The organism is Streptomyces sp. NPDC020898, assembly GCF_044333925.1.
Lineage (GTDB): Bacteria > Actinomycetota > Actinomycetes > Streptomycetales > Streptomycetaceae > Streptomyces.
Genome location: NZ_JBIRRV010000004.1, coordinates 510499 through 625841, shown reverse-complemented (window position 1 = coordinate 625841; position 115343 = coordinate 510499). Strand labels below are relative to the sequence as shown.

General features: G+C 70.4%; 100 protein-coding genes and 2 pseudogenes (1 of these 102 running past the window's edge). 57 read left to right on the top strand and 45 right to left on the bottom strand.

The genetic code is table 11. The features are described from left to right. A protein-coding gene (locus tag ACH4TV_RS17245; RefSeq protein ID WP_398398770.1) for an ABC transporter permease crosses the window boundary here: on the bottom strand, positions 1 to 781 show its 5' portion. Its footprint begins 185 nt before the window's first position; the window shows 781 of its 966 coding nt (coding positions 1-781); its start codon is at positions 779 to 781; the stop codon falls past the left edge of the window. 289 nt (positions 782 to 1070) lie between these two features. On the opposite strand from ACH4TV_RS17245, the gene ACH4TV_RS17240 reads away from it, so the two are divergent. Then, on the top strand, positions 1071 to 1670 hold the full coding sequence (locus ACH4TV_RS17240) for a GNAT family N-acetyltransferase (protein WP_398398853.1): 600 nt from the start codon (positions 1071 to 1073) through the stop codon (positions 1668 to 1670). A 54-nt stretch (positions 1671 to 1724) separates the two neighbouring features. After that, positions 1725 to 2642: a helix-turn-helix transcriptional regulator gene (locus tag ACH4TV_RS17235; protein ID WP_398398769.1), complete on the top strand. Its 918-nt coding sequence runs from the start codon at positions 1725 to 1727 to the stop codon at positions 2640 to 2642. A 13-nt stretch (positions 2643 to 2655) separates the two neighbouring features. Here ACH4TV_RS17235 and ACH4TV_RS17230 read toward each other — a convergent pair whose 3' ends face one another. From ACH4TV_RS17230 to ACH4TV_RS17210, 5 genes and pseudogenes are all read right to left on the bottom strand, one after another. Beyond that, positions 2656 to 3558, bottom strand: coding sequence for an alpha/beta hydrolase (locus ACH4TV_RS17230; RefSeq protein ID WP_398398768.1), 903 nt, complete (start codon positions 3556 to 3558; stop codon positions 2656 to 2658). Between the two features lie 510 nt (positions 3559 to 4068). After that, positions 4069 to 4191: pseudogene (locus tag ACH4TV_RS17225) on the bottom strand (DUF1206 domain-containing protein); the annotation flags it as partial. Between the two features lie 110 nt (positions 4192 to 4301). Further along, entirely contained in the window at positions 4302 to 5123 is an 822-nt protein-coding gene (locus ACH4TV_RS17220) for a SigB/SigF/SigG family RNA polymerase sigma factor (RefSeq protein ID WP_398398767.1), read from the bottom strand. Between the two features lie 134 nt (positions 5124 to 5257). Continuing rightward, entirely contained in the window at positions 5258 to 5644 is a 387-nt protein-coding gene (locus ACH4TV_RS17215; protein WP_398398766.1) for an ANTAR domain-containing protein, read from the bottom strand. An 83-nt stretch (positions 5645 to 5727) separates the two neighbouring features. Continuing rightward, positions 5728 to 6000 (bottom strand): hypothetical protein, encoded by a 273-nt coding sequence (locus tag ACH4TV_RS17210; protein ID WP_398398764.1) that lies wholly within the window; start codon positions 5998 to 6000, stop codon positions 5728 to 5730. A 387-nt stretch (positions 6001 to 6387) separates the two neighbouring features. Between ACH4TV_RS17210 and ACH4TV_RS17205 the strand changes: the two genes are divergently transcribed. From ACH4TV_RS17205 to ACH4TV_RS17195, 3 genes are all read left to right on the top strand, one after another. Next, positions 6388 to 6594, top strand: a complete 207-nt coding sequence (locus ACH4TV_RS17205; protein WP_398398762.1) for a hypothetical protein — start codon at positions 6388 to 6390, stop codon at positions 6592 to 6594. A 116-nt stretch (positions 6595 to 6710) separates the two neighbouring features. After that, complete coding sequence (locus tag ACH4TV_RS17200) at positions 6711 to 6878, top strand: hydrophobic protein (RefSeq protein WP_398398760.1); 168 nt, start codon at positions 6711 to 6713, stop codon at positions 6876 to 6878. 92 nt (positions 6879 to 6970) lie between these two features. Further along, positions 6971 to 7144: a CsbD family protein gene (locus tag ACH4TV_RS17195; RefSeq protein WP_398398758.1), complete on the top strand. Its 174-nt coding sequence runs from the start codon at positions 6971 to 6973 to the stop codon at positions 7142 to 7144. Between the two features lie 159 nt (positions 7145 to 7303). On the opposite strand, the gene ACH4TV_RS17190 is transcribed toward ACH4TV_RS17195, so the two are convergent. Both ACH4TV_RS17190 and ACH4TV_RS17185 read right to left on the bottom strand, forming a co-directional pair. Then, on the bottom strand, positions 7304 to 8125 hold the full coding sequence (locus ACH4TV_RS17190) for a DJ-1/PfpI family protein (RefSeq protein WP_398398756.1): 822 nt from the start codon (positions 8123 to 8125) through the stop codon (positions 7304 to 7306). Further along, entirely contained in the window at positions 8122 to 9138 is a 1017-nt protein-coding gene (locus ACH4TV_RS17185; protein ID WP_398398754.1) for a GlxA family transcriptional regulator, read from the bottom strand. The genes ACH4TV_RS17190 and ACH4TV_RS17185 overlap by 4 nt, the downstream gene beginning before the upstream one ends. 308 nt (positions 9139 to 9446) lie before the next feature. Between ACH4TV_RS17185 and ACH4TV_RS17180 the strand changes: the two genes are divergently transcribed. Together ACH4TV_RS17180 and ACH4TV_RS17175 are read left to right on the top strand one after the other, a co-directional pair. Beyond that, on the top strand, positions 9447 to 10142 hold the full coding sequence (locus tag ACH4TV_RS17180; protein ID WP_398398752.1) for a glycoside hydrolase family 11 protein: 696 nt from the start codon (positions 9447 to 9449) through the stop codon (positions 10140 to 10142). Position 10143: 1 nt separating this feature from the next. Next, complete coding sequence (locus ACH4TV_RS17175; RefSeq protein WP_398398750.1) at positions 10144 to 10848, top strand: polysaccharide deacetylase family protein; 705 nt, start codon at positions 10144 to 10146, stop codon at positions 10846 to 10848. Between the two features lie 99 nt (positions 10849 to 10947). Here the strand turns inward: ACH4TV_RS17175 and ACH4TV_RS17170 are convergent, their stop codons facing one another. The 3 genes from ACH4TV_RS17170 to ACH4TV_RS17160 form a co-directional block, all read right to left on the bottom strand. Beyond that, complete coding sequence (locus tag ACH4TV_RS17170) at positions 10948 to 11367, bottom strand: hypothetical protein (protein ID WP_398398749.1); 420 nt, start codon at positions 11365 to 11367, stop codon at positions 10948 to 10950. 25 nt (positions 11368 to 11392) lie between these two features. Then, a complete protein-coding gene (locus ACH4TV_RS17165) occupies positions 11393 to 13711 on the bottom strand; it encodes a hypothetical protein (RefSeq protein WP_398398747.1) in 2319 nt (772 codons plus the stop codon). A 250-nt stretch (positions 13712 to 13961) separates the two neighbouring features. Beyond that, the gene (locus tag ACH4TV_RS17160; RefSeq protein WP_398398745.1) at positions 13962 to 17366 is read right to left on the bottom strand and encodes a S8 family serine peptidase; all 3405 of its coding nucleotides are present in this window, start codon (positions 17364 to 17366) and stop codon (positions 13962 to 13964) included. Positions 17367 to 17721: 355 nt separating this feature from the next. On the opposite strand from ACH4TV_RS17160, the gene ACH4TV_RS17155 reads away from it, so the two are divergent. The 5 genes from ACH4TV_RS17155 (at position 17722) to ACH4TV_RS17135 (ending at position 22111) form a co-directional block, all read left to right on the top strand. Next, the gene (locus ACH4TV_RS17155) at positions 17722 to 17850 is read left to right on the top strand and encodes a hypothetical protein (protein WP_398398744.1); all 129 of its coding nucleotides are present in this window, start codon (positions 17722 to 17724) and stop codon (positions 17848 to 17850) included. A gap of 78 nt (positions 17851 to 17928) precedes the next feature. Then, complete coding sequence (locus ACH4TV_RS17150; protein ID WP_398398742.1) at positions 17929 to 18612, top strand: response regulator; 684 nt, start codon at positions 17929 to 17931, stop codon at positions 18610 to 18612. A gap of 149 nt (positions 18613 to 18761) precedes the next feature. After that, positions 18762 to 19526, top strand: a complete 765-nt coding sequence (locus tag ACH4TV_RS17145) for a class I SAM-dependent methyltransferase (protein ID WP_398398740.1) — start codon at positions 18762 to 18764, stop codon at positions 19524 to 19526. A gap of 136 nt (positions 19527 to 19662) precedes the next feature. Beyond that, positions 19663 to 20862, top strand: coding sequence for an alpha/beta hydrolase (locus tag ACH4TV_RS17140; protein ID WP_398398738.1), 1200 nt, complete (start codon positions 19663 to 19665; stop codon positions 20860 to 20862). Further along, entirely contained in the window at positions 20849 to 22111 is a 1263-nt protein-coding gene (locus tag ACH4TV_RS17135; RefSeq protein WP_398398736.1) for an acyltransferase, read from the top strand. The genes ACH4TV_RS17140 and ACH4TV_RS17135 overlap by 14 nt, the downstream gene beginning before the upstream one ends. Before the next feature lie 197 nt (positions 22112 to 22308). On the opposite strand, the gene ACH4TV_RS17130 is transcribed toward ACH4TV_RS17135, so the two are convergent. Next, entirely contained in the window at positions 22309 to 23199 is an 891-nt protein-coding gene (locus ACH4TV_RS17130; RefSeq protein ID WP_398398734.1) for a ricin-type beta-trefoil lectin domain protein, read from the bottom strand. A 309-nt stretch (positions 23200 to 23508) separates the two neighbouring features. Between ACH4TV_RS17130 and ACH4TV_RS17125 the strand changes: the two genes are divergently transcribed. Continuing rightward, positions 23509 to 23886 carry a hypothetical protein gene (locus tag ACH4TV_RS17125; protein WP_398398732.1) on the top strand — a complete coding sequence of 126 codons (378 nt, stop codon included), beginning with the start codon at positions 23509 to 23511 and terminating at the stop codon, positions 23884 to 23886. A gap of 6 nt (positions 23887 to 23892) precedes the next feature. Here the strand turns inward: ACH4TV_RS17125 and ACH4TV_RS17120 are convergent, their stop codons facing one another. Then, positions 23893 to 24555, bottom strand: coding sequence for a TetR family transcriptional regulator (locus tag ACH4TV_RS17120; protein ID WP_398398728.1), 663 nt, complete (start codon positions 24553 to 24555; stop codon positions 23893 to 23895). A gap of 82 nt (positions 24556 to 24637) precedes the next feature. Then, positions 24638 to 26002, bottom strand: a complete 1365-nt coding sequence (locus ACH4TV_RS17115; protein ID WP_398398727.1) for an MFS transporter — start codon at positions 26000 to 26002, stop codon at positions 24638 to 24640. A gap of 411 nt (positions 26003 to 26413) precedes the next feature. Here ACH4TV_RS17115 and ACH4TV_RS17110 point away from each other — a divergent pair, with 411 nt between their 5' ends. From ACH4TV_RS17110 to fabG, 14 genes are all read left to right on the top strand, one after another. Beyond that, the gene (locus tag ACH4TV_RS17110; protein WP_398398726.1) at positions 26414 to 27244 is read left to right on the top strand and encodes a 2-amino-3,7-dideoxy-D-threo-hept-6-ulosonate synthase; all 831 of its coding nucleotides are present in this window, start codon (positions 26414 to 26416) and stop codon (positions 27242 to 27244) included. After that, on the top strand, positions 27241 to 28452 hold the full coding sequence (locus ACH4TV_RS17105) for a 3-dehydroquinate synthase II family protein (RefSeq protein WP_398398724.1): 1212 nt from the start codon (positions 27241 to 27243) through the stop codon (positions 28450 to 28452). Before ACH4TV_RS17110 ends, ACH4TV_RS17105 begins: the two co-directional genes overlap by 4 nt. Positions 28453 to 28458: 6 nt before the next feature. Beyond that, positions 28459 to 29889 carry a class I adenylate-forming enzyme family protein gene (locus tag ACH4TV_RS17100; RefSeq protein WP_398398723.1) on the top strand — a complete coding sequence of 477 codons (1431 nt, stop codon included), beginning with the start codon at positions 28459 to 28461 and terminating at the stop codon, positions 29887 to 29889. A 55-nt stretch (positions 29890 to 29944) separates the two neighbouring features. Then, a complete protein-coding gene (locus ACH4TV_RS17095; RefSeq protein WP_398398721.1) occupies positions 29945 to 30238 on the top strand; it encodes an acyl carrier protein in 294 nt (97 codons plus the stop codon). Beyond that, positions 30235 to 30543, top strand: coding sequence for an acyl carrier protein (locus ACH4TV_RS17090; RefSeq protein WP_398398719.1), 309 nt, complete (start codon positions 30235 to 30237; stop codon positions 30541 to 30543). Before ACH4TV_RS17095 ends, ACH4TV_RS17090 begins: the two co-directional genes overlap by 4 nt. After that, on the top strand, positions 30540 to 31802 hold the full coding sequence (locus ACH4TV_RS17085) for a beta-ketoacyl-[acyl-carrier-protein] synthase family protein (RefSeq protein ID WP_398398717.1): 1263 nt from the start codon (positions 30540 to 30542) through the stop codon (positions 31800 to 31802). The genes ACH4TV_RS17090 and ACH4TV_RS17085 overlap by 4 nt, the downstream gene beginning before the upstream one ends. Beyond that, on the top strand, positions 31799 to 32668 hold the full coding sequence (locus ACH4TV_RS17080) for a hypothetical protein (protein ID WP_398398715.1): 870 nt from the start codon (positions 31799 to 31801) through the stop codon (positions 32666 to 32668). The genes ACH4TV_RS17085 and ACH4TV_RS17080 overlap by 4 nt, the downstream gene beginning before the upstream one ends. Then, positions 32655 to 34340, top strand: a complete 1686-nt coding sequence (locus tag ACH4TV_RS17075; RefSeq protein WP_398398712.1) for a class I adenylate-forming enzyme family protein — start codon at positions 32655 to 32657, stop codon at positions 34338 to 34340. Before ACH4TV_RS17080 ends, ACH4TV_RS17075 begins: the two co-directional genes overlap by 14 nt. Further along, positions 34337 to 34924, top strand: a complete 588-nt coding sequence (locus ACH4TV_RS17070; RefSeq protein ID WP_398398710.1) for a hypothetical protein — start codon at positions 34337 to 34339, stop codon at positions 34922 to 34924. The genes ACH4TV_RS17075 and ACH4TV_RS17070 overlap by 4 nt, the downstream gene beginning before the upstream one ends. Before the next feature lie 3 nt (positions 34925 to 34927). Further along, positions 34928 to 35854 (top strand): NAD-dependent epimerase/dehydratase family protein, encoded by a 927-nt coding sequence (locus ACH4TV_RS17065; RefSeq protein ID WP_398398708.1) that lies wholly within the window; start codon positions 34928 to 34930, stop codon positions 35852 to 35854. Beyond that, positions 35851 to 37878 carry an FAD/NAD(P)-binding protein gene (locus ACH4TV_RS17060; RefSeq protein ID WP_398398706.1) on the top strand — a complete coding sequence of 676 codons (2028 nt, stop codon included), beginning with the start codon at positions 35851 to 35853 and terminating at the stop codon, positions 37876 to 37878. Before ACH4TV_RS17065 ends, ACH4TV_RS17060 begins: the two co-directional genes overlap by 4 nt. Next, positions 37875 to 39317 (top strand): adenylosuccinate lyase family protein, encoded by a 1443-nt coding sequence (locus tag ACH4TV_RS17055; protein WP_398398704.1) that lies wholly within the window; start codon positions 37875 to 37877, stop codon positions 39315 to 39317. Before ACH4TV_RS17060 ends, ACH4TV_RS17055 begins: the two co-directional genes overlap by 4 nt. Beyond that, positions 39317 to 40936, top strand: a complete 1620-nt coding sequence (locus ACH4TV_RS17050) for an MFS transporter (protein WP_398398702.1) — start codon at positions 39317 to 39319, stop codon at positions 40934 to 40936. The genes ACH4TV_RS17055 and ACH4TV_RS17050 overlap by 1 nt, the downstream gene beginning before the upstream one ends. A gap of 80 nt (positions 40937 to 41016) precedes the next feature. Next, positions 41017 to 41733, top strand: coding sequence for a 3-oxoacyl-ACP reductase FabG (gene fabG / locus ACH4TV_RS17045; RefSeq protein ID WP_398398851.1), 717 nt, complete (start codon positions 41017 to 41019; stop codon positions 41731 to 41733). Between the two features lie 39 nt (positions 41734 to 41772). Here the strand turns inward: fabG and rox are convergent, their stop codons facing one another. Next, on the bottom strand, positions 41773 to 43254 hold the full coding sequence (gene rox, locus ACH4TV_RS17040) for a rifampin monooxygenase (RefSeq protein ID WP_398398700.1): 1482 nt from the start codon (positions 43252 to 43254) through the stop codon (positions 41773 to 41775). A 221-nt stretch (positions 43255 to 43475) separates the two neighbouring features. Between rox and ACH4TV_RS17035 the strand changes: the two genes are divergently transcribed. Genes ACH4TV_RS17035 through ACH4TV_RS17025 form a run of 3 tightly spaced genes read left to right on the top strand, consistent with a single transcriptional unit; the run spans position 43476 to position 46006 of the window. Next, positions 43476 to 44558: a Rieske 2Fe-2S domain-containing protein gene (locus ACH4TV_RS17035; RefSeq protein ID WP_398398698.1), complete on the top strand. Its 1083-nt coding sequence runs from the start codon at positions 43476 to 43478 to the stop codon at positions 44556 to 44558. Further along, positions 44551 to 44829 carry a glutaredoxin domain-containing protein gene (locus ACH4TV_RS17030; protein WP_398398696.1) on the top strand — a complete coding sequence of 93 codons (279 nt, stop codon included), beginning with the start codon at positions 44551 to 44553 and terminating at the stop codon, positions 44827 to 44829. Before ACH4TV_RS17035 ends, ACH4TV_RS17030 begins: the two co-directional genes overlap by 8 nt. 31 nt (positions 44830 to 44860) lie before the next feature. After that, positions 44861 to 46006, top strand: coding sequence for a hypothetical protein (locus ACH4TV_RS17025; protein ID WP_398398694.1), 1146 nt, complete (start codon positions 44861 to 44863; stop codon positions 46004 to 46006). Between the two features lie 99 nt (positions 46007 to 46105). Here the strand turns inward: ACH4TV_RS17025 and ACH4TV_RS17020 are convergent, their stop codons facing one another. Beyond that, the gene (locus ACH4TV_RS17020) at positions 46106 to 46519 is read right to left on the bottom strand and encodes a cytidine deaminase family protein (protein ID WP_398398693.1); all 414 of its coding nucleotides are present in this window, start codon (positions 46517 to 46519) and stop codon (positions 46106 to 46108) included. A 95-nt stretch (positions 46520 to 46614) separates the two neighbouring features. Continuing rightward, on the bottom strand, positions 46615 to 47538 hold the full coding sequence (locus tag ACH4TV_RS17015; RefSeq protein WP_398398691.1) for an SMP-30/gluconolactonase/LRE family protein: 924 nt from the start codon (positions 47536 to 47538) through the stop codon (positions 46615 to 46617). 123 nt (positions 47539 to 47661) lie between these two features. On the opposite strand from ACH4TV_RS17015, the gene ACH4TV_RS17010 reads away from it, so the two are divergent. Continuing rightward, entirely contained in the window at positions 47662 to 48102 is a 441-nt protein-coding gene (locus tag ACH4TV_RS17010; RefSeq protein ID WP_398398690.1) for an Lrp/AsnC family transcriptional regulator, read from the top strand. A 27-nt stretch (positions 48103 to 48129) separates the two neighbouring features. Here the strand turns inward: ACH4TV_RS17010 and ACH4TV_RS17005 are convergent, their stop codons facing one another. From ACH4TV_RS17005 to ACH4TV_RS16995, 3 genes are all read right to left on the bottom strand, one after another. Continuing rightward, positions 48130 to 48966, bottom strand: a complete 837-nt coding sequence (locus ACH4TV_RS17005) for an MBL fold metallo-hydrolase (protein WP_398398688.1) — start codon at positions 48964 to 48966, stop codon at positions 48130 to 48132. A gap of 189 nt (positions 48967 to 49155) precedes the next feature. Then, a complete protein-coding gene (locus ACH4TV_RS17000) occupies positions 49156 to 49689 on the bottom strand; it encodes a hypothetical protein (RefSeq protein WP_398398686.1) in 534 nt (177 codons plus the stop codon). Between the two features lie 139 nt (positions 49690 to 49828). After that, positions 49829 to 50524 (bottom strand): DNA alkylation repair protein, encoded by a 696-nt coding sequence (locus ACH4TV_RS16995; RefSeq protein WP_398398684.1) that lies wholly within the window; start codon positions 50522 to 50524, stop codon positions 49829 to 49831. A 508-nt stretch (positions 50525 to 51032) separates the two neighbouring features. Between ACH4TV_RS16995 and ACH4TV_RS16990 the strand changes: the two genes are divergently transcribed. After that, entirely contained in the window at positions 51033 to 51452 is a 420-nt protein-coding gene (locus ACH4TV_RS16990) for a hypothetical protein (protein ID WP_398398683.1), read from the top strand. Positions 51453 to 51761: 309 nt separating this feature from the next. On the opposite strand, the gene ACH4TV_RS16985 is transcribed toward ACH4TV_RS16990, so the two are convergent. Both ACH4TV_RS16985 and ACH4TV_RS16980 read right to left on the bottom strand, forming a co-directional pair. Next, the gene (locus tag ACH4TV_RS16985) at positions 51762 to 52862 is read right to left on the bottom strand and encodes a barstar family protein (RefSeq protein ID WP_398398681.1); all 1101 of its coding nucleotides are present in this window, start codon (positions 52860 to 52862) and stop codon (positions 51762 to 51764) included. Positions 52863 to 52909: 47 nt separating this feature from the next. After that, positions 52910 to 53152 carry a GntR family transcriptional regulator gene (locus tag ACH4TV_RS16980; RefSeq protein ID WP_398398680.1) on the bottom strand — a complete coding sequence of 81 codons (243 nt, stop codon included), beginning with the start codon at positions 53150 to 53152 and terminating at the stop codon, positions 52910 to 52912. 293 nt (positions 53153 to 53445) lie between these two features. On the opposite strand from ACH4TV_RS16980, the gene ACH4TV_RS16975 reads away from it, so the two are divergent. The 5 genes from ACH4TV_RS16975 to ACH4TV_RS16955 all read left to right on the top strand — a co-directional run bounded on the left by ACH4TV_RS16975 (position 53446) and on the right by ACH4TV_RS16955 (position 56223). Then, positions 53446 to 53727: a hypothetical protein gene (locus ACH4TV_RS16975; protein WP_398398678.1), complete on the top strand. Its 282-nt coding sequence runs from the start codon at positions 53446 to 53448 to the stop codon at positions 53725 to 53727. Next, complete coding sequence (locus ACH4TV_RS16970; protein ID WP_398398676.1) at positions 53724 to 53927, top strand: hypothetical protein; 204 nt, start codon at positions 53724 to 53726, stop codon at positions 53925 to 53927. The genes ACH4TV_RS16975 and ACH4TV_RS16970 overlap by 4 nt, the downstream gene beginning before the upstream one ends. Beyond that, positions 53924 to 54130: a hypothetical protein gene (locus ACH4TV_RS16965; RefSeq protein ID WP_398398675.1), complete on the top strand. Its 207-nt coding sequence runs from the start codon at positions 53924 to 53926 to the stop codon at positions 54128 to 54130. The genes ACH4TV_RS16970 and ACH4TV_RS16965 overlap by 4 nt, the downstream gene beginning before the upstream one ends. A gap of 130 nt (positions 54131 to 54260) precedes the next feature. Continuing rightward, positions 54261 to 54440 carry a hypothetical protein gene (locus tag ACH4TV_RS16960; RefSeq protein ID WP_398398673.1) on the top strand — a complete coding sequence of 60 codons (180 nt, stop codon included), beginning with the start codon at positions 54261 to 54263 and terminating at the stop codon, positions 54438 to 54440. A 349-nt stretch (positions 54441 to 54789) separates the two neighbouring features. Next, positions 54790 to 56223: a non-reducing end alpha-L-arabinofuranosidase family hydrolase gene (locus ACH4TV_RS16955; protein WP_398398671.1), complete on the top strand. Its 1434-nt coding sequence runs from the start codon at positions 54790 to 54792 to the stop codon at positions 56221 to 56223. Positions 56224 to 56470: 247 nt separating this feature from the next. On the opposite strand, the gene ACH4TV_RS16950 is transcribed toward ACH4TV_RS16955, so the two are convergent. Next, a complete protein-coding gene (locus ACH4TV_RS16950) occupies positions 56471 to 57436 on the bottom strand; it encodes a helix-turn-helix transcriptional regulator (RefSeq protein ID WP_398398670.1) in 966 nt (321 codons plus the stop codon). Positions 57437 to 57528: 92 nt separating this feature from the next. Between ACH4TV_RS16950 and ACH4TV_RS16945 the strand changes: the two genes are divergently transcribed. Together ACH4TV_RS16945 and ACH4TV_RS16940 are read left to right on the top strand one after the other, a co-directional pair. Continuing rightward, on the top strand, positions 57529 to 57897 hold the full coding sequence (locus ACH4TV_RS16945) for a VOC family protein (RefSeq protein ID WP_398398668.1): 369 nt from the start codon (positions 57529 to 57531) through the stop codon (positions 57895 to 57897). A 71-nt stretch (positions 57898 to 57968) separates the two neighbouring features. After that, positions 57969 to 58196, top strand: a pseudogene (locus ACH4TV_RS16940) (helix-turn-helix domain-containing protein); the annotation flags it as partial. Between the two features lie 189 nt (positions 58197 to 58385). Here ACH4TV_RS16940 and ACH4TV_RS16935 read toward each other — a convergent pair. From ACH4TV_RS16935 to ACH4TV_RS16895, 9 genes are all read right to left on the bottom strand, one after another. After that, positions 58386 to 58535, bottom strand: a complete 150-nt coding sequence (locus ACH4TV_RS16935; RefSeq protein WP_398398666.1) for a hypothetical protein — start codon at positions 58533 to 58535, stop codon at positions 58386 to 58388. A gap of 107 nt (positions 58536 to 58642) precedes the next feature. Next, complete coding sequence (locus tag ACH4TV_RS16930; RefSeq protein ID WP_398398664.1) at positions 58643 to 59110, bottom strand: hypothetical protein; 468 nt, start codon at positions 59108 to 59110, stop codon at positions 58643 to 58645. Positions 59111 to 59211: 101 nt separating this feature from the next. Next, the gene (locus tag ACH4TV_RS16925) at positions 59212 to 59436 is read right to left on the bottom strand and encodes a DUF397 domain-containing protein (protein WP_398398662.1); all 225 of its coding nucleotides are present in this window, start codon (positions 59434 to 59436) and stop codon (positions 59212 to 59214) included. A 598-nt stretch (positions 59437 to 60034) separates the two neighbouring features. Continuing rightward, the gene (locus ACH4TV_RS16920; protein WP_398398661.1) at positions 60035 to 60868 is read right to left on the bottom strand and encodes a helix-turn-helix domain-containing protein; all 834 of its coding nucleotides are present in this window, start codon (positions 60866 to 60868) and stop codon (positions 60035 to 60037) included. Continuing rightward, positions 60858 to 61379, bottom strand: coding sequence for a DUF6879 family protein (locus tag ACH4TV_RS16915; protein WP_398398659.1), 522 nt, complete (start codon positions 61377 to 61379; stop codon positions 60858 to 60860). Before ACH4TV_RS16915 ends, ACH4TV_RS16920 begins: the two co-directional genes overlap by 11 nt. Then, entirely contained in the window at positions 61363 to 61569 is a 207-nt protein-coding gene (locus ACH4TV_RS16910) for a hypothetical protein (RefSeq protein ID WP_398398657.1), read from the bottom strand. Before ACH4TV_RS16910 ends, ACH4TV_RS16915 begins: the two co-directional genes overlap by 17 nt. 247 nt (positions 61570 to 61816) lie before the next feature. Then, positions 61817 to 62326 carry an NUDIX domain-containing protein gene (locus ACH4TV_RS16905; protein ID WP_398398655.1) on the bottom strand — a complete coding sequence of 170 codons (510 nt, stop codon included), beginning with the start codon at positions 62324 to 62326 and terminating at the stop codon, positions 61817 to 61819. 170 nt (positions 62327 to 62496) lie between these two features. Beyond that, entirely contained in the window at positions 62497 to 65097 is a 2601-nt protein-coding gene (locus ACH4TV_RS16900; protein WP_398398652.1) for a hypothetical protein, read from the bottom strand. A 179-nt stretch (positions 65098 to 65276) separates the two neighbouring features. Next, positions 65277 to 68606: a S8 family serine peptidase gene (locus ACH4TV_RS16895; protein WP_398398651.1), complete on the bottom strand. Its 3330-nt coding sequence runs from the start codon at positions 68604 to 68606 to the stop codon at positions 65277 to 65279. 496 nt (positions 68607 to 69102) lie between these two features. On the opposite strand from ACH4TV_RS16895, the gene ACH4TV_RS16890 reads away from it, so the two are divergent. Further along, on the top strand, positions 69103 to 72234 hold the full coding sequence (locus ACH4TV_RS16890) for a S8 family serine peptidase (RefSeq protein WP_398398650.1): 3132 nt from the start codon (positions 69103 to 69105) through the stop codon (positions 72232 to 72234). Positions 72235 to 72302: 68 nt separating this feature from the next. Here ACH4TV_RS16890 and ACH4TV_RS16885 read toward each other — a convergent pair whose 3' ends face one another. From ACH4TV_RS16885 to ACH4TV_RS16865, 5 genes are all read right to left on the bottom strand, one after another. After that, the gene (locus ACH4TV_RS16885) at positions 72303 to 75653 is read right to left on the bottom strand and encodes a S8 family serine peptidase (protein ID WP_398398649.1); all 3351 of its coding nucleotides are present in this window, start codon (positions 75651 to 75653) and stop codon (positions 72303 to 72305) included. Positions 75654 to 75809: 156 nt separating this feature from the next. Further along, a complete protein-coding gene (locus ACH4TV_RS16880; protein WP_398398648.1) occupies positions 75810 to 76853 on the bottom strand; it encodes an ABC transporter in 1044 nt (347 codons plus the stop codon). Next, positions 76850 to 77785 carry an ABC transporter ATP-binding protein gene (locus ACH4TV_RS16875; protein ID WP_398398849.1) on the bottom strand — a complete coding sequence of 312 codons (936 nt, stop codon included), beginning with the start codon at positions 77783 to 77785 and terminating at the stop codon, positions 76850 to 76852. Before ACH4TV_RS16875 ends, ACH4TV_RS16880 begins: the two co-directional genes overlap by 4 nt. A gap of 4 nt (positions 77786 to 77789) precedes the next feature. Then, positions 77790 to 78263 (bottom strand): GntR family transcriptional regulator, encoded by a 474-nt coding sequence (locus ACH4TV_RS16870; RefSeq protein WP_398398647.1) that lies wholly within the window; start codon positions 78261 to 78263, stop codon positions 77790 to 77792. Between the two features lie 305 nt (positions 78264 to 78568). Next, positions 78569 to 79597, bottom strand: a complete 1029-nt coding sequence (locus tag ACH4TV_RS16865) for an NAD-dependent epimerase/dehydratase family protein (RefSeq protein ID WP_398398645.1) — start codon at positions 79595 to 79597, stop codon at positions 78569 to 78571. 429 nt (positions 79598 to 80026) lie between these two features. Here ACH4TV_RS16865 and ACH4TV_RS16860 point away from each other — a divergent pair, with 429 nt between their 5' ends. From ACH4TV_RS16860 to ACH4TV_RS16810, 11 genes are all read left to right on the top strand, one after another. Further along, complete coding sequence (locus tag ACH4TV_RS16860) at positions 80027 to 80749, top strand: Crp/Fnr family transcriptional regulator (RefSeq protein ID WP_398398643.1); 723 nt, start codon at positions 80027 to 80029, stop codon at positions 80747 to 80749. A gap of 147 nt (positions 80750 to 80896) precedes the next feature. After that, positions 80897 to 81649, top strand: coding sequence for a hypothetical protein (locus ACH4TV_RS16855; RefSeq protein WP_398398641.1), 753 nt, complete (start codon positions 80897 to 80899; stop codon positions 81647 to 81649). Then, positions 81646 to 84261: a hypothetical protein gene (locus ACH4TV_RS16850; RefSeq protein ID WP_398398639.1), complete on the top strand. Its 2616-nt coding sequence runs from the start codon at positions 81646 to 81648 to the stop codon at positions 84259 to 84261. The genes ACH4TV_RS16855 and ACH4TV_RS16850 overlap by 4 nt, the downstream gene beginning before the upstream one ends. Then, on the top strand, positions 84254 to 85414 hold the full coding sequence (locus ACH4TV_RS16845) for a hypothetical protein (protein WP_398398637.1): 1161 nt from the start codon (positions 84254 to 84256) through the stop codon (positions 85412 to 85414). Before ACH4TV_RS16850 ends, ACH4TV_RS16845 begins: the two co-directional genes overlap by 8 nt. Continuing rightward, positions 85411 to 86043 carry a Pycsar system effector family protein gene (locus tag ACH4TV_RS16840; RefSeq protein WP_398398636.1) on the top strand — a complete coding sequence of 211 codons (633 nt, stop codon included), beginning with the start codon at positions 85411 to 85413 and terminating at the stop codon, positions 86041 to 86043. Before ACH4TV_RS16845 ends, ACH4TV_RS16840 begins: the two co-directional genes overlap by 4 nt. 71 nt (positions 86044 to 86114) lie before the next feature. After that, positions 86115 to 88460: a VWA domain-containing protein gene (locus tag ACH4TV_RS16835; protein WP_398398634.1), complete on the top strand. Its 2346-nt coding sequence runs from the start codon at positions 86115 to 86117 to the stop codon at positions 88458 to 88460. 97 nt (positions 88461 to 88557) lie between these two features. Continuing rightward, complete coding sequence (locus ACH4TV_RS16830) at positions 88558 to 92079, top strand: tubulin-like doman-containing protein (protein WP_398398632.1); 3522 nt, start codon at positions 88558 to 88560, stop codon at positions 92077 to 92079. Beyond that, positions 92076 to 94796, top strand: coding sequence for a hypothetical protein (locus tag ACH4TV_RS16825; protein ID WP_398398630.1), 2721 nt, complete (start codon positions 92076 to 92078; stop codon positions 94794 to 94796). Before ACH4TV_RS16830 ends, ACH4TV_RS16825 begins: the two co-directional genes overlap by 4 nt. Then, on the top strand, positions 94793 to 96979 hold the full coding sequence (locus tag ACH4TV_RS16820; RefSeq protein WP_398398628.1) for a hypothetical protein: 2187 nt from the start codon (positions 94793 to 94795) through the stop codon (positions 96977 to 96979). Before ACH4TV_RS16825 ends, ACH4TV_RS16820 begins: the two co-directional genes overlap by 4 nt. Further along, a complete protein-coding gene (locus ACH4TV_RS16815; RefSeq protein ID WP_398398627.1) occupies positions 96976 to 98922 on the top strand; it encodes a hypothetical protein in 1947 nt (648 codons plus the stop codon). Before ACH4TV_RS16820 ends, ACH4TV_RS16815 begins: the two co-directional genes overlap by 4 nt. 67 nt (positions 98923 to 98989) lie before the next feature. Then, complete coding sequence (locus tag ACH4TV_RS16810; protein WP_398398625.1) at positions 98990 to 99502, top strand: hypothetical protein; 513 nt, start codon at positions 98990 to 98992, stop codon at positions 99500 to 99502. A 16-nt stretch (positions 99503 to 99518) separates the two neighbouring features. Here ACH4TV_RS16810 and ACH4TV_RS16805 read toward each other — a convergent pair whose 3' ends face one another. The 4 genes from ACH4TV_RS16805 to ACH4TV_RS16790 form a co-directional block, all read right to left on the bottom strand. Beyond that, a complete protein-coding gene (locus ACH4TV_RS16805; protein ID WP_398398623.1) occupies positions 99519 to 100355 on the bottom strand; it encodes a carbohydrate ABC transporter permease in 837 nt (278 codons plus the stop codon). A gap of 41 nt (positions 100356 to 100396) precedes the next feature. Then, positions 100397 to 101266 carry a carbohydrate ABC transporter permease gene (locus ACH4TV_RS16800; protein WP_398398621.1) on the bottom strand — a complete coding sequence of 290 codons (870 nt, stop codon included), beginning with the start codon at positions 101264 to 101266 and terminating at the stop codon, positions 100397 to 100399. A gap of 183 nt (positions 101267 to 101449) precedes the next feature. Then, entirely contained in the window at positions 101450 to 102793 is a 1344-nt protein-coding gene (locus tag ACH4TV_RS16795) for an ABC transporter substrate-binding protein (RefSeq protein ID WP_398398619.1), read from the bottom strand. A 147-nt stretch (positions 102794 to 102940) separates the two neighbouring features. Further along, complete coding sequence (locus ACH4TV_RS16790) at positions 102941 to 103960, bottom strand: LacI family DNA-binding transcriptional regulator (protein WP_398398617.1); 1020 nt, start codon at positions 103958 to 103960, stop codon at positions 102941 to 102943. A gap of 252 nt (positions 103961 to 104212) precedes the next feature. Between ACH4TV_RS16790 and ACH4TV_RS16785 the strand changes: the two genes are divergently transcribed. The 4 genes from ACH4TV_RS16785 to ACH4TV_RS16770 all read left to right on the top strand — a co-directional run bounded on the left by ACH4TV_RS16785 (position 104213) and on the right by ACH4TV_RS16770 (position 109181). Then, entirely contained in the window at positions 104213 to 106039 is a 1827-nt protein-coding gene (locus tag ACH4TV_RS16785) for a mucin-1 (protein WP_398398615.1), read from the top strand. Between the two features lie 35 nt (positions 106040 to 106074). Next, positions 106075 to 107316 carry a glycoside hydrolase family 1 protein gene (locus tag ACH4TV_RS16780; protein WP_398398613.1) on the top strand — a complete coding sequence of 414 codons (1242 nt, stop codon included), beginning with the start codon at positions 106075 to 106077 and terminating at the stop codon, positions 107314 to 107316. 207 nt (positions 107317 to 107523) lie between these two features. Continuing rightward, on the top strand, positions 107524 to 108873 hold the full coding sequence (locus ACH4TV_RS16775; protein WP_398398611.1) for a lipase family protein: 1350 nt from the start codon (positions 107524 to 107526) through the stop codon (positions 108871 to 108873). A gap of 68 nt (positions 108874 to 108941) precedes the next feature. Beyond that, positions 108942 to 109181 (top strand): hypothetical protein, encoded by a 240-nt coding sequence (locus ACH4TV_RS16770; RefSeq protein ID WP_398398609.1) that lies wholly within the window; start codon positions 108942 to 108944, stop codon positions 109179 to 109181. Here the strand turns inward: ACH4TV_RS16770 and ACH4TV_RS16765 are convergent. Beyond that, positions 109109 to 110971, bottom strand: a complete 1863-nt coding sequence (locus tag ACH4TV_RS16765; RefSeq protein WP_398398607.1) for an ABC transporter permease subunit — start codon at positions 110969 to 110971, stop codon at positions 109109 to 109111. The two genes, ACH4TV_RS16770 and ACH4TV_RS16765, sit on opposite strands and share 73 nt — an antisense overlap. A 37-nt stretch (positions 110972 to 111008) precedes the next feature. Further along, positions 111009 to 112532, bottom strand: coding sequence for an ABC transporter substrate-binding protein (locus ACH4TV_RS16760; protein ID WP_398398605.1), 1524 nt, complete (start codon positions 112530 to 112532; stop codon positions 111009 to 111011). Between the two features lie 263 nt (positions 112533 to 112795). Between ACH4TV_RS16760 and ACH4TV_RS16755 the strand changes: the two genes are divergently transcribed. Both ACH4TV_RS16755 and ACH4TV_RS16750 read left to right on the top strand, forming a co-directional pair. Beyond that, positions 112796 to 113098, top strand: a complete 303-nt coding sequence (locus ACH4TV_RS16755) for a hypothetical protein (protein ID WP_398398603.1) — start codon at positions 112796 to 112798, stop codon at positions 113096 to 113098. 64 nt (positions 113099 to 113162) lie between these two features. After that, a complete protein-coding gene (locus tag ACH4TV_RS16750; protein ID WP_398398601.1) occupies positions 113163 to 113786 on the top strand; it encodes a LuxR C-terminal-related transcriptional regulator in 624 nt (207 codons plus the stop codon). A 166-nt stretch (positions 113787 to 113952) separates the two neighbouring features. Here ACH4TV_RS16750 and ACH4TV_RS16745 read toward each other — a convergent pair whose 3' ends face one another. Next, positions 113953 to 114498 (bottom strand): hypothetical protein, encoded by a 546-nt coding sequence (locus tag ACH4TV_RS16745; RefSeq protein WP_398398599.1) that lies wholly within the window; start codon positions 114496 to 114498, stop codon positions 113953 to 113955. A 197-nt stretch (positions 114499 to 114695) separates the two neighbouring features. Next, positions 114696 to 115343: GntR family transcriptional regulator (locus ACH4TV_RS16740; RefSeq protein ID WP_398398597.1), on the bottom strand; the 648-nt coding region annotated here is incomplete at its 5' end.

Below are 115343 nucleotides of genomic sequence, written 5' to 3'. Positions count from 1 at the left end.
GCTCGATGAAGACGCCGGCGCTGATCGGCGCGATGAGGAGAAGGCCGGCGCTGGTGACCACCGGGGGCGCGGAGTTGCGCAGCACGTACCGGAACAGCACGCGCCCCGGGCTCAGGCCGCGGAGGCGGGCGAAGGTGATGTAGTCCTGCCGCATGACCGTCAGGGTGGCCGCTCTGGTCTGCCGGATGACGACGGCCGACAGCACGATCGCCAACGCCACGGCGGGCAGCGTCAGATGCGCGATCCGGTCCGCGAACCCGTCACCGGCGCCGTACACCGGGAACCAGTTGAGGGCCACGCCGAAGACGTACAACAGGACGACGGACAGGGCGTAGACGGGGGCGCCGAAGCCGACCGTGGACAGCAGCGAGATCGTCCGGTCGGTGGTCCGGCCGCGCCGGAGGCCGGCGGCGACGCCCAGGGGGACGCCGAGCAGCAGCACCAACAGGAGGCAGTAGACCGCCAGTTGCACGGACAGCGCCATCCGGCCGTAGATCATGTCCGCGACCGGGGTGCCCGCCTGGACCGAGATCGAGCGGCCGAAGTCGAGGCGGACGGCGTCGGAGAGCCAGTGCAGGTACTGGAGGACGAGGGGCTCGTCGAGGTGGTGCAGGCGGCGCAGTTCGTTCACCAGTTCCGGTGTCGCCGGGCGGGTGCCGAGGAGGGTCTGGACCGGTGAGCCCGGACTCGCGGCGAGCAGGGCGAAGACCAGGACACTGAGGGCGAGCAGAAGAAGCAGCCCGCCGCCCAGCCTTCTGAGAACGAAGGAGGCCACGCCCATGCCGCACAACCGGCCTTCCCCGGGCGAACCTTCGTCCTGTGCGGCAAGCACCCAGGATCGACGGATCTGACTTCACGCCCGTGACGCGCTGCCGGATGTGGGGAACAAGGCGACCGGCGCCTTACACCGCGGTTGACCGGAACTCTACGATCCACATCGTGCCGAAACAAGATCTCCAAGGGAGGTGGATCAGGAGACGCACAAGTTACCCACAGGGCAACAACTCCCGTACCCCCCAAAGCTTTTCAACTGTTCGCCCACTCGCCGACAGGAAGCCCCCGTGCACTCCATGGACCCCCTGCACAGTCACCCCCTCTCCGAACGCGCCGAGCTCCAGGCCCTCGAACCCTGGCAGGCCGAGGAGTTCCACGAGTTCGTCGAACGCGCCCGCGCCCATATCGCCCCCTGGCTGCTGTGGCCCACGACCATCGACGACACGGCCAAGGCCGAACGCTGGCTGCGCCGTTACGCCGAGCACCGGGCCCGGGACGGCATACGGCTCTACGGGATACGCCTCGACGGACGGTTGGTGGGAGGCGTCGGCTTCTCCCGCTTCGACGCCGACACCGGGGTCTGCGAACTGGGCGCCTTCACGGCCCCGGAGGCCCAGGGCCACGGCCTGGTCACCCGCGCCGCCGCCGTCCTGACCGACTGGGCCATGGTGACCCGGGGCCTGTCCCGGGTGGAATGGCGCGCGGCGACCGTGAACGTGCGCAGCATCGCGGTCGCGAAACGGCTCGGCATGCGACGCGAGGCCGTCCTGCGCGAGGCGTACTTGATGAACGGCGTACGCCACGACCTGGAGGTCTGGGCGCTTGTCGCGGGGCGGGACGGGGAGCGCGGTGACGTGCTGCGGGGTCCGGTGGCGCGGTCCGGTGAGGGGGTGTGACACGGCCCCTCACTCCGCTGTTCCGCAGGTCACAGGGCTGTCACACTGAATCGCATGGCACGTGAGCAACGCAACGGCACCCCCGGCGGCAGCGAGCTCGGCCGGTTTCTGCGGGCCCGGCGCGCCCGGATCGGCCCCGCCGAGGCGGGTCTGCCGGAAGGCCTCGGACTACGCCGTACGCCTGGCCTGCGCCGCGAGGAGCTGGCCACCCTCGCCGGGGTCAGCATCGACTACTACACCCGGCTGGAACGCGGCAGGGAGACCAACCCCAGCCCCTCCGTCGTCGATGCCCTCGCCGCCGCCCTGCGGCTGGACGGTGACGAACGCGACCACCTCCGCGACCTCGCCGCACGCGCCGCCCGTTCGGCGCCCGAGCCGTCGAAGGCACCCGGCCCGGCCGTGCCGCCCGGTGTCGGACTGCTCCTGGAGAGCATGCGGCCCTACCCGGCCCATGTGGTGAGCCGCACGATGGAACTCCTCGCCTGGAACCCCGGCGGCCTCGGCCTACTGGCCGGTCTGGAGGACTGGCCGCCCGGCCGGTGCAACATCGTCCGCTACGTCTTCCTCCATCCCACCGCCCGCGTCCTCTTCGACGACTGGGAGAACCAGATCCGGGGCTGCGTGGCCCGCCTGCGCACCCTGGCCGGCCTCGACCCCGACGCCGCCGGCCTGACCGGTCTCGTCGACGAACTCCTCCTCAAGAGCCCGGACTTCGCCCGGCTGTGGGAGCAGTACGACGTCAAGGGCAACACCACCGGCCGCAAGACCTTCCACCATCCCCGGGTCGGTGACGTCACCTTCGAATACCAGGCCATGGAGCTGGAGGGCGCCCGCGGCCACCGCATGGTCGCCTACCACGCGGAGCCCGGCACCCCCGAGTACGACGTGATGCTCCGGCTCGACGCGGGCGCGGACGCGGGCGCCGAATCCGAGGCCGGGGCCGGGGCCGAGACCCCGCAGGGGGCGCCCTGACCGGCGTCAGGCGTCAGGCGTCGAGTGCGGTGCGCAGGGTGGCGGCCATCAGCTCGATGGCCTCCTTTCCGGCCGGTACCGGGCCGGTGTGGGTGAAGTAGTGGTCGACGCCCGCGAAGACGCGGTGGGTGACGGGGACCCCGGCGGCGTCCAGGGCCTTGGCGTACGCGTCGCCCTCGTCGCGCAGCCGGTCGTGCTCGGCGGTGATCACCAGGGCGGGCGGCAGACCGGCGAGGTCGTCGGCCAGTCCGGCCGAGACGAGGGGATGGGCCCGGTCGGCGGGATCCGGGGTGTAGGCGGCGGAGAAGACCCGCATGAGGTGCGGAGCGAGCAGCGGCTTGGCGATCGGGGACAGCTTGGTGGACGGGTCGGAGACCTGGTCGAGCGGTGCGGAGTCGAGGATCTGGAGCCGCGGCGAGAAGGTGCCCCGGTCGCGGGCCGTGCGGCAGACCGCGGCGGTGAGGTTGGCCCCGGCGCTGTGTCCGCCCACGGCGAGTCGCGAGCCGTCCCAGTTGTTGGCGGGGCCGTTCTCTGCGACCCACGCGGTGACGTCGTACGCCTGGTCGACGGCGGCGGGGTACGGCCGCTGCGGGGCGACGGCGTAGTCCACGTTGATCACGACGCAGCCGACCGTGGCGGCGATGTACCGGCAGATGTGGTCGTCCTGCTCGGGGCGGGCGACGACGAAGCCGCCGCCGTGGAAGTTGACGTACACGGGGGCGGGGGTGTCGGTCGTGTCGGCAGCGGCCGGCGGGCGGTAGACGGTGCAGTCCACGGGACCGGCGCCGGTCTCCACCCGGAGGGACTCCGTCCGCTTCGGGATGTCGGTGAAGCGCAGGTCCGCATGGACGCGGGACATCATGCCGCCGAGCAGCAGTTGGATGCCTCTGGCCTGGATTCCGGGACTGGGGAACATGGTCCGACCCACCTATCACTGCAACTTTGAACTAACAGGTTTCCTGATAATGAACGCTCGCTGCGCGGAACGCAACGGGCAGTGCGCCACCGCATTCGGCGTGGGGCGGATGCGGCAGGACCGGGAGCCGGAAGACCTGATCGAGGTCTGGACGCTGCGACAACGGGCTGAACGCCGAGCTGAAGAAGGTCCGGGGTGAGGGGGGCATGCTGCTGCGGGTCGCGGAGGCGGCGCTGTCCGAGCCGTCCGGCACGGTGCGGCGGGTGATCCATCCGGTGGTCGGTGAGGAGAAGAGCCGCTGAAGGAGGCTGCCGCTCCGGCCGTAGCGTGATGGCGCGCGTACAGCGCCCCGGCTGCGTACGCGGCGGTGGCCCAGCAGACGGCGGCGTAGAAGAGCGCCCGTCCACCGTCAAGCGCTCGCGAGGCCGCCTTGCCCCGAGGCCCCCTGCCAAGGACCGCGCGGGCGCTCCGCCACAACGCCATGCAGGCGAACCCGACGACCAGTGCCCACAGCATCGCCTTCCCGAAGGGCTGCGCCGCGATCCGGGCCGGCGCGCCCTGGCGGTCCGCCGACTCGCCACCGCTGCCGAGGGCGATCCGGACGGCCAGTACACCGATGAGGACGTACCCCACGCCTCGCGCGGCGAAGCCCGCCCGTCCGGCGGCAGTCAGTGTCTGCCTCTCCGCGGAACGACGGGTACCGGGCCTGGCGGCCCGGCGCCGCCCGTGCACCCGGGACGTCGTCACGATGCCCTCCTGAGAGCGTAGGTGTCGGCCATCACCTGGCGGCGCAGGCGTGCACAGATGCGGGTGATCAGACGGGAGACGTGCATCTGCGAGACACCGAGCTGCAGTCCGATCCGGTCCTGTGTCATCTCGCAGAAGAACCGCATATACAGGATCTGCCGGTCACGTTCGGGCAGTGCCCGCAGCAGCGGGCGCAGGGCCTCACGGTTGACGATCAGGTCGAAGTCGGGCTCCATGCCACCGAGCGTGTCGGTCAGTGGATGGCTGTCCGCGGAGTGGCCGGGCACGGCGTCCAAGGACAGAGCGGCGAAGCTGTCCAGCGCACCCTGGCCCAGCCGTACCTCCTCCTCCGTCAGGCCGGTGTACGCGGCGATCTCGGGGACGGAGGGTTCGCGGCCGCCCAGCGAAGCGCACTCATTGCCGGCGAAGCGGACCCGGCCGCGCAGCTCCTGCACACGCCGCGGCACATGCACGTCCCAGAGGTCGTCACGGAAGTGCCGTTTCACCTCGCCGAGGATCGTCGGTATGGCAAAGCTCGGGAAGGCGGTGCCGAGACTCGGGTCGAAGCGGGACACCGCTTTGACCAGGCCCAGTTGGGCGACCTGCTTGAGGTCCTCGAAGGTCTCACCGCGATGGCGGAAACGCCGGGCGAGCCGTACGGCCATCGGCATCCAGGCGCACACCACCTCCTGCCGCAGCGCGGACCTCTCCGGGCCCTCCGGCAGGGCGGCGATACGGCGGAACGCCGCAGCGGTGTCCGGCGCGTCGTAGTCATGAGGGCGGGTGCTTCGTGGGCTGTGCGTACGTACGTCAGGCATCGACACGTGTCTCCCTCATCGGTGGCGTCACTCACCGTGGGAGCCGGCAGACCGCAGCACACAAAAGAGCAGCGACAGCTGCTCCCACGGGCGCCACTCCCGGACATCGGCAACGTGAATCATGACCTTCCCCTTCAGGACGGACCCTCCGGCGGTGACAGGTCGCACCCCGGGCCTTCCGCGTAGAACCGCCGCAGGGCACGCCGCAGCGCCCGCCGCATCAGCCGCGAGAGCGGCTCGCCCTCCCAGGCGGCGACCACGGCCGCGGCCACGTCCGGAAGACGGGTGTCGCACTGCCGTGACATATCCACCAGCAGTTTCCTGGCCGGCCCACGGCGGCAGGGGGCCAGGATCATCACCATGCCGCACGCCTGGTCGATCACCGCGCGTCCGGCCAGTGCCCGCCGCAGCAGATCGACCTCGGCACGCAGCGCCACGACATCCTGACCGGCCGCATTCCCTACCGCGGCCTCAGCTGCCAGATCCCACCAGTTCTCCGGGAGCATGGTTGTGCGATGCATGGCATCCGCCTCTCCACGATTTCCGCGCGTCCGGCGTGACCGAAGCCGTCCCGGAGCCTCTGGACATCAGGCCGGTCCGTCGGTCACCCGCGGCGTTCGCGGTCCCGCCGGTCCTCGCGCCTCCAGCGCCCTCGGTGCTGACGGCTGTAGCGGCGGTCCCAGCGGTCCTGGCGCTCCCGGCGGTCCCGGTACTCCCGATACTCCCCGGGACCGGCCCCGCCACCACGGCCTCGACCACGATCGCGACCGAAGCGGGGGGCACCGAAGACCAACACGGCCGCGGCCACCCACCAGAGGGGATTGAGGAACCCGAGACCGAACAGGATCAGAGCGATGACGAGAAGGAGAACGAACACAGCGGGCCTCCCGGAGCGGAACAGATCATCACTGCCGGGGGCTGGGGCCTGTTCGCCCAGCGTAGTCCTGCCCAGAGGTTGCGGACAGCGCCCTGTGTAACGGTCTCGCGCCTTGAGCGGATGGCCACTTGACGTCTGTTCAGGAAGTGTGGCGAGGGCTAACGTGCGTGGTGCGGCCCGAGCCCCCGGCAGCGTCGATCACCTCTCGCGCTCCTTCGGGGGCGCACCTCGCGCATCGGTGCCGGAACCCGCTCCGCCCCCAACGGGCCGCTCCCGCACTCGCCGTCGCCGTCGCCACACGATCCCGGCGAAGCCCCGATGCGCCCCACGCGGGCACCGTGCATCCGCTGCCCGCCGCGCCGCACGCATTTCACCCAGGCGGTACGCATGTACGCGCTGATCGTTCCGGCTTCGGTCCCCTTCGTCCTGCTCGCCACCGTCATGGCCCTGTCCTGGTGGGAGGACCACGTCCTGCCACCAGCCGAAGCCTCCGCCGAGGCTCCGTTCACCCCAGCGCCCCCAGCGCCCCCTGCCCAGCTCCCAGAACTCGCCAGTGTCGACACCGCGTTGACACAGACAGTCGCCGGGCGTTGACTGGCGGCACGGCGTAGGGCCATGCCGCTCCGGATCATTCCGCGGCAGCATTCCACCTCCCCGCTTCGCCCGGACCCCGCGGAAGTCAGGAAATCCCCGCGAACCGGAGGCCGGCGATGTTCTGGATTCTTCTCCTTCTGCTGATCCTGGTGGTGTTCGGGTTCGGCTTCACGATGCAGATCCTCTGGTGGGTCGCCGCCGTGCTGCTGGTCGTCTGGATCGTCGGCTTCGCCAAGCGCGGGCGCGGTGGTGGCAGGCGCCGGTACAGCCGCAGCCGCGGGTAGTCCGCACCCGACGGCTGTCCCGCCCCCGGAAACGGCGGCCTGTACGGCGGTCGACCGCGGGAGCCCATCCAGCGAATGAGCAGAGGACAGTCATGAGCGTCGGACAGACGATCAAGCACAAGACCCAGGCACTCAAGGGCCTGGTCACCGCACGCATCGGCCGGCCCACCCGCAACAGGCGACTGCACCGCGCAGGCAGGACCGACCGGGTCTTCGGAAACCTGAAGCAGGCCGGTGACAAGGCCAAGGACGCCTTCAGGCGCTGACTGCACCCGCCCCGGGTGGTGCCCACGTCGCGTGGACACCACCCGGCAGGCGAACGCGGAATTGATGGAGCGTCTTCTGCTTCATCGCCGGCACCTGGCTGCTCGGCGCGATCGTCCTGGCCGTCTTCGGCACCCGGACGCGCTCGGCGCGCCTCGCCCCTACACCTGTGAGTCGGCGAGCAACTGAAGTGCCCGCTCCTTGAGTTGGGCGTCCGCCTTGGTGGCGTCGCCCGCGTCGAAGGGCGGCCGGGGGTCGTACTCGACGGCGAGCTGGATCGCCTTCGCCGTGTCGTCGCCCGCGATCAGGGAGGCGAGGTACAGGGCCATGTCGATGCCCGCCGACACACCGGCCGCGGTGACGATCTTCCCGGAGCGTACGTAGCGCTCCGGGAGGTAGGTCACGTCGAACGTGGACGTGAGGTACTCGGCGGAGGCCCAGTAGGTCGTCGCCTCGCGCCCGTCGAGCAGGCCCGCCGCCGCGAGGACGAGGCTGCCGGTGCAGACGGAGGTGGTCCAGCGGGTGTGCCGGTGCATCTCGCGGATCCAGCTCAGCAGCGCCTCGTTGGTCATCGCCCCGACCGTGCCGCGATTGCCCGCGCCGGGGACGAGCAGGACGTCGAGACGGTCGACCTCGGCGATGGAGCGCTCGGCGACCACGGCCACGTCCCCGGTGTCCGTGCGGACCGCGCCGCGCCGCTCGGCGATCATCGTCACCGTCGCGTCCGGCAGCCGGGACAGGATCTCGGCCGGTCCCGTGGGGTCGAGCAGGCTGTACCCGTCGTACAGGAGGATGCCGATGCGCGGGCCCTTTCCCGTCGGCGGGGTGGGCGGGGTCGGTGTGGTGGCCCGCGCTTCCGTCGCCGCGGTGGTCGTGGCCGCGAGGGCGGCGGTGGCCACGGTGGAGCGCAGAAGGTTCCTGCGTGTCGTCGTCGGATGCGTGGCCGGATGCGTGGCCGAGTGGCTGCTCGTCGAATGGCTCATGGGCCGGGAGTCTGCCGACCCGGCGCGGGGCGCGCGGGGGGCATGTCCGGCATCCTGCGAAGGATGTCCCCGGTGACGCCGTAGTGGTCCAGGAACGCCTGGCGCAGGGTCTCCGCCGACCCGAATCCGCAGCGGCGGGCGATCGCCGCCATGGGCAGTCCGCTCGACCTGGCCAGGTGCGCCGCCGCCTCGGTGCGTGCCGCGCGTACCGCCCGGGCCGGGGTCGTACCCAGGTGGGCGTTGAAGAGGCGGGTGAGGTGGCGGCGGCTGATGCCGGCCCGGGCCGCCAGGGCCGTGGGTGTGAGGTCCTCGGCCAGGTGGCCGGCGATGTGGCCGGCAAGGTCCCGCACCAGGCGGTCCTCCGGCGGCGGCGCGGTCAGGAACAGGGAGATCTGGGCCTGGTCGGCCGGGCGGTGCAGATAGGTGACGAGTTCCCGGGCGACGGCGCGGGCGAGCGTCGGCCCGTGGTCGTCCTCGATCAGGGCCAGCGTCAGATCGAGGGCGCTGGTGACGCCGGCCGAGGTGTAGACGTTGCCGTCGCGGATGTAGAGGGGGCTCACGTCGACGGCCACGGCGGGGTGGCGGGCGGCGAGGCGTTCTCCCCAGCCCCAGTGCGTCGTCACCCGGCGGTCGTCCAGCAGTCCGGCTGCCGCCAGCACATAGGCGCCGGTGCAGACGGAGGCGACGCGGCGGCTGCGTACGGCCAGTCGGCGCACCTGCCCGAGGAGCCGCTCGTCCGCCGCCGCGTCCTCGCAGCCGACGCCGCCCACGACGACCAGCGTGTCCAGACGTCCCGTGACCGCCTCCAGCGCCTGCCCCGCGCCCAGCACGATGCCCGCCGAGCTACGCGCGCCGCGCCGTCCGAGGGTCGCCAGCTCTATCGAGTACGGCGGCTGCGCGCCGTAGCGGTTGGCGATGTCCAGGGCGCCGCTGGGTGCGGCCACATCGAGGATCTGCGCGTCGTCGTAGGCAACGATGAGTACGCGCCGCGGGGTGACCGGGTCCGGGTCCATGCCCCGATGTCAGCACACGCGGCGGCCGCCGGAAAGATCGGCGAATAATTCGAAACATTCGAGTAAATGGGCCTGGGGCATTTGGTCGGCAATTCGGCGACGCCTAGTTTTCACTTGTCATAACCTGCACTCGATCAAGCGAAAAGCAGTACTGAGCAGGAATAATAAACCCACCAACCCTCCGTCCCGATCTTTCGAATGTTTCGAATTGTAAACCGAAACTATTGACACCTGACGTGACCCGGCCAACACTGTCGCCTGTTCAGCAGCCCCCATCGGCCCCATGAGGACGAGGAGGAAACACACACATGAACAACGCACCCGCACTCGCACCCGCACTCGCATCCCGGCTCCGGCTGCTCATCACCGGTGTCTGCACCATGCTGCTGGTCGCCGTGGCCGCATTGGCCCTGCCCGGCACCGCTCAGGCCGCCACGGTCATCACCACGAACCAGACCGGCACCGACAACGGCCACTACTACTCGTTCTGGACCGACGCGCCCGGCACCGTCTCCATGACGCTGAACTCCGGCGGCAACTACAGCACCTCATGGAGGAACACCGGCAACTTCGTCGCCGGCAAGGGCTGGAGCAACGGCTCGCGCAGGACCGTGAGTTACTCGGGCAGCTTCAACCCGTCCGGGAACGCCTACCTGACGCTGTACGGCTGGACGGCCAACCCGCTGGTCGAGTACTACGTCGTCGACAACTGGGGCACCTACCGGCCCACCGGAACGTACAAGGGCACCGTCACCAGCGACGGCGGCACGTACGACATCTACCAGACCACCCGCTACAACGCCCCGTCGGTGGAAGGCACCCGCACCTTCAACCAGTACTGGAGCGTCCGGCAGTCGAAGCGGACCGGCGGCACCATCACCACCGGCAACCACTTCGACGCCTGGGCCCGCGCCGGAATGCCCATGGGCAGCTTCAACTACTACATGATCCTCGCCACCGAGGGTTACCAGAGCAGCGGCAACTCCAACATCACGGTGCGCTGACATGACCCTCACGAAAGTCACGAAGGCCACGAAGGTCCGGGCGCGTCTCCCCTTACTGGTCGCCGCCGCGTTGGCCGCCGCCACCCTCTCCGCCCACACCGTCCACACCGCCGCCCCGGCGCAGGCCGCCGCCTGCAACGGGTACGTCGGGCTCACCTTCGACGACGGCCCGTCCGCCAACACGACGGCCCTGCTGGGCGCCCTCACGCGGAACGGACTGCGGGCCACGATGTTCAACACGGGCCAGAACGCCGCCGCCAACCCGGGCCTGGTCCGCGCCCAGGTCAACGCCGGTATGTGGGTCGGCAACCACAGCTACACCCATCCGCATCTGACCCAGCTCGGCCAGGCGCAGATCGACTCCGAGATCTCCCGCACCCAGCAGGCCGTCGCCGGTGCGGGCGGCGGCACTCCGGTGCTGTTCCGTCCGCCGTACGGCGAGACCAACGCGACGGTGAGGGCGGTCGCGGCCAGGTACGGGCTGACCCAGATCATCTGGGACGTCGACTCGCAGGACTGGAACGGCGCCGGTACGGACGCGATCGTGCAGGCCGCCGCCCGGCTCACCGGCGGGCAGGTCATGCTCATGCACGACTGGTCCGCCAACTCGCTCGCCGCGGTTCCCCGCATCGCGCAGGGCCTGGCCGCCCGCGGCCTGTGCGCCGGGAAGATCTCCCCGGCGACCGGACGAGCCGTGGCCCCCTGAGAACGGGGTGCCGATACGGGTGACTCACCGCACCAGTGGCGCGGCAGCCCACGGCTGCCGCGCCACCGCCCGTGTGCTGCTGCCCGTGTGCCGCCCGTGTCAGGCGCCCAGGGTTCCCCGTACCGTCGTCGCGAGTTCGCCGACCGCGACGACGAGCGGGGTCACCGGCTGGACGAACGCGGTCAGGCGGTCCAGGGCGCGTCGCAGGACCGGGGCCTGCGGCTCCTCCTCGTCCAACTCCTCGCGCAGGCGCCGCAGTTCCCTGGTCGTGCCGTCGGGGTCGGCCAGCGCCGAGCGGTGCTCCTCCAGCAACTGCTCGACGTATGTGAGGAGTTCGGCCGTACGGGCAGCCTGTCCTGAGTCCTGCTGCTGGAAGCTCACCGAGCCGGAGAACGCCTGGGCCCGTTGGCCGATCGCCTGGTTGCCCACGTAGTGCGTGCCGCCCTGGACGACGAGGCCGTGGTTGACGGGCGGGACGGGAGGGACAAGCGGATCGTGGCGTCCTTCGTCGTTGCTCATGGCGGGAACTCCCTGTTCCTGGAGGCTACTTCGGGGGAGCGGCGGCACCGGCGGCGGCCGGGCCGGGCTGCTGTCTGACGTTCTGGGTGGCGCTGGCCCCGGCGCCGATCGCCTGGTTGCCGATGATGCTCGTACCGCCCTGCTGGATGAGGCCCTGGTTGAGGATGGTCTGCTGCTGGCTGCGGAAGTCGGTGACGTCGTAGCCGCGCGCGTCGAGGAACTCCCGGATCGCCGCGAGGGTGTGGCGTTCGACCGCGGCCGTGATCCGTCCGGCATCCATGACCTGGAAGTAGTTGTGGTAGACGGGGCTCAGCGCCATCGCCCGTACGCTCAGCCGGGCGCCGTAGTCGAAGACCGGGTCCTGCTCCATGGCGGTCAGTTCGTCCGCCATCCGCCGGGTGTGCCGGGACTCGAAGCGGGCCTGGCGCAGCGCGCGGGAGGGCGCGCCGAAGAACGCCTGGCCGGTGTGGGAGAGCGAGTCCGCCAGCAGCCCGCGCTGCCGCTCGGGGGTGAGCGGGTCGCGCAGCCGGTCCACGAGGTGGTACGCGGCGTTCACCGGGCCGAGTACATGGTTGCCGCAGTGCAGGTGCAGTGTTCTGCCCTCGGTCGAGAAGTGCAGGAACACGCTCGGCACCACGTCGCCGCCCCACAACGGCACGTGCACCGCCAGATGGTGGCGGACCGCGCCCGTCGGCCGCAGCATGATCCGCTCGACCGCCTCGGGCGACAGCCGTGCGGCCGGGGCCAGGCCGGCGGGCGTGATGAACCGGTCGTCGTCGCCGATGGCCGTGCCGTTCACGAAGACCCGGTCCTCGATGACGAGGGAGCCGAGTGCCTGCGCGGCGGCGTCCGCGGTGCCGTTGACGTCGCCGCGCGCGGCGACCTCGCGGAGCTGTTCGCGCACGTGGGCGACGAGTTCGACGACGGTGAAGGCGTCCGGACCGCCACGGCGCGGCGCCTTGTCGACGGGGTCGTCGGCGGGCAGGAGCGGCACGGCGAGCGACCACTTGGAGCCGGCCTCGGCATAGCCGACGAACGGCGAGAACCCGCTGTACACGGTGACGTTCCCGTCCCGCGCCTCCTTGACGACGGCCAGCCGGTTGACGATCCACTGCTTCAGGGGCAGCGGGGGCAGCCTGCGCCGGGCGAACTTCTCGCGCGTCATGGTCGTGCGCAGCAGCCGGTCGATGGCGAAGTCGTGGCGTACGACGGTCACGTACGCGAACAGTGCCGCGCCGATGGACGCGAACACAGCCGGTACGCCGGCCAGATAGGCGCCCAGCAGCCAGCTCGCGAACCCGGACACGGGCAGCGACGCGACGGCGGCGCCGAGGGGGAAGGCGACGGGTACCAGCACCGCGCCCATGACCGCCGTACCCACCAGGACCCTGTTGCCGGGCTGGCGTTGGCCACGGGTGGCGAGGTCGGGTCTCGTGCGGCCCGCTCCCGCGGTGAACGACAGGAACACCGCGCTGACCAGCAGCCACAGCGGTGCGAGCAGCGCCACGACCGTGAACGCCGCCGCCAGTCGCAGGTCGCGTCCGCGGCGGAGTTGCTGCGCGGCGAGGCAGTGATGGGCCACCGCCACCAGATCGACGCCGGGCGAAGGCGCGACGGCGCTGGCCTCGTCGGCCAAAACGTCCTCGACGACCCGGTCGGCGAACCGCTCGTCGGTGTAGGCCGCGGCGCACAGGTACCGGGTGACGTCACCCGGCATGCTCCCGACCGGCATGTGTGCCTGCGGGGTCGTCATGACGGCATCTCCCTTTCTCCGGCGGAGCGGCTGACCGAACGGCATCCTCGTGGTGCCGGCGGCGCCGGTGATGTGTACGCGTGGCAGCCCGGCGGTCAGGAGGGCGAGGAGAACACCGGCCAGCAGGCCGAACGCGAGGGGCGCGTGCAGGAGTTCGCTGCGCAGCCCGGCGGTCGACAGGTCCATTCCGTCGACGAAGGTGTCGAGCATGAACCACCGCAGCAGGGCCACGAGTTCCGACACCAGCACACCCGCGACGAGGCACCGGACCCAGCCCGACGCCCCGCGCGCCCGCAGTCGCAGCATCACCCATGCGAGCGCCACGAGCAGCACCGCGACACAGAGGTTCTCCACGACCAGCATGGGCTGACCGAGATAGTGGACGTACAGGTCGGGGGAGGTGTCCCACCTCAGGACGAACGCCCCCTGGACCAGCCATCGCGTGGCCTCGTCCGAGTAGTTCTCCGCGTAGAGGTCCTGCACGCTTCGCTGGGCCCCTGGGCTGCCCACGGCGACAAGGATCAGGCACAGCAGCACGACGCGGCCGCGCAGGGACAACCGTCCCCCGGACGTGCTCCGCCAAGACGACATCAACACGTGGCGTTCCCCCGTCGCCGGACACCGCAACCCGTGGCGGCACTCTATGGCTATCCCCGTTCACAGCCACCGGGAATCCCGTGAACCCCCTTGGTATGCAGGGCAGTTGTGGATCCGCGAAGCGGCGGGGGCGAAGGCTGCCGCAGGTCCGCGAACCGGACTCGCCCGGGTCGGTGTCGACACCGACCCGGGCGAGTCCGGGCGCACAGTCCGGAGGCGACCAGAGGCCTCCGGAGACAGCGGGCTACTTGGTCGTGAGGTAGGCCCGTTCGATCGTCTGGACCAGGGTGTTGCCGGTCCGGTCGGTCAGTTTGGCGCGGAGGGAGACGGAGCCCGCCTCGGTCGGGTGGGTCAGGGAGAGGTGCGTACCGCCGATCGTCTTGGCGGGGTGCCAGGTGGCGCCGTCGTCGTAGGAGACGTCGAAGGCGAGCTTGGCGGGCCGCTGTCCGGCCGCCGCGCCCTCGATGGTGAAGGGCACCGAGAACCGCTTGCCCGCCTTCGCCGTCGCCGTGCTGGACAGGCTCAGGTCGGGCGAGAAGCGGACCACCGACAGCGGGAGCTGGGTCAGGTCGTCCTCGGGGGTGGTGGCGGAGCGGAAGGTCCACTCCGAGCGGACGCGGGTGCTGACCGGGTACACCGCCGGATCACGTGAGGCGTCCACGGTCAGCTTGTACGCGCTGTCCTGGGCGGGAACGGTGTATTCGGTGAGGTCGATCGGTGAGATGCCGTAGTCGTCGGGGATCTCCTTGCCGTCCGCCACGAGCGAGCTCGACACCGAGGTGTAGTCGCTGAGGCCCCAGTGGCCGGAGCCGTCGCCGAACTGCGGCAGGAACGCCCTGATGACGTTGCCGTACCGGAAGATTCCGGGAAGTCCCCGCTCCGGTCCGAGGTCGCCCGCGGCGGGCAGGACCGGGCCGAAGACGCCGACGTTGAACCGCTCGGTGTAGCTCCGTCCGGCCTGCCAGGTCTTCGGCATCCGCATCAGGAAGGCCTCGGAGCGCCTCTCACGGTCCTCGCCGAACATCTGCCACGCACGGAAGGACCACTTGACCTCGTTGTCGAGGACGTAGTCGGTGCTGCGCAGCGGCAGGTCGCCCCGCAGGTCGTTGGCGCCGAAGACCAGGTCGCCGGCGGGGGTGTGCGGCGACACCTCGACCTGGACGCCCCTGCCCTCGACGGGGACGCCCACCTGGAGGTCCACCTTGGCGAGCTGGTTCCGTTGGACGGTGGCGGCGAAGCCGTCCAGCTTGCCGGCGCGGTTCCAGGCCAGGTGGTAGGTGACCGGCCTGCCCTCGGCGTCCTCGCGGGTCCAGTCGCCGGCGAACACGGCGGACGTGCCGGCCACGGACGTGTCGGGTCCGAGCTGTCCGAACCCGGTGCCCTCGAAGGTCGGCAGGATGTACTCCATGGTGGCCGGGTCCAGGTCCCCGCCCCGGTCATAGGTGAAGAGGACCGAGGCCTCGGTGTTCTCGGCCGCCGCGTCGGGCACGGTGACCTCCACCGGCCGCGCCTGCCGGGCGTCGACGGTGACGGTGGTGTCCTTGTCCAGGTTCATCATCGGCCGCACCAGGATGGCGTGCGTGGCGGACTCGAAGGAGGGGTGGATCACCCCGCTCAGCGTGTACACGCCCTTGGGCACCCGGACGGTGAGCTCACCGTCCTGCTCGTCGGCGAGGTCGGCGTAGAAGTCGTTGCCGATGCCGCTGACCTGGGTGGCGGCGTCGCCGGTCGGCGCGCCGCTCTCGTCGAGATGCCTGATCGTCAGGTCGTACGACTCGACCTCGCGCTGCACCCCGACAGCGGTCCGCACCTGGATCCCGCCGTCGGCCGAGACCGCGGTCACCGAGCCGCCGAAGGAGCCGTCGGTGCTGCCGGCGCGGGTGTCGGCGGTGACGGAGGCGGTCGCGGCGGAGCCCGCCGGAACGGTGAGCTGCTTCGGTGAGACCTCGAACATGCCCTCGGCGGCGGGCTTGCCGTCCACCGAGAGGGCGTCCACGGACAGGTCCAGGGTGACCGGCTCCGTACCGAGGTTGCGGTACGTCACCTGCTTGGTCGCCGGAGTGTCGTCGCCGTGCGGCCACTGCTGGAGACCGAAGTCGAGCGGCTGCTGCTCGGTGACGACGCTCTGCTCCAGCGCCCGGACCAGGTCGGTACGCCCGGTGCCCTGCTGGAAGGAGCTGTACGAGCCCGGCTTCGCGGAGCCGGTGAGGACCGCCTTGAGGCGCTCGCCGGTCCAGTCGGGGTGCTGCTGGGCCAGGATGGCGGCGGCGCCCGCGACGTGCGGGGACGCCATGGAGGTGCCGTCGAGGGTGAGGTAACCGGGTATGTCGGAGGGGTACCACTCCTCCAGGACGCTGCCGGCGGCCCCGGCGGCCGTGATGGCGGCGCCGGGCGCGGTCAGGTCGGGCTTGACCCCGCCGTCACCGACGCGCGGACCCCGGCTGGAGAAGTCGCCGAGCGCGTCCGACTTGTCGACCGCGCCGACGGTGAGCGCGGCGTCGGCGCTGCCGGGCGAACCGACGGTGCCCTCGCCGAACTCGCCGTCGTTGCCGGCCGCGATGACGAAGAGGGCGTCGGTCTCGGCGGAGAGCCGGTTGACCGTCTCCTCCATCGGGTCGACACCGGGGGTGTCCTCGCCGCCGAGGCTGAGGTTGACGACGTCGGCGCCCTGCGCCACCGCCCACTCCATGCCCGCGATGATCCCGGAGTCCGAGCCGAAGCCGTCGTCGTTGAGGACCTTGCCGTTCAGGAGCTTCGCACCCGGGGCGACGCCCTTGTACTGGGCGCCGTTCCCCGCGGGAGAACCAGCACCCGTACCGGCCGCGATGGACGCCACGTGCGTGCCGTGGCCGAACTTGTCGCCGGGGCCGGAGGGGGAAGCGGTGAAGTCCTGCTCCGCGACCACCTGGCCGGCGAAATCGGGGTGGGCCGTGTCGATCCCGGTGTCCAGCACGGCGACCTTGACGCCGGTGCCGTCGTAACCGGCCGCCCAGGCCGTCGGCGCGCCGATCTGCGGCACGCTCCTGTCGAGGCTGGCCTTGCGCCGGCCGTCGAGCCACAGCTTCTCGACGGCGGTCGACGCGGTGAACTCCGTTGCTCCGTCAGCCTTTTCGGCGGTACTGGTCACGGCGTCCCAGAACGCGGCGCCCCGCTTCTTCACGGGCCGCATCGCCTTGCCGTTGACCACCGGAAGCGCCCGGCCGATCTTCGCCCCGGCCCCGGTGAACGGGGTCATCGAGGGCGCCTTCTTCCCCCGGAAGGTGACGATCAGCGGTACGTCGGCCCGCCCGGCGTCGTCGTACCCGTCGGCGACCAGCTGCGTCACGTCGAACAGCCGGGCGTCCAACTTGCCCTGTGCCAGCAGCAGTTCGGCATCACCGGGAACGACCTGGGTGTGCCCGGCGACCACCCGGACCGAGAACGGCACCCGCTCCCGGCCCTCGGCCCGCACCACTCCGGCGACCTTGCCGACGGCGTCCACCATGACCTGGTCGCCGGTGACGAGGGTCACCGTCCGCATCGCCTTGCCCGTACCGGCGGCGTCGGCCACCCCGGCCGTCCTGACCGTACCGGCGCCGCTCGTGTCCTGGGCTTCGGCGCCCGGCACACCGGCCAGCAGAAGGGCCGTGGAGGCCACCCCCGCCGCCACGACCGCACGCTTTGGTCTTGCGCGTAACTCCACCTGCACTCCTGACACTTCGGGATAGGACAGCAGCCGTCACGCTCACGCCCGACGGCTCGCGCCTAGAGACGGACGGGAGCGGCACCGGGTTGGAAAAACATCCGGCCCGTTTCCCACGAGAGCCCGGCGGGAGATCGACGAGAGGTCGGCGGGCGGCTCTCCGCGGAGCCCCCTCCTCCACCGTTCGGCCAGTACAGAGGCGGGTCCCGGTCCGCGGGTTCCGGCCGTTCGGCCGAGGCGGTGGTGGCCTCCGGGGCAGGAGAGTGGGCTACCGGGCCCCCCGAAGGTGCGCGGGGTGACACGGACGGCAGGGGAGTCGGACATGGCGAAGGCACCGCAGCGCGGAGCGCGGTCGGCCCACCGGCACCTGGCGCGGGTCACGACGCTGGCGGTGGCGGCGCTGATCGCCACCCAGTGGCTCGCCTCGGCGGCAGGCACCGGCGCCCACTGACCCGACGTACCCGCGAAGTCACGAAGTCACGACGTCACGAAGTCACGACGACGGCAAGAAGGCAGAAAGCAGAGGGACATGGCAATCCGGGTGGTCGTCGTCGACGACCAGGACATGGTGCGGTCGGGATTCGCCGCGCTGCTGTCCGCGCAGAGCGACATCGACATCGTGGGTGAGGCGCCCAACGGCCGGCTCGGCGTCGAGGTCAGCCGTCACACACACCCCGACGTCGTGCTGATGGACGTACGGATGCCCGAGATGGACGGCCTGGAGGCCACCCGGCAACTGCTGGCCCCGCCGCGCGGTGTCGTCCACCGGCCCAGGGTGCTCATGCTGACCACCTTCGACATCGACGACTACATCTACGCGGCGCTGCAGGCCGGCGCCAGCGGCTTCCTGCTCAAGGACGCTCCGGTCGCCCAACTGGTGCAGGCGGTACGGGTGATCGCCGCCGGTGACGCGCTGCTCGCGCCGTCCGTCACCCGGCGCCTCATCGAGGACGTGGCCCGGCGCCGCCCCACCCCGCCCCGGGCCGCCCGGCTGCGCCTGAACGGCCTCACGCCCCGGGAGAAGGAGGTCCTGTCGCTGGTGGCGCGGGGCCTGTCGAACACCGAGATCGCGGCGCGGCTGGTGGTGGCCGAGCAGACCGTCAAGACCCACATGACCCGCCTGCTCGCCAAGCTCGGCGCCCGCGACCGGGCCCAACTCGTCGTCCTCGCCTACGAGTCGGGGCTCATCGTGCCCGGGGCGCCGGCCGCCTGAGTCCCCTGCCCCCTCGCCGTGTCATACCCAGGCTCGTCATACCCAGGGGTGACACCCAGGTTGGCACCCAGGTGTGACGTGCCGCCCCATGCCCACGCTCCAGCATCACCGCGACCCGACCGAGCAACGGTTTCGCAGGAGCGTGACGCATGCACCAGCCCAACGACCACCGGCCCAACGACACTCAGCCGTCCGTCGGCAGTTTGCCCATCGACCTCGACCTCGACCTCGACCTCGACCACATCAGCGGCCTCTACCGCACCTACGCCGAGGACCTCGACCGGGCCCGCGAACGCCAGCGCACCCTCCTCGCGCCGCCGACCTCCATGAAGGCCCAACTCGACGACATCGAGGCGGAGATCACCTACCTCCTCCTGCGCGAGGCGCGCCCGGAGACGGTCGTGGAGATCGGCACCTTCCACGGCTGGTCGACCACCTGGATCCTGCGCGCGCTGCACGACAACGGCACCGGGCACCTGTACTCGTACGACATCGTCGACCACGTCGTCCGGGAGGTGCCGCAGGCCCTCTCGGCGGGCCGCTGGACGTTCACTCAGGGGGACGCCCGGGAGAACGTGGAGAAGATCCCGCCCACCGCCGACTTCCTGTTCATCGACGCGGCGCACTCCGCCAGCTTCGCCCGCTGGTACATCCGGGAGCTGTTCCCGCGGCTGCGGCCGGGCATACCGGTGTGCGTCCACGACGTCTTCCACGGCCGCCGGGCGCTGCCGTTCACGGAGGGCGCGGTGGTGCTGCGCTGGCTGGCCGCGCGGGAGAACGCCTTCTTCACCGCGTCCCGGGCCCACGCTCCCGAGATCCACGACCGGCTGAAGGACGTCAAGCGGTCCGTCGCCCTGGGCCACCCCGTCCGGGAGAGCCGCGACAACCCGATGATCTTCTTCACGCTGCGCTGAGGCCCGCGCCCCACCCCCTACCGGGGTGCTACCCGGAGGTTGGCCCCCCGGTGTGACGCCGAGCCGCACACCCCCTCCCTACCTTCCGCTGACACACACGGAAGCAAGCGGAAACGCGGAAACGGGGAGACACACCATGAGGCCGACAGGTCGCTTCAAGCGCACTCTGGTCGCCTGCGCGCTCGTCGTCGCGACGGCCGCCGGGACGGTGGGCTGGGCATCGGGCGAGGTACAGACCGCCGTCACCGGTCCGCCGCCGGGCACGGCGGCCTGGACGGCCGACCGGCTGCTCGGCCGGGATCTCCCCGACCCGGCATCGGCCACCCCGGCCCGGATCGCACGGTTCTTCGCCGGTCTGACGGTGCGGCAGCGGGCGGCGCTGGCCGAGCGTCACCCGCTCGTCGTCGGCGACCTCGACGGCGTCCCGACCGAGCTGCGTTACACCGCCAACACCCGCGCCCTCACCGCCGAACGCGCCCGCGAACTGGCCCGCGCCGCCGACCCGGAACAGTCCGACGGCGCCCGCCGGCAGGCCCGGTCCCGGGCGGCGGCGTACGACGGACTGCTCGCCCCCGGCCGCCACGTCCTCGCCTTCGATCCGCGGGGCCGCGGGCAAGTCGCCGAGGTGTACGGCGACCTGCGGACCGCCCGCCGGGTGGCGGTCGTCGTACCGGGCTCCGACACGGACCTCGCCTCGTACGACGCCGTCGCCGTGATGGCCCGGAACCTGCGCGCCGAGATGACCCGGCTCGCACCCGCGGACCGCCCAGCGGTGATCGCGTGGGTCGGCTACACGACCCCGGTCGGGGTGGGCTACGACGCCGCCACCGGGCACCTCGCGGAAGAGGGCGCCCCCCGGCTCCTCCGCTTCCTCGACGGTCTGGCCGCGACGACCCGCCCGGTGACGCCTCCCTCTGTCTTCTGCCACAGCTACGGCTCGGTGCTGTGCGGCGCCGCCGCCCACCGGCTGACCGGCCGGCAGGTGTCCGACCTCGTGGTCGCGGCCTCGCCCGGGATGCGGCTCGACGACGCCGGCCAGGTGCCCGTCGGGGCACGGGCCCGGCTGTGGGCGACGGCCCGGAACCCGAGCGACTGGATACGCCGGGTCCCCGCCGTCGAGCTCTTCGGCCTCGGCCACGGCGCCGACCCGTCCGACCCCGGCTTCGGCGCCCGCGTCGTGTCCTCCGACGGGGCCGAGGGCCACACCGGCTACTTCACCCCTGGCACCGCCTCCCTGCGCAACTACGCCGACATCGCCCTCGGCCACTACCACTCCGTCACCTGCGCGGACACCGTCACGGACACCACGGAGGACTGCCGCCATGGCCTTCGCTGACCTCGCCGTACGCACCGCCGGCCCGCGCCTGCGACACAAGCTGGACGCGACGGCCGCCCGCGTCGAGGCGCGCACCCCCGCCCACCGCGACCGCGCCCTCGACGGACTGCGCGCCGTCGCCCTGCTCTCCGTCCCCGTCGGCCACTGGCTGCTCGGCGGCCTCACCCTCGGCCCCGACGGCGCGCTGCACAACACCAGCCCGCTCAGCACCTTCGGCTTCCTCGCCCCGGTGAGCTGGGTGCTGCAGATGCTCGGCATCTTCTTCCTGGTCGGCGGCTACGCCTCCGCCCTGTCGCTGCGCCGCTCCGCCGCCCGCGGCGTGCCGACGGGCACCTGGCTGCGCGGACGCCTGGCCCGCCTCGGCCGCCCCGTCCTCGGCGTCGCCGCGGTGTGGGCCGTACTCCTGCCGGTGCTGTACGCCGCCGGAATACCGGCCGTGACACTGCGCACCGGGGTGGTGCTGGTCGTCCAGCCGCTGTGGTTCGTCGGCATCTACGTACTGGTGACGGCCCTGACGCCCTGGTGCGTCCGCGCCGCGCGCACGTTCGACGCATGGTCCGCCGTACCGCTCCTCGCGTCGGTGGCCGTCGTGGACCTGCTGCGCTACGGCCCCTGGGCGGACGGCATGCCGTCCTGGCTGGCCCTGCTCAACCTCGGCCCGGGCTGGCTGTTCGCGTACCAACTGGGCGTCTGCTGGGGCGAGGGGCGGCTCGGCCGGCGCGGTGCCCGGCTGCTGCTGCTCGGTGGCGGCGCGCTGTTCGCCGTACTGCTCCTCGCCTTCCACTACCCGGCGAGCATGGTCGGCGTGCCCGGCGCGGACCGCACCAACTCCCACCCGCCGTCCCTGCTCGTGCTCGCGCTGGCCTGTGTGCAGTGCGGCGCGGCGATCCTGCTGCGGGAGCGGCTCGACGCGTTGCTGCGGCGCCGGCACCGGCTGTGGGCGGCGGTCGTGGCCGTCAACCTCTCCGCGATGACGATCTTCTGCTGGCACCAGACGGCCCTGCTCACCCTGGCGGTCCCCGGCTCACTCCTCGCCGCCGCGGTCCCCGGGCTCACCACTCCCCCGGACACCGCTGTCTGGCTGCTGGCCCGGCTCGCCTGGCTGCCGGTCCTCGCGGCCACCCTGCTCACCCTCGCCCGCCTCACCCACCGCTTCGAAACACCCTGGACGGGCATCCGGGGACCACACCGGGCGACGGTCGCGCTACTGGCGGCGGCCTTCGCGGGCTACGCCCTGACGGTCGTCTGAGGGCAGGGGTGCCACTCTTCCGGCCCCGTCCGGGCCGCCGTCGGAAACACGTCGGCGGCCCGAAGACACGGTGCGCGGAATTGAACCCGGCGTGACGGGACGTAAATCCCGCCGCGTGTCTCATTACTGCTTCTCTCTCACATCCGACTCACACCTGACTCACATCTCACCCACAGCCTGGCTCAGTCAGGCTCGCATCAGCCGAAGACCTGCACCCAGGAACCGCTGGCATAGTTCGGGTCGATGTTCCCCGCGTCGTATCCCATTCCGGTCCGGGTGTAATTGCAGTTGAGGATGTTCGCGCGGTGTCCGGTACTGCTCATCCACCCGTAGGTCCCGTTGTTGACCACACCGTTCGGGTCGCCGCGGAATCCCATCGCGATGTTCTCACCGACACCGCCCCGGGTGTATCCGGCAGCCTTGGCACGGTCGGTGGGGCTCTTTCCGGAGGCTGAGGTGTGCGAGAAGTTATGGGTCTGCACCATCTCGACCGCATAGTCGTGGGCGGCCTTCTGAAGGCTCTGGTCGACCACCAGTGCCGCGCAGCCGTTCGCCGTCCGCTGCGCGTTGACGTTGTCGAACGCCTGCTTCTCCAGCGTCGTCATCGCCCCCGCGTCCGCCGTCGCGGCCGGGTCGATTCCGCTCCACTTCTGGTTGCCGCCGCCATTGCAGGACCACAGCTGTATCGGGGTTCCGTTCGTGACGCCCAGACCGGCCGCGTCCAGGCAGACGCCCAGTCCGACGTGCTTGACGGTCCCTCCGGATACGACGTCCCACTGCTGGGTGGCGCCGCCCGTACAGTCCCGTATGACGACCGGCGTACCGTTGGCCGCGCTATTGCTCTCGCTGTCCAGGCACTTGTTTCCGTAAACTCCCAGCGATTTGGCCGTGGTGTCGTACGACCACTGCTGGTTACCGCCGTTATTGCAGTCCCACAACGTGAGCTTGGTGCCGTTGTCGGCCTTCGCGCCGGGGACATCCAGACATCGTCCGGAATCAGCACCCCGCAGGGCGGCCGTCGAAACGGCGGCCGACGCGACGGGGGCGGATATTGCCGCCCCCGCGGCCAGCAGACCCAGCGACGCCATCAGTAAACCGCATCGCGCGACCCGGGATTTATACCGGTGAGTAGCCATTCGGAACTCCTTGACTGAGAGCGGCCCGGAGAGCACTCCGCGCCTCACGTCGGCACACACTAGGGCACGCGCAGGGGATCGTGGCGCACAGGAAGAATTCATCTGCATCAGAGTCACCACATGTGACGACCCGTTAGCGGAAACAGCCCATCGAGCGGGCCGCGATTCACCGATAGAAGGCATTGTTCCCGCTAGTACATTTTGTTCGTTCCGCCTGACGGAAACCGCCCGGGGACATCATCCGACCTTTATGATCCGGCGATGAGGAGGTGGACGGAACACCCCGCCGAGACCGACGTCGAAGCGGTCGTTCGCCGCTACTTCGACCTGCTCCGAGCCGGAAAGATCCCCGAGGCCGAACAGCTCGTCGATCACCCGCCGGTCCGGCATGTCCTCACGTCGCTCTGGACCGGCTCGGCCGGAGCAAGCTCCGGAGCGAGCGCCGGTGCGGACGAGTGGGAGCAGAGCCTGTCCTGGCTCCGCGAACTCGATCTCGGGGACTTCCTCTGGGGCGACACCGGCAGCCACGTCTACGTCGAGATCACCCACCACGCACAGACGATCGAGGTGGGATTGAGCTTCTGGGTCAGGCCCACGGACGCCGGCTGGGTCGTCTCGGGACCGTCCACCCTCTGGTAGCCGGAATCAGGCGCTGGCCGCCGACTCCGCGACCGCGTCGACCACGTCGTGCGCACGCTTCTCCGGCACGCCGGCCGCGATGAGGGTGGCGAGGGCGATGCGGGTCCCGTCGTCCTCCAGTGCCCCGGTGTTGACGGCCTCCAGCAGGGCGACCGTCAGGGCTTCGAGGCCGGCGCTCAGTACCGGGGCCGGGAGGTGGGTGTGGAAGACGCCGTCCCGCTGTCCCCGCGTCAGGATCTCCGTGGCCTGCTCACGCGCCGGTGCCAGTACCTCGGCCACGCGTTCCGCGCCCAGGTCGCGCTGGGCCAGGGACAGGAGCAGCCGGTAGCGGTCCCCCACGGGCCACATCGCGAACGAGAGGTGGGCGAGCGCCGACTCGGCGGACTCCGGTCCCGCGAGCGCGAGTTGCTCACCGGTTTCCAGCGCGCCGCGCAGCGCCTCGCCGGCTTCCTCGGCGAGCGCCTCCAGCAGCGCCGCCCGCCCCGGAAAGTGGCCGAAAAGGGTCCGCCGTACAACACCTGCGGCGCGCGCCAGTTCCTCCAGGGTGACGTCCGGGTTGCGGCCGAGCTCCTGGCGGGCGGTGGCCAGAATGCGTGCCCTGTTGGCCCGCGAATTACTTCGCAACGGCTCGCGGACCTCACGGACCTCACGGGCAACGGGCTTGGCCACGGGAACCTCGATGGGTCGGACGGGAGGAAGAGGGCGTCCATTCTCCCACCCACCCGTCCGACCGGCTGCGTTCTGCTCGCCCTCAGTCGTCGAACTCGTGGTCCCGCGTCTCCGGCAGCGCCAGCAGGCACAGGAGGCTCACCAGACAGAGGCCGCCGGTGTAGAAGCCGAGGACCAGCGGCGATTCCCAGCGGCTGTTGAGCCAGGTGGCGATCGACGGAGCGAACCCGCCGCCGAGGGTGTTGGCGAGGATGAAGGCCGCCGAGGCGCCCGTGTAGCGCAGCCGGGCCGGGAACAGCTCCGGGAGGAAGGCCGCCACCGGGGAGAACATCAGCGCGAGGAACATCAGGCCGACCGTGTAGGCGCCGGTGATCACCAGCCCGTTGCGTGAACTCAGCGAGGCGTACATGGGCACCGCCCACACCACGCTGCCGACGGCTCCGGCCAGCATCAGCGGGCGGCGGCCGATCCGGTCGGACAGCTTGGCGACCGGCAGGGTGATGGCGATTCCGGCCGCCGCGCCGATACTCGCGGCGGTCAGCATCGTGTTCCGGGGGATGCCGAGTTCCTGCGGCCCGTACGAGAGGCTGTAGACGATCGTCAGGTAGTAGACGGCCGAGCCGCCGATCGCCGCGCCGGTGCCGAGCAGCAGCCGGCGGGGGTGCAGCCTGACGAGGGTGCCCAGCGGGAAACGGGACTCCGGTGCCGGCACCTGCCCGTCTGCTTGCCCCGCTGCCTTGCGGCGGGCCGCCGACGTGAAGACCGGGGACTCGGAGACCGTCGTACGCACCCACAGCCCGACCACGACCAGCACCGTGCTGAGCAGGAACGGGATGCGCCAGGCCCAGTCGGTGAAGCCCTCCATGCCCACGATGTTCATGGTGGGCAGGATGACCGCGGTGGAGAGAAGGAAGCCGAGCGAGGGGCCGACGTTCGGGATGGACGCGTACAGCGCGCGGCGGCCGGGCGGCGCGTGTTCGGCGGCGAGCAGCACCGCTCCGCCCCATTCGCCGCCCATGCTGACGCCCTGGAGCAGCCGGAGTGTCACCAGCAGCACAGGGGCGAGGAGTCCGGCGGTCTCGTACGTGGGCAGCAGGCCGACGCCGACCGTGGCCACGCCCATCAGCAGCAGCGAGAGGACCAGGGCCTGCCGTCGGCCCAGCCGGTCGCCGATCGTGCCGAACAGGATGACGCCGAGGGGGCGGGAGAGGAAGGCCGCGGCGAACGTGAGGAACGCGGCCAGGGAGGAGAGCGTCGGGTTGCCCGAGGGGAAGAAGGCGGGGCCGAGGACGAGCGCGGAGGCCGTGCCGTACACGGCGAAGTCGTAGTACTCGATCGTGGTGCCGACCAGGCTCGCCGCGGCGACCTTCGGGGCCTGGTTCTTCGCTGTCGGCAGGGGGGACGCGGCCGGTCTCGGGCCGACGGTCTTGAACGGTAATTCGGTCATGGGGGGGTCACTTCCGGGTCCAGAGTGGGGAGGGGACGAGGTCGCATGAAACACGAACCGGAGTGCGGGTGTCACCCTAAACCCGTGAATTCAATTTCGACAAGAAGCCCCTGCCCTCTGATCCCCTCTGAATTACCAGACGGTCTCAACACGCATAGAGTGCGCGAATAGTGCGCGAATAGGTGGTCCAGGTGGCGTCAACCCCAGGTCGCCTATCAAGTTGCTGTCAATAATCATACGCTGCACGGTATAAAAATTAATCGAGGGCCACGTCTTGCCAACGGGCGACTGCGCGGCAATGCTCTTGATCGCTTAACTTGAAAGTTCTACAACCATCGATTTTCGGACACGGAGAACCGCGCGATTCTGCATTCCTAAATGCGGTCTCCGGGCTGGGAAGGCTTACTACCCATGCTGAAAACCGGCAAGCAATTACGCTTGAGAAGACTTTCGCTGGCAGGTGACGACCGACACCTGCTCATACCGCTCGACCACAGCGTCTCCGACGGCCCCATCGTCCCCGCCGACAAGTGGGACGACCTGCTGCGGGCGCTGGTGGACGGCGGGGCCGACGGGATCATCGTCCACAAGGGACGGGCCCGCTCCTTCGCGCCGGACATCCTGAAGAGCTGCGCGCTGGTGGTGCATCTGAGCGCCAGTACCTCCTGCTCCGCCGACGTCCATGCCAAGGTGCTGGTCGCCGATGTCGAGGAGGCGCTGACGCTCGGCGCGGACGCGGTCAGCGTCCATGTGAACATCGGCTCCGACACCGAGGCCCAGCAGCTCGCCGACCTGGGGGCGGTGGCCCGTTCCTGCGACGCGTGGGGCATGCCCCTGATCGCGATGGTCTATCCGCGCGGCCCCCGGATCGAGGACCCGCGCGATCCCGCCCTCCTCGCCCACATCGCCAACGTCGCCGCCGACCTGGGCGCGGACATGGTGAAGACCTCCGTCGCCCTGCCGATCGAGCGGATGGCCGAGGTGGTGGCCAACAGCCCCATCCCGGTCCTCGCGGCCGGCGGTCCGCCGGACGGCTCCGACCTCGTGGAGTACGGCACCGCCGTGATGGCCACCGGCTGCCGGGGACTGGCCGTCGGGCGCCGGATCTTCTCGTCCCCCTCGCCCGCCGCGCTGGTGTCGCGGCTCGCGGCGGTCGTGCACGGCGGGATACCCGGCGGCGACGGACTCTCCAATGACATGCGCATGGCCAATTATACGACGATCGTGGCAGGAGTGGCATGAGGTTCGCTTGGATCGATCTCCGTGAGGTCCCCCGTCCGCAGCTCCAGGCGGTGGTGGACGCGGCAATCCACGCCCGGATGGCGGGAGTTGTGGCCTCCGACGCCGAGCTGCTCGGCACCCTTCCCCCGACCGTCACCCGCGTGCTGATCCCCGGCGGGCCGGCCCCGGCCGCCGTGAAGAAGCTCGCCGACAAGGAGACGAAGGGCGCCGACTCCAAGGAGACCAAGGAGACCGCCAAGGACGCCAAGTCCCCGGCGAGTACCGGATTCGACGTCCTGCTACGGAAGTTCGGCACCCAGGAGGAGCTGGACGCCCTCGCCGCCGACCACCGCACCGCCACCGCCGCCGGCAAGGACGGCACGCCCGTCTCCGGCTTCATCGACGTACGGGACGACCGCACCCTGACGCTGTCCTGCGCGGGCGCGATGGTGCTGCCGTACACCGTCATCCACTTCGCCGACCCGACGAAGATCCCGCTGGAGATCGTGCTCGCCGCGGCCGAGTCCGCCGAGGGCAAGCTCGTGACGGTCGTCGACGGCCTGGAGGAGGCGGCGATCGTCTTCGACGTGCTGGAGCGCGGCTCGGACGGCATCCTCTTCACGCCCCGCAGCGCCGACGAAGTGTTCGCGCTGGCCCGCCTGTTGGAGGCGACGACGCCCCAACTGGAGCTGTCCACCCTGACCGTGGAGAGCATCCGGCACGTCGGACTCGGCGACCGGGTCTGCGTCGACACCTGCTCGCACTTCGAGGAGGACGAGGGCATCCTCGTCGGCTCGTACTCCTCCGGGTTCGTGCTGTGCTGCAGCGAGACGCACCCCCTCCCCTACATGCCGACCAGGCCGTTCCGGGTCAACGCCGGTGCCCTGCACTCGTACACGCTCGGCCCCGACAACCGCACCAGCTACCTCAGCGAGGTCGGTTCCGGCAGCGCCCTGCTCGCGGTCGGCGCCGACGGACGCACCCGGCGGGTCGTCGTCGGGCGGGCGAAACTCGAATCCCGGCCGCTCCTTGAGATCCGTACCCACGCGGAGGACGGCCGGCTGGTCAGCCTGACCGTGCAGGACGACTGGCACGTGCGGGTGCTCGGCCCGGGCGGGAAGGTCCTCAACGTCACCGAGTTGCAGACCGGCGACGAGCTGCTCGGCTATCTGGCCGCCGACAAGCGCCATGTGGGCCTGCCCATCGGCGAGTTCTGCAAGGAGGTCTGAGACCTCATGGGCCAACTCGTCACCGACCTCGTCCCGGACACGGACGAGGACGACGGAATGGGCTCCCTGGTCCGGGCGCTGTTCGACGCCCGCGACGACAGCCTCCCGTATCTGACACACCAGCAGGAGACCGTCACCCGGGGCGAGTTGAGGGACCGGGTGACGAATCAGGCCGCCGTCTTCGCCGAGTACGGCATCGGCCCCGGCAGCACCGTGGGGCTGCGGACGCCGCCCAGTTTCACCCAGATCGAGGTGCTGCTCGCCCTGTGGCGGCTCGGCGCCCAGGTGCTGCTCTTCGACTTCCGGCTCAAACCGCCCGAGGTGGCGACGCTCTGCACGTCCTGCCGGCCGCAGTTCATGGTCAGCGCCGGTTCCAACGTCCGGGCCACGTTCGGTTTCCGGTCCGAGTACGAGGTCGTCACCGAGCGCCGCAGAACCGGCCTGCCGGCCACCACCGGACACCGCCTCGTCCAGTTCAGCTCGGGCTCCACCGGACGGCCGAAAGTGATCGGCCGGACCGCCCGGTCGCTCGCCGCCGAGGTCGACGGGTTCGCCGCTGTTCCCGGTATGCCGGTCGAGGGCGACCGGCTGCTGCTGCTCAGCTCGACGGCGCACAGCTTCGGCCTGATCGGCGGCCTCCTGTACTCCCTCGCCGCCGGTGTCTCCGTCGTCTTCGCGCCCCGCGTCTTCGCCCGCGACATCCTGCGGGCCGCGCTGGAACACCGGATCACCGCCGTGTTCGGCGTCCCGACGCACTACGAACTGCTCGCCGCCGCCATCGATCCCCCCGCGCTGCCCGACCTGCGGATCGCGGTGTCCGGCGGCGAGATCATGCCCCCGCAGGTCGCGGCCCGGTTCGCGCAGCAGTACGGCGTCGAGGTCGGCGAGGCGTACGGGACGACGGAGACCGGCATCGTCGCCATCGACGTCGGCGGCACCCTGCGGCCCTCGGTCGGCCGGGCGGCGCCGGGTGTCACGGTCCGTGAGCTGCGGGGCGAACTCGACGTCGCCCTCGACGAGTCGCCGTACCTCTTCGACTCGGGCGGCAGCCAGTACGCGGACGGCTGGCTGCACACCCGCGACCGGGCCACGGTGGACGCCACGGGCGCGGTCGTGGTCCGGGGGCGCGCGGACTCCCTCGTCGTGATCGGCGGCCTCAAGGTGGACCTCACCGAGGTGGAGAACGTGCTCCGCGAGCACCCGGCCGTCGAGCAGGCGGTCCTGGTCCACGAGGACGTCACCGAGGCGTACGTCGCGGTGGCCGCCGACGCCGAACGCCCTTCCCCGGAGGACCTGTCGCGCTGGTGCCGGGAGCGCCTGGCCGACTACAAGGTGCCCCGGGTGATCCGGCTGCTGGACTCCCTGCCGCGTACGTCCAACGGGAAGCTGGTCCGCCAGGCGGCCACCCTTCAGGCGGCCACGGCGGGCGAGGCGTAGTCCCGCATCCCGCATCCCGCATCCCGCACAACTTTCCCCACACCTTAATTTTCCTATGGAGATGTTGATCATGAGCAGCACGTCGACCCTGGAAGACGAGATCCGCGAGTTCGTCCTGACCGCGGTCATCGACGAGATGAACATCCTGACGAGCCGCGCCGGCATCACGGACGACAGCCCGGTGACCGTCGGCGGGCTGGATGTCGACTCACTGAGCCTGATCGAACTCACGATGCGGCTGGAGACCCGGTTCGGCGTCGAGATCCCGGACACCGACATCGAGCCCCTCGCCACCCTGACCCTCGGCGGCCTCGTCGCCGAGGTCGTCCGGCGCGGGGCGAAGGCATGAGTACGGGCACGGGAGCCACCGGCATCACCTCCGACGACATCACCGCCGACTCCGTACGGGAGCTGCTGTCGGACCGCAAGGTCTTCCCCGGGCTGCCCGACGACCTCGACGAGAACGCCGAACTGGTCCTGGACTCCCTCGGGTTGGTGTGGCTGCTGCATGTGGTGGAGGAGCGGTACGGCCTGGTCGTCGAGCCCACCGACGAGGACATCGCCGGTCTGACCTCGCTGCGCCGGCTCACCGGATACCTGCGGGCCGCCCAGACCGGCAGCGCCGAGGGGACGGAAGGGGGGTGGCCGGGATGACCCATGGAGCGCATGGAGTGACGGTGACCGGCTTCGGCGTACGGACCGCGTTCGGCACGGGCGCCGAGGCCCTGCGGCGCGGGGTCTTCGCGGGGGTGCCCGCGTTCCGGCCGACGACGAGGTTCGACACGGGCCCGTACCGGACGCCCATGGCGGCAGCCGCCCCCGACGGCCCCGACGCGGTCGAGGACTGGGCCCTGCGGCACGCACTCGCCCGGTGCGGCGCGGATGCCCTCGACATGGCCGGGCTCGCCCCGGGTGCGGAGGCGGCGGTCCTGCTCGGGATCGCCGGTGACCACACCAGCGTCACGCGGTACTGGCGGGGCCGGACCGAGGGCGCCGAGCCACGGCCAAGCACCCCCGGGGAAACCGCTTCGAACACCGCGTCCGCACCGGAGCAGCAGCCCGGTGCGGACGCGGGCCAGACCACGACGCGCCTCACCGACGCCGTGCCCGCGCACCTCGCCGAGCTGCTGGCCGGGGGCCTGGGGCTGACCGGCCCCCGGCTCACCTTCACCAACGCCTGCGTCGCGTCCGCCGCCGCGATCATCCACGCCTGCCGGCTGATCTCGTCCGGCCGGATCGACACGGCCGTCTGCGCGGGCGGATACCTCGTGGAGGAGGAGACCTTCGGCAAGTTCGACTCGGGGCGGGCGCTGTCCCGCGACGGCATGGTGCGGCCGTTCAGCGCCGACCGCAGCGGGCTGCTGCTGGGCGACGGGGTCGCGGCCGTCGTACTGGAGTCGACCGAGCACGCCCGGCGCCGCGGTGCCCGCCCGCTCGCGTCCGTCGTCGGATGGGGCGCCGCGACCGACGCCCACCACATCGCCCAGCCGCACCCGGAGGGCGTCGGACTGGCGCGCGCCGCCCGGCAGGCGATGCGGCTGGCCGGCGACCCGGAAGGGCGGTCCCTCGGCTATGTGAACGCCCACGGCACCGGCACCAAGTACAACGACGGCGCCGAGACCCGCGGTCTGCGCGCCGCGTTCCCGGAACGAGCCGAGTCGATACCGGTCAGCTCGACGAAGGGCACCACCGGCCACCTTCTGGAGGCCGCGGGCGTCGTGGAGTTCGTGATCACGATGCTGGCCCTGCTGGACGGCGTACTCCCGCCGACCGCCGGATACGGCAGCCCCGACCCGGAGTGCGACCTCGACTACGTACCGAACGAGCCGCGCCCCGCCGACCCGCGCCGGGCCCTCACCATCAACGCCGCCTTCGGGGGCGCCAACACCGCACTCCTCCTGGAGCGGCCGTGACCACGACCGACAAGACGCTCCCCGACAAGATGCTCCTGCGCTCACCCCTCGGCATCCTCGCCACCACCACCGCGACCCACGGCACCGGTGCGGACGACGACATCACGCTGCCGAAGCTGCCGGGCTTCGTGGAGTCGGCGTTCAGCCCGCTGGCGTACGAGGTCAGCAGACGCATCCTGACCGAACACCCCGGGGACGGCGCCCGTACCGCCGTGGCGCTGGCCAGTCTGACCGGTGACACCAGCACCGCGGATCTGGCCAGCCGGCGCATGCTCTCGGGGAGGGTCCACAACCCGCTGCTGTTCATGCAGGCCACCGCCAACTCCGTTCTGGGCTACACGAGTCGTGAGTTCGGGATCACCGGCCAGATGTTCAGCCTCTCCACGCTCGACGACCCGCTGACCGAACTGCTGGCCATGGCCGACCTGTTGCTGGAGGACCCGGAGCTGGACCGCGTCCTGGTGCTGGGCGTGGAACTGGGCGGCGGCGAACGCGTGGCCGCCGTACACCGTGAACTGGCCACCGGCAGCGGACGACCCACCACCACTCCCCTCCCCAGCTCCGCCGGTCTGGCGGCGGCGGTGCTGCTCGGCCGTCCCGGTGACGCCGGAGCACCGGTGTCGGTCCGGTCGGCGGAGACGACGTACGACACCGGACCGGCCCGCCGACCAGGCAGCATCCAGGGCCTGTTCGAGCTGGACGAAGCCCACCGCCGGCTCCTGCGCGACGGCGGCACCCACGTCCTGGCGACCGGCCCGGAAGCACCCGCGTTCATCCTCAGCTCCCCTACCGATGCCCCTACCGAAGGCCATACCGAAGCCGAAGCAGGGAACGAGACGGAGACCCACCCCCATGCTCATCAGTAGGCAGGAGCGGGCACGGATCTGCTCCGACACCGACCTGGGCGCCGGCAACGTCCTGGCGCGTCTGACGGCGTACGGCCGTCCACTCGACGAAGTCGTCCTGCGCACGGACGGCAACTGGCAGTCACCGGACGGCAGTTGCCCCGACGCGCTGACCCTCGGGCAGCTGTGCGAGATCGTCGAGACCTACGCCGGCTGGTACACCGCCCAAGGGGTGCGCCCCCGCGACCCCGTCGCCCTCCACTCCTCCTCCAGCGCCGAGTTCGCGGTGAACTTCCTGGCGCTGACCTCCCTCGGCGCGATCCCGTCGTTCGTCAACGGCAACCTGCCGCCCGGCATCGCCCGGGAGTACATACGCCGGCAGGGCGCCGTAGGTGCCTTCACGGACCGGGAGCACCGAGCCGTGCTGTCGGCACCCGGAACGGACTCGGGCCTCGGATTCTGCGTGACGGCAGCCGACATCCGCCCCGAACACCGCGCGTCCCTCCCGCCCGCCTACCCGTACCGGCACGACCCCACCGACCCGGTACTCATCTCGCACTCGTCCGGAACCACCGGTATGCCCAAGGGAGTTCCGCACACCCACCGAACGCTGATGTACGCGCAGCTGCACCGGCTGCGCTACTCCACCGGCACCGACATGGAACGCACCCTGGTCGGCCTGCCCGGCGCGCACAACGCGATGGTGGCGACACTGCTGTACTGCCTCCTCCTGCGCACCGACATCAAGCTCCTCTCCAGCCAGGGCGGCCCCCAAGTACTCGACGCCATCGAGGAGTTCAGGCCCACCACCGTTCTGGCCTTCGCCGGAACGTTCGGCGAGATGGCCGCCGAGGATCTGGATGCCCGTGATCTGTCGAGCGTGCAGGTGTGGTTCAACACCGGGGACGCGGCGCACGAGGCGCACATCCGGGCCCTTGTGCAGCACGGCAGCCACCAGACGATCAGCAGGACCGGCAAGGACCTGAGCCGCGTACGCCTCGACGGCTCCGTCTTCGTCGACGGGCTCGGCTCCTCGGAGGCCGGTTACTCGGTCTTCCACAACCGGCACACCAAGGACACCGCCGCCTACTCGCGCTGCGTCGGCAGGCCCATCAGCTTCGCCGAGGCCGCCGTGCTCGCCGAGGACGGCACCCCGCTGCCGCCCGGCGAGATCGGCCGCCTGGGCCTCAAGTCCCCCACCCTGACGCCCGGTTACTGGAACGACTCGCTGACCTGGAACCGGATGCGACTCGGCGGCTACTGGCTCACCGGCGACCTCGCCCACCAAGACGAGGACGGCAACTTCTACCACCTCGACCGCGCCCCGGACGCCATCCGCACCCCCGCCGGCGTCGTCTTCAGCACCCGCACCGAGGAACTCCTCCTGCGCGAGCTGCCCGAACTCACCGACTGCACGGTGGTCGGCGTCGCCCCCGACGGCGTACGCGCCGACTGGGACGGCGACGGAACGGCGGAGGCATACGCGCTGCTCCAGCTCGCCGACGAACAGGGCGGCAGCGACGAGGAGTTGACCGACCGGGTCAACGCGGCCCTCACAGCATGCGCGTTCCCCCCGGTGACCCGCGCCCTGCGTATGAAGCCCGACGACGTCGCCAAGGGCGCCACCGGCAAGGTCCTCAAGCGAGTGATGCGCGACCGTTTCGCCGCCGTCGTCAAGGAGCAACAACGATGAGCACGGGCACCGAGGACGTCAACCACCGTGCCCGGGCGAGCGAGGCGTACCGGCTGTGGTGGCAGCACGACGCGAACTGGTACCAGGGGGTGGCGAGCCGGTTCGGGCAGGAGGCCGCGAACGAGCTCAACGCCGAGGCGCTGCGCAAGGTCGCGACACACGTCGGACAGCGCGTCGGCCGCCTCTCTGGACCGCTCCCCGACACCGGCGACACCCGCAAGGACCTGGAGGAACTGCGCCGCCGGTACGACGAGTGCGGCGACCGCATGTTCCCGCCCGAACTGCGCAACGCCTCCACGGAAGTTGAGGACGTAGGCGAGGACGACGGTCTGATCGTCCTCACCCTGCGCCGGAGCTTCGCCGTCACCATGGTGCGGATGGCGGGTTCACTGGACGGCTACCGCTGCCCGTGCACCGACATCCACGCGGGCTGGTCCGAGGGCCTGGGCGTGACCCTCACGGAGAACCGCGCCGAGGCCTGTCTGCGCGACGGCGACAAGGCCTGCCGGCTGCTGATGCGCGTAGCCACCCCCGTTTCCCCTGTTTCCACCACCCCTGTCTCCACCACAACCGAGGAGAACTGAACCGTGCGAGTGCTGGTCGCCGGGGCCACCGGAGTGGTCGGACATCCGCTGGTGGGCGCGCTGCGGGCGCGAGGTCACCAAGTGAGCGCGCTGGTACGGGAGGAGTCCCGGGCCCGTGCCCCCGAGGCGGACGCCGTCGTGGTCGCCGACGCCCTCGACCACGAGGCGCTGTCGGCCGCCGTGTCGGACGTACGGCCTGAAGTGGTCGTCCACCAGATGTCGGCGCTGCGGCTGCTGCGCGACGACCCGCCGGGGGCCTTCGCGCTGACCGCCCGGCTGCGCACCGAGGGCACCGCCAACCTGGTCGCGGCGGCCCGCGCGGCCGGTGCGCGACGGCTGGTCGCCCAGTCCATCGCCTTCGCCGCCGCGCCGACCGGGGACCCGGTCCTCGACGAGGACGCGCCGCTGTACGTGGACGCCCCGGACCCGGGCTGGGCGTCCACCGTACGGGCCGTCGCCGAGCTGGAATCACAAGTGCTGTCCGCCTCCCCGGAGTTGAGCGGGCTGGTGCTGCGGTACGGCACGCTGTACGGCCCCGGCACCGCGTACGCCCGTACCGGCGGGACGGCACAACGTGTGCTCGGCGGGAAGTTCCCGCTGCCCGAGGGAGGGGCCGGGATCACCTCGTTCCTGCATGTGGAGGACGCCGTGGGCGCCGCCGTGGCGGCCGTGGAGTCGGAGGCCATCGGCGCCTTCCACATCACGGACGACGAACCGGCCCCGGCCGCCGACTGGTTGCCCCACTTCGCCGACGCGCTGGGCGCCCCGCCCCCGCGCACGATCCCGGCGGCGATGGCGCCCCGGCTGCTCGGCTGGTTCATGGCCCACCAGCTCACGACGGCCGCCGGCGCGTCAAATGCCCGTGCGGGTACCGAACTTGGCTGGAAGCCGCTGCGGCCGAGCTGGCGCCACGGGCTGGGCGAGGAGTGACCGGACCCGGCGCCGCTCATGACGCCCTCGCCGTCTGTGTGATCGGCGCCGGTCCACGCGGGCTCTCCGTCCTGGAGCGGATCTGCGCCAACGCGCGCGGGACCGCCCGCCCGGTCGTGGTCCACGTCGTCGACCCGTACCCGCCGGGCCCGGGCGCGGTGTGGCGCACCGACCAGCCGCCCGAGTTACTGATGAACACGGTCGCCTCCCAGGTGACCCTGTTCACCGACGACAGCGTGCCCTGCGCGGGCCCGCCGGTACCGGGCCCGAGCCTGTACGAGTGGGCGCGCACCCTGGACCCCGGCGCGTACCCGGACCACGTCCTGGCACAGGCCCGGCACCTCGGCCCGGACACCTACCCGACCCGGGCCTTCCACGGCCACTACCTGGCGTGGGTCTTCCGCCACCTCGTCCACACCGCGCCACCCCAGGTCACGGTCCACACCCACCGCTCGACCGCGACCGCCCTGACCGACACCCCGGACGGCCACCAGACGGTGACCCTGGCCGACGGCGACCGCCTCGCCGGCCTGGACGCGGTCGTCCTGGCCCTCGGCCACGGCGAGTCGACCCCGGACCCGGCGGAACGTGAGCTGCGCGCCTTCACCGCCGGGCACGCCGGCCTGGCCTACGTGGGTCCCGCCAACCCGGCCGACGCCGACCTGAGCGGCCTCCGGCCTGGCACGCCGGTCGCCCTCCGCGGCCTGGGCCTCAACTTCTTCGACCAGCTGGCCCTGCTCACCGAGGGCCGCGGCGGCACGTTCAAGCGAGGCGGCAAGCCTGGTTCCAAGGGCGGCGGGCTCGTGTACATCCCGAGCGGCAACGAGCCGCTGCTGTACGCCGGTTCACGGCGCGGAGTGCCGTACCACGCGCGCGGCGAGAACGAGAAGGGCGCGCTCGGCCGCCACCACCCCCGCTTCCTGACCCCGGAGGTCATCGCCGGACTGCGACGACGCCCCGTCGCCTTCCGTACCGACCTCTGGCCGCTGATCGACCGCGAGATCCGGACCGTCTACTACGAGGCGTGGATCAGGGCCGCCCAAGGCCCTTGGGCAGCAGCGGAGTTCGTACGGTCGTGCTTCGCGGGCCGCCACTTGGAGACCACCCTCCTCGACCGGTACGAGGTGCCGCCGGACGAGCGCTGGGACTGGCGGCGCATTGAACAGCCTTACGGGGACAGGAAGTTCACGGACCGCGCCGATTTCCGGCACTGGCTGCTGGCGTACCTGCGACAGGACGTCACCGCCGCCCGGCTCGGCAATGTGAACGGACCGCTGAAGGCCGCGCTGGACGCGTTGCGGGACCTGAGGAACGAGGTCCGGCTGGTGGTCGACCACGGCGGCGTCTCCGGTGAGTCGTACCGGGCCGAACTGGACGGCTGGTACACGCCGTTGAACGCCTTCACGTCGATCGGCCCGCCCGCCTTCCGGATCGAGCAGCTGATCGCGCTGATCGAGGCCGAGGTACTGCACGTGGTCGGCCCGGGGATGCGGGTACGGCCGACGGAGCGCGAGGGCGGTGTGCGTCCGGAGGGCTTTGGCGAGGCCGGTTTCCTCGTGGACGCCCAGGGGGTGTCCGAGCCGCCGGTGCTGGTGAGGGCGCTCGTCGAGGCCCGGCTGCCCGACATCGACCTGCGGCGCAGCGCCAATCCGCTGGTACGAGGGCTGCTGGCCGAGGGACGGTGTGGTCCGTACCGGCCGGGCGGCCACGAGACGGGCGGGCTGGCGGTGACAGCCGGTGCGCCCCACCTGCTGGACGCGTCCGGCCGACCACACCCACGCCGGTTCGCCTTCGGGGTGCCGACGGAGGGGGTGCGCTGGGTGACGGCGGTCGGCATCCGCCCGGGCGTGGGCTCGGTGACGCTGGAGGACTCGGACGCGATAGCGCGGGCGGTGCTGGGGATGCCGGACGAGCCCGAACAACCCTCGCCAGTAAGTGATGTGACATCACGTCAGGCACCAGCACCTACACCCACACCCACAGTCACTGCCACTGCCACTGCTACAGCCGCAGGGAGTCGATGAACGTGAACGGGAGGACGACGCCCGTGTCCGTAGGCACCGACGCGGGGCTGCTCGCGCCCACCTGGGCGGGTACGCCCGCGGCGGCCGAGGTGACCGACGAGGCGTGGCTCCAGGCCATGCTGGACGTCGAAGTGGCCCTGGCCCGAGCTCAGTTCGCGGTAGGGCTGACACCTGCTCCCGCGGTGGAGGCGATCGTCGCGGAGGCCCGCGCGGACCGCCTCGACCTGGTCGCCCTGGCCCACGCGGCCCGGGCGGCGGCCAACCCGGTGGTCGCCCTCGTGCCCGCCCTCACCGAGGTCGTCGCCGCCAGGGACCCGGCCGCCGCCGAGTACGTACACCGGGGTTCGACCAGTCAGGACATCCTCGACTCGGCGGCCATGCTGATCGCCCGCCGGGTGCTCACCCTGATCGCCGCCGACCTGGAACGCACCGCTTCTGCCCTGGCCGGCCTGGCCGACGCCCACCGCCACACGGTCCTGGCCGGCCGCACCCTGGCCCAGCACGCCGTACCGACCACCCTCGGCCTGAAAGCGGCGGGCTGGCTCCAGCTCGTCACGGACGCCCTGACCCGGGTACGGGCGGTCGCGTCCGCGCTGCCCGCCCAACTCGGAGGCGCGGCAGGCACGTTGGCCGCGTACCGCGAGTACGCGGCACTGGACGGCGGAGAGAGCAGGGCGGGTGAGGGTGGAGTCGAGCTGCTCGCGCCGTTCGCGGAAGCGCTCGGACTGGCCGAGCCGACGCTGCCGTGGCACACGGTACGCACGCCGATCGCCGAGTTGGGCGCGGTACTTCAGCTGGTCACTGGAGCGTTGGGGAAGTTCGCGCTGGACGTGCAGACGCTGTCCCGCACGGAGATCGGCGAGGTGTCCGAGCCCGCGGCGGCGGGACGCGGGGGCTCGTCGGCGATGCCGCAGAAGCGGAACCCGGCGCTGGCCACCCTCATCGTGTCGGCCGCCCGCCAAGTACCCGCGTACGACCTGGTGTTGGCGCAGTGTCTGCTCGCCGAGGACGAGCGGCCCGCCGGGGCATGGCACGCCGAGTGGCAGCCGTTGCGGGAGGCGCTGCGGCTGGCGGGCGGGGCGGCGCACACGGCCGTGGAACTGGCGGAGGGACTGACCGTCCACCCGGACCGCATGCTGGCCAACCTCCAGCTGACCGGCGGCGCCATCGTCACCGAACGGCTGGCGGTGGTGCTCGCTCCGGTGCTCGGCAAGGGGAGCGCGAAGAAGCTGTTGTCGGCGGCCTCGGCCGAGGCGTCCGAAACCGGGCGCCCACTCGCTGAAGTGCTGTTCGGTCACCCCGAGTTGTCGTCCCGCTTCACCACCCCGCAACTGGCGGAACTGCTCGACCCGGCGCGCTACACGGGCGCGGCGGACGCACTCGTCGACAGAGCGCTGCGCGCGTACAGAGACATGGCCAGAGACAACGGAGAGGCCTGATGAGCGAAGTGAGCGGCGGCAGCGGCAGGGGCGGCGGCAGCGGCGGGACGGGGAAGGCCTCCCGGTCGTGGCCCGTCCTCGTGGTCGTGGTCTGTGCCCAGATGCTGATCTGGCTGGACACCTCGGTCCTCAACGTCGCCGTCACCACCCTGGCCGACCCGGCCGACGGTCTGGGCGCGACCCCCGCCGAACTGGAGTGGGTGGCGAGCGCCTACACCCTGGTCTTCGCCGGCGCCCTCTTCGCGGGCGGCGCGCTGGCCGACCGTTTCGGCCCCCGGAACACGCTCCTCGCGGGCCTGGCACTGTTCGGTGCGGCGTCGGGAGCCGGGGCTTTCGTCTCGTCCCCCGGCTGGCTGATCGTGGCGCGGGCCGTGATGGGCGCGGGCAGCGCACTGCTGATGCCGGCGACCCTGTCGGTCATCGTGCAGAGCACCCCGGAGGAGAAACGCACCCGGGCGATCGCGATCTGGAGCTCGTCCAGCGGCCTCGGCGTGGCCGTGGGACCGGTGGTCGGCGGGGCGCTGCTCAGCAACTTCTGGTGGGGCTCGGTGTTCCTGGTCAACGTGCCGATCGTGGCCCTGTGCATGGTCGGAGTGGCAGCCGTCGTACCGGAGTTGAAGGGCCCGAGGCGCCGCCGACTGGACCTGCCGGGGCTGGCCCTGTCGGTCGCCGGCCTCGGCGGGGTGGTCTACGGGATCATCGAACTCGGCAACGGCCGCACCTGGTACGGCCCGCACGTCCTCCTCCCCGTCCTCCTCGGCGGCGCCCTGCTCGCCGCCTTCGTCGCCGGCCAGCGCAGATCGCCGGCCCCCAGCCTGGACGTACGCCTCTTCCGGCAGCCCGGCTTCACGGCGGGCAGCATCGTGCTGCTGATCGCGTTCATGGCACTGGCCGGCCACCTCTTCTACGCGGCCTTCTACCTCCAGGGCCCTCGCGGCCTCTCCCCCGGCGACGCCGGAACGGTGATGATCGCCGCCGCGGTCGGCATCGTCCTGGGCAGCCAGGCGTCGCCCTCGATGAGCCGCCGGCTGACCGCCCGCTGGACGGTGGCGGCGGGCGTCCTGGCCACGGCGGTCACCTACATCGCGTACGCCTGGCTGGACGGCGGGACGCCGATCTGGTTCATCGCCGTCCTGCTGGCGGTCCAGGGCTTCGGAATGGGCCTGGTCGGTACGCCGGTCACGGCCGTGATGATGAGCGGGGTGCCGCCGCAGCTCGCGGGCGCCGGGTCGGCCGTCACCAGCGTCACCCGCCAGGTCGGCGGCACGCTCGGGGTGGCGATGGCCGGTTCGATCCTCTCCGGGGTGTACCGGGCCCGGATGTCCGACGCCGAACTCCCGGGCGCCGGAAGCGAGTTGTCCCCGGCGGCCGAGGAACAGGCCCGCACCTCCGCCGAGGCGGCCCGCTCGCTGGCCGATTCCCTGCGCCTCCCCGACCTGGCGGCGACAGCCGACCGCGCCTTTCTCGACGCGATGTACGCCGCCACCCTCTCGATCGCCGCCCTGGCCCTCGTCGGCTTCGCGGTGTCGGTCGTGGGCCTGCGAACACGGCCGCCACGACCACGCGACGCACCGCCTCAGGGTGCCCGGGACCGCGACGAGCAGGTGGAGTCCGCGTAGAGGGACAGGAGGAAGCCGCCATGAACGCGACCTGGGAATGGGAGAGAGAGATGGAGAGCGAGATGGAGAGGGAAGCCATGATGGCGCAGTCGACGCCCCGTTCGGTCTTCGTCACCGGCGGGAACAGGGGGATCGGCCTCGCCATAGCCCGCCGCTTCGCGACGGCGGGCGACCGGGTCGCGGTGACCTACCGGAGCGAGAAACCACCGGAGTCGGAGGGATTCCTGGCCCTGCGCTGTGATGTGACGGACAGTCAGCAGGTGGACGAGGCCTTCAAGGAGGCCGAGGAGGCACACGGCCCGGTCGGCGTCCTGATCTCGAACGCCGGCGCCGCCAACGACCGTCTGCTGGTGCGGATGACCGAGGCGGACTTCACCTCCGTCCTCGACACCAACCTCACCGGCGCCTTCCGCGTCACCCAGCGCGCGGTGCGCGGGATGCTCCGCGCGGGCCACGGACGTATCGTCCTGATCTCCTCCACGGCCGCTCTGCACGGCTCCGCCGGCCAGACCAACTACGCTGCGGCGAAAGCGGGGTTGGTGGGTTTCGCCCGCTCACTGACCCGCGAGCTGGGCCCCCGGGACATCACGTGCAACGTGGTGGCACCCGGCCTCACCGAGACGGACATGAGCAGCGCCCTCACCCCCGACCAGCGCCGCGACCTCCTCCGCCACACCCCGGCCGGCCGCCTCGCCCGCCCCGAGGAGGTGGCCGACGCGGTGGCGTTCCTGGCGGAGGCGGGGTATGTGCGCGGGGCGGTGATTCCGGTGGACGGGGGTGCGGGGCTGGGGCATTGAGGCGTACCACGGGGGCGGCTGGTCTCCACGTACGGGAGATCAGTCAACGACGGGAGCACCGAACCACCGCGTCAGCCGGCCGAGCAGCTCCTCCTGATCGTCACCGACCCACGCCACATGACCGTCCGGCCTCAACAGCACGGCAGGCACGTCCAGTTGCCCGCCTACGTCGACCTGCTCGCCGTCGTCGACGACGTGGTCGACCCGGTCCGCCCACCCCTCCACCGAGAGCCGGCCGGTCCGATCGAGGAGCAGCCCGCGCCCGCCACGCATCAACTCGTAGAGACGCCCCTGCTTCAACTCCACGTCCCGCATGCGCCGCCCGAGGAGTTCGTGCCCCTCCTCGTCGCCTTCGCCGAGGTCGTAGCGAACGTCGACGGCGGTGATCATCCCGGTCACGTACCGGTTCACCTCCTCGAAGTCCATCAGCTTCGAGAACAGTTCCCGCAGCGCGGTCGCACCCGGATCGGTCCCCAGCAGCGCGATCGCCGCGCGGGTGTTGTCCAGCACGCGGGCACCCACCGGATGCCGTTCGGCGTGGTAACTGTCCAACAGCCCTTGCGGAGCCCACCCGTTGACTGCGGCGGCGAGCTTCCACCCGAGGTTGAACGCGTCCTGCACACCGAGGTTGAGCCCCTGCCCACCGGTCGGCGGGTGGATGTGCGCCGCGTCTCCGGCCAGCAGCACCCGGCCGGCCCGGTACCGCTCGGCCTGCCGGGTGGCGTCCCCGAACCGGGACAGCCAACGCGGCGAGTGCACACCGAAGTCGGTGCCCGCGAACGCCCGCAGCTGCTTCCTGAAGTCCTCGATGGTCGGCGCGGTCGCACGGTCCTCGGCCACCCCGTCGGCGGGCACGACGACACGGCACACCCCGTCCTCGCCGGGCGGGGCCACGCCGAACCGCAGCTGGGTCTTGCGGACCTCCGCGACAACGGCGGCGACCGTAGCCGGATCCTCGGTCACCTCCATCTCACCCAGCAGCGTCTCCACCGTGGCGGCCACCCCGGGAAACCCGACACCGAGCAGCTTGCGCACGGCACTACGCCCCCCGTCGCACCCGACGAGATAACGCGAGCGCAGACGCGTGCCATCCGCCAGTTCGACGGTCGCACCCGCCCTGTCTTCGTCCCTGTCCTGGCTCAGCCCGACCACCTCGCATTCCCGGCCGCGCCGGATGTCGGTACCGAGTTCGAGGGCGCGCTCGTTGAGCAGCCGCTCGGTGACCGGCTGCGGGGTGGCGACACCGTACGGATGCGAGGTGTCCAACCCGTCCGGCCACGGCTTCACGATGCCGCCGAAGAGCCCGCCGACCTGGAACTTCTCACTGACCGCGAGGAACCGGTCCAGCAGCCCGCGCTGATCCATCACCTCGACGCTGCGTGCGTGCAGACCCTGCCCCCGGGACTCCCTGGTCGCCTCGGCCAACTTCTCCAGCACGACCACCTGGACCCCGGCGAGCCGCAGCTCGCAGGCCAGCATCAACCCGGTCGGTCCACCGCCGACGACGATCACGTCGATCATCGCAAAACCCCCATTTGTGTCGCAGCTTCCGGCTCAGGCTGGAGATTCTGCGGCACACCCGGGGCCTTGCCGCAAGCCCCCCGGTGAGCTATATGTTGAGAGTGGCAAGGAGTGAGCAACCTCCTTGCCTTTGCTTTTATCCGTCGCCGCCCGCCCCGCCCAGTCGCGGCCGCTCGACAACTCCGCCCCCATCAGGAACCCGTGGCCCCTAGCATCGCCCTATGTACACATGGCGGAGTCATGCCAATGTTGCCAAGGTCATCGAGTCGCTCCCTCGCGACCCGCGTGCCGACGAGTACCCCATGCCGGCCGTTCCCTACGGGTGGTACGCCGTACTCCGCAGCGCCGAGCTACGTCCGGGCCGGGTGGTGAGCCTCCACTACTTCGGCCGGGCGCTCATCGCCTTCCGCGGAACCGACGGCCGGGCGACCGTACGGGACGCACATTGCCCCCACTACGGCGCCCATCTGGGCGTCGGCGGCAAGGTCGTCGACGGCACGGTGGAGTGCCCCTTCCACGGCTGGCGGTTCGGAGCGGACGGCCGGTGCGTGGAGGCACCGTTCGCCGCCCGCACCCCCAAGGTGTCCCTCGGCGGATTCCCGGTCCGCGAACACAGTGGGCTCGTCATGGTCTACGCCGGTCCGGGCGACCCCTCATGGGACGTACCGGAGATCCCCGAAACGGAGTCCAAGGACTTCGCCGCGCCGATCGACGACAGCTGCCGGGCGCGCATCCACGTCCAGGAGATGCGCGAGAACATCGTCGACGAGTCCCACTTCCACTTCATCCACGGCCAGAGCGAACCCCCCGTCCAGGACTGGCACCAGGACGGCCCGTTCGCCGAGGCCCGCGGCCGGATCTCCCGGCGCGTTCTGCGCTGGGCCATCGACAACACCTTCGACGCGTTCATGTACGGCCCGGGCATCATGGTCGTCCGCGTCCACGGCCCCGTCCTGTCGGTGACCGCCGTCGCCCTCACGACCCCCGTCGACGACCGCACGAGCGAACTCCGGATGCTCTACTACATCCGCAAACCGTCCCGGCCGGTGCTCCGGTTCCTGACCCCCGTACTCAAACTCGCCTTCCGCGCGGAGGCCCTGGGCGAGGTGCGCGAGGAGGTCCGCATCTGGGACCACAAGATCCACCAGCCCCGCCCGGTCCTCCTCCCGCACGAGAAGGGGATCAGGGCGCTGCGGCGGTGGTACGGGCAGTTCTATCCGCCGGAGGTGGCGATGGTGCCGGTGGGTCACCCGAGCCGGGCGACATCGAGCAACGCGGCGGCCAAGGGAGAGAGTTGTGTCTGAGGAACCTGACGGCGTGGTCGTCTACTGGCGGCCCATGTGCACGTACTGCATGAAACTGCTGACCCAACTCCGCTTCACGCGGCTCCAGTACACGAAGGTGAACATCTGGACAGACCCGGAAGCGGCAGCGTTCGTCCGCTCGGTCGCGAACGGGAACGAGACCGTACCCACGGTGACCGTGGCCGGCCGGCCGATGGTGAACCCGTCGAAGCGAGAGCTGCTGGAAGCCGTCCGGACCTACGCACCGCATCTGCTGTCCAAGACCGACTGAGTGTCCCTCAAAGAGGAACAAGCTCAGCCCGGTGGTGGTCAAGGATGATGCGGGGGTGACTGATCAGGTTCCCCCCGTAATTCCGGCGCTGGTGTTCGATGGTGAGCGTATATCCGGACTCGTCGGCGGCTCGGTGACTGCCGGGCGCTTCGTGGTGGGGGGCGCCGGCATCGTCATAGGCCCGGCGGGAACGGTGATCATCGCGGAAGCAAATGACGCACCCGCCCGGAGCGGTGTGTGGAGCGCTGAGGAGGTTCGTCTGATCGGGCCCGCACCAGCACCGGTCACAGAGAGATTGATGAGGTCGCCCTGGGGTGCGGACGAAAACCCGTTGCCGATCCACATCACGGTCCGCCTCGGAGAAGAGGTCCTGTACCTGGGCACCGCCCAGGTGAGCCGGGCCAGCACATGCGACGGCGTTCTCACCGGCTGTGAACTGCGCTTTGAAACACCCTTGAGCAGAGAACTCCTCAACCGAGTGCGCCCACCGATCGCACCCGTGGACTTGCCGGACCTGGAGTGGCTCAGGGAGGTGAACGGTGACCGGGCGGCAGCGCTGGAACATTTCGTCACCGGCTGGTACCCCGCCGCAGGCACCGCCGAATCGCCTTCCCCCGGCTCTCCGTCCCGCCTGCCTGGTGGACTGAGGCAGCTGTACCGGCTCGCGAAGCAGCGGCCGGGTGCCCTCGGAACCCAGAACAGCATCCTGCCCGAGCGGGACCTGCACACCGACCATCTCGGGGAGATGCTCGTCTTCGGCGTCGAGAACCAAGGAGGTTTTTTCTGGTCACTGCTGTGGACGCTTGATGGACTTGAGACCGATCCGACTGTCTGGTTCCGTGAATTCGACGAGGAGCCGACCGCCGAACAGGAACAGCTCAGCGGCTTCCTGATCCAGTTCTCCCTCTTCGAGGCTTCGATGGGCGCCGACTACCTGGCCATGTCCCTCAGACTCGCGGCACCACAGGTCGAGCGACTCACCCAGGATTTGCACCTTGTGCCCCTGCGTCCCTTCTGGCCCTGGGCACCCACCTACTTCTACGTGGCCCCCGGCCTCGTAGTGCGTGTCAGCAACGCGGGCGGCGAAGAATTCGATGTCTGGGCCGGCGCCACCCACCGAAGCGCCCTGGACCCACTGGCCGACCTCTCTGTCAGCTGGACCCGCTTCGATGGCTGACCGTCACGAGATCAGCACCACAGCCCGTTATCGCCCAGGGGCAAGTTCATGTAATTCCCCAGGTTCTGGCTTGAGAGAGCTAAGGATTCATGACGGTCCTCACCCTGCGTCGAGCTGGTGGTCCGCCCAGACGTAGCTTTCGGGGAGCAGGTCGGTGATGGGCACGGAGCGGATGTGATCGTCCGGGCCGACGATGACCTTCAGGGCCGGGAAGTAGTCGAGGAGCACATGGCGGCACCGGCCGCACGGGGGAACAACGCCCCGGTCTCGGTCACCCACGGCGACGATCGTGTCCAGCTCGTAGACGCCCTGGGCGGCTGCCGTGCCGACCAGGACCAGCTCGGCGCAGGGGCCGCCGGTGAAGTGGTAGGCGTTCACTGCGGTGACGATCCGACCGTCCGTGGCGCGCGCCGCGGCTGCCATGGTGTGGTTGTCGCCCCGGCAGCGAGTGCGTGCGACGTGGGCCGCGGCCTGAACGAGTTCGTGGTCGACGGGGTGGTGGTGCCTGCTCATCTTCCCTGCCTTAGTGCGGTGTCGGGCGACGTTGTCCCGAGTGACAACACCGCGCAACAAACATCTACGGACGTCAACCAGGCCGGCCTCCGGGCTCAGACCACCCCCGGTGCCGCCGTAACGCCCATCACCAGCGAGTAGAGCGTGTCGTTCGCCGTGATGAAAAGGCGGTTCCGCCTCGGGCCGCCGAAGCGGATGTTGGCGACCTGGTTGGGCACCAGGATGCGGCCGAGCAAAGTCCCGTCCGGGGCGTAGCAGTGCACGCCGTCGTCCATGGCCGCGACCCAGAGGTGACCCCGGTCGTCGAAGCGGATGTTGTCGAAGCGAGCCTCCTCGCGGGCCCCCGCTTCGGCGAAGATCTTCCCCTCGGACAGCGTGCCGCCCTCGCGTACGTCGAAGACGCGGATGAGTCCTGCCCGGGTGTCGGAGACGTACAGCTCGGTCTCGTCGGCCGAGAAGACCAGGCCGTTGGGTGCGCCGAAGCCGTCGGCGACCAGCCGCACTTCGCCGGTGTCCGGGTCGATCCGGTAGACGTTGTTGGCGCCGATCTCACTTTCGCCGCGTACGCCCTCGTAGTCGCTGGTGATCCCGAAGTCCGGGTCCGAGAACCAGATCGAGCCGTCGGACTTCACGGCCGCGTCGTTCGGGCTGTTGAGCCGCTTCCCCCGGTAGCGGTCGGCGAGCACGGTCACCGAGCCGTCGTACTCGGTACGGGTGACCCGGCGGTTGCCCTGCTCACAGGTGATCAGGCGGCCCTCGCGGTCAAGGGTGTTGCCGTTGGAGTGGCCCGCCGGCGCACGGAAGAGGCTGACGGCGCCGGTCGCCTCGTCCCAGCGCAGCATCCGGTCGTTCGGGATGTCGCTCCAGATCAGCTGGCGCCAGGCCGGTATGTACAGCGGCCCCTCCGCCCAGCGGGAGCCCACGTGGAGCGTCTCCAGTTGCAGATCACCCGCGGCGCACTTCTCCGTACGGAACCTGTCGTCAAGGACTTCGTACAGCGCGGGGCGGCCGGTGGCCATGTCTGGTCTCCTTCGGTCGTTCTACTTCCAGGCGTTGAACAACATCCTGTCAGAAGCGAGTATTACAGAATGCCGTATGGTCAATGCCAGCCATTTGATGGATACGGTTTGGAGGGGAGCGTCATGGACGAGGTGGACCGGAAGCTGCTGAACCTGCTGCAGGAGGACGCCACACAGGCGTACGCAGCCCTGGGCAAGGCCGTCGGGCTCTCCGCGGGCGCGGCCCATGAGCGGGTACGCAAGCTTCGCGAGTCGGGGGTGATCCGCCGCACGACGATCGAGGTGGACCCCGCCGCGGTCGGCGGCGGGGTGCTGGCCTTCGTCATGGTCGACTCGTCCGCCTGGATGGGCGACTTGGGCGAGCGCTTCGCCGCGATCCCCGAACTGCAGGAGGCCCACATCATCGCGGGCAGCGCATCGGTCCTGGTCAAGGTCAGGACCGGGACGACCGAGCAACTCCAGGACGTACTACGCCGGTTGTACGAGATCGAGGGCGTCAGCGGCACCCAGGCAACGGTGGCCCTGGAGACGTTCTTCGAGAGGCCGGTGTCGACGGGGGCCTGAGACCCCCATGAGCACCACCACCGCGAGTTAGCCGGGCGTCCCGCCGCTCTCGCTTCTGTGGGCGAGGCTCTGCGCCTGCCCCTCGTGAATGTCGCTCACCCATTCCCAGCCGGGCTTGGCCGATGGGCCGAGCCGCGGATCGTCGGGAGCATGGCCGTCACGCAAGGCGTGCACGTACGCCCGATCCTGGTCGATCCGCGTACGTACCTCATCAGCGCCGCAGACGGACCCGTGACCGGGGACCAGGACCTCCACGTCGCCCGCCACGCCCTCAAGCAGCCGCAGCCCGACGAGGTAGTCCTCAACCGGGTCGTTGGTGCCGTTGAAGTTGTCGAGCATCGGAATCAGGACGTCAGAAAGCATGTCGCCGGCGGCGAGAACCCCGCTCTCCTCGACCAACAGCGCCGCGTGGCCCGGGGAATGCGCCGGATGCTCGATGATCCGGACGTGAGGGCCGTCCCAGGGAATCCGCGCGGTTCCGGCAGGGAGACCGGTGAGGAGGCCGAACAGGTCCAGCGGTGTCTCCTCGGCGATTTCCGGCGGCAGCCCCTCGGCCTCGCGGGACTTCCAGTCCGGTTTCGACCGCACCTCTCGCATCTGAGCCGCGCAGCGAGCAGTGCCGTAACGCGGCGCTTCGCCGAGTTCGGCGTGCCAGAGCACGTGGTCCCAGTCCGGATGCGTCGAGAAGCCTGCCGCAACGGGCTGCCCCAACTCACGAAGGTCGTTCGCGAGGCAGGCCATTTCGTCGCCCGTGATCCCGGCGTCGATGAGCAACACACCGGCCCGCCCCTGCACGACAACCGTGTTGTTCTGGATCAACTCGCTCTGGTGGATCAGCACACCCTCCGCGACCTGTCTCAGCACGGTGGCCCCTCTCCGCTGGTGATGGTCAACCGCTCGTCGAGACGGTAGTACCGGGCGGTGGGATTGCAAGCACTGAGCGCGCCGACCTTGCCGCACAGGTGCCGGACGGCCGTAGGCGTAGGTCGTGTTGACCTGACGGCCGAGCGTGTCGCGGGTCTTCGGGTCCGACCCGGACGCCTGGCCGATCGCTCATGAAGGCGGTGCGTCGGTGGTGGTTCGAGCCGGTGCCCCATGGCCGACCGGGGAGTACGACAGCTCCCAGGGCCTGCCCTCGACGCGGCCCCGCCACAGCACCCGGCCGTTCTCACGTTCCCAGTGGGCGACCCGTGCGGCCTTCGCCGCCACCTCCAGGCCCCACACCAAAGGCATCAGGCACATCCATGCTTCCCAGGCGAGGGCCAGGCCCAGCGCCGGCACCAGAAGCACCGGGAGGAAACCCAGGTTGACGGGCCGGTCGTGCCAGAAGTCCTCGGTGGGCAAAGCCGTCTCGGGGTCCACGGGAGTCGCGGCATCGAAGTCGCGCACCTCTCCGAACCATGGGATCCGGGTGGCCCTGAGAAGCGTCAACAGCACCCAGAGCGCGAGGGCGCCTGCAAACGTCGAGAGATAGCTGACATTCACGGACGGGAAGCCTCGTACCGGACCCACAACCACCACGCTGACGACCATGGCGACCACCGCGGTCAAGGAAAACCGCAGCTCGTGGTGCAGCAACCTGTCCATCGCATCCCCCCGTGCCGCCCGCGCGCTGAACCCCGCCAACTGTAGTTCCAGCGTGCCCAGTTCAACGACCCGGCGGCAAGTACTTCCTTTTCCGGCGGGTGAATGTCTGAGGCAGCGCGCCGAGCCGCCGCATCGCCGGTCAGGCCACCGTCTTGCCGTGCTGTCGGCGCACGATCTCGGCGATCCAGATCGGAGCGAACGGAGACGTGCAGCCCGGCGGAGTCGGGTAGTCCTTGAGCACCTCCAGGCGCTCGCCGATGTCGATCGCACGGGTGCGGTGCTCAGGGTGCTCGATCCCGATCTGGGCCAGGCAGTGGTTCATCGCCCACTGCAGTCGATCCGGGGCGTCCTTCATCTCCGCCTCGATGACATCGAGCAGTCCTGCGAGGTCGAGGCCCTCGGGCTTCTTCGCCACACGTTCGGTGGTCAGCGCCCAGCCGGCACTCGAGACCACCGGATCCGGGTCGGCGAACCAGACCGGTCGCAGCTCTTCGGCGTACGGGTTCTTCTTCACCACGTAGTTCACCAGCCAGTCGTGCACCTTGGGCCTGCGCGCCTCGCGCAACATGGCGTCCAACTCGTCCCGCTCGAACGCCTTCGGGCGGCAGATCAGGATCGCCACCAGTCTCGCCGCGGTGTCCCCCGTCTCCCAGAGCCCGCCCGCGAGTTCCTGCTGCGTCTTCAGCCGCTTGGCGAGCGCGCGCAGCTTGCCGAGGTTCACACCGTGATCGTCCCCGTGCCTCTCGTTCACCGCACGTGCCTTCGGATCCTCAAGCCCGGCCAACTCGGCCATCACCTCGGCAACCGTCGTCCCGGTCGGCGTCGTCCCGGCCATCTCAGCCTCCTGTCCGTCACGTGCGAGACTCAGCGTACGAGGGAAGCGGGCGCCCTGCCGTACAGACCGCGTGGCTCGCCCTCAGTACTGTTTGCGAACCGTCCCGGGCGGGTGGCGTCGGCTCGGCCGGCTCTTGGAGAGCCGCCGTTATGGCCCCAGACCCCAGACCCCAGACAGAGTCTCGACGCTGCATGGCAGTGGCCCCGCCGGCCGCGGTCAGGGGCTTTCCTGTTGCCCGCGTGATGCCAGGTTTCTGGGTGATCTGCGGTAGGGGCACACGGTCGCCGCATTCCTTTGCGTGGTCGGCCCTGCAAGTGGTCGGCGCGCCCCGAAGCGAGCCGAGGTGGCCACCTTCCACCCTTGCGTCCGCGAATACTTGGCTAGCCACGAGATTGCTGCTACGTTATTCATGTGGCCAGCCACACTTTCTGAACTTCCCCCACCGAACTGAGGAGACCCCATGGATGTCTCCTCAGAGGGGGCCATATTGCCTTGGAGGAACGACCCCATGTCCCACAAGAACTCTCAAGTGAAGCCCCCGATCAATCAGCGCGTGCTGGCCCTCGGCATCACCCCTGATGCGCTTACGCCGGACGATTTTCCGCCGGGGGTTTCGACGCTCGATGACCTGATCGCCATGAGGAAGCGCAGCTGGGCTGAGCTCCAGGCCACAGGTATCGACGGCGAGTCAGCCTTTGTCAGCCTGGACCCCGACGAGGCTGAGGCCGAGCTACGCCGACTGTTCGACGGGCGCTCGTTCGGGGTAGCGCTCATCGGCGGCGGCATCAAGAACGTCCCGGCGTACACCGTCCTGTTCGAACGGATCGTCAACGTGCTCATCGACGTCCAGCCGGGCATCCGGTTGAGCTTCAGCTCACATCCGACGAACGTGCCCGAGGCGCTGCAACGCTGGCTCAACAGGTCCTGACACAGACATCTCACGGAGCTGGGCCCGGGACGTGGCGGTGAGCGATAAGGCAGGTGGCGAGGCCGAGGAAGGCTTCGCGGATGTCGTCGCGCCATTCCCAGCGGTCCGCAGCCGGTGGACGTCGTGCGGCCAGGCGATCATCCGCTCGACCACATACCGGAAGATGCCCGGGCCGCCGCCGTGGCGCTCGCCTCGTTCGACAATGACCGGGCGGAAACCGCAGGCCGGAGCAGACGCCTGCTTCTCGTGGTCGTGGCCCCCGCGTGGCGGGCGGCAACCTGAGTGCCGGTGCCGTGGCGGGCGCGCTGCTCACGCCAGGGTGACGTGCATGTCGCCCTCGGCCAGGACATCGAGGAGTCCGGCGAACAGGTTGTAGGGCCGGCCGTCCGGCGTGAGGGTACGGGACAGGTGCTCGCGTGCGGTCGCGGCGTCCCGCCAGAGCAGGGTTGCGGGGGCGGTGCAGCCGAAGGTACCGCGCAGGCAGTCGTCGACGGCGTCGAGGCAGCCGCCGAAGTAGCCGCCCGGCCCGTTCACCGCCTCGCCGAGCGCCAGGTAGAGGCCCGGTACGTCGGTGATGTGCCGGCCGTCGATTTCGTAGGCGTGGCCGGCGGGCCGGTCAGGGTGGGTGCGTCGGCAGGCCCGTTCTCGGACGAGATCGAGCCAGGCCTCGCGGCGGCGGGTGTCGAGGCCGGCCCAGGCCCCCAGAGTCTCCGGCGGCCCGGCGAACCAGCGCTCCCAGATGGGCCGGGCGTATTCGGGAACGGGCGTGAAGAGCTCGCCGTCGAGTTCCAGGTCGATCAGATTCGTCCCGTAGGAGGACGGGCGCCAGGTGCTGACTCTGGTCCACAGCAGTCGTTCGGTGAGCGGCTCGCCCTGGTCGTCCTGTACCTCCAGGGCGGCCTCCTCCAGGTCCAGCGCCCGCCGGGTGCCCTTCGTCAGGGCCGCCCCCAGTCGATCACTCTGGGCGAGCCCTCGTAGGACGAGCGGGGGCGCCACCTGCTCGGGCGGCAGGACGCGGGCGAATTCCCGGCAGGAGCCCAGCCACCGGTGCCCGTCGTGCACTCGGACGGGACCCCTGTGCCCCTCGGGCGGACCTTCGTAGTCGTCGAGACCGGTGAGCACAAGACTGTCTGTCGCGAGCAGTTGCCCTACGCCGCTCTCCGCGTCCTCCAGCAGCCAAGGCTCAAGTGCCCCGACCTCCGGCACCAACCACACCCGGCTGCCGACCCAGCCGCGCACCTCGGCTCCTTCGGCAACCCAGCCGAACAGCTCGTATGTCCCACGTCGGGGTTCCCCGAACAGCCCCTCCGCCTCGGCGCAGACGCCCCAGGCATGGCCGTGCTCCGTCCCGGTCAGCGTGTATCGGGCCCGCCCGCGATCGTTCTCGTCCACATGCACGGTGGAAATCATGCCCGGACCCGGCTTGCGCGGGGCGTCCCTTTTCCCAGGGAGGTCTCCTACTGCTCGGCCCGGGGTGCGTCCACGACGAACGAGCCCTGCCCCAGCACGGTGCGGAGCCTGCCCTCCGTACGCAGTGCGGCCACGGCTTTCTGAATCGTTGACGCCGCGACGTCGAACTCCGCGGCGAGGTCCACCACCGCAGGGAAGCGCGCACCGGGAACGTACGTACCCGCATCGATCCTGCGCCGCAGTTCGCCGGCGATTTGAGTCCATACAGGCTTGCCCCGGTCGAGATCCATGGTTCGAACGTATGCGTCTTCGCGAAAACAAGCGACTGCGAATGCGGGAATGCGCGTATCCTCGGAATACGACATACCCCCGCGACGCGGCGAACGTCCGGGGGCGTGGCCACCAACCACAGGAGGTTGACGACATGCGCGAGCGTAGCGCGGCTGTACTGATCGGGGCGTTACTCCCCTTGTTGTGCTGGGTACTTCCCGCTACCGGCAGGCGCCGGAAGGCAGTCCCTGAATCGACCCGGAACGTCGTAACAAGCAGGAACGTAGGGAGCTTTACCCATTCGCCGGTACGGGTGCCTGCTGCGCGCCGGTCGCCGTACAGCACCGACCGGGCACCGCTGGACGGTTCGGCGTCACGGCTGTCCCGGCCGTACCTGCCTCCTCTCACGAAACCGGCACCGGAGACGAAGTCGTTCGCGGCGCCTCGTACGGCTCGTGTACGTCCCTACTGGGCGGCGCGTGAGCGGGCGGTGCGGTTGCGGCGGCGGGCGGTCACGGTGCTCGCCGTGGACTTCGGCATCAGCGTCGACACCCGGGACATCCACGCCGAGCTGAGCGGGGCGAGGGTCCGATGACCGGCGTAAGGAACGCGAGGGTTCAAGTCGCCGTACGGCAGGCCGAGTTGCCGATGCTGCGCGCCTACCGGCTGTGGCACGAGCACACCCGCAAGTGCGCCGACGGCTGCAGGAACGTCCGTAAGGCACAGGACGGCTGCGAGAGCGGGCGGGACCTGTGGGACGCATACCGCCGCGCCTACGCCGGAGGCGCCTGGTGACCCGGCCGACGACGCACACGAACCGGTGCGGGACAGCCCGCGCCTCCCTGCTCTACCACGCCCCGATCCTCGGTGAGTTGGGCGCCTGCGTCCTCCCCCACGGCCACGACGGCGACCACGGCGACCCCTGGGACCGCACATGGAACATGCCCCCGCTCAACTCCCCAATGAACACCTACACCGGCACGGGGACGGACGAATGACCCACTACCCCGAACCGACCTGGACGCCCGAACCTCCGTACCGCTCCCCCCGCTGCACCCTCAGCCAGCACCCCCGCTGCCGAGACTACGAACCCCGCGACACCGGCGTACCCGGAGTCCACTACCTCGTATGCACCTGCACCTGCCACCACCCGCCCCCGACCATGTCCGGCCTGCGGGGGTGTCCCACATGATGTCCCACCGCGCCTCCAGGAAACCTCTGGAGTCATGCGGGTGGACGCTCACCCTCATGGCCATGTCCGGGGCGGCGGTCCTGCTCATCCTCGACGTCCTGGAGACCCTCCACTGAGGCGGCCGGAGGGCAAGTGACCATGAGGTCCCGGTCGCAATCACGTTCGTCGCCCACCGTCCCACCGCACTCCTGCGATGGGACGGGGGCGGCCGCACCCTTGCCCCTCACGCCAAAGACCCGTACAACCACGGAATTTGGCCGCCTGGTTTCAGCCTGCGAATATTTTCTCTCGCGAATTATGCGAGAGGCATTGACGTTGATTACCGGAACCCTATTATCCAGTTGCTCGACACTTCGACCCTTGTTCGGGATATCGAATATCTAGGGCCGCGCACCACGCCGACATCCGGGGACAGCCCCTGACGGGGTGACCCGGAGCCGCTTGCTCAAGGATGACGAGGTCCTTATGCGCAGACGTAGCTTCAGCCCCAGACATCCCTCTGCGGCGCTCGCCGCCACGGTTGCGGCCCTGGCCGCGTTGGCGGCGCTGCTCGTCGCCGGTCCGGCCCAGGCGGCCGCCACCGGCGACTTACGCAGTGTCGCTTCCAGCCGATGTCTCGATGTGGCGGGCGTCAGCCAGACCGACGGCGCGAACGTGCACATCTGGGACTGCCACGGCGGAACCAACCAGCAGTGGACGTCGACGGATAGCAACCAGCTGACCGTGTACGGCAGCAAATGCCTGGAGGTCCCGGGCAACGCCACCACGTCCGGGACCCCGGTGCAGATCCGCACCTGCAACGGCGGTGCGAACCAGCAGTGGCGGGTGAACGCCGACGGCACGGTCGTCGGCGTGCAGTCCGGGCTGTGCCTGGACGTCTCGGGCGGCGGTACGGCCAACGGCACGGCGGTGCAGATCTGGTCGTGCCACGGCGGCAACAACCAGAAGTGGACCGGTCTGTCCGGGCCGGGCAACGCGTGTGCTCTGCCGTCGGCCTACCGGTGGACCTCGACGGGTCCGCTGGCGCAGCCGGCGAACGGGGGGCTCGCGCTGAAGGACTTCACCACCGTGACGTACAACGGCCGGCACCTGGTCTACGGGACCACCTCCAACGGATCGTCGTGGGGCTCGATGGGGTTCAGTCCCTTCACGAACTGGTCGGACATGGCGACGGCCACCCAGACCGGGATGAGCCAGATCGCGGTGGCGCCCAAACTGTTCTACCTCGCAACCAAGAACATCTGGGTGCTGACCTCGAATGGGTGGGGTACCAACTGGACCTTCACCTACCGCACGTCCAGCGACCCCACCAACCCCAACGGCTGGTCCGCCCCGCAGCCGCTGTTCACCGGCAGCTTCCCCGCCGGTGAGGGTGGCGTCCCGATCGACCCGACCATGATCGCCGACGACCAGAACATGTACCTGTTCTTCGCCGGTGACAACGGCAGGATCTACCGGGCGAGCATGCCGATCGGGAACTTCCCGGGCAACTTCGGCTCCTCGTACACGACGATCATGAGCGACACGGTGAAAAACCTGTTCGAGGCGCCGGAGGTCTACAAGGTCCAGGGCCAGAACCAGTACCTCATGATCGTTGAGGCTCGGGGTGTCAATGAGGACCGCTTCTTCCGCTCGTTCACGGCCTCCAGCCTGAACGGTTCGTGGACCCCGCAGGCCGCGACCGAAAGCAACCCCTTCGCGGGCAAGGCCAACAGCGGTGCCACCTGGACCAACGGCATCAGCCACGGTGACCTGGCCCGCAACAACCCCGACCAGACCATGACCATCGATCCCTGCAACCTGCAGTTCCTCTACCAGGGCTACGCCACCAACACACCGGCGAACACCCCGTATGCGGCACTGCCGTACCGGCCGGCCGTGCTCACCCTGCAGCGCTGACCCGCCTGATCCACGGTGATCGCGATGTGGCGCGGTCCGCCCGCGCCGTGGACGAGCTGTCTACGGCGTGGGCAACTCCACCCGCCGACCGATACTCGCCGCCTGGAGGAACCCCAGCCGCGCGTCGGCCGGGGTTCCTCTCGTTCGTGGACTCTCATCGTGGGTACGCACCCAAGCCCTGTGACGCCACCGGGGATCCGCCTGCCGGCCGGGGTGTGCCACCCCCATCGGTGACAGGTGTTGCGGGTCAGGACGCTGGTGGCGGCGCATAGTGGTGGGCAAGACCGGTGGCGAGGTCGCGAAGGTGAGCCCTGGCTTCGGTGGGGCCGTGCACAGTGATGGCGCTCCCGAACGGCAGTAGTTCTCGCACGTCCTCCAGATGCAGGAAGCGGATTGTCACCTTGCGGCCGGTGGCGGATTCTTCATGGTCGTCCCGGACGAGTCGTAGGCCAAAGATCCGTTGCGCCCGCTCGATCTGGGTCTGGTCGATGGTGACGCTGACCTCTATCGCGTGGTTGTGTTCCCACTGAGCAATGAGCGCTGCAGCGACGGTGGCCAGGGTCTGGCTCTCGCGGATCCGTCGTGGCTGGTCGACTTCTTTCCACGTCGTGATCCGTTCGAGCCGGTACATCCGTGGCACTCGGGCACAATCGGCGACGAGGTACCAGATGCCGGCCTTGGCGAACAGCCCGTACGGATCCACGACCAGGTCGCGTGGGGATGACTCGCGTGGGCTGTCGTACTCGATCCGTAGCCGGCGACCTCGCCGCACTGCGCCGATCAGCGAAGCCGGAGTCGTACCGGAAGCTCGTGCCTGACGCCAGGGACGGTTGTCCACGTGCACGACGTCGGTGAGCGGCAGGAGCTCATGAACTCGACGTGGCTGTGTAGCGGCGATCTTGGAGAGCGCGCGCCGGCTTTCGACCGATGCGTTGAGCTCCGCACGTTGCTTCTCATCCAGCCCGGTGAGCGACAGATGATCACGCTCGCCCGGTGTGAGTCGCGTGAGGTCGAGTCCGGATCCGGGCAGCATGGTCACGCCTCCGAGGCGGCCCCGGTGTGCGGTCACCGGCAGACCGGCGTCGCGGAGCCAGTTCAGATCTCGGGTGATGGTTCGAAGCGACACCCCGAGCGCTGAGGCGAGTTCCTGTGTGGTCACGGCATCCCTCGATGTGAGGAGCAGCATCAGGGTGAAGAAGCGGTCTGGGGTCACCCACCAATTTTTTCAGGAATTGCGACACGATGCGGCGCATATCCCGGTCAGGCTGGTCGATGCGTACCTGCCACCTGTGCGAAGGAACAGCCATGACCACATCCGTCGTGTCCATCGTCTACGTGAACGACGCTCCCGCCGCAGCTCGTTTCTACGGCGACCTCCTCGGCATGAGCCCCTCGTTCGAGACTCCGGGATACATCACCTTCGACCTCGGGCCGGGCGCTGACCTCGGTCTGTGGTCCGGCCAGTTCGAGCATCTGTCACCGGACGTCCCGCGCACCAGTGAGGTGTGCCTGGCCATCGACGGTGGACGACCCGACGAGCTCAACGCAACCTTTGAGCAGTGGAAGTCCAAGGGGGTCACGATCCTGCGTGAGCCTCATGATGCGGGGTTCGGGCTGACCTTCCTGGCAGCCGATCCTGACGGGAACCGTATCCGCGTCGCACCGAAGGGCTGAAAGGCCGCAATGCGGCAGGCGCGCACGACAGGTGTCGCGCCTGCCGTCGTCCGACTTCGAGAGGACGACGGGTGACCCACGCGAATGCGCCCCTGAGCGTCGAGGGCCGTAGGCGGCTCGTGAAGCGGTGCCAGACACGTCCCATTGCCCACGTCGCCGCTGAGACGGGTATCTCTCGCGCATGCGCCAGCACGTGGGTAAATCGCTGGCGGCTACACGGTGATGCGGGATGGCAAGACCGGCCGTCGAGTCCGCACCGGAGTCCGAACGCGACTCCAGCATGGGTCGTCGGGCAAGTGTCGGCGTACACCTTGAAGTGCCGAAGTAGGTACACGCGAACATGCTCACCGCGTCGCACACCATGACAATCCAGAGCCCTGCCTTGGCCCGCGAAGCAAGGCCAGCCGTCCTACGCCTCCGGCGGTACGGGTGGCGCCGGAAAGCCGCCAGCAGCACGCCTCCGCGAGAGCGTCACCAACGTCGAGCTCTCATACAACAATGCGCTCTTCCGGAACCTGCTCGGCAAACGCCGCCGGCATGGCTCGGTCCAACGGCTGGGAGGCCAGATCCGCGGTGAGGCCCTGGGCGTAGACATCCGCGACCGCGTCGTAGGAGTCCCAGAGGGAGGTGCTGTCCACCCAGCCAGTGTGCGACACGCCTCCAGAGACCCTCAGGTCAGCCGGTGCCGCAGGGACCCACCGCACGGTGACACGTAACGGAAATGGCCGGCACAGGTTCACGCCGACTACCGCGCAGGGCACGCCAGTTCAGGCCGCGCACGATTCGGAGAGCACGTCACCACGGCCAGCGACAGGTACGAGGGACGGTCCAGGTAGACGCCCAGCGACACGTCAGCGCCCGAACACAGCCGCGCCGCGGCAGAGTTGATCAGCGTGGCGAGCCTGGTGATGTCGCGGTCGCCCTCGAAGGCGAACCGGGGCGCGTACTCCGCCAGCCGCTCCCCGAGCCACGCCGCCGCCTCCTTCGCCTCGTCCCACGTGCCGCGCACCAGAGAAGCCGGCTTGATCAGCCAGTACGCCGTCTCCAGCGGGGGCAGATCCACCACCGGGAACTCCGCGGCCACTTCGCGGTACCGCTGGATCTGTTCCGGCCTGCTACCGGCCGGAGGCGGCTCGGGATGAGGAGGCCGCCGTAGCGCCTCCTGGTCGAAGCGCTCTTTCGGGCCTGTCCACAGATAGCCGTGATGGTGCACCAGCCGTACCCGTTCTCGGAGTTGGGGATCGAGTAACCAGCCGGTCCCGGCCCGTGTGTGTCGAGGGGGAACCGGGACCGGCCGTCCTGGGGAGGGAGGCGTCAGACCGGCAGACCGAACCGCGCCGGGTCGATGCCCGCCGCGTCCAACTCCTCGGTGGTGAACCGCAACGGCACAGCGTCCGGCCGCTTGCTGTCACCCAGGGCCCAGGCGTCGTCGCCGATCCGGGCCAGGGTCACGCATCCCTCGCTACAGGGGCCACCGCACGCCTTCACGAACGAGGCCCCGTTGATGTCGAGCGCATACAGATCGGATCCGTCCAGCATCACTCCACCTTCCTGCTCACCTGATCGCGGCCATGGCTGACCGCCGCCGCCCGGATCGGGCGGAAGTCCCTGAGTGCGAGATAAATTCGATACGCACCGACGCTGAATCTTCGCCTCGGCGGAGATGCGGAACGCGTCTGCTATCAGCTCGGCGTACTCGACTCGGAGTATTCCGACGTGAACAAACGGCACCCCTGAATGCGTGACCAGCGGTCGTAGCTGCTCCTGCACACGTTCTGGAAGACCGAGAGCGACCAGCGCTTCGCGAAGCGCTTGAGTGGAATGGTCCGCTCGACTGCGACTGTCGCGCCACGTCTGCATATCCATCAATGCGCCTCCGCATGATGCTGGCGCAGCTCGACGTTCGCGTCTGAAACAGCACTGCAGTCTCCCACCGACCTAGAATTCTCCCGGCGCACGCTGATACCGAGACACACACTGCACCCTGGCGCCGCCTTCGGTTCCGGTGGCAGTTCCGTGAGTCCATACCCATGAGGCTTCCGCATACCCGCCATCGATCCTCCCCGACTTCGATCCTGATCCATAGTCAGGCACATCCGAGGCAATATCCAGGGTTATTTGCCTTGTCGGGTAAAGATCATGAGCGGAACTGGCGAGCCCACTCGGACAGACGTTCCCGCCCTTCTTCCTCGAACAAAGCACACCTCTCGTACACAGTGAATTCTTCGAGGTAGGCAGAAATATCTCGGCGGTCCCGGAACACCATCGCTCCCGTCTGCGTCTCCACCGTCGCTATCCGTGAGTCATAGACGGTGAATGTGTTCAGAGGGGCCGTCGGCAAGTGACCTTCCAAAGGGATGACGCCGAGGCGAATGTTGGGCAACTGGCTGATCGAAATCAACCGATCCACCTGCATAGCCATGGCCGAGGCGGGGAGAAACGGCCACCTGACGGCCTGCTCTGTGAGAATGAAGGTGAAACGCTTCGACGTATCGTAGAGAACTGACTGTCGTTCCAGCTTCTTCGCGATCGCCTTGCTGTTATCCCCAAGGTTACGAGCGAGGCTGGCCCTCACATACTCGGGTGTGGCGAGCAGGCCAGTAACCATGGACAGTAGAAAGTACCGAAATTCCGTGGAGGACCGCTCGAAGCCGGCCAGCTCGTTCTGCTTCTTCTCCAGACCAGTCCGACGTTGCGACCACACGTCCTGCCATTCAATGTTGGCCATTTGAGCAAGCGCGACTATACGCGAGACGAGATCAGACGGCGCATTCAAGGCTCTCAAAATCAGTTCTACGTCAACAAGGCTCGGCGTGATCTTCGCGCCTTCGATATTACTGATCTTCGTCTGGGACATATTACAGCGCTGAGCGAGCCGGGTCTGATTGATCCCGACTCGCTTGCGAAGCGTCTTGAGAGTTTCAGCCAGGTCTGCTCTTGACTGGCCTAGCTCTTCCGGCTCAAACGTCAAGACCCTTCACGTATTCCTCAAAGGGCACCGACTCAGCCAATGCGATGCGCTGGTATTCGATGAAGGGCGCCACGTCACCCTCATACACTTCCCGGTTGATCTGAGTGCCGTCCGACTCATAATGCATGAGGACGACTTCCTTCTTGTCGAACATCCAGAAATCCTGGACACCGGCCAGCGGGTTACTTCTGCCGGTCACATCCATGATTCGGATTTCATCACCGGCCCACACGTGCGGCTGGTAACACATGAACTCGTACTGAAGGTACACAGAAAGAGGCCGGGTAACGATGTGCACGCGCCCCTTACTCTTCCCTTCACGGCGCACCCTCTTCAGGTCCTCCGTGTAGGTGCTCGAGTGCGTATGAGGATCGATGCGTTCGCCTGCCAAATAGGCCCGGATCGCTTCCTCTTCCTGCGGGACCTTGTAGACGGGTAGGGCCTCAAGGCGCCATGCCTCACTTTGGAAGTCCCGGAACTTGGCCTTCCAGGCTTCACCAGCCAAGAGCACGAACTGCCTCCCTGAGAGTTGATTCCGGGATCTCCACCAGCCCCTCCCCGTGGGGAGGGTGGAAGACGTTGGACACGTCGCCCTGGACGATGAGCGAGCCGCTTGCGGTCCGGTAGATGTTGGGACAGTCGTCCTCGCCGCACTCCCCATTGCCGTTACCAGTAAGCCGGGTCAGTTCCTCACGCGCCATGCTGGAAACTCCCTTGCGCCTGACCCCTGTTGGGGCTCTCGGACACGACGATACGGCGGGCAATTCGGGGACGTCGACGCAACAACGCCAATATTCGCGTTGTCGGGTAAACGATCTCGACCGCCGACACCGACGCCCTACCACCCCGGCACGGCGGAAGCGTTTGCCCGCCCTCCCCGGCGTCGCCCCGCTTCCAGGCGCACATGGAGTCCCGGTCCCCCTGACCCAGCTCAAGAGCACAGCGCAGTCACCGCGCAGGCGTCCCATCAGCACGGCCGGCGAGATACCGATCCAGGATCTCCGGACTGTCGGGAGTGAAAGTCCACTCCCGAAGGATCCGCGGCAGGTCGGACTCGCTCAGCCAGCCGTGCCAGGCGACCTCGGTCGGGTTCGGCATGACAGCCCGGGGAACGACGGCGTCACACACCCCGAGCCAGTGAGGGCTCAGACCGCTTCGGTTGAGGAACTTGAACCGAAAGCGCACTGCCGCCGACACCCCCAGCTCCTCGTCCAACTCACGGGTGGCCGCCTGCTCGTAGGACTCCCCGACTCCCAGGGCTCCACCGACTCCGACCTCGTAGTGCCCCGGGAATCGGGGCACTTGCTCAGCACGCCGATGGACGAGGATCCGACCCTGCCGGTCGTGACACACGACCACGGCGATCCGGTGCAGCCAGCCCTCCCGGACGGCGTCTCTCCGGCTCACCGGCCCCAGCACACGGTCCTGCGCATCGACACGTTCCACGACTTCGTCCACGACGCACACGATCGCAGAACCCACTGACAACAGGCCTCGGCGCCGGACTGCCAAGTCGTCGGCTCCGACCCCTACTTACCTGAGCCGCCGTTGTCGACGAGAGGGGAGCGCATCGCGGCGAGCATCTCGCGGTGGCAGTGCGCCTCCGGACAGCTGAGCAGATGTCGTCCTCAAACCCGCACCGTCAAATACCCCCACCCACCCCAAGTGCTCACGTTGCTCTTATCCGTAGCGCTGCTCACATACTGAGTCCGCACCCGGAACTTCTGATTGACCGCGTTCGTGAGGCTCAGTGAAGTCACCGCCGTGCTGTTCGCGTCCAGGGAGAAACAGGGCGACGTAGTCAGCGTGTGCCAGGCCCCGCTGTAGAACTCCTGGGCCTGGAAGCGTTGGCACTGGCCGGCCTTGTTGGGGGTCACCGTCGCCGTCACTCGTGGCTTCACGGTGTGGTGGTAGACGCGGTAAGGAATGCCGCTGTACGTGACGTTGCCGTAGTAGCCGCCCAGGGTCTGGGTGATTCTCACCTGGTCGTACACGGTCCGGGCCACCGAGGCGGGGGCGTACCGGTAGTCGCCCCCGAACGACGCCGTGAACGTCGTGTTGCGGGTCAGGGTGTACGTCCCCTTCACGTTGCCCTGGGTGTCTGCGGTCGCCGTCTTGACCAGTGTCTTCTTCGTGGCGCCGTACGGCTGCGCCCAGATCGACACTGAGCGGCTGTTGTACGTCGTGCCCAAGTGCGCCGTCACCGTGGCCGTCGCGCCGTAGGTGTAAGTGGACGCGTTCGTCGCCACGGTGACACTCGTCGCGACCCGCGACACCTGGACGATCGCCGAGGCAGTCGCCGCCTGGTGGGAGGTGTCGCCCGGGTAGCTGACCGTATAGGTGTTGGCGCCGCCGATGGTCGGCGTGTCCTTGATCGTCAGGTTGCCGGCCGCACCCACAACTGTCGTCCAGCGCACCGGAGTTGAGGTGTGGGCCGCGTCCGTTCGGGTCACCGTCACCGTCTCGCCCGTTGCGTACGGCGCGTCGGTCAGGGTGCCGGTGAAGGTCAGCGCGGCGCCGCGTGTTGCTGTGCCGGGGGCCTTCAGGGTCAGGGCCGGGGTGTACGGGGAGACCTCGACGGTCGCGTCCGAGGACGTCGGCTCGTGCGTGGCGTCACCCGCGTAGGAGAGGTGGTAGGTGAACCGTCCCGCAGTGCCCGGGGCGTCCGTGACCTTGAACTCCGTGGTGGCCGGGTCGACCTGGACCGACGGGAGTTGTGCCGTTGCCTGCGTGTCTTCGTTCGTCCTGGAGACCTGGACCGTGGTGCCCTGGGGAAGGCTGCCGAGGTTCAGGGACGTCATGAGCGAGCCCGTGAAGGCCACCGAGCCCGGCTTCGCCGAGGTGAGGTCCGGGAACGGGATCGTGGTCAGGAGCTTCGCCACGTGGACTGTCAGCGAGGCCTTCGCGGGGCGGTGCGTCGCGTCTCCGGCGTACGTCACCTCGTACGTGTACGCGCCCTCGTCCTGGCGGGTGTCGGTGACGGAGAACGTGCCGTCCTTGGCGACCGTGGCCGTGGCGTCCGGCAGTTCCGCTCCGTCCCGGGTCACCTGGAGCTTCGCGCCTGCCGGGAGCCAGCCCTTGGTGCTGAGCGTTCCCTTGAACGTGAACTGCTGGGTCGGGGCCGCGTACTGCGGGGCGTTCAGGGTCAGTTCGGTGTCGGTGAGCTTCGCATCGCTCAGCACGTTCAGGGTGTAGGCGCCCGCCGGGTCCTTCGTGACGGCGTACAGCGTCGTGCCGTCAGCTGCCCACTCCAGGCCGTCCGGGGCCAGGGTGCCGGTCGGGAACGTGACCTTGTTCTCGGCGAGGCCCGAACCGGCGTAGAGGTACAGGCCGGCGGCCGAGCCCGCGGTGGAGCCGACGGCGATCGTCCCGTCGGTGTCGGCGGCGAGGGAGTTCGGGGCGGAGTTCACGCCGCCGGTGTAGTACACGGGGCGGTCGGCGGGGGCCAGGTCCTCGGTGCGGTACGCCTGGAGGGCGGGCTGCTGGGGGGCGGCGAGGAGCAGCTGCGCGCCGTCGGCGGTGACCTGGAGGCCGGTTGCCGTGCCGCCGTGGACCAAGGTGTCGGCCTTGGCGGTCGGTGTGCCGGAGGAGACGTCGTAGGTGGCTACGTGGCTGAGGCTCTGCTGCGGTTCCTCGGCGGCGAGTACTCCGCCGCCCGTTGCCAGCAGGGGGGCCACAGACCAGTGCGACATCGAGGGCTCGGGGGTGGCTGCGGGGGCGGAGGCCTCCGGGTCCATCGAACCTATGGCGCCCGCGCCTTCCGTCGCATCCGTGTTCGTGTTCGTGTTCGTGTAGCCGTACCAGACCTTGCCGCCCGCCACCGCGACCGAGACCGGGGCGCTGTCCGTGCCCGTCGGGATGCGGGTGGACTCCGTCAGGGTCGTCGTGTCGATGGCCGCCAGTGCGTCGCCGTCCGTCAGGGCCGCGTAGAGCGTGCCGCCGTCGGGGGACAGGGCCAGGCCTGTGGCGCCCTGCTCGTTCGCGATCGTGGTGACCGGGGTGCCGGACAGGTCGGTGACCACGATGGCGGTCGAGCCGGGGCCCTGGCTGAAGAAGATGTGCTGGTGAGCGGTGTCGACCAGCATGTGCGCGTACTGGGACAGCGGGAGCGCGGCCGTGCTGTCGGCCCGGGCGGCGGGGCCGGTCAGACCGACGGTGGCGGTGGTCAGGCCCGCTACGAGCGATATCGCCGTCGCCGATGTGAGCGAGACCTGCTTCAGGCGGCGCATGGAGCTCCTGGGGCAAGGGGTGTGAACTGGCAGGTCGGACATTAACTCCCCCTGCTGACATACCTGCCGGGAGGGGCCCCTTTCCCCCTCATGAATCCGGTAAGAACGCCGGAGCACCAGAACGCCCGGGCCGGCAAAGCCGACCCGGGCGCTCAGTAAGGCGGAAGACGGGCGTACGCCTACGGCGTCACCTTGGTGATCTTCACCGTGGCCACGCCCGCGGCCGTGCCCAGGGCGTTGACCAGGCGTACCTCACCGAGGAGTTCGCGGCCTTCGGCCACGTTCTCCTTGGCCGTGACGGTCGCGGAGACAGTCCTCGTGTCGCCCGAGCCGAGCTTCACCGGGTCCTGGTCGGCCGGTGTGACCGTGCCGAGCGCGGAGGAGGAGAACGCGTCGCGGTAGTCGTACGCGACCGAGCCCGCCGGGACGTCGAACGCGAACACCTCGACCGTGTACGTACCGGCGGCCGGGTCGGGAATGGAGACGGACTCGTCCGAGTCACCGTCCGCCGACTGGTCCACCAGGTTGCCGTCGGCGTCGTACACCATCAGGTCGAGGTCGACGGTGAAGTCGTCGATCCCGCTGATGGCGGCGTCCAGTGTCGTGGCGCCCTCGGGCACCACGACGGTGTAGCTCTGCGTCTCCTGGTCGGCGATGGTCGGGTGCGCGGTCTGCGCCGAGGCGAGCGAGCCGCCGCTGAACGTGCCGTCCAGGGCCGCGTACGTGTTCGTCGCCGTCCAGGAGACGGCGGCCTGGGTGCCCGCCTTCACCTCCGGGACGGTCACGGGCTCCGGGTCGAAGGTCGTGCCGTACACCTTGACGTGCAGGTTGTACGGGTTGTCGAGCATCTCCGTGGCGTAGTACGACTGGACCACGATCTCCCAGACACCGGCCTTCGGCCTCGGGTACGCGGCCACGTCGGACGTTTTGGGGTCGTCGTCCTTCGTCTGGATGCCGTACGGGTGGACCGCACTGGCGACCGTCCAGCTGCCGTCCTTCAGTCCGTCGAGCGCGACCTCCATCGAGGTGGCGCCCTCGGGGACCGTCACGAAGTACGACTTCGCGCTGTTGCGCTGCACGGAGTCCGAGGCGGAGAAGGTGTAGCCGCCCGGGGCGGCAACGGGAGTGGAGACCACCACCGTCGTCATGATCTGCCGGTCGATGCCCACGGTCGTCGGGTCGTCGACCTCCAGGCGGGCGCTCTTGATGCCCACCGCCGTCGGCGCGGCCAGGACCTTGACGGTGACCGGCTGGTTCAGCGGGAGGAGGACCGTCGTCGGGCCGACGATCGAGAAGGTGTCCGACGTGTTGTTCTTCAGACGGAGCGTGTGCGGGACCGGCGTGGCGGGGCCGGTCGTACGCGTGATGGTGACGTCGTACGTCTTCTTCTCGCCCGCCTTCAGGCCGCCCTCGCGGTCGTGGAGGCCGGTGCCGAAGCCCGGGGTCTTCAGGTACGGGTCGAGCGCGGTGTCGACCGGGGCCTTCACCGTGTACTGGGCGGGCTCGGCGGAGTGCAGCGCCGCGCCCTCGGCTATCTGCTTCCACGCCGCCATGATGTCGATGCGGCCCGCGCCCTCCTCGTACGCCTGGAGGTCCTTGATGTGGCCGGCCGTGGAGGTCAGGGCCGTGCGCAGTTTCGCCGGGGTGAGGTCGATGCCCTGCTGCTTCGCGGCGGAGAGCAGCAGCGCGCTCGCGCCCGAGGCCTGCGGGGTCGCCATCGACGTGCCGTTGTACATGCCGTAGCCCGGGGGCAGTGTCCAGCCCGTGTACTCCGAGTAGAACTGGTCGCCGGGCATCCAGCTCGGGAGGGAGCTGACCGCGGCGCCGGGGGCGACGAGCGTGGGCGCGAAGCCGCCGTCCTCGCGCGGACCGCGCGAGGAGAACGTGAACAGGCCGTACTTCTTCTCCACGACGGAGCCGTAGTCGGCGGCCCAGGTCTCCTTGGAGACGCCCGCGCCGACCGAGATGACCTTGTCCGCGAGGCCCGGGTCCTCGATGGTGTTGGCGCCGGGGCCGGAGTTGCCGGCCGCGATCACCAGCTGGACGCCGTACTGGTCGATCAGGCGGGTGTACAGCTCGGAGCGCGCGTTGTTGCCGTCGTTGACGGCGGGGAGCCCACCGATCGACATGCTGACGATGTCGACGCCACGGTTGACGACGACGTCGATCATGCCCTCGGTGAGCCCGATGTTGGTGCAGCCGCCCCCGAAGATGCAGGCGCGGGACGAGACGATCTTGGCGCCGGGGGCAGCCCCGTTCATCTTGCCGCCGAACAGGCCGTTCGCCGCGGTGATACCGGCGACGTGCGTGCCGTGCGACTCGTTGACGACACCGATGTTGACGAAGTCGGACGTCTTGCCGACCCAGTCGCCGCCGTACGGGTCCATGGGTACGTCCTTGCGGATCTCCACGACGAACGGCTGCCGTTCGGAGATGGCGGTGGCGGGGTTGTCCGTGCCGAACCAACCGATCTGGTGGCCGTCCTTGTACGGCTTCATCGGCTCGTCGTCGGCGAAGTCGCCGTTGTCGTTCACATCGACGGTGACCGTGCCGGTCGTCGCGTCGTAGAGGACGCCCCAGGCGTCGGTGGTGTCGCCGTCACGGTTCGCGTCGCCGTCGGGCTCACCGTCCTCGACCTTGCCGCCCGCGGTGACCGACTCGCGGAAGAGGTTGATCCGGTACGTGTCCGAGCCGGACGGGGCCTTCCAACTCTGGCCGTCATAGGTGAAGTCGGTGCCGGTCACCGAGGTGTTCATCGCACGCCAGGTGCCGTCGCCGTCGATGATCGGGTCGGTGGCCGTCACCCAGTCGGCGATCTTGCGCTCGCCGGTGGTGGTCGTCTGCAGCGCGGGGTGGCCGAGGTCGACGCCGGTGTCGACGACACCGATGGTGACGCCCCGCCCGTCCGCCGTCGGGTGCTTCTTCACGAAGTCGACGGCGCCCGTCTCGAACGACGGGTTGTACGGGTTCACGGCCGGGGTGTTCTTGTCCGGCCCGGGGTAGGTGTCGGCGGTCTCCGAGGGCACCGCGGTCGCCTTCAGGGCGGCGCCCTTGGCGGTGTCGGAGCCGGGCAGCGGCTCGTCGAGCGAGATCTCGTCGCGCAGGTCGATGCCGTGCACGGAGGAGAGCTTCACGGCGGCGGCGATGGCAGAGCCCGCGCGGCCGGTGGGGACGGTGGCCCGGACGTACCCGAGCTTGTCGTAGGTGCGGCCGACGGAGCCGCCCTTGACCGCGTCCAGCTGTTTGACGACCTGCTCGGTCTGCCCGGGCGCCGTCGCGATCATCATCGTGACGGTCCGGTCGCCGTCGGCCTCGGCCTCGGCGAGGAGACCGGCGTCAACCGAACCGAGCTTGTCGTGCGCGGACTTGAGGGCGGGGGCGGACGTGTCGTCGACGTCCAGAACCGGGCCGGTGGAGTTGTCGGCGGCGAAGGCGAAGGGTACGGGTCCGGCGGCGGCGAGCACGGTCACCAGACCGGCGGCCACGGCGACCCGGACGGCTCGTCTCATGCCGGGTATCGGGGGGATATGGGGGGTGGTGGAGGGCATACGAAGTCCCTGGTGCTGAAGGGGTGCGGGGGGTTGTTGAAGGGATAGATGAAAGCCAAGCTTTGCTCAAGTGACGCCAAGTTATTGAGAGTTAAGGCATCCAGGCGGCAAAGATGGCGTAAATTCGCCATGCGCCATCCGGCTGTTACCGGGGCATCTCATGACATCCAGAGGTGCCCAACTGCCGTGACCCGCTCGCCATTTGAACGTGTAACCTGCGATTTCGAAAGCGACTCCACTTTGTCAAGAGTAAGTTACCGGCTAGTTCACCAAAGAGCGGGCCGGACGGTGGTCGCGGCCGAAGAGAATCGCTACTGGAAAGTAGTCAGTGAACTCCGTGAAGAAACCGTGTAGTTACTGACCTTTCAAGCACTTCAGCCTTCTCACACAGGCTCATGGACAACAAGATGACCTTGATCTCGGGGACTTGACCACTCCATTCGGGAAAGGCACCACCTTGCCCCAGCAGCACCCCGGCCGACGCCCCCGCGTCGGCCGCAGAGCAGCCTCCCTGCTCGCGCCGGTACTCGCCGGCGGCCTGATCCTCGCCTACGGCCCCCTCGCCCAGGCCGCGCCGGGTGACCCGGCCGCAACAGGGCAACCGGCCGACAGCGCACAGCAGTCGCACACCGCCGGCACCTATCTCGTCCAGCTCGCCGACGATCCCGTCGCCACGTACGCGAAGACCGCGCCCGCGCCGGGCAAGCGCCTCAACACGGGGACGGGGGCCGTACGGGACTACGTCGGCCGTCTGAAGACGCAGCGCGAGAAGGTGCTGGACGAGGTGCCGGGCGTCCGGCCGCTGTACAGCTACCAGTACGTACTCAACGGGTTCGCCGCGAAGTTGACGGCCCGTCAGGCGAATACCCTGGCCCGTACGCCGGGTGTCGTTTCGCTGGCCCGCAACGAGATGCGCCAGCTGGCCGCCACCTCGACCACCTCGCCCATCGCGGACAGCGATACGGCCGCCACGACCCGTACGACGGCTGCGGCCGGCGCCACCGCGTCCTCCGGCACGCTTCCCGTCGCCGACACCGCCAGGTTCCTCGGGCTGAAGGAGCCGGGCGGGCTCTACTCCAAGGTGCCCGGCGGGCAGAAGAACGCGGGCCGGGGTCTCATCATCGGTGTCATCGACACCGGGATCGACACGGCCAACCCCTCCCTCGCAGCCCTTCCGGAACCGCTCGCCGATGCCGACGTCATCGCCAAGAAGTGGAAGGGCAATTGCGACCCGGGGGCCGACCCGGCGCACCGAGTCACCTGCAACAACAAGGTGATCGGCGCCCAGTACTTCAACAAGGGCCTGTCCGACCCCGACGGCACCGACTGGGCGTCGCCGATGGACGCCGAGTCCCACGGCACGCACACCGCGACCACCTCGGCCGGTAACTACGACGTGGCCGCCGCGGTGCCCGACACCGGCATATCCGGCCGTATGTCGGGGCTCGCCCCGGCCGCCCGCGTCGCGGCCTACAAGGCCTGCTGGCACGACGGCTGCTGGTCGGTGGACCTCGCCGCCGCCTACGACAAGGCCGTGGCCGACGGCGTCGACGTCATCAACTACTCCATCGGCGGCGGCAACGGCGACCCCACCAACACCATCGAGTACACGGCGATGTTCAACGCCGCCAAGGCGGGCGTCTTCGTCTCGACCTCGGCGGGCAACTCCGGGCGCGGCACCGTCTCCAACAACGTCCCGTGGGTGACCACCGTGGCCGCCGCCGGCCACGACCTCGCCTACCGGACGACGGTCACCCTCGGCAACGGCGCCACGTACGACGGCGTCGGCGTCAACGCCTCCGCCGTACCGTCCGCGCCGCTCGTCGACGCGGCGAAGGCCGCCCGCGACGGCGTCGACCCCGGCCGGGCCGAGCTGTGCGTCCCGGACAGCCTCGACCCGGACCGGGTCAAGGGCGCGATCGTGCTCTGCAAGCGCGGCGTCAACGCCCGCGTCGACAAGAGCGCCCAGGTCAAGGCCGCGGGCGGCGTCGGCATGGTGCTGTACTACGTCAACCCGTCCGACGACACGATCGCCGACGCCCACACCGTCCCGACCGCCTATCTCAAGTCCCCGGGCGGCCTGGCCGTGAAGGCGTACGCCGACAGCACGGGCACCGCCGCCACCGCGACGCTCGGCGCCGCGAAGGCCGTGCACCAGCGGGCCCCGCAGATCGCCGGGTTCTCCTCCGGCGGCCCGGACCTCACCAGCGGCGGCGACCAGATCAAGCCCGACATCGCGGCCCCCGGCATGGACATCGTCGCGGGCACCTCTCCGGCCAACGCGGCCGGTGCGTTCAAGGGCGAGCAGGGCATCATGTCCGGTACGTCCATGGCCTCCCCGCATGTCGCCGGACTCGCCCTGCTGCTGCGGCAGTTGCACCCCGACTGGTCCCCCATGGAGGTCAAGTCGGCGCTGATGACCACCGCGACCACCAAGGACAACGAGGGCAAGCCGATCGCGCGCTCCAACGTCGACGGCCCGGCCACCCCGCTCGACTACGGCTCCGGACACGTCGTACCGAACACCGCCGCCGACCCCGGTCTGGTCTACGACTCGCACTCCGCCGACTGGACGTCGTACATGTGCGCCCTCGGCGACCAGCCGGTGACCGGTGACGGCAGCGACGCCTGCGCCACCGCCCCGAAGACCGACGCGAGCGACCTCAACACCCCGAACATCTCGGTCGGCGACCTGGCCGGCAGGCAGACGGTGACCCGCACGGTCACCAACGTCACCGCCACCACCGGCGTCTACACCGCCAAGCTCCAGACCCCGCACGGCTACAGGGCCGAGATCGAGCCGAAGCGGCTGGTCGTCCCGGCGGGCGGATCGGCCACGTACAAGGTGACGTTCACCCGCACCGACGCGGCCTACGACGACTGGGTCTACGGCTCGGTCACCCTCAGCGACAAGGACAACCACCGGGTCCGCAGCGCCGTCGCCCTGCGGGCCGTACCGATCGCCGTACCGGCCACGGCCACCGGCGAGGGCGCGACCGGGTCCGTCGCCCTCGCGCCGAAGGCCGGCTGGAAGGGCACCTTCACCACCACGGTGAACGGCCTCTACGCGGGCACCACCAAGACGGGCACCCTGACCGGCACGGACCCCGGGTTCGGCCCGCCGCCCGCCGAGTTGACATCCGCCACGATCAAGACGGAGATCACGGTCCCCGAGGGCACCACCCTCGCCCGCGTCGCACTCCGCTCCGCCGACCATGTGGCGGGCAGTGACGTGGACCTGTGGGTGTACGACAAGGACCGCAACCTGCTGTCCCACCCCGACGACGGCAACGACGAGGCGGCCGACCTCGGCCCGGGCACCTACGTGGTGTACGTCAACCAGTACGCCCTGCCCGAGGGCGTCACCGCCCAGACGTACACGCTCCACACCTGGCTGATCGGCCCGGGCACCCAGCCGGACAACGCGGCCACGGCCACCCCGGCCGAACGGAGCGTGGCTGCGGGCGACACCGTCGAAACCACCGTCTCCTGGCATGACCTCACGCCCGGCAGCGAGTATCTCGGCGTGGTCGAGTACGGCGACAGCACCGGCACGATCGGCACGACGGTCCTGACGGTCACGCCGTAGGGCGGTAGGACAAAGGGGAGTTGGGCCCGCCGCGCGAACGGTGGGCCCAACTCCCCTTTTTTTATTGCCTACTTGATGGTGCGGTAGGCCCGCTGGATCGTCTGCTTCAGGGTGTTGCCGTCCTTGTCCGTGAGCGTCACGCGCAGGGAGACCGCGCCCGCCTTCGCCGGGTGGCGCAGGTCGAGGTGCTTGCCGCCGACCGCCTTCGCGGGCTGCCAGGTCCGGCCGTCGTCGTACGAGACGGAGAAGGCCAGCTTGCGGGCGGTGCCCGCGGTGGCCGCGCCCTCGACGGTGAACGGGACGGAGAAGCGCGTACCCGCCTTGGCCGTGCTCGCCATGGACAGCTTGGGCGAGAAGCGAACCGCCGACAGCGGCAGCCGCTGCCCGACGCCGGTGACGTGCGCGGAGGTGAAGGTCCACTCGGCGGTGACGCGGGTTGAGACGGATGACAGCGACGTGGGGCGGGAGACGTCCGTCGTGAGGCGGAACGCGCGCTTGGCGGCGGGGAGTTCGTACGAGAAGCCGGCCAGGTCCGAGTTCACGTCGAAGATCTTCGTGCCGCCCGCGTACAGGGTGCTCTTCGCCTTGCTGTAGCGGGAGTCGCCGACATGGCCGGCGCCGTCGGAGAAGAGGGGAAGGTACGCCAGGAAGGTGTCACCGACACGGACGGCACCCGGACGGTCCTCGTTGCCCGTCAGCGGACCCGTGAGATGCGGGCCGAAGACGCCGGTGTTGAACCGCTCGGTGTACTGCTTGCCCGCGCTGTAGGAACGGGGGTTCGCGGTCCACTGACCGCCGTCCCACTCCCGCTCACCGTCCGCGTCCAGGCCACCCTCCTGAGAGACGGCGTACCGCCACTTCACGCCCGGCAGGACGTAGTCGGTGAGGGTGGCCGGCAGGGAGAAGTCGTCCGGGTAGAAGTCGAACCAGGTGTGGCCGCCCGGCATCATGGGCGCTGCGACGAGCGATCCCGTCTTGTCCTTGCCGGGTTCGCCGGCGGCGATGGTGACCTTGGCGAACTGCGCGGGCTTCAGGTTCGCGGTGAAACCGGCCAGATCGCCGGTACGGTTCATCGTCGGCCGGTAGCGCGTACTGCCGTACCTCCAGGTGCCGTTGTACTGCGCGAACGCCTCACTCGCGGGAAGCCTGGCGCCGAACTGCCCGACGCGCAGCTTGGCGAAGCTGCCCATGAGGTACGTGGCGAGGCTCTGGCTCCGGTCGATGTCGAACCCGACGCTGAAGGAGGCGTCGGTGTGCTTGGCCCTGCTGTCCGGCACGGTGATCCGGATCGGCTTGGCCTTGCGGGCGTGCATGACCAGGGTGGTGTCACGGGTCAGCGAGAACTTCGGGTTGACGAGCAGGGCCAGGTCGCCGGCCTCGGGGGTCGCGCCGATGTCGATCCGGCCTTCGAGGCTGTAACGCCCCTTGGGCAGCCGTACCGTGAACTCGCCGTCCGTGTCGTCCGCGTAGTCGTTCCAGATCTGGTTGTCCAGGCCCTGCACCCCGGTCTCAGAACGCCCGGCGGGCTTGCCCTTCAGGTCGAGGTGCTTGACGGTCAGGTTGTACGACTCGACCTCGCGCTGCACGCCGATACCGGTCCGTACGGTGGTGCCGGCCCCGTCCGTCGCGGTGACCGAGCCGCCGAAGGCGCCGTCGGCCGTGCCCGCGCTGCTGTCGGCGGTGACCTGCGCGGTCGCGGTACCGCCCGCCGGGACGGTGAGCTGCTTCGGTGAGACCTCGAACATGCCCTCGGCGGCGGGCTTTCCGTCCTCGCGGTACGCCTCGGTGGTCAGGTCGAGGGTGAGGGGCGCGTTGCCCTCGTTGCGGTAAGTGAGGGTCTTGGTGGCCGGCTGGTCGTCGGTGTGCGGCCACTGCTGGGCGGGGAAGCCGAGGGTGGCCGGGGTGGTGGTGAGCTGTTGGTCGAGGGCGCGGACGAGGTCCGTACGGCCCGTGCCCTGTGCGAACGCCGACACACCGGCGGTGGGCTTCGCGGACGCGGTGAGCGCGGCCTTGATGCGCTCGCCGGTCCAGTCGGGGTGGCGCTGGGCGAGGATCGCGGCGGCGCCGGCGACATGCGGGGTCGCCATCGACGTACCGCTCATCGAGACGTAACCGTCGGCGGCCGGGTCGCCCTCGGTGCCCTGGGCGGCCTTCGCGGCGACGATGTCGACGCCGGGGGCGGTGAGGTCGGGCTTGAGGGAACCGTCCGCTGTCGGGCCGCGGCTGGAGAAGTCGGCCATCGAGTCGTCGCGCTCCACCGCGCCCACGGTGAGCGCGGAGGCCGCGCTGCCCGGCGAGCCGACGGTGCCGGCGTCGGGGCCGTCGTTGCCGGCGGCGATCACGAAGAGCGCGCCGGAGGAGGCGGACAGGTCGTCCACCGCCTGTTCGACGGGATCGTCACCGGGGCTGTCGGGGCCGCCCAGGCTGAGGTTGATGACTTTGGCGCCCTGGGCGATCGCCCACTGCGCGCCGGCGATGATGCCGGACTCCTCGCCGTAGCCCTCGTCGTCGAGCACCTTGCCGCTCAGCAGCCGGGCACCCGGCGCGACCCCCTTGTACTTCCCCCCGGCGTGCGCGCCCGACCCCGCCACGGTGGACGCCACATGCGTGCCGTGGCCCACCCGGTCGACGGTGTCCGCCGCCGCGGAGAAGTTCTTCGCCGCGTCGATACGGCCCTTCAGATCCGGGTGCGTACCGTCGACCCCGGAGTCCAGCACGGCGACCTTGACGCCCTTGCCGTCGTACCCGGCCGCCCAGGCCTCGGGGGCGCCGATCTGGGCGGGGCCCCTGTCGAGGGCCGCCTCGACTCTGCCGTCCAGCCAGATCCTCTCGACCCGGTCGGCGGCGGTCCGCATCGCGAGCGCCGTTCCCCCGCTCCCGGTGAGCGTCTGCCACAGCTCGGCGCCCTCGGACTTGCGGGCCCGCAGCGCGTCGCCGTTCACACTGGTCAGGTCCCGGCTCACCCGGGCACCGGCGGCGGACAGCGCGCTCGGCGCGAGGGTGTGGCCCTGGGTGTACGTCACGATGAGGGGGAGGTCGGGGCGGGCCGCGTCGTCGTACCCCCACTTGACCAGCTGCGTCACGTCGAACAGGCGCCGGTCCGCGGTGCCGTTCGCGAGGAGCCGCTCGGCGTCGCGCGGGACGACGTAGGTGCGGTCGGCGTTCCGCGATATTCGGAAGGTGATGCCTTCCCGGCCCTTCGCGGGCCGTACGCCGGTGACCTGTCCGGTGGCGTCCAGGGTGACCCGGTCACCGGTGACGAGGGTGACGGTCTTCGTCTCACCGAGGCTGCCGGCCGTACGACTCCCGGTCTGCGCGGCCTGCGACCCCGGCGCCCCGAGCAGGGTCCCGGTGAGGGCGGCGGCGGTGGCAAGGGCGAGCGCCGAAGCCTCGCGTGCTCGTCTGTTGCGGTGGTTCAAGGGAAACCTTTCTCTCCGGACTTCCGGGCACGGCAAAGCAGCCCGTCGGACGGGACAAAGAAACAAGGAGTGGGGAGGCGCCCCTGCTTTTAGGGGCGCGGGGAACTGCGCGACCAACCCTCACCGGCCTGCAGCCAAGCAACTACCAGCGACTACTCAGACGAGCCGCTTACGTCCCCAGAAGAAAAGGAACGCCACGACAACTGCCGTCAGGGCGAAGAGAATCGAAGCCCCGAGCCACTGCATACCGTTCATCTGCGACATCGGGAGGTAGTCCACCGACCAGCCCACGACGTCCTCCTTCTTCAGGCACAGCTCACGCGCCGCGTCCGTCTCGCTCCCCGAGCACGTGCTCCAGCCGAGGAGGTCACCGCTGCCGGTGAGGTACGACTCGTCGATCTGGAGCGCGGCCTTGGGCAGGTCCGGGAACGCGTTCTCGGCGGTGACGCCCTTGTTCGTCGTGATCGTGATGACATCGCCGAGTGACAACCGGAAGTAGTCCCAGACGACCTGGACGGCGACGGCGAATCCGAAGGTGACCACCATGGCCATCAGCGTGCGGCGCAGCACCACGCCTATCGCCACACCGCCGACGACGGTGAAGAGGGTGAGGGCGACGGGCACGGGGCCCGTGAGGTCGAAGGCGGAGCCGGAGCTCCAGTCCAGGACCGTGTTCTGGTCCTTGACCGGGTTCCACCACCAGCCGAACACCGCCGACAGCGCCCCCGTGCTCACCACGACCACCAGCGCGGTCAGGCCGAGCTTGGTGGCCAGCCAGCGGGCCCGGCTCGCCGACTGGGCGGCGACCAGCTTGGCCGTGCCGTTCTCCAGGTCGCCCGCGAGCAGCGGGGCACCGAGGAAGACACCGAGCAGGATGGGTATCGCGCCGAGACCGGTGGAGACGTAGGAGAACGCGTTGACGTACTGCTGGAAGTGCTCACCCACCTCGTCGAAGCTCTTGGCGGGATAGCCGTAGCCGTCGAGGAAGTCCATCATCTGGCCGCGCTGGTAGACCATCCAGGCCACGGAGAGCGCGGCGGCGGCGAGGATCGTCCAGAACCCGGCCCGGTGCTGGCGCCAGACCAGCCAGGTCATACCGCTGAGGCGGGGTCGCCAGCCGGCCTTCGTGGGGGTCGCACTCATGGTTCCGTTCCCGCTGTCGCTCGTCGTACCGGTCGAGGTGCTGGTGAGAGTGCTCATGCCGCCACCGTCCCGGTGCCGAACGCCTGGCCCTGGACCTGGGCAGTGGGGGTGATCAGGGGTGGTGCGTCGGGTGAGCGGAGATAGGCGAGCAGGAGTTCCTCCATGTTCGGGGCGTCCGTCTCCCAGGGGCCGGTGACCGGGCCCTCGGGGCGGATGAGCGCGGTGAACTGCCGGCCGCTGGTCCGGGACTCGACGAGGGTGTGGTGCGCGAGGGCGGCGGGCAGGCCGCCCTCGCCCTCCCTGGCCCCGGTGACCAGGGTGTGCACGGACATCAGCTCGTCCACGTCACCGGCGACTCGCACGCCGCCGCCGGAGACGACGACGAGGTAGTCGCACACGTTCTCCAGTTCGGCGAGGACGTGGGTGGACATCAGCACGGTGGTGCCGCGCTCGGCGGCCTCGGCGAGGAGGGTGCCCATGATCTCGTGGCGCACGACCGGGTCGAGGTCCGACATCGGCTCGTCGAGGAGCAGCAGGTCGGGGCGCTTGCCGAAGGCGAGGGCGACGGCCACGCGGGTGCGCTGACCGCCGGAGAGGGTGCTGATCTTCGCGTCGAAGGGCACGTTGCCCGCGCGGATGATGTCCTCGGCGGCGCGCTGGTCCCAGCCCGGGTTCAGCTCGCGCCCCAGCCGCAGGGTCTCCGCCACGGTGAAGCGGCGGAACAGCGGCTTCTCCTGGGCGAGGAAGGCGGTGCGCCGGCCGGGCTCCACCGAGCCCGGCGCCTCGCCGAACAGGCTGATCGAGCCCTGCGTCGGCTGCAGGACATGGGCCGCGATGCTCAGCAGCGTGGTCTTGCCCGCCCCGTTGGGACCGACCAGCCCGCAGATCCTGCCCGCCGGAAGCCGGAAGGAGCAGTCCCGCAGCGCCCAGCCCCGCCGGTAGCGCATCCCCAGCCCGTACGCCTCAAGCGCCGGCTCCCCCGCGTACATACCGTCACTCACTTGTGCTCCCAGTTGTCGTGGCCCCCGTGGACCCCGTTGCCGTCGCCGTCGCCGTCGCCACGGTCACGTTCCCGGCGGCGTACTGCTTCTCCATCGCCGACGCGACCAGTGCGGCCACGTCCTCCTGCTCCAGACCGGCCCCGGCCGCCTTCGACATCCACGTCACCAGCTCCGCGTACAGCGGCGAGTCGGTGCCTGCCGAGGGGCGGGCCAGTGTGCGGCGTACGAACGTGCCCTGGCCGGGTCGCGGTTCGACCAGGCCCTCGCGCTCCAGCTCGCGGTACGCCTTGAGGGTGGTGTTCGGGTTGACCGTGCTGACCTCGGCGACCTCCTTGGCGGTCGGCAGCCGGTCCCCCGGCACCAGTACGCCCAGCCGCAGGGCCTGCTTGGTCTGCTGCACGATCTGCTGGAAGGCGGGGACCCCGCTCCGCCTGTCGATGCGGTACTCCACGATCACCACCACCATTCCACTACTTGATTAGTGGAATGATGATGGAGGGGCGCGGCGGCAGTTGTCAACGTGGTCCGGGGTTGCCCAGAGTGACCGGAGGGGCTTCGTGGACAACGTTTCGGTGGTCAGGCCGGGTCCAGGCCTCGAAAAACGAACCGCCCGAGCTGCCCTCCGCACTCGTGGTCGAGGACGATTGCCCGCCCTGGCCGTGGGCGACGACTACGTCACCAAGCCCTTCGACCTGACGGTACGGACGTGACGGACGTACCGCGCCAGTGCTGGACTTGGAGTGGTGGAACTCGTTGGAGGGATAGCGCAGCTCAGGACATGGATGCCAGGGCGGAGAGGATCGTGGCTTCCTTCTCCGGGGCGAGCCCGTGTTGTGCCCAGCGGGGGTGGTCGACCGGGCGGCCGTCGGCCCGCAGCCATGCCCAGGTGTCGGCGATCGTCTCGGTGAGCGGGCGGCACCGTAGACCTGCTTCCACTGCTCGGTCCGCGTTCACAGACCACACGCCCGCATGGGTACGCCACAAGGGCAGCTCGGTCCACTGCCTCACTCCGTGCTCGGCGAGCGTCTCCGGCTCTGCCCACACCGGCCGACCGTCCGACTCGGTGACGGCGAGGCAGGCGAGCAGGAATTCGCCGAAGCTCGACCCCTCCGGGTGGGCCACGTTGTAGGCGCCTGAGGTGGTCGTCGCGGCCGCTTGGTCCACGGCGAAGGCCGCGACGTCGCGCACGTCCACCGGTTGGATGAACCGGTCGGCCGGGGCCGGTGCCAGGATCGGTCCGCCCCGGTCGGCCCGGTTCAGCCACCACGGCAGTCGGCCCACGTATTCACCCGGTCCGAGAATCACCCCCGGCCGCAGGAACACGGCCCGGTCGCCGAACGCCTCGGCGACAGCCCGCTCCCCGCCGGCCTTCTGGAACCCGTACTTGGTGGGCGAACCGTCCGCGCCGGTGTACCCGAAGGACTCGTCCGCGTCCGACGGGCACTCCAGTACCTCGGAAGCCTCGGTCAGCCTGTGGTGCGGCCACCCCGCGTACACCGACACGGTGGAGACATGCACCCACCGGGATGCCGCATCCCGCAGTGCCTGTGCGGCCAGGCGTACGCCACGCGGCGGTAGCTCGGAACTCGATGTGTCGATCACGGCGTCCCAAGGGCCTTGAGCAGCAAGGCGGTTGAGATCAGCGGCCTCAGTTCGGTCTCCGTGAACCGCGCGCACTCCTGGCACGTCCTGCCCGGACCGGCCACGGTTGAACGACGTCAGGTCCCAGCCGCGGCCCAGCGCCTCCTCGACAACGCTCTTGCCCAGAAACCACGTACCGCCCAAGACCAGAGCCCTCATGCCCAAGATCCTGCCCTTCCCGAGGGGTCGGAGAGAAGGGGCCTCGGGAAGGGGAGGAAGACGGACTGAGGCGGCTTTTACCGCACCGCGCCACCACACCCCCATCACCTCTTCCGCACCGGAAACCTGATTTTCCGCCAAGTCCACCGCATCCGGCCGGTTCCTTGCGTCATTACGGACGGTCGTTCGAGTGGCGGGGCTGACCTGAGGGTCTTGTGGGGCGAACCGGGCCCGGGTGATCCACTCGGTGTGCTGCCTGCGGGGGCGCTGGGGCAGGGGTTCTGGGTGGCCGGGCGGGTTTACGTGCCTATACACGAATTACCGGTCGGTACACCCGTTGTGGCGTAAATCGCTCAGACCAGAGGTTCGTTCTGTCACCATCAACGCCATCGCAAAACCAGGCGGCCGCAACGCGGCGGGGGGCGTGCCATGGGACTGCTAGGCAATGAGCTGGCGTTCGCGCACGCGCTGACCGCCCAGGAGCGCGAGGGCGTCATGGCGCTCGGCAACCCGAAACACTTCGCGGCCGACGCCCATCTCCTCACCGAGGGAGACAGGTCCAGCCATGTCCTGATCGTCGTCAAGGGCTGGGTGACCGTCTCCGTCGCGACCGACCGGGGTGCGACCCGGCTGATACTCGGGCTGCGCGGCCCCGGTGAACTCCTCGGCGAGATGGCCGCGTTGGACCCCCACCCGCGCAGCGCCACCGTCCGCGCCCTGGGCCCGACGGACACCCAGGTCATATCGGGGGACGCGTTCCGCCGCTTCCTCGCCGAGCATCCCCGGGTGAGCGGGCTGGTGATACGCCAGCTGACCTTCCGGCTCCGCAGCGCCGACCAGGAGCGGTCCGCGCTCGCCTCTCTCACCGTGCTCCAGCGTCTGGCCGGCCGGCTCACCGAGCTGTCGGGGTCGGGCGGGCGGCCCCGTGGCCCGTACGCCCCCTCCGGTACCCGCTCCTCGCCCGCCGGTGCCGTCGTCCAGCTGGCCCAGGACGAACTGGCCGCGAGCATAGGGGCCACCCGGGAAGCCGTGGCCAAGAGCCTGCGGTTGCTGCGTACCCAGCAGATCGTGCGCACCGGCAACCGTGTCATCGAGATCCTCGACCCCGAACTGCTCGCCCTTCTCGCCGACGCGGAGGGGCACCAGGCGTAGATCCCCGGCCCGCCGTGTGTAAACGGCCACAGACGGCACTCCCCCCGAGCCCGACTCTGAGGGGGACGGACGACCGAACGACGACCGAACGACGATCGAACGCGCCAGAGAACGCACCAGAGGGGGCACGGGGTGGAGCACGACGCCATGGATCTCACCGAAGCGCGCTACGAGTTGGTGATCAGCGTCGACGCCCGGCGGTCCGGGGAGTACGACGACATCGACAAGCCGCGGATGCGGGAGCGGATATACCGGGTCGTGGAGACGGCGTTCGCGCACGCCAAGGTCACGCGGGACGCCGTACACATGGAGGACCGCGGGGACGGGGTCCTGCTGGCGGTGGCCGGCCGGATCGCGGTGTCGCGGCTGCTCGGGCTGTGGACGGTCGAGCTGCACGAGAACCTGCGCGACGAGAACCGTGCGCTGAAGGTGCCGTTGGGGCTGCGCATCGGGATGCACGTCGGCCCGGTCCGGCACGACGAGCGGGGGATCAGCGGGCGCGCGGTCGACCTCGCCTGCCGGCTCGCCGACTCCGCCGTCGCCCGGCAGCTGCTCGACGCCGAGGGCGCCGACCTCGTCCTGGTGACCTCGAACTCCCTGTACGAGGACGTGGTCAGGGGCGGCGGCAAGTTCATCGAGCCCGCCCGCTACAACTCGGCCCGCCTCACCCTCAAGGAGGGCGAGGTCACCGCCTGGTTCCACCTGCCCGGCCGGCCGGCGCCCGCGATCCCGGCGTCCGCCGAGCCGCCGGCGGCCGACTCCCCCCGTACACCCATCCCCGTGAACATCCCGGTCGACGACTCCGGCAGCAGCTTCATCGCCCACGGCGACCTCTCGGTGCACCACGACAACACCTACCAACAGGGCGTGCACATCGGCCGGAAGGGCGGGGGCGAGTGAGCGACGACCAGCAGTCGGACGACACCCCCGAGGCCCCCGACACCGACGACAGGCCCCCCGAGCCCAAGGGCAAAGACAGCAAGGAAGACAAGAAAGACAAGGCGGAGCGCGAAGAAAAGGACGAAAAACAAGAAAAGCAGGAAAAAAAAGACAAAGAAGACAGTGAGCGAGAGGGGCAGGAAAAGGAAAAAGAGAAGGAGCGCGAGGAGCGGGAGGAGAAGGAGAGGGAACGGGAGAAGGAACGGGAGCTCGCCGCCCAGCGGTTCAAGACCTACACCCGTGCCCCCTTCGCCGAGGAGGAGGGCGAGGACGGGCCCACCGACCTCGCCGCCGTCTCCCGTACGCGCCGCGCCACCCGGCTGCTGTTCGAGTCCGGCCGGGACCTCACCAGCATCGACCGCTCCGTCATCCGCAGCGCCCACATCGGCGACATCTTCCTCGGGATGGACGCCCGCCGGCGCGGCACCGGAATGCGCAGCGGGCCCGTCCCCGACGAGGAGCTGCGCAGGCTGCGCCGGGTGCACGTCGTCCCGGAGGGGTACGTACAGCTGCGCAACGCGCTGCGTGCCCGCCGGCTGCTGGTGCTCGGCGCCGCCCCCGGTACGGGCCGTACGAGCACCGCGCTCTCCCTCCTCGCCGAGGTCACCGCGGACGCGCCGGAGGGTACGGACACCGAGCCCGCCGCCGGGTCGCGGGTGCGCCGGGTCGACCCGGACGGCGGGGTACGGCAGCTCGCCGACTCCCTGGTGGGCGGGGAGAACGAAGACGGCCGCGGCACCGGATACCTCCTCGAACTGTCGCTCACCCGGCCCGGCGCGCTGCCCCCGGACGAGATGGACCTGGACGAGCTGGCCACCGCCCTGGCCCGGTGCGAGGCCTTCGCGGTGCTCGTCGTCACCGTCGGCTCGGCGGCGGGCCCGCTGCTCGCCGGCCGCTACGGCATGCTGTGCCCGCCCGCACCCACCGAGGAGCTGCTCACCACCCGGTTACGGGAGCGGCTGGAGGACCATGTCGCCGCCCAGCCGGAGGGCACCGCCGAGGTCGAGGAACTGCTCGCCCGCGCCGAGGAGTTGGCGGACCGCGAGGAGGTCGTGGACGCGGTCGGGCTGAAGGACCTGCGCCCCGCCGAGGCCGAACTCCTCGCCTCCCTGCTGGCCGGCCATCTGCTGGGCGATCTGTCGTACGACGAGCTGCTGGCCGGCTGTCGCAGCCTCGCCGCCGGGCAGGCCCAGGAGTGGTTCGCCGGCGTGGACCGGACGCTGGCCGCTCCGGCCCGTGAGGGGGAGCGGGAGGCGGACGAGAGGAGCGGGCGGCGGCCGGGGACCGCCACCCTGTTCCACCCCGTGGCGTTCCGGATCGCGCTCGCCGTGCTCGGCGGGGCCTCGCACAGCGCGGTGGCCTCCGCCGCGCATCTGCTGACCTGGGAACTGTCCGTCCAGTGCGACCCCGACCACACGCCCGCCCGCCCCCTGTTCTCCGACGACCCGGTGGCCGACCTGGCTCTCTCCCGCGCCGAACTCACCGACGGCGAGGTCGAGGTGGCCGGTGTCGAGGTCGCGGCCCGGCTCATCTGGTACCGGGGCGGCGCCCTGCCGTCGGCGGTGCTGGCCGAGCTGTGGGAGCGGCACTTCCCCGTGCGGGCGCCGGTCGTACGGTGGCTGCGGCTGCTGGCGGACGATCAGCGCCCCCAGGTGTGGGTACGGGCCGCGGTCGCCGCCGGGGAGCTGTGCGTACGGGACTTCGACCACGGGTTCACCGACCTGGTCCTGCCGCTCGCCGAGGGCACCGTCCACCGCAGGATCTTCGCGGCCACCATGCTGGACCAGGCGGCCGGTCACCCCTCGCACCGCAAGGCCGTACGCAAACTGGTCGAGGACTGGAGCCGGTCCGGGACGTGGATGCTGCGCTCGACCGCGGCGGTGGCCCTGGGCTACGGAAACTGCGCGGACACGACCGATGACGCCCTGGACGCCCTGGCCCGGATCGGGGTCCGCAAGGAGGACGAGGAGCACTCGCTGCAGAAGGCCGCCGCGTTCAACGTGGCCCGGCTGCTGGCGCTGCCGGACGGCGCGAAGGCCGCGCAGGTCGCGAAGGTGCTGCGGCGGATGGCCGACTGGACCCAGCACAAGCGCGAGGAGTACCAGACCCTCGGGCTCGCCAGCACCATCTGGCTCGCCGAGACCCGGGTGGACAAGCTGCTGATCGACGAGCCGGAGCCCTCGCTCGGCGAGCGCGGCGACTGGCCGCTGGCCCTCGCGCTGACCGCCACCTGGCCCGAACTCGCCCTGCCCATCGCCGACTTGATGTGGACCGCGCTCAACACGGCCCGGTCGAAGGACGTGGCCCTGGACGCGCTGGAGCACATGCTGCGCAGCGCTGTGCGCAAGGACGGCACCGAGTGGACGAAGCCGGGGCTGGCGGCGCTGCTGCCCGCGCTGGCCGCCGAGGAGGCCGACCGGCGGCGGCTGGACTGGCTGCTGCGCCGAATGATGAACGATCCGGACGATCCGCTCCCCGACGCTCGGGCGCGTTCCCTGTGGTGGCTCGCTGTCGCACCGTCCGGCGCACCGCGGATCCGGACCGGCGAGGAGGAGAGGCAGAGGCATGGCTGAGTACGGCAGGGGCGCCCACACCGACAACGCTGACGACGACGAGAACGAGTACAGGAAATGGAAGGAGTACGCCAACAGGAACGGCAACAGGAACGGAAACAGGGGCGCCAACGGGAATGGGAACGGGAACGGGAACAGGGAGGGGCGCAGGGCCTCGGACGCCGATCGCGGGCCCGCGGGGCCCTTCCTGAAGGAGTACCCGCCGGGCGGCGAGCAGCCGCAGGTGAGCGCCCAGAAGGCGTTGGTGCGGTTCTACCGCAGCGGCGGCCACAGCGTGATCACCGTGACCGGTACCCAGCACGTCGGCAAGCGGGCGCTGGCGCGGCCGTACACCGTCTGTGAGATCGCGCTCGGCACCTATCAGACGACGCTGGAGATGGAGTTGCCCGCGGTCGGCGCCACCACGTTCTTCAAGGCCGAGGTGGACATCCACTGGACGGTCGTCGATCCGCATCTGGTCGCCGTGCAGGTCGTGACGGACATCGCCAAGCGGCTCAGCGCGCCGGTGCTCGAGCGGCTGCGCGAGGTCACCTCGGCTTTTCGGGTGCACGAGGTCGAGCAGGCCGACCGGGCGATCACCCGGGAGTGCGCGAGCGCGCACTGGGGCGTGGTGGGCGGCGAACTCGGCCTGAACGTACGGCTGTACGTCCGGCTGCGGGCGGACGACCGGACCATCGAGCACATGGACGGCATCCGGGACGCGCACGCCTCGGTCGAGGTGACGCGGGTGCACCAGCAGCGGTTCCGGGCCATGTTGCAGGGCGGGGAGCTGGCGCAGCTCAGCTTCATGCTGGCGGCCGCCCCGGAGGAGGCCAAGGACTTCCTGGAGAAGATCCGTCAGGAGGGCCGGCAGGACGAGAAGGAGCGCGTCGACCGGCTGTTCGACATGGTCGAGAGCGGTCAGATCCAGTCCAACGACGTGGAGACGCAGGCCCTCAGCCTCCTCAACCAGGGCCGCCTGGGCGGGGTCCACGGCCCCATCGGCTCACTGCCCGCCCGCCGCAACGGCAGGAACGGCCGGCCCGCTCCCGAGCTGGAGCCGTCCCGCGACACCCCGTTCACACCGGACTGGGTGTCGGACGATCCCCCCGCCCGCAGACGCCCCCGCGACGACGGCTGGGACTGGGCGGACACGGAGGAGGACGGGCGATGACCGCCGACGGGGGGACACCCGGGGGAACGGGGGGCGGCGGTGCCACAGGTCAGGTCGGGCCCGAGCCGTACGGGGGTCGGCACGGGCCCGACCGTTCCGGGGAGCGTACGGGCGAACGGACAGGCGATTGGACGGGTGATCGGACGGGTGAGCGTCTCGCCGAGCGCGTCGCCGAGCGGCTGCTCAGCACCGTGCGGGAGGATCTCGGCCGCGCCGACTCGAAGGCGGCGGTGCTGCTGTCGGGGACGCTCGCGCTGCCCGCGTTCCTCATCGGCTGGCAGGGCGCCCCGGGCTGGCGCGGGCCCGCCGACGTGACGCTGGTCCTGGCGGGCGTGCTCTGGACGGTCGCGGTGACCGCGCTGGTGGGGGCGCTCATGCCGCGCACCGGCACGGTCCGGAGCCGGGACGCGGTGACGTACTTCGGCGATCTCGTGGGCGCCCGCCGCGACCTCGCGGGCCTCGCCGCCCGCGTCGCCGAGGCGGGGCGCGATCCGGCGGGCTGGCTGCTCATCCAGGCCGTCGACGTCAGCGCGATCCTCTCCGCCAAGTACCGGGCCATCCGCTGGGGAGTGGGCTCCCTCGCACCCTCGGCGGCGCTGGCCCTCGCCTGGAGCATGACGGCGCGCTGAGTCCAGGAGATCCAGCTCAGGAAATCCAGTCCAGGAACCTCACCAGAACATCGGAACACCAGGGGACGGCCGTGGGACGAGTCAACGGAATACGAGAGTCGAGAAAGGGCCGGGCGCGCCGCGCCGCGCTCTCCGTGCTGGGTGCCACCGCGGTGCTCGTGTCCCTGTCGGCGCCCACCGGTCCGCACCCCGGCCCGGACGCCGTACCGGTGGCGGAGTCCGAACCGGCGTTCCCGGCGGTCAACTACGTGGTCGCCGTGGACGAGTCGGCGAGCCTCGCGGACGCGGACATGGCGGCGGAGAAGGCCGCCGCCGCGCGGATCGCGCTGGGTGACGTGTCCTCGGCCTCCCATGTCACGGTCTTCGGTTTCGCCGCGGCCGAGGACGCCGGGCAGAGCGCTGTGGACCCGGTGTGTCCGCGCACCACGCTGGACGCGGCGGGCCGGGAGACGATCGGCGCCTGTGTCGGCAAGCTGCGCAAGCGCAAGGCGAACGAGGGCACGGGCACCGACTTCCCGAGCGCGATCCGGCAGGGCGTGCACGAACTCACCACCGGCACCGACCCGTTGGAGCCCCGGGTGCTGTTCCTCCTCACCGACGGGAAGATGGAGGTCGAGGACAGCCCCAAGTACGGCGACCCGGCGCACCGCGCGGCCGAGGGCGAACGGCAGTTGAGCCTGGCGCTCAAGGACGCCGCCGAGCAGGGTGTGCAGATCTGGCCGCTCGGCTTCGGATCGCGGCCGGACCAGAGGCAGTTGGACCGGATCGCCGCCGGCGGCTTCCAGCAGGGCTGTACCGAACTGCCCTCCGCCAGGCCGAAGGCCGAGAAGGTCTCCGGGGCGAAGGACGTCGGCACGACCCTGGAGCGGATCTTCGCCGCCGCGCACTGCATGCGGCACGTGCCGGGCCCCACTCCCCAACGGCCGCCCGCCACCCTGGAGATCGGCATCTCCCCGCTGGCGACCGTGGGCAGCATCGTCGTCGACAAGGGTGACCCCGAGGTCAAGATCACCTACACCGACCCGGCCGGTCACCAGGTTCCCACCTCCGGCACCTACCGTGACTCGACGTTCGAACTCGCGGGCGGCACCGGCACCGTGGAGGCGCTGAAGATCGTCGACCCGCTGCCCGGCGTGTGGAAGGTGAAGGCCGAGGCACCGGAAGGGCACCGCTCGCTGCCCGTCGCCGTGAGCGTGCTGTGGCAGGGCGAACTGCGCGGCGCGATCAGCATGGACCCGCCGTCCCCGCAGGCCGGCGACGAGGTCACGGTGACAATGCGCCTCCAGACCCGCGAGGGCTACGAGATCAAGGACCCGCGCGACTACGAGGGACTGCGCGTCCGCAGCGAGCTCACCGGCGACGGTTTCAGCCCGTTCGCGCTCACCCTCACCGACAACGGCAAGGGCAAGGACGAGAAGGCGAGCGACGGCTCGTTCACCGGCACCGCCGGCATCCCGGAGAGCGCCGCCGGGGCGCTGAAGGTGAGCGCCACCCTGACGGCCGCCGGCCTGAGCGCCGACACCCGCAGCGAGGGCGGCCGGGTCGCCCCCGGCACCCTGCCCGTCACCACCGCCCTCGACCTGCCCGCCGGGGACACGCATCCCGGCGGCAAGGTCACGGGCACGCTGGCCGTCCACAACACGAGCGACGCCCCGCACACCCTGAAGCTGTCCGTCACCGACCTCAAGGCGGGGCTGCTCACCGTCACGCCGGCCGAACTCACCCTGAAACCAGGCGAGTCAGGCACCCGCAAGGTGACCGTCGAGGTCGCCCCCGCCGACGTCTTCGGCGACCGCCTCGGCGACGACGGGCTGCCGCTCGCCGGCACCGTCACCGTCGTCGACACCACCGACGGCGACCTCACCCTCGTACAGGAACCGCTGTCGGTGCAGGTGACGCCGGAGCCGGGGCTCTGGGAGAAGTACTGGTGGGCGTTCCTGGCCGCCGCCGTCGTGATCGCCCTCGCCGTCGCGGCCGTCCTCGCCTGGACCCGGCTGCGCCGCACCCGGCGGGACCCGCACGGGCTGGTGCTGCGGCTGGTCGACGCGAACGGCGAGTTCCTGCCGGGCGAGCACATGGCCGGGCACGGACACAAGCAGTGGTACGAGTTCGGCGTCGCCGAGGCCCACCTCAGCCCGCGTATCGAGCGCCGCGCGCACGGCCCGTACGCCGTCCAGCGCAACCCCAACGGCGGGGCGGTGGTGCGCCGTCGGGACAGCGGCCGGACCCCGCTGCCGGTCGGCGGGCAGATCCAGCTGACCGAGGGGCTGAGCCTGGCGCTGGGCGAGGACACCCGTCAGCGGAAGGGCCGTCCGGGCCGCCGCCCGCGTCCCGGCCGGCCGTCCCCCGCCGCCACCCCCGCTCCGGACACCGGCGGGCAGGACAGCCCGAGCGCCTACGACCAGACGTACCTGTGACACCCGGCCCCAGCCCCAGACCCAGCCCCACAGCCACACCCATGGACGTACCGAGCACGACCACGCGGCCCAGCGGCCGTGAGCGGGGAGGAAACCCATGAAGATCTTCCAGCCGATGCTCTTCGTCGGCCTGGGCGGCACCGGCGGCCTGGTCGGCGCCGAACTGGAGCGCAGACTGCGCGCCGACCTGTGCGGCCCGGACGGTGTCTCGTTGCAGGGCCGGCTCAGCGGCCACGCCCCCTACCAGCTGCCCGACTGCCTGCAGTTCGTGTACGCGGACTACAGCGAGTCCGACCTCCAGCGGCTGCCGCAGTTCACCGTCGACCCGTCGCTGCGGGCCGCTTACTCCCGTACCTCACGGGCGACCCACGACCTGCTGCCGAACTTCGACAGTTCGCCGGAGGTCACCAAGATGCTCCGGGCGAGTCTGCGCGGGGAGGTCGCCGACTGGCTGCCGCCGCGCACCGACGAACCGCGCGTCACCCCGCTCCACAACGGCGCGGGCCAGCTGCCGACCGTCGGCCGCGCCGCCCTGTTCGCCACGCTCCGGCACGGCCTCGCGCCCGTCCTCACCCCGCTGCTCCAGGCGATCGACGCGCTGGCCAGGTCGGCCGGTGAACTGAGCGAGCTGGGCGGCGGCAAGGTCAACGGCTGCGATGTGTTCGTCGCCTTCTCGGTGGCCGGCGGGACGGGCGCCGGCATCTTCCTGGACTACCTGCACCTCATCAACCACGCGTTCCAGCTGCGCCGGTTCAACGGCGTGAAGATCTACCCGCTGGTCGTCATGCCGTCGTCGTTCTCCTCGGCCACGGGCGGCGGACGCGAGGCCGAACTCAACGCGGCCCGCTCGCTCGTCGACCTGTTCCGGCTGGTCGACGGGCAGAACGCGCCGACCGAGGGGGCCGAGATCGGCGACCTCGACCAGAGCGCCGGGCTCGGCGTCCGCTACCCGGGCGCCACCCCGATCCGGCTGCGCACCGGCATCCTGCCCACCGCGTTCCTGTTCAGCCCGACCGCCGGCATCCGCCCCGACGACCTGCGCCGCTCCATCGTCTCCCTCGTGATGTCGCTGATCGGCACCGAGCTGGGCGACAGCCGCGCCCGGGGCCGTACGACGGTCAGCGACGACGACTTCCAGACCTTCGCCGCGAGCTTCATCAACCGGGGTGTGCACCGAAGTGCCCTCTCCCCCACCGGCATCGGCCGCCAGGGCGTCTCCACCAGCCTCGTCGCGTCGATGACCGTACCGATGGACCAGCTCGCCGACCTGGTCGCGGGGCGGCTGCTGCGGGAGGCGGTCACCGATCTCGTGGAACGGCCGCGGACCGCGCTGCGGGAGGCGACGGTGCCGATGATCCGGCAGCTGTTCGCCGACTCCCACCTCGAAGAGCTGTGGGAACGCAGGCAGTTGCCCGTCCTGGACCCCGATCCGCTGCCGCGCGGCGGCAAGGCGATCGAACAGGCGCTGGGCGAACGGATCTCGGACATGCAGCGCCTGCTGTCCGACCTGAGGTCCGTCACCGAACGCTCCGCCACCACGATGGCCGACCGGTTCGCCCCGCGCCCCGCCATCGACAAGCTCCTCCAGACCGTGGACCCCTTCCACGCCGACCGCGTCGTCCGCGGCCTCACGGACAGCGAGGACCAGATCGCCCGGCTCGGCTTCCTCGGCATGCTGGACGCCCGCTCCCGCGCCCCGCAGCGCCCGCCGGGCATGACGGAGCAGCCGCCGAAGATCCCCCGCATCAAGGGCCGGCTGGCCGGTATGTCACCGGCCCGCTGGGGCGACGACGACGTCCAGGCCGCCCTCCAGGAGCAGGATGCCTGGTACCAGTGGCGCTGCCGCACCCTGTGGCACGAGGCCTGGCGCGAGCAACAGCAGCACTGGCGCTCCCAGGCCGACACGGCCGGCGCCGACCTCGGCCGGCTGGTCAACGCGTTCCGCGCGCACAGCGACCAGGAGCGCAAGGTGTCCGCGCAGAAGGGCATGGAACTGTACGAGGACCGCACGGGCATCTCGTACCTCCTCCCGCCGCAGCGCACCCTCAACCACTTCTACGAGGACCTGGTGACCCGGCTCATCCGCCGGGAGGGGCTGCGCGAGACGGAGGACGCGGCGGCGCTGCTGCTCAAGCTGGTCGACGGGACCACCTGGCAGCAGGTCCACGGGATCAGCCGGCGCAGCCCCGAGGGCGCGGTGTCGACCGTGAAGGCCCAACTGGAGGGAAGGATCACGCGGTTGTTCGCGGAAGGTGGCGAACGACTCGAAGAACGCCCCCTGTTGCCGTCCATGAGCACCCTGCTGGCCGCCGCGGCCGGCAACGCGGACGCCACCGACCAGGTCAGCAAGGAGGCCCTCGACCTGTTCGGCCGCAAGCTGACCGGGCTGTTGCCGGTGGGCTTCACCCCGGAGGGCACCGGCCCCCTACGCGTGCTGGTCACCTACCCGCGCGTGGAGGCCGTGGAGGAGGTCGAGCAGTACCTCGGCAAGGCCCTGCGCCTCCCCTCGGACGCGCGAAACTCCGTCGAGTACAGGGGAGTTGAGAGCGACTCGGTGACGGTCGTCCTCTTCCGCAGCGAGATGAGCCTCACCCAGGTCCCCGAGGCCCGCAAGGTGCTGCGCCAGTGGGCCAGGGCCAAGGACAACGAACAGGCCCAGGACGTCCTGCGGTGGCGCCAGCGGCTCGGCTACAAGGACAGCTGGATGGTCAGCGGCGAGGAGGACCGCCGCGTCATCCTGCACCGGCTGCTGTGCTGCATGTGGAACGGCCAGGTCGACGTGGTGGACGGCGAGACCGCCTCCCCGGACCGCGTCCGGCTGCGCCTGCACCCCGAGAAGGGCCCCCAAGTACCCGGCGTACGCCTCCGGTTGGGCGAATTCCCCGGCGGCGTCTCCAGCTGGGCCGAACTCCTGCGCTCCTACGAACGCTGGACCGTCCTCGACGACGAGATCACCGTCGAGGACTACTGCCGCGAGCTGATGAGCGCCCAGCCGCTGGGCCTGACGAGAAGCAGCAGCGAGCCGCACCCCCTGTTCGTCGAACTCGTCGAGAAGGTCGCCCCCCGCCAGCTGGAGCTGCTCGCGGAGCGCCGGGAACGGGACGGCGAGCGCGTCGAGGGCTGGGTACGCCCCCTCTGGGAGTTCTGGGCGGAAACCCTCCCGGCCGCCCTGGACACCGAGTTCGGCGACCAGCGCGCCGTCCAGCCGACCCTGCGCACCCTCCTCGAACACGTCCGCGGCGGCACCCCGGCCCCCCGCCGCCGCCCCGCCCCGGCCACCCCCCGACGCCCCGTCGACGACGAGGACGACTGGGGCACGGCACCACGGACCCCGGAAGCCTCGGTGGACGAGTACGAGGACAACGGATACGACAACACCGGTGCGTACGACGGCAGTTCACGTTTCTCCACGAGGAACATCGATGACGGTGACGGTGACGTCCGCAGGGGCGACGGGCGCCGGACCGACGGTCGCGTCAACGGCTCCCCGTACGGCACGGACCGTCCCTTGGCCCCCTGGGACCAGCCCGACGACGACCGCGCCGACCGCGACCACCGCACCGACCGTCCGTACGACAGGGACGGCGACAGCTCCCCCTGGGACGGAGACGCCCAGTGAGCACGCCCATGGGCTTCGGCCCCGTCGTCATCCAGCTCGACCTGCGCTCCGGGGCGGCGGAACTCGACACCGCCCCGGCACTGCGGGCCCGCGTCGCCCGTCAGCTGGGCCGGGCCGGGCTGCCGGAACCCGACGACCCGCTGTTCCTGGTGACGGACACCCCGGCCGGGCTCACCGACCACCAGCGGCAGTACGAACTCCTCACCGCCTACCGGGCCGTGGGCGACGTCAGGATCCTGGTCCTGCTGGTGGGCAGCGCCCCCGGTTCGTACGCCGGACAGGACGAGGCCTACCGGCCCGACCGGCGACTGCTGCGCCCCGCGGTCCTGCGCACCGACCGCACGGCCATCCTGTGGGCCGGCGACCTGCGCTCCGCCCGCACGGCACTGGAGCAGCCCGCGCCGGACGACCCGGACGCGCTGGCGGTACTGGTGGACGTGCTGTCGGTGCCGGACGTCTATCTGCGGGTGCTGTCGGACCTGGAGGCGCTGCCCGACGCCGTCGCCGCACCCGGCGTACGGCTCCTTGAGCAGGATCTCCCCCCGGAGGTGCGCGACCGGGCCTGGCGTGACGCGCTCACCCGGTTCGCGGGCCACGACACCGAACTCGCGCCGTCGGCAGCCGTCGCGTCCGGCGCCGATCTCCCGGACCCGCTACGGGCGTTGGTAGCGGGCCGGGGCGGCCGGGACCAGCAGCACCGGCAGCCGGGCGGCCCGGCGGACGACACGTACCGCGCCTGCGCCGACGCCCTCGACTACGCCGACGAGGCCCTGGCCGGCCTGCGCACCCTCCCCGGCCTCCTGCGCCCCGCCCGCCGCACCGTCTTCGAGGCGGACCTCGACGAGGCCCGCCGCACCCTCGACACCTACCGCGACCTCGTCGGCAGGGCCCTGCGCGCCGGCACCGGCTCCACCGCCGAAACAGCGGCCCAACTCACCGACCTGGGCCTCCGGGTACCCACAGCCGAGGGCATGCGCGACCGCATCGGCGAGGGCCTCCGCGAATACGCCGAAAAACTCCTCGGCCAGGGCCTCCCCCTGCGGTCAGTGGCCCAGCGATTCACGGGCCTGGCGGGAAGGGTAGAACCGGTCCCGGGCTCGGCGCTGCTACCGAGGCTGGCCGAGTTCGGCAACGACGCGACGTCCCGGGGCGCAGCTATGAACTCGGCCGCGACCAGCGCCCCTCCAGGGGCGCGGGGAACTGCGCGACAAGCCCCCACGGACCCGCAGCTTCAAACGCACCCTTCTCGCGCAACACTCATCACCGGCTTCGTAGCAACCGCCGCCGGGCTACTAGGCGCCCTCTGGCAAGGCCCCCTCCTCGCACTGGCCCTCACAGTCCCCCTCCTCTTCGTCACCATGGCGCACCTGGGCGCGACCCGGCTACGGGACGCGGGCCGCCCAGGCCGATGGGCAGTCGCCCCCCGAATCGCGGCCGGCGCCGGCGCCGCAGCCGGCGCGATCACGGCGTACGCAACAAACCCCCCGCTCTGGCTGAGCACCGCCGCCCTGCTCGCAGCCCTCGCCGCTGCGGCAGAAACCGCCCGCCGCCTGTGGCGAACCGCAGCCGACACCTGGGCCCCCGGCCACACCACCGCCAAGCTCCGCAGGACACTGCACGGCCTCGACGCCCTGCTCGCCGAGGGCGTCCAGGAGCACTGGGCCGTCGAGGAACGCCTGAACTGCGCCGACGCGGCCCGTTCCGTCGCCGGCGTGCTGCGCGCGACCGCAGCGGCGGCGGAGGCCGAGGCGGTGCCCGAGTCCGAGCGGGCGACCTCCGACGCCGGGGGATTCGCGGCGGACGACTGGCTGTCGAGCACACCGGACGCCTTTCCCTCGTCCGGAGACGAGGCCGCCCCGGGCGCGGACGAGAAGGACGGCAACGAGGACTGGATGAGCGCGTACGCCTGGCCGGACGCCCCGTCCTGGGACAACCCCGCCGACGGCACCGCCCACACCGAACCGACAGACACCACGCGTCCGGCCGTATCCGCCGAGCAGTCGATACCGCGCTGGCTGGACCGGGAGACCGGTGAGGGCGGGCCGGAGCTGGTCTCCACCCTGGCCGGTGACCTCGCGGACGCCGCGTTGAAGGCGATGACCGACTACTGGGGCGCCGTGGAACGCGGCCAGACCGGCACTGGAGCCGCACGGCGCATCGAGGGCCGGGTCGCGGAACTCCTCTCGACGGCCCGCCGCCACCTCCGGCACAACGGGGTACTGGCCCCGCCCCCCTTCGCGTCCCCCCGCCGCACCCGCGCCGCCTCGGCGAACCTGCTGGGCACCGATCCGCACGGGCTCGCCGGACTGGTCGGCGCGGACGCCGAACGGCAGGCCGTGGTCCAGCTGTCCTCGCCCGACCAGGGCGCGCTGCTCAGCCGGGACCCGGCAGCCGCGGTGTGGATCAGGTTCGCGCCGCTGGCCGTACGCGACGAGGTCGAGAAGGCCTGGCGTACAAGCGGTTCGGGCCGCCCCGAGGAGGAGGTGGCGTGGACGTCGTCGGGACGGTACGCGGGCCTCCTCCGGCTCACCCCGCTGCGCCCCGGCGTGGTCGACACCTTCCGCCCCCGCCAGGACGGCGACGGGAACGACTACGGGCACCGGAACGGGAACGGACCGACGAACGGCCAGGCGAACACGCAATCGAACACGCAGACCAACGGACACGGGTACGAGTACGAGGTCCCCTACGACCGAGGGGACGGCGACCGCTGGTGACCCCCACCACGCGTCCCGGGCCGGACCGTCCGGCGGGTCCCGAAGGCCCCGCCGACGCCAAGCTCGGCTTCAGCACCCCCTCCGGGCGCCGCCGGATCGCCCGGATCCGCTTCGGCCCCGAGTCCCGGCGCGACCCCCAACTGCCCCCGCTGATCCGCAACGCCCTGCTCGACGACCGGGGCCAGGGCCAACGGTGCGTACAGGTGCGCCTGCCGGCCACCGACGCCTCAACTCCCGCTGCCCGCACGCTCCTTGACACCGAGGCGGGCACCGCACTGCGGCTGCATCAGCTGGTCGACGGCACGGAGTACGTGTCGCTCTTCCCCCGGCTCATCGGCTACGAACTCGACACGGACGAGCCGTTCCTCCTCTACGACCCGCCGCGCGGCGCCACCGCCGCGCGCACCCATGTGATGTCGGCGACCGACCAACGAGTCCTCACCCGCGATCTGATGCTCGCCCTGTGCCTGCTGGACGGCCAGGGCCTGGTGCCGCGCGGTATCTCGCCCGCCACCGTGCTCTGGGACGGCACCTCGCTCCAGCTCTGGGGACTGGAGGGCGTGACCCGGGTCGGCCGCCCGAGGAGCGCATGGGGCAGCGCCCCCTACTCCTCGCCCGAACAGCGCCGGGGCGAGGGCCTCGTCGACTCCCGGGACGCGGTGTGGAGCGCGGCCCAGGTGCTCTACCGGCTGGTGACCGGCCAGCACGGCCACCCCGACCGGCCGCCCGCCGATCTCGCCGAACACCGGGTCCTCAACGAGACGTTGAGCGAGGCCTTCGCACCCCGGGCCGCCGGCCGCCCGGCCCCGGCCCAGCTGCTCGACCTGCTGGCCCCCGGCGCCGCCCGCCGCGTCGCGCTCGTCTCACCCCCCGACGAGACCCGTCAGGACCGGGCGGTGTTCGAACAGGCGCTGCGGGCCAAACGGCAGGCGCCCCCGGCCCAGCCCGAACGGGGGCGGGGGACCGGGCTGGGCGAGAGCGAGGTGCTCTGCCCGTACTGCCTGGAGACCATCCAGCTCGACCTCGGCGCGCTGTACGTCACCGACAGCCGTATGCAGTACCAGCCCCTGAACCTCGCGGGCGTCAGCAAACTGCGCCGCCAGGACGTCATGCGCGGCGCCGTCCAGAAGTGCACGGCGGACCCGGCGTTCCCCGAACACTTCATCCCCGTCCCGTACTTGACGTACGGCCGCCCGCTGACGGTCGCGATGGTCGGCCAGTCCTCCACCGGCAAGAGTCATCTGCTGACCCAGATGATCGCCGGGATCACCGACGGCGGCCTGGAACCCTTCGGCCTCACCTGGCAGTCCGTCAACCCCGAACAGCATGCCCGGTTCGTACGGGAACGGGTGCAGCCCCTGCGCAACGGCCGCGTCCTGGACCACACCACCGCCCTGGGCCTGGACGGCTTCGCCCGGTTCGTCGAGTCCCTCCTCATCACCGACGCCCACGGGCAGGTGCGCCCGGTCGCCTTCTTCGACCTGGGCGGCGAGGACCTCGTACGGACGGACACGGCCCTGCGTTTTCTGCTCGGGGTGGACGCCCTGGTCTTCGTCGTGGACCCCGTACTGGCGCTCCCGCTCCCGCAGTTGGACCACGCGAGGGAACGCGGCGGTGTGGAGGTGAACCGGGACGGCGACCTCGCCTTCGCGACGGTCCTGGACCGACTACCGAAGACGGGCCCCTACCTGGAGGTGGCGGCCACGATGGTGCTGGGCAAGGCGGACCTGCTGCGCTTCCAGTCCCCGGTGGACCGCTGGCTGGCCCGGGGGCCGAGTACAGCCCTCGACGCGACGCTGATGCGCGAGGAGAGCCAGGACGTCCACGCGCTCCTGCGCCGCCATGCCGGCCAGGCCTGGCTGCGGCCTTTCGACGCGATCCGCCGGTGCACCCTGCACGTCGCGTCGGCCACCGGCGGCCAGGAGGACCAGGGCCGCTATCCGGCGGGCGCGGCGCCACGGCGCGTACTGGAACCGCTGCTCTCCCTGCTGGCGATGCACGGCCTGATCGACGTGCCGGGCGGCCCGGAGGCGTTCGCGCGCGGCGAGGGGGCCGGGTGGGAGGCGGTGCCGCCGGGCGAAGGGCCCGAAGAGTCGGAAGGACACGGGGAGTTCGGCGTATCCGGGGCGCGCGGAGCGGGCGGTCCCGGACGGGAACGGGAACGGGGAGGGGAAGAGAAGTGAGCGAATTCCAGGACCTGGGGTACGAGGAGCGGGCCGGTTCCGTCACCGGTACCGATACGGGTACGGGTACGGGTACGGGTACCTCGGTGGATCAGATCGTCTTCCGGTGGGAGGGCAACCAGGGCCGTCAGGGCACCGGCATGATGGCCGTCGCCCACTCCTGTCCGACCGAGCGCGCCGAGGAACTCGGCCGGGAACTGGGCCCGTTGCTGTGGGTGTCGGGCCCCGGCGCCGCCCGCCCGAGTGTCGTACGGACCCTGTCCCGCGACGGCGACGTCATGCTCGTCCAGCGCTGGCCCACGACTGACCGCGCCGGTCGTCCCAGCACGGTCAGCCACGTCCTGATCGGTGCCCCCGGCACCCTGAAGACCCGGCAGTGCCTGGGGCTGGCGTACGGCGGCTGGAGCACCCAGGAGACAGCGGAGGAGGCGGCCGGACCGCTGTCCGTGCTCGCGGGCGCGGAGCTCGACGCGCTGGCGCGGCAACGGCTGCCGATGATGCTGGACCGGCTGGAGAGTGTGCGGCGCGCGCTGATCCTGGTGGCGGCCCAGTGGCTGCGTGATCCGGCGCAGCGGGTCTCCCTGCTGGTGGAGGAGGAGACGCCGGCCGGGTGGCCCGACCAGGACGGCGCGCCGTTGGTCTACCTCGGCCTGTTCCTCCTCTTCGGCACCTGGACGGGCCACGAGTGGACGTTCGCGACGTACGACACGGTCGACACCCACCCCCTTCGCCTGACGTGCGTCCCCCGCTGGGAGCAGGACACCGGGGGCTCCGGCCCGCTGGCCCGGGTGGAGGACCGCAAGGTCGCCACCCCCCGCCTCGAACACCACGCGGCGGCCCACCTGGTCAAGCATCTCCTCGCCCACCCGGACGCGGACCCCGGCGTACCCCAGCTGGTGGAGCAGCTGAGGGGCGGCGCGACGCTGGACTGGGCGCGGCGGGGCGACCTGCTGCAGAAGATCCTGAGCGCGGACCGCCGGGCCGGTGAACGCCCGGAGCCACCACCGGCACCACGTCGGCCGTTTCGGAAGCCGGAACGGAACCAGGACCGGTATCCCCAGCCGGGCTCGCCACCGGCGCAGCGGCCCTACGAGGAGGCGACCTACCAGGAACGGCCCGCTCCGGCGCCCCCGTACCCGGAACCGCCGTACCCGGAACCGCCGTACCCGGACGCGCACTTGGAGCCCGCTCCCCATCCCTCTCCCCCGCTTCAGCGCCGACCGCCCGAGCCCGAGCCCGACCTCAACCCTGACCCCGACCCGTACGCACTCCACCAGGACCTGTGTGCCTACCGGCGCGCGGATCACCTGCAACACCGTTTCCTGGTCGCGCAGTTGCACGACCTGTCCGACGACGTGCTCCTGCGCGAGCTGCGCACCGGCGAACTGCCGCCGGACGCCGTGGAGTTGCTGCTGACCGAACTGGGCGACCCGCAGCGCCTCCGGACCCGCCGCCGGGACATGCAACACGCCCTGTGCGCACACGTACTCGGCAACAACCTGTACCTGCCGCCCCACGGACAGGGCGTCGAGTCCGCGTCGCGAGTGGCCCTGGCGGCCCGGGCGGCCGACCTCTTCACCTGGGCCGTGGCGCCGATGGCCCGTGAGGAACGCTATCTGCACGACCTCCAGGAACTGCTGGCCAGAATGAGCCGGGACCCCCATCCCACCGGGGGCAACTGGCTCTGGCAGAGCATCATCTCCCCGGCGAACGGCCAGGTCCCCGACCTGCCGCCGACGGTGTGGCAGCAGATCCTGCGCGACGTGCTGACCCGCACGGACAGACCACAGCCCACCGCTCACCCACCCCTCTCGTCCACGCCCCCGGAACCCCTCACCACCACGGCCCGGCTCTCCGAGCTGTCGAACAACCCGGGCTGCGTGATCGGGGCGTGCGCGGTCGTGATCGCCGTACTCATCACGATCGCGGTGATGGTGATGTGATCGGTTACGCTTACCGCCTTTTTGAGACTTTGAGACTTTGAGACAGCGAACGGGCGGGGAAAGAGACATGTTCAGCAAGAGGCGTCTGATGCTGGCCGGCTTGACGATGGTCCTCGTGGCCGGGCTCGGCGCGTGCGGGGGCGGCGGCAACCGGGACGACGGCTCCACCAGCAGCAGCGACAGCAGCCGGTACGACGATGCCGGTGGCTCCGACGTCCAGGAGACGACGCCGGTGACACCCACCGTCTACGGCCTCCGCAGCGCGGTCCGCCACACCCCTCGCAAGACCGCCGAGGAGACCCGCCCCCACATGGTCAAGAAGTGCAGGTCGACGACCAAGAGCAAGGCCAAGGCCAAGGGCAGCTCCACGACCAGGACCTGCACGAGCGTCCGCAGCGGCACCGAGACGTACACGCGGGTCGTCCGCCAGGAACGGTGGTGCGTGAGCCTGGACGACGTGGACGGCGTCGCGGCGAAGGACGCCGTCTGGTACCAGGTCGAGAAGGTGACCTACGACAAGGCCGTCGCCACCGACCAGCGCGCCCGCATCGAGTTCACCCCGAAGTCCACCGGCTGCTGAAGGTACGTAGCTGAGGTCATCCCTTCACCGCCGAGCTGGCGACCCCCTGGACGAACCAGCGCTGGAAGAAGGCGAAGACCACCAGGACAGGCAGCACCAGGAGCACGCCGAAGGCGAGGATCTGCCCCCAGTCCGGGGGCTGTTGGCCCTGGAAGACGCTCATCTCCAGCGGCAGCGGCCGTACCGACGGGTCGGAGACCATCAGCACCGGCCAGAGGAACGAGCCCCACTGGGTGAGGAACGTCAGGATCGCGACGGACGCGAACGCCGGCTTGCTCATGGGGACGATGATCGCGAAGAAGGTGCGCCAGGGGCCTGCGCCGTCCAGCTTGGCCGCCTCCTCGATACTCGGCGGGATCGAGCGGAAGAACGTGTGGAACTGGTAGACGGAGAAGGCGTTGGCGATGAAGGGGAGCGCCTGGATGAAGAGCGTGTTGCGCTGCCCGTTGAACATGTAGAACAGGGGGACGGCGACCGACTCGAACGGGACCAGCATCAGCAGCAGGACGAGCGTGAAGAGCGCCTCCCGGCCCCGCCACTTCAGCCGTGAAAGCCCGTACGCAGCCATCGAGTTGACGAACAGGCCGCCCGTCACGACGACGAACGCGAGCAGTATCGAGACGCCCATGAAGCGCCAGAAGTAGCCGGTGCTGTCGGAGTTGAGGGCGTCGAGCACGGCACTGTAGTTGTCGAAGGAAAGATGGGTGGGGAGGAAGCCGGAGAGGCCGCCCAGGACCTCGTCGGACGGCTTGAGGCTGCCGAGGAAGAGGTAGATGACCGGCAGCACGAACAGGAACGACAGCACGCTCAGTACGGCGTAGTCGAGAAAACGGCGCAGGGGTTGACGGGACATTCCCGTACTCGTAGTCGTACTCGCACTCATGTCAGGAGTCCTCAGTCCTCGTTGTCGGGCCGGACCACGCGGCGCTGGACAAGGGTCAGGGCGACGACGATCAGGAAGAAGACGACGGTGATCGCGGACGCCTGGCCGATGTTGTTCTGGTCGAAGGCGGTCGTGACCGCCTGGTACATCACCGTGCGCGTCGCGTCCTCGTCCAGGCCGCCGCCGCGGATCAGGACGTACACCTGGTCGAAGACCCGGAACGACAGCACCGAGGTCAGCATCACGACGAAGACGAGGGTGCCGCGGATGCCGGGCAGGGTGACGTGGCGGAACTGCTGCCAGGCGGTGGCGCGGTCCAGTCGGGCGGCCTCGTAGAGCTCGCCCGGGATCTGCTGGAGGCCGGCCAGCAGGATGACCATCTGGAAGCCGACGCCCTGCCAGACGGACAGCACGATGATCGAGGCCATCGCGGTGGCGCCGTCGCCGAGCCAGTCGAAGGCACCCCAGTTGCCGAAACTCACCGCGTGCAGCGCCGAGTTGAGCATGCCCTGGTCGCCGCGGGCGAGAATCAGCCGCCAGATGACCGCGACCAGCGCCATCGGGAAGACAACCGGCATGAAGAACAGTGACCGGAAGAACCCGATCGCCTTGAGCTTGCGGTTGAGGAGGATCGCGAGGCCGAGCGCCAGCGCCGTCTGGAGGGGTACGACGACCACGGCGAACGTGACGTTGTTCAGCAGGGCCCGGAGGAACGGGCCGGAGAGGTCGGGGTCGGTCAGCAGGCGGCGGTACTGCTCCAGGCCGAAGAAACTGGGGGCCAGCGGGGAGCCGAGGCGCACGTTGTAGAAGGAGAGGACGACCGCGTAGCCGAACGGCACACCGACGAAGGCGATGAGGCCGACGAGGGCGGGCGTGGACATGAGCAGTCCGTGCAGCCAGTCGCGGTTCCTCCGCGAACGCCCCGCACCTGCCGTACGTGTCGGTTGGGTGGGTTTCGCTGAAGTCACGGGTGGGTCCTGTTCCCGGCGGGGCGGGCGGTCGTACGAGATACGAGCCGCGAGTCGCGAGACGCGTGTACGTACGCCCGCCCCGGCCGACGAGTGCTACGGGATCTGGTAGCCGGCGTTGTCGGAGAAGTCCTGGTCGATGGCGCGGGCGGCCTTCTCCAGGGCACTCTTGGGATCGGCGCCGCCGTAGACGGAGCTGAGGGCCTCGCTGAACTTCGCGGTGATGACCGGGTATCCGGCGGTGATCGGACGGGTCACCGCCACACAGGACTTGGTGATGTCGGTGTCGCCGCAGGGCTTGGCGAGCTGGTCGGCGAAGAGCTGGAGCGGCCCGCCCTGCTTGTACAGCTCGCTCTTGGCGAGAGCCGTCTTCGTGGCGGGCACGGCGCCGTTGGCCGTCGTCATCGCCGTGATGTTGGTGTCGTCGAGGAGGGTGTCGAGGAAGGCGCCGGCGGCCTTGGCGTTCTTCGTGTCGGCGCCGATGCCCCAGGCCCACGAACCCTGCCCGGTCTTGGGCCCGTTGCCGAAGTCGGGCAGCGGGAGCACGACGAGGTCGTCACCGAGCGCCTTGCTGTAGATGGGGTACATCCAGTGACCGACCCAGCTGAGCGCGACCCGGCCCTTGGCGAAGGCGTTGCCGTCGGTGTTGGGGTCGACGTACGTCTTCCAGGACTGGAAGGTCTTCATCGCCGAGACCACGGCGGGCGTGTCGAGGGCGCCCTCCGCCTTCCCGTCCTTGAGGAGCGAGCCGCCGGCCGACCAGACGACCGGGGCGAAGCCGTACGTACCCCACTCGGTGGCGAAGCCGTTGCCCTCCTGGACGTCGAGGGTCTTGCCGTCGGAGTCCTTCGCCTTGAGCACCTTGAGGGCGGCGGTGAACTCGGCCGCCGTCCAGTCGTCGGCCAGCCCGGTCGGGTACTTCACTCCGGCCGCGTCCAGCAGCTTCTTGTTGCCGTAGATCCCCAGGCCCGAGTCGAACATGCCCAGGCCGTAGTGCTTGCCGCCGATCTCGCCCTGGGCCTTGTTGGCGTCCGTGGCGTTGGCCATGGTCGCGGCGGAGACGTACGTGTCGATCGGGGCGAGCTTCTTGTTGTAGACGAAGTTCGCCGCTGTCGGGCCGTCGAACTCCATCACGTCCGGCAGCTTGGAGGCTTCGGTGGCGGTGATGGTCTTGGTGTAGTCGTTGTCGGGGATCAGCGTCAGCTCGACCTTGATCTTGCTCTGCGAGGAGTTGAACGACTTCACCGCGCTCTGGATCGCGGCTGCCTCACTCGCCGCGCCCTGGTGGGCCCAGACCTTGATCGTTCCCGTGCCGCTGCCGGCCTCGGCGGAGGCGTCGGTCCCGCCGCCCCCACCACAGGCGGCGAGCGCCGCGAGGGGAAGGGCGAGAGCCAGTCCGGTGGCGACCGTGCGCCGGTGCCTTCTGCTGATCGCGATCATGATCTGTGCCTCCGTGCGTCATTGCGTGGCGGGGGTTGAGGGTTTTTCTTCACTGCGGCTTGAGGGCTGAGAGTTCGAAATGCGGATTAACTGGACTTTCGTGGCGTGGGGGTGCCGGGGCCCGCGCAACAGGCCGGGCAACGGGGGTTATTGGGGTCCGCGCGGCCGTGGCGGGGCGGTCGTCTCACGCAGGACGAGGCGGATGGGCATCCGTACCTGTTCCGGCAACTCGGCGGCGGGCTCGTCGAGTTGGCGCAGCAGCAGCCGGGCCGCCTCCGCGCCCTGACCGGCGACGGGCTGGGCGACGGTGGTGAGCCCGACGACCTCGGCGAGTTCGTGATCGTCGAAGCCGACGACGGACACGTCGTCCGGCACCTTCAGCCGGTGCCGGCGCAGCGCGCGCAACGCTCCCATCGCCATCTCGTCGGACTGCGCGAACACGGCGGTCGGCGGACGCGCGGCGGCCAGCAACCGGGTCATCGCCCGTTCACCGCCCGCGACGGTGTACTCGCCGTCGGCCTCCAGCGCCGGGTCGTGGACGATCCCGGCCTCGGCCAGCACGTCCAGATAACCTTGCCGCCGCTCGATCGGAGTGGTCCAGTGCAGCGGCTCACTGGCGCCCTCGATCATGCCGATCCGCCGATGACCGAGGTTGACCAGATGCCGTACGGCCATCTCGGTCCCGGCCCGGTCGTCGATGCCGACCACACTGAAGCCGGGCCGGGCGGCGCCGACGGTCGTCGCCAGCGGCACCCCGAGGGAGAGCAGCGCGGCGGTCTCCTCCTCGTCGGGGATCAGCAGCGACAGCACGGCGTCGACGCGCTTGCGCACCGGCAGCTTGGTGAAGAAACGCTTGCGTGTCTCCGGTGAGCCGAGGTTGTAGAGGAGTACGTCGTACCCGGCGGCGCTGAACACGTGCTCGGCGGCGTCCAGCACGGTGCCGAAGAACCACCGGCCCACGTACGGGACCACGACACCGATGGTGAAGGTGCGCCCGCTCGCCAGACTGGACGCCGACCGGGACGCCGTGTACCCGAGCCGGGCGGCGACCTCCACGATCCGGTCCCGCACCTCCTCGGACACGCCCGCCCGGCCCCGCAGTGCGCGGGACACCGTGGATGCCGAGACTCCGGCGGCACGGGCGACGTCGTTGATGCTGGCCGTCACGGTGCGGTCCTCCCGTTGGTTTCCAGGTCCGATTTCAGGTCCGGTATCGGGCCCGGTTTCACGTCGATGTGAGCTGTGGGGTGCCGTGACCGTAAACCTGCCCAGGCTGTTGCGCAAGCGTTTGCGTTCATATTTACTTGGGCCGATTCCGAAGAGATCTCACTGTTATCAATGGTTGGCGCACACGCTTGGGTGCCCGGGAGCCGGCGGAACACGTGAGCCGCCGAGCTGCTGAGCCGACAGGACCTGCGCATGCGATACGCCCCGCCCGGCCACTGCGTGAACGACTTCGCCCTCCTGCGCGACGAGGACGGCACGTACACGGTGCTGCATCTCCAGGGCCCCTGGACCACGGAGTTCGACCACCTCCGGATGGAGACCTCCTACGGCCGGGCCACCTCCACCGACCTGGTCGACTGGCAGCCCCAGGGCACCGCCTTCGGCAACGGCCTCCCCGGCCGCTTCGACCAGCAGGCGGTGTGGACGATGCACCCGTTCCGGTACGGTGACGGTGACGGCGGTGACGGCGGTGACGGCGGCGGCGGCGGCGGTGACTGCAACGGCGCGGCCGCCGAAACGGCCATGGCGATGTTCTACACGGGCGTCTCCGGCCTCACCCCGGACGGCACCCCTCTCCAGTCGGTCGGCCTCGCCTACTCCGCCCGCACCGACGGCACGGGCTGGCGACGCCACGGCACCACCCCGGTCGTCGAGGCGGACCCCCGCTGGTACCGCACCGGCGACCGCATGGGCTGGCGGGACCCGTTCGTCGTACGGGACGACGAGGGCGGGGCGGGGAGCGGGGGCGGCTGGGGCGACTCGGGCGGCTCGGGCAGCTCCGGCGGCACGGGGGACGCGGTGGGCTCGGGCGGCACGGGTGGTTCCGGTGACGCGGGTGGCTCGGGTGACGCGGGTGGCTCGGGTGACGTGGGTGGCTCGGGTGACGTGGGTGGCTCGGGTGACGTGGGTGGCTCGGGCAGCTCCGGCGGCACGGGGGACGCGGTGGGCTCGGGCGGCACGGGTGGTTCCGGCGGCACGGGTGACGCGGGCAGTACGGCCGGTTCGGGCGGCTCCGGCGGCACGGGTGACGCGGGCGGCCCCGGCGGCTCCGGCAGCACGGGCAGCATTACCGGCACAGGCAGCCCCGGCACCCCGGGCGGCATGGGCGACGCGGCCGACCCCGGCGGCTGGGTGATGGTGGTCTGCGCGAGCGACGCCTCGCTCCCCGTGGAGGTCAGCGGCTGTGTGGCGCTCGCGACCTCGCCCGACCTGGAGCACTGGACGGTCCACCCGCCGCTCATCTCCCCCGGTGACGTCGACGAGTTGGAGTGCCCGGTCCTCGAACGCCTCGACGACGGCAGCTGGTTGCTCCTGGGCTCGATCGGGCAGACGCGCCTCATCGAGTCCTGGACGGCCCCGGCCCTGCGCGGCCCCTGGACCCGACGCGGCCCCCTGTCCCCGACCGGTGCGTACGCACCCCGGGTCGTCATGGCCCCCGACGGCACCCGGGTCGTCGTCCACACCACACCCCGCAGGATCGGCCTCACGGACACCGGGGAACGGTGCCGGGGAATGCTCGCGCAGCCCAAGTCCCTTGTCACACCGCCGGATTCGCCCCCTCGCCTGGAATGGTGGCCGGGCCTGGACGCCTACCTGGGCGCCGAGACCAACACCCCCACCCTCCACGCGGTGGGCGACGTGCACGTGAACAGCGACGTCACGGGGCCCGTGGAGATCACCCTGCGCACCACCACCCCGGCCGGCGGGGTCCCCGCCCTCACGGTGACCTGCGACGGCAAGAACCTCCGCGTCACGGGCCCCGACGGCACGAGCCTCGACGAGACGGTCCTGCCCGCACCGGCCACCACCCTGCGCATCCTCACGGTCGGCGAGTACGTGGAGGTGTACGCGGACGGGGTCTACGTCCTCACGACCCTGTACTACTCGGGCCACCCGACCGGTTGGACGGCGTCGACGCCGGATGGACCCCAACTCCCGGTCCCCGTACGCCCGATCCGCCTGCCCGACCCCACCCGCGACGACGCCTCGGCGATCTGGCCGGGCCCGGAAGCTAACTGACGTCTCGTCAATCTCGTACAGGAAAGGCCGAGTTGATGCCCGCAGCGAACGCCCGGAGCGCCACCCCTGACGGCCCGCCCGACGGGCTCCCCTTCCCGGAGGGCTTCCTGTGGGGCGCCTCCACCGCCGCCCACCAGATCGAGGGCAACAACGTCAACAGCGACTGGTGGCAGCTGGAGCACAGCGGCGACGGCACGATCGCCGAGCCGAGCCTCGACGCGGCCGACAGCTACCACCGCTGGCCGCAGGACATGGACCTGCTGGCCCAACTCGGCTTCACGGACTACCGCTTCAGCATCGAGTGGGCCCGCATCGAACCGGCCCCCGGCCACTTCTCCCGCGCCGAGCTTGCCCACTACCGCCGCATGGTCGACGGCGCCCTGGAGCGCGGTCTGCGCCCGATGGTCACCCTCCACCACTTCACCCTCCCCCGCTGGTTCGCCGACCGGGGCGGCTGGACGGCGGAAGGCGCGATCGACCTCTGGGAACGCTACGTTCGGGCAACCGCGCCGGTCATCGGCACCGGCGTACGGCACGTGTGCACCATCAACGAACCGAACATGATCGCGCTGGCGGACGCGATCCGCCGACTGGGCGCGAACCCGGACGACAACCAGGAGCCATCGGCAACGCCCCTCCCGGACAAGGCGACGACGGACGCCCTGATCCAGGCCCACCACAGGGCGAGAGCGGCGATCCACTCCCTCTCGGCGGACATCGAGGTCGGCTGGTCGATCGCCAACCAGGTCTACCAGCCCCTCCCCGGCGCCGAGTCGGCGACGGCGGCCCACAGCCACCCCCGCGAGGACGTCTTCATCGAGGCCGCACGGGACGACGACTGGATCGGCGTCCAGTCGTACACGAGGACACGGATCGACAAGGACGGCCGCCCCGTCCCGGCGCCGCCCGAGGCCGAACGCACCCTCACAGGCTGGGAGTTCTACCCGCAGGCCCTCGGCCATGCCCTGCGCCACACGGCGGACATCGTCGGCGCGGTCCCCCTGATCGTCACGGAGAACGGCATCGCGACAGCCGACGACACCCGCCGCATCGCGTATACGACGGGCGCGCTCCAGGAGGTCACGGCAGCCCTGGAGGACGGCTTGGACGTACGCGGCTACCTCCACTGGAGCGCCCTGGACAACTACGAATGGGGCTCCTACAAGCCCACGTTCGGCCTGATCGCGATCGACCACGACACCTTCGAACGCACCCCGAGGCCATCGGCGGCGTGGCTGGGCGGCCTGGCGCGCACGGGTGTACTGCCGCGGGCGTGAGGGCGAGCGGGTAGCAATTAGACAGTGAGTCAAGTTACTGAACCGTAACCTCCCGACTGCTACCCGAAGTAACCGACCAGTAGGTACGGTCCTGGCGAACCACTCAGTGAACCAACTCACTGAACCAACTCAGTAAGGAGAGGCAGCCTCTCTGCCTCTCCTGGTTCCGTATCGCTTCCTGCCCCCCCGCTTCACAGGAGGTTCGCCATGCCCGCACGCAGACGGCTCCTGGCCGCAGCAGTCACCGCTGCGACTTGTCTGGGCGCCCAGGCGCTCTCGTACGCAACAGCCACGGCAGCCGACGCCTCCCCCACGGAGACGACGGAGACGGTCGTGTCCCGGGGCGTCGAGATCCCGGCGTTCTACACCCCGCCGACCACCCTCCCCGCCGCCAACGGCGCCCTCGTCCGCACCGAACCCCTCCCCCTCGCCATCTCCCTCCCCACCCTCGACGGCCCACTGCCCGGCCGGGCGACCCGCCTGATGTACAAGTCCACGGACTCGAACGGCGCACCCGTCGCGGTCACCGGCGCGTACATCGAACCGACGACGACCTGGAAGGGCGGCGGCCCGCGCCCCCTGGTCGCGGTGGCCCCCGGCACGATGGGCCAGGGCGACCAGTGCGCGGCCTCGCTGGGCCTGGAGACCCCGTTGAGGCTCAACGGCCGTACCGTGTCCGTCGGTTACGAGGACGTGGCGATCTACCGCCTCCTCGCGACCGGCGCCGCGGTGGTCGTCACGGACTACGCCGGCCTGGGAGCGACGGACCGCCTCCACACGTACGTCAACCGCCTCGACGAAGCCCACGCGGTGCTGGACGCGGTACGCGCCGCCCGCTCCCTGCCGGGCACCTCCGTCACCTCGGCCTCCCGGGTGGGCCTGTTCGGCTACAGCCAGGGCGGCGGAGCGACGGCGGCAGCGGCGGAACTCCAGCCCTCCTACGCCCCCGACATCACCCTGTCCGGCACCTACGCGGGCGCCCCGCCCGCCGACCTGGCCTCCGTCACGAAGGCGATCGACGGGAGTGAACTCGCGGGCGCGCTGGGCTGGTCGCTCAACGGCTTCCTGCAGTCGGACCCGAAGCTGCGGCCGATAGCGGAGGCCCACCTGAACACGGCGGGCAAAGCGGCCCTGGCCGACCTGTCGACGATGTGCGTCGGCGACGCGCTGCTGGGCTACGGCTACAAGAAGAGCACCGCCTGGACGACGGACGGCAAGTCCCTCTCCGACATCGTCGCGGCCACCCCGGCCCTCCAGGCCTTCCTGAACAGCCAGCGCATCGGCACGGCGAAACCGTCGGGCCCGATCCGCATAGCGACAGGGATCAGCGACAACCTCGTCCCCCACGCCCAGGCCCGCCGCCTGGCCGCGGACTGGTGCGCCAAGGGCGCGGACATCACGTACAAACCGGTGCTCCTGCCGAACGTGATCAGCCCGCTCCTCAACCACTTCGCCCCGCTCCTCACCGACCAGGGCAGCGCGGTGAGCTGGCTGACGGCCCGCCTGTCGGGCAAGCCGGCGACCTCGAACTGCGGGACGCTGCCGATCCTGCCCTGAACCCGTCCCTGTCCCCGTCCCTGCCCCCATCCCTGGTGGAGAGGGCGAACGCCTGCCAGGATCAGGCCGTGAACGAGTCTTCGATCAGCACGAAAGTGAACACAGTCCTCGACTGGGTGGGCCCGATCCCGGCCGGTCTCGCGCTCGCGATAGGCATCGACACCTATCGCGACGGCGGGTCCGTGGGCTGGCCGATCGCCGGAGCACTGATGGTTCTGAGCAGCCTCTGGCCGATCTACCGCGGACTGCGCACCCGCAAGGGCAAGGACACCGGGGCGCCGGAGTCAGAGTCCGAAGCCGTGGGCTGAACACCGTGACTGTGAACGGGCCTGCCGGTACGGCGTGAGATCCGGCCGTGTCCTCCTGTCGCCGTACCGGAGACGGCGAGGACGGCGAGAAGGACGAGTGCGGCGGCCGGGCCGAGTACGGTCCACGGGGCCAGTTCCGCGTAGGGCTGGTTCTCCGAGAGCAGGCGGCCCCACTCCGGGGTGGGCGGCTGTTCGCCCAGGCCGAGGAAGCCGAGCGAGGCCAGGACGAGGACCGTGGTGGGCAGCCGTAGCAGGGCGTTGCGCACCAGCGCGGGCAGGGCCGCGGGCAGCAGGTGGTGACGCAGGACGTACGAGGGGCCCGCGCCGAAGGAGATCGACGCGAGCATGTGGCCGCTGGCCCGCTCCTGTTCGAGCAGGGCGGCCGTCTGGGCGGCGTACGGGGTCCAGGCCACGAGGCAGACCGCGCAGGCGGCGCCCCAGACCGACGGGCCGGTCACCGCGGTCGTGAGCAGTCCGGCGAGGACGGCCGGGAGCGTCGAGACCACTTCGGTCAGACCCGCGCCCACCTGGGTCGCCATGCCGATCAGCAGCCCGAGCAGTGCGCTGATCGTCGTCACCGCGAGGGCCACACCGGCGGTACGCAGCGCCCCGTGGCCCAGCCGGGCCAGCAGGTCACGGCCGAGCGAGTCGGTGCCCAGCGGGTGCGCGGCGGAGGGCGGCAGCAGTCGGGCCGCCGTGTCGACGTGCAGGGGGTCGCGCAGCAGGCCGGCCACGACCAGGCTGAGCAGGGCGAGGGCGCAGAAGCCGATGACCCAGGGCAGTGAGCGCGGCCGGGGGAGAACGGGCGGATGCAGGGCGGGCAGCGCGCCGTCCCGCAGGGCCGGCCCGAGCAGCACACGGCGTACGGCCTGGATGAGCAGGCCGGCGCAGACGCCGAGCAGGACCAGGGTCAGCGTCGCGGTCTGCAGTGGCGGCAGATCCTGGGCGATGGCGGCGTCCAGCGCGAGGCGGCCGAGGCCCGGGATGTTGAAGATCTTCTCCACCGCGACGGCCCCGCCGACCAGGGCGACGACGGTCGGCAGGAGCTGCGGGAGCACCCCGGACAGCGCCCGGCGCAGCGCGGTGCGCCCGACCCGGCCGGGCGCGAGCCCGTACGCACGCCACGTCCTCGCCCACGGCTCGTGGAAGGCGGCGGGCAGCGACTGGTCGATCAGCCCGCCGATCATCGCCCCGGAGGGCACGCCGAGGGCGAGCGCGGGCAGCACCATCGACTGCGGCCCCGCCCACCCCTGCGAGGGGAACCAGCCCAGCCACACCCCGCACACCGTCGCGAGCAGCGAGGCGAGCAGGAACTTGGGCAGCGCGGCGAGCACGGCCGCCCCGGTGCCGGCCTTCCCCCGCAGCCGCAGCCGCGAGCCCAGGTAGAGGGTGCGGGCACACACCAGCGCAGCCACCACGGCGGTCACCACGAGCGCGCCGAGCATCAGCGTCACGGACACCGCGAAGGCGGTCGTCACCTGCGGCAGGACGGGATCCCCCGACACCCAGGACGTGCCCCCGTCCCCGTGCGCCAGCCCGTCGAGCCACCGCGCAAAATGCGCCAACGGACCGTCATCGAGCCCCAGTTGCTCCCGTACGACGGCCAACTGCGCCGGGGACGGGTCCTGTTCGGCGGAGCGGGCACGCAGGACAGTCAGCGCGGGGTCGGTGCCGGACAGCCAGGGCAGAAAGGCCACGGCAGTGAGCAGCGCGGCGCCCGCGACGGCACGTCCCGCCGCCGCACGCCATCGCGTCGGAAGACCGTGGGCGCCGGACTGCGTGACACTCACCGCGACTTCGACTCCTACTTACTCCTCCCCCTTCTACCTACTTCAGGCGCGTGTCGACGTTGATCAGGGACCGCTCGCGAGGGTCGAGCAGCACACCCTCGACGTCGGCGGCGATGCCCTGCACGGCCTGCTCGTGGACCAGCGGGACGACGGCGTCGGTGCGCAGGATCTCGGCCTCGGCCCGCATGACCTTCTGCTGCCGCAGTGCCGTGTCGCCCTCCTCGGCGGCGGCCCGGATGGCCTGGTCGACCTTGGTGTCCTTCAGCCCGGCGATGTTGTAGACGCCGTCGCCGGTGTAGTCGCTGGCGAGGTAGGCGACCGCGTCACCGGTGTCGAGGAGCGTGACCCGGGAGAAGACGAGCGCGTCGTACTTGCCCGCGAGGAGATCGGCCTCCATCTGCGTGTACTCCCGCACGTCCTGCTTCACCGTGAACCCGGCCTTCTCCAGCTGCTGCTGCAGAACCGTCGCCGCCTCGGGAAGTTCGGCACGGTTGGTGTAGGTGGCGAGGCGCAGGGTCCTGCCCTTCGTCTCCTCCTTCACCTCTCCGGCAGCCGCGGCCTTCGCCCGACCGGTCACCTCCACACGCTGGTCGGCGGCCCAGGTGACGGCCGGCCCGAACAGTCCCTGGGCGGGGTCGGCGTAGCCGCCGAAGACCGAGTCGACGAGGACACCGCCGTCCACGGCCTCACGGGCGGTCGCCCGCAGTGCGGCGTCGGCGAAGAGCCCGCTCGCGGTGTTGAGGACCAGGCTGTCGGTACGCACCGAGGGCACCTCGTGGCGGACGTTCTCGTCGAGGAGCGTCGCCTGGGCGGTGGGGATCCACTCAGCGATGTCGACGTCGCCGCTGCGCAGGGCGTTGGCGCGGGCGGTGCCGTCGGCTATCCAGCTGACGTCGATGCCGGGCGCCTTGGCCCTGCCGCCCCAGTGGTCGTCGAAGCGGTCGAGGGTGGCGCGGGTCTTCCCGGTGAGCTCGGTGATCTCGAAGGCGCCGGTCCCGGTGCCGACCGGGCTGACGGTGCCGTCCTTGGCGTACGCCTTCGCGGAGAGGATGCCGAGGGCGGGGCTGGCGAGCCGCAGCGGGAGGACCGGGTCCGTGGTCCCGGTGGTGATCGTGACGGTGTCGGCGTCGTCGGCCTTGGCGGTCAGCGTCACGTCGCTCAGGACGCGCGGCTTGGTCTCGGCCTCGTTCGCATGGTCGAGGGCGTTCACGACCGACGCGGCGGTGACGTCGGTGCCGTCCTGGAACGCGGCCTCGCGCAGCTCGAAGACCCAGGTCTTGGCGTCCTTCTGGGTCCACGACTTCGCCAGGGCGGGCGCGGCGACGCCGTCCGCGTCCAGGGCGGTGAGTCCCTCGGCCACGGAGAGCTTGCTGAGCACGGTGGCGTCGTTGCTGTACGGCGACAGCGCCTGCACCGGCGGCACGGCGAGGGCGACCCTCAGCCGACCGGCCGATCCCGCCTCACCCCCGGCACCCGAGCTCCCCTCGTCCGACACGAAGCAGCCGGCCAGCAACGGGCTGACGGCGAGCGCCGCGATGATGCCGCGGGAGGTAGTGCGCATGGTGGTTCCTGTCGTGGGGAGGCAGATCAACCCCCGGCACGGCCGGGGCACGATTAGCAGCATATAAGGCAAGCCTTACCAAACTTTATCCTGGGTGAGTGAAGTCTCAACCATTGGGCCGCCGTAGGGATGCCATGGGTGGGGATCCCGGTCGCACGAATGGCCCGCCCTGAAGTGCCCGGCGGACTGGAGCTGCTTAGCGTCGTCGTGCGAGAAGCACCGCCCGAAAGCACCGCCCCCGAACACCAAGAGCGAGGCACTCCATGGCAGTCGTGATGACCTTCGTCTGGCCCGAGATCACGCCCGACCTGTACGACGCGGTACGCACGAGGGTGCGCTGGGAAGAGGACTCTCCGGACGGATGCGTACTGCACGTGGCCTGGTTCGCCGACGACGGCTTCAACGTCCTCGACATCTGGGAGTCGGAGGAGAAGTTCGCCCAGTTCATCGCCACCAGGATCGAACCCGTACTGAAGGGCGAGCTGGGCGTGAAGAGCGACCCCCAGCCGACCTTCCACCCCCTCTACCGACGCTTCGTCGCCCCGGGCATCAGCGGCGCCGCCTGACGTACGCGCCGAACTCAGCGCCCGTGCCCGTCAAGAGGCGTGCCCATCAAGAGGGGAGATGCCGATGACCGGCTGCGCCGAACTCGTACGCATCGCGGTCATCGGGGACTGCCCCGTCTTCCGGCACGGCATCTCGCAACTCATCGGCACCGCTCCCGACCTCGACCTGATCGCCGCCGTACCGTCGATCGAGAGCGCGGACGGCAGCCTGCGCGGCGCGGCAGTCGTCCTGATGGACCTCCAGCAGTCCGCCCCGAAACTCGCGGCAACGGTGGCGAGGCTACGGAGGGGCGGCCACGCCGTCCTCGTCGTGTCGTCCTCCCCCCAGCTCGACGCGGTCCAGGTGATCCAGGCGGGCGCGAGCGGCTTCCTGAGCCGCGAGGTCGGGGGAGAGGAACTCCTGACGGCGATCAGAGCGGTGGGCGCGGGCGACGGCTACGTATCGGCGCCGGCCAGCCACCTCCTCAGCCGGTCCCCGCACTTCACGAAGCGCGAGCAGGAGATCCTCCGGCTGGTCGCCCACGGCGCGACGGACCACGAGATCGCCGACCGGCTGTCCATCAGCAAGCACACCGTCCAGTCCCACCTCGACCGAATCGGCGAGAAGGCAGGCTCCCGCCGCCGCCCCCAGCTCACCCGACTGGCGGTCGAGCACGGCCTGACAGACCAGGCACCAGAGCTGCCGTGACCAGCCGAGGGTGCGGGCTTGCACTCGGCGCGTCCCATTGCCTGCGGGTGGCACAGGTACAAGCACGTGGGGTGCGCGCCGAGGATGTATGCCGCCCAGGCCTCGTCGGCTTCTGGTGTGCCCGTTCTTGGGTCGGCCGCCACGCCTTCACCGGCAGGCGGTGCGCCTACTCGACGGCTGGAGCAGCCGCCACCGTCATGCTGTCCCAGCCCGGATCGGCGCCGACCATGGTGGGGTCGATGCTGGATTCCTCCGCGACCACCGTCGCCCAACAGTCCCCCCAGGTCGCCCCCCAGTCGCCAGCCAGGTCGCTGTCGGGGTCGAGATCCTCGGGCTTGCCCGCGATGCCGTACGCGTCAAGAAGCCGCCGCTCGACTCCGAACGGTGCCCCCAAAGCCAGTTCCGGGAACTCACTGATCCAGCGCCTGATGATCCGTCCGCGTTCGGCGATCAGCCACGCCTCCCCATCGTTCTGCTCACTGTGGAAGAAGAGTTGGGCTTTGCCGAAGCGCGCGCTCAGCTCTCGGCACAGGTCGGTGACGTGCTGCGTCTGCTCCAGATAGGGCAGGCTGAAGTACGGTCCCACGACCAGAGTCCACCCCTGCATGGGCGGCGTGACAACGACCGTGGAGAACCGCTCCCCCTCGCTGTGCGCCACCTCGTCGATGAGCTCCACACCGTCGGCCCAGGACGTCTTGCGCATATCCGTCAAGCCGAGAACCTTCACGACTTCTGCCTGATCCACGGTTTGGACCGCAAGCCATGAGAGCCAACAGGCTCGTATGAGCGGTGCGGAATCGACTGTCCCCATGGCCTGCATCGTAGGGGCGCAGACACACTCAGCAGCCCCAACCCCACATCAACTGTGCTGCCCCCAGCGCGGTTACCGCTCCAGCACGCCACGCACGTTCACATGGCGGGCAGTTGATACGACAGAACGTACGCGTCGGCGGCCATCACGGTGTCGCACACCTCCACAGCCCGCCCTTCGGTGTCGTAGGCGGTACGGACGAGGTGGATGACGGGCACCCCGGCAGCAAGCCGCAGCATCTTGACCTCAGTGGGCGAGGGCATGCGGGCGCGGATCTCCTCCTCGAAGTGGTCGAGGCGGTGGCCGAGTTCCTCAAGGCGGGCGTAGATGCCGCCGGGTCCGGGGTTGGGTTCGGCGATCGGCGTGCCGCGCGCGATGTCGAGCGGCACATAGGAAGCGGCGAACTCAACGGGCCGCCCGTCCAACAGATACCGCCGCCGCCGAACCAGCACACGCCGTACGGACCCGAGCCGGGCAGAGATGTCCTGGCCGGCCTTCTCCTCCTTGACCTCAAGACTGTCGACCTGCGGATGACTGCCGGCCGCGTCGGCCTCGACGAGGAACGCGGACTTCCCCTCCTCGCGGTGCCGCCGGGCGAACCGGTCGGACGCGAGCCGCCGCACGGGCGGCCGGGGCCGCACGAACACCCCTTTCCCGTGCTCGGCGTGCACGAGCCCCTCCCCCTGGAGAACAGCGAAGGAGTTGCGGACAGTCATCCGGGACACCCCGTAGTGGTCGACCAGTTC

Bases quoted from the DNA above. Each gene is read 5' to 3' on its own strand.
- ACH4TV_RS17100 (WP_398398723.1), top strand. From the start codon at position 28,459: ATGGGCCAACTCGTCACCGACCTCGTCCCGGACACGGACGAGGACGAC.
- ACH4TV_RS16970 (WP_398398676.1), top strand. From the start codon at position 53,724: ATGACCGGCGTAAGGAACGCGAGGGTTCAAGTCGCCGTACGGCAGGCC.
- ACH4TV_RS16990 (WP_398398683.1), top strand. From the start codon at position 51,033: ATGTCCCACAAGAACTCTCAAGTGAAGCCCCCGATCAATCAGCGCGTG.
- ACH4TV_RS17125 (WP_398398732.1), top strand. From the start codon at position 23,509: ATGAGGAGGTGGACGGAACACCCCGCCGAGACCGACGTCGAAGCGGTC.
- ACH4TV_RS16830 (WP_398398632.1), top strand. From the start codon at position 88,558: ATGAAGATCTTCCAGCCGATGCTCTTCGTCGGCCTGGGCGGCACCGGC.
- ACH4TV_RS17110 (WP_398398726.1), top strand. From the start codon at position 26,414: ATGCTGAAAACCGGCAAGCAATTACGCTTGAGAAGACTTTCGCTGGCA.
- ACH4TV_RS16900 (WP_398398652.1), bottom strand. From the start codon at position 65,097: ATGCGCCGCCTGAAGCAGGTCTCGCTCACATCGGCGACGGCGATATCG.
- ACH4TV_RS17020 (WP_398398693.1), bottom strand. From the start codon at position 46,519: ATGAGCAGGCACCACCACCCCGTCGACCACGAACTCGTTCAGGCCGCG.
- ACH4TV_RS17055 (WP_398398704.1), top strand. From the start codon at position 37,875: ATGAACGTGAACGGGAGGACGACGCCCGTGTCCGTAGGCACCGACGCG.
- ACH4TV_RS16960 (WP_398398673.1), top strand. From the start codon at position 54,261: ATGCACCTGCACCTGCCACCACCCGCCCCCGACCATGTCCGGCCTGCG.
- ACH4TV_RS16775 (WP_398398611.1), top strand. From the start codon at position 107,524: ATGCCCGCACGCAGACGGCTCCTGGCCGCAGCAGTCACCGCTGCGACT.
- ACH4TV_RS16910 (WP_398398657.1), bottom strand. From the start codon at position 61,569: ATGGCGCGTGAGGAACTGACCCGGCTTACTGGTAACGGCAATGGGGAG.
- rox (WP_398398700.1), bottom strand. From the start codon at position 43,254: ATGATCGACGTGATCGTCGTCGGCGGTGGACCGACCGGGTTGATGCTG.
- ACH4TV_RS17205 (WP_398398762.1), top strand. From the start codon at position 6,388: ATGTACGCGCTGATCGTTCCGGCTTCGGTCCCCTTCGTCCTGCTCGCC.
- ACH4TV_RS16755 (WP_398398603.1), top strand. From the start codon at position 112,796: ATGGCAGTCGTGATGACCTTCGTCTGGCCCGAGATCACGCCCGACCTG.
- ACH4TV_RS17185 (WP_398398754.1), bottom strand. From the start codon at position 9,138: ATGGACCCGGACCCGGTCACCCCGCGGCGCGTACTCATCGTTGCCTAC.
- ACH4TV_RS17075 (WP_398398712.1), top strand. From the start codon at position 32,655: ATGCTCATCAGTAGGCAGGAGCGGGCACGGATCTGCTCCGACACCGAC.
- ACH4TV_RS17115 (WP_398398727.1), bottom strand. From the start codon at position 26,002: ATGACCGAATTACCGTTCAAGACCGTCGGCCCGAGACCGGCCGCGTCC.
- ACH4TV_RS17035 (WP_398398698.1), top strand. From the start codon at position 43,476: ATGTACACATGGCGGAGTCATGCCAATGTTGCCAAGGTCATCGAGTCG.
- ACH4TV_RS17090 (WP_398398719.1), top strand. From the start codon at position 30,235: ATGAGTACGGGCACGGGAGCCACCGGCATCACCTCCGACGACATCACC.
- ACH4TV_RS17095 (WP_398398721.1), top strand. From the start codon at position 29,945: ATGGAGATGTTGATCATGAGCAGCACGTCGACCCTGGAAGACGAGATC.
- ACH4TV_RS16955 (WP_398398671.1), top strand. From the start codon at position 54,790: ATGCGCAGACGTAGCTTCAGCCCCAGACATCCCTCTGCGGCGCTCGCC.
- ACH4TV_RS16750 (WP_398398601.1), top strand. From the start codon at position 113,163: ATGACCGGCTGCGCCGAACTCGTACGCATCGCGGTCATCGGGGACTGC.
- ACH4TV_RS16785 (WP_398398615.1), top strand. From the start codon at position 104,213: ATGCGATACGCCCCGCCCGGCCACTGCGTGAACGACTTCGCCCTCCTG.
- ACH4TV_RS17235 (WP_398398769.1), top strand. From the start codon at position 1,725: ATGGCACGTGAGCAACGCAACGGCACCCCCGGCGGCAGCGAGCTCGGC.
- ACH4TV_RS17015 (WP_398398691.1), bottom strand. From the start codon at position 47,538: ATGGCCACCGGCCGCCCCGCGCTGTACGAAGTCCTTGACGACAGGTTC.
- ACH4TV_RS16840 (WP_398398636.1), top strand. From the start codon at position 85,411: ATGACCGCCGACGGGGGGACACCCGGGGGAACGGGGGGCGGCGGTGCC.
- ACH4TV_RS16870 (WP_398398647.1), bottom strand. From the start codon at position 78,263: ATGGTGGTGGTGATCGTGGAGTACCGCATCGACAGGCGGAGCGGGGTC.
- ACH4TV_RS16805 (WP_398398623.1), bottom strand. From the start codon at position 100,355: ATGTCCCGTCAACCCCTGCGCCGTTTTCTCGACTACGCCGTACTGAGC.
- ACH4TV_RS17215 (WP_398398766.1), bottom strand. From the start codon at position 5,644: ATGCATCGCACAACCATGCTCCCGGAGAACTGGTGGGATCTGGCAGCT.
- ACH4TV_RS16925 (WP_398398662.1), bottom strand. From the start codon at position 59,436: ATGCTGGACGGATCCGATCTGTATGCGCTCGACATCAACGGGGCCTCG.
- ACH4TV_RS17200 (WP_398398760.1), top strand. From the start codon at position 6,711: ATGTTCTGGATTCTTCTCCTTCTGCTGATCCTGGTGGTGTTCGGGTTC.
- ACH4TV_RS17180 (WP_398398752.1), top strand. From the start codon at position 9,447: ATGAACAACGCACCCGCACTCGCACCCGCACTCGCATCCCGGCTCCGG.
- ACH4TV_RS17145 (WP_398398740.1), top strand. From the start codon at position 18,762: ATGCACCAGCCCAACGACCACCGGCCCAACGACACTCAGCCGTCCGTC.
- ACH4TV_RS17085 (WP_398398717.1), top strand. From the start codon at position 30,540: ATGACCCATGGAGCGCATGGAGTGACGGTGACCGGCTTCGGCGTACGG.
- ACH4TV_RS17240 (WP_398398853.1), top strand. From the start codon at position 1,071: ATGGACCCCCTGCACAGTCACCCCCTCTCCGAACGCGCCGAGCTCCAG.
- ACH4TV_RS17175 (WP_398398750.1), top strand. From the start codon at position 10,144: ATGACCCTCACGAAAGTCACGAAGGCCACGAAGGTCCGGGCGCGTCTC.
- ACH4TV_RS16995 (WP_398398684.1), bottom strand. From the start codon at position 50,524: ATGGCCGGGACGACGCCGACCGGGACGACGGTTGCCGAGGTGATGGCC.
- ACH4TV_RS17000 (WP_398398686.1), bottom strand. From the start codon at position 49,689: ATGGACAGGTTGCTGCACCACGAGCTGCGGTTTTCCTTGACCGCGGTG.
- ACH4TV_RS16980 (WP_398398680.1), bottom strand. From the start codon at position 53,152: ATGGATCTCGACCGGGGCAAGCCTGTATGGACTCAAATCGCCGGCGAA.
- ACH4TV_RS17220 (WP_398398767.1), bottom strand. From the start codon at position 5,123: ATGCCTGACGTACGTACGCACAGCCCACGAAGCACCCGCCCTCATGAC.
- ACH4TV_RS17140 (WP_398398738.1), top strand. From the start codon at position 19,663: ATGAGGCCGACAGGTCGCTTCAAGCGCACTCTGGTCGCCTGCGCGCTC.
- ACH4TV_RS17230 (WP_398398768.1), bottom strand. From the start codon at position 3,558: ATGTTCCCCAGTCCCGGAATCCAGGCCAGAGGCATCCAACTGCTGCTC.
- ACH4TV_RS16865 (WP_398398645.1), bottom strand. From the start codon at position 79,597: ATGAGGGCTCTGGTCTTGGGCGGTACGTGGTTTCTGGGCAAGAGCGTT.
- ACH4TV_RS16880 (WP_398398648.1), bottom strand. From the start codon at position 76,853: ATGAGCACTCTCACCAGCACCTCGACCGGTACGACGAGCGACAGCGGG.
- ACH4TV_RS16800 (WP_398398621.1), bottom strand. From the start codon at position 101,266: ATGTCCACGCCCGCCCTCGTCGGCCTCATCGCCTTCGTCGGTGTGCCG.
- ACH4TV_RS17105 (WP_398398724.1), top strand. From the start codon at position 27,241: ATGAGGTTCGCTTGGATCGATCTCCGTGAGGTCCCCCGTCCGCAGCTC.
- ACH4TV_RS16860 (WP_398398643.1), top strand. From the start codon at position 80,027: ATGGGACTGCTAGGCAATGAGCTGGCGTTCGCGCACGCGCTGACCGCC.
- ACH4TV_RS16780 (WP_398398613.1), top strand. From the start codon at position 106,075: ATGCCCGCAGCGAACGCCCGGAGCGCCACCCCTGACGGCCCGCCCGAC.
- ACH4TV_RS17195 (WP_398398758.1), top strand. From the start codon at position 6,971: ATGAGCGTCGGACAGACGATCAAGCACAAGACCCAGGCACTCAAGGGC.
- ACH4TV_RS16895 (WP_398398651.1), bottom strand. From the start codon at position 68,606: ATGAGACGAGCCGTCCGGGTCGCCGTGGCCGCCGGTCTGGTGACCGTG.
- ACH4TV_RS16795 (WP_398398619.1), bottom strand. From the start codon at position 102,793: ATGATCGCGATCAGCAGAAGGCACCGGCGCACGGTCGCCACCGGACTG.
- ACH4TV_RS17155 (WP_398398744.1), top strand. From the start codon at position 17,722: ATGGCGAAGGCACCGCAGCGCGGAGCGCGGTCGGCCCACCGGCACCTG.
- ACH4TV_RS16760 (WP_398398605.1), bottom strand. From the start codon at position 112,532: ATGCGCACTACCTCCCGCGGCATCATCGCGGCGCTCGCCGTCAGCCCG.
- ACH4TV_RS16875 (WP_398398849.1), bottom strand. From the start codon at position 77,785: ATGTACGCGGGGGAGCCGGCGCTTGAGGCGTACGGGCTGGGGATGCGC.
- ACH4TV_RS16810 (WP_398398625.1), top strand. From the start codon at position 98,990: ATGTTCAGCAAGAGGCGTCTGATGCTGGCCGGCTTGACGATGGTCCTC.
- ACH4TV_RS16855 (WP_398398641.1), top strand. From the start codon at position 80,897: ATGGATCTCACCGAAGCGCGCTACGAGTTGGTGATCAGCGTCGACGCC.
- ACH4TV_RS16845 (WP_398398637.1), top strand. From the start codon at position 84,254: ATGGCTGAGTACGGCAGGGGCGCCCACACCGACAACGCTGACGACGAC.
- ACH4TV_RS17070 (WP_398398710.1), top strand. From the start codon at position 34,337: ATGAGCACGGGCACCGAGGACGTCAACCACCGTGCCCGGGCGAGCGAG.
- ACH4TV_RS17150 (WP_398398742.1), top strand. From the start codon at position 17,929: ATGGCAATCCGGGTGGTCGTCGTCGACGACCAGGACATGGTGCGGTCG.
- ACH4TV_RS16945 (WP_398398668.1), top strand. From the start codon at position 57,529: ATGACCACATCCGTCGTGTCCATCGTCTACGTGAACGACGCTCCCGCC.
- ACH4TV_RS17165 (WP_398398747.1), bottom strand. From the start codon at position 13,711: ATGTCGTCTTGGCGGAGCACGTCCGGGGGACGGTTGTCCCTGCGCGGC.
- ACH4TV_RS17170 (WP_398398749.1), bottom strand. From the start codon at position 11,367: ATGAGCAACGACGAAGGACGCCACGATCCGCTTGTCCCTCCCGTCCCG.
- fabG (WP_398398851.1), top strand. From the start codon at position 41,017: ATGGCGCAGTCGACGCCCCGTTCGGTCTTCGTCACCGGCGGGAACAGG.
- ACH4TV_RS17130 (WP_398398734.1), bottom strand. From the start codon at position 23,199: ATGGCGTCGCTGGGTCTGCTGGCCGCGGGGGCGGCAATATCCGCCCCC.
- ACH4TV_RS16985 (WP_398398681.1), bottom strand. From the start codon at position 52,862: ATGATTTCCACCGTGCATGTGGACGAGAACGATCGCGGGCGGGCCCGA.
- ACH4TV_RS17010 (WP_398398690.1), top strand. From the start codon at position 47,662: ATGGACGAGGTGGACCGGAAGCTGCTGAACCTGCTGCAGGAGGACGCC.
- ACH4TV_RS17190 (WP_398398756.1), bottom strand. From the start codon at position 8,125: ATGAGCCATTCGACGAGCAGCCACTCGGCCACGCATCCGGCCACGCAT.
- ACH4TV_RS17135 (WP_398398736.1), top strand. From the start codon at position 20,849: ATGGCCTTCGCTGACCTCGCCGTACGCACCGCCGGCCCGCGCCTGCGA.
- ACH4TV_RS17050 (WP_398398702.1), top strand. From the start codon at position 39,317: ATGAGCGAAGTGAGCGGCGGCAGCGGCAGGGGCGGCGGCAGCGGCGGG.